Annotated in this window: 83 protein-coding genes and 1 tRNA gene (1 of these 84 running past the window's edge); 31 read left to right on the top strand and 53 right to left on the bottom strand. The window is 55.0% G+C overall.

Features of this window, described 5'->3' with window-relative positions; translation table 11 throughout:
* Positions 1–478, top strand: partial view of a DR2241 family protein gene (locus IE099_RS15720; RefSeq protein WP_189571867.1) — the 3' portion only. Its footprint begins 164 nt before the window's first position; 478 of the gene's 642 nt are visible here — the last part of the coding sequence; its start codon lies off the left edge, out of view; it ends in the stop codon at positions 476–478.
* A gap of 9 nt (positions 479–487) precedes the next feature.
* Here IE099_RS15720 and IE099_RS15715 read toward each other — a convergent pair whose 3' ends face one another.
* The 6 genes from IE099_RS15715 to IE099_RS15690 all read right to left on the bottom strand — a co-directional run bounded on the left by IE099_RS15715 (position 488) and on the right by IE099_RS15690 (position 5,725).
* Entirely contained in the window at positions 488–1,918 is a 1,431-nt protein-coding gene (locus tag IE099_RS15715; protein WP_189571865.1) for a VWA domain-containing protein, read from the bottom strand.
* 1 nt (position 1,919) lies between these two features.
* Positions 1,920–2,441, bottom strand: a complete 522-nt coding sequence (locus IE099_RS15710; RefSeq protein ID WP_189571863.1) for an RNA polymerase sigma factor — start codon at positions 2,439–2,441, stop codon at positions 1,920–1,922.
* Positions 2,442–2,885: 444 nt separating this feature from the next.
* The gene (locus IE099_RS15705) at positions 2,886–3,554 is read right to left on the bottom strand and encodes a purine nucleoside phosphorylase YfiH/LACC1 family protein (protein ID WP_229809544.1); all 669 of its coding nucleotides are present in this window, start codon (positions 3,552–3,554) and stop codon (positions 2,886–2,888) included.
* A gap of 163 nt (positions 3,555–3,717) precedes the next feature.
* Entirely contained in the window at positions 3,718–4,167 is a 450-nt protein-coding gene (locus IE099_RS15700; protein WP_189571859.1) for a MarR family transcriptional regulator, read from the bottom strand.
* A 153-nt stretch (positions 4,168–4,320) separates the two neighbouring features.
* Entirely contained in the window at positions 4,321–4,755 is a 435-nt protein-coding gene (locus tag IE099_RS15695) for a hypothetical protein (protein WP_189571857.1), read from the bottom strand.
* A 70-nt stretch (positions 4,756–4,825) separates the two neighbouring features.
* Positions 4,826–5,725, bottom strand: coding sequence for an archaemetzincin (locus IE099_RS15690; protein ID WP_189571854.1), 900 nt, complete (start codon positions 5,723–5,725; stop codon positions 4,826–4,828).
* Positions 5,726–5,864: 139 nt separating this feature from the next.
* Here IE099_RS15690 and IE099_RS15685 point away from each other — a divergent pair, with 139 nt between their 5' ends.
* Together IE099_RS15685 and IE099_RS15680 are read left to right on the top strand one after the other, a co-directional pair.
* Positions 5,865–6,611, top strand: coding sequence for a carboxylesterase family protein (locus tag IE099_RS15685; RefSeq protein ID WP_189571851.1), 747 nt, complete (start codon positions 5,865–5,867; stop codon positions 6,609–6,611).
* 67 nt (positions 6,612–6,678) lie between these two features.
* Entirely contained in the window at positions 6,679–7,806 is a 1,128-nt protein-coding gene (locus tag IE099_RS15680; protein ID WP_189571848.1) for a HupE/UreJ family protein, read from the top strand.
* Positions 7,807–7,813: 7 nt separating this feature from the next.
* On the opposite strand, the gene IE099_RS15675 is transcribed toward IE099_RS15680, so the two are convergent.
* The gene (locus tag IE099_RS15675) at positions 7,814–8,554 is read right to left on the bottom strand and encodes a hypothetical protein (RefSeq protein WP_189571845.1); all 741 of its coding nucleotides are present in this window, start codon (positions 8,552–8,554) and stop codon (positions 7,814–7,816) included.
* Positions 8,555–8,709: 155 nt separating this feature from the next.
* On the opposite strand from IE099_RS15675, the gene IE099_RS15670 reads away from it, so the two are divergent.
* The 3 genes from IE099_RS15670 to IE099_RS15660 all read left to right on the top strand — a co-directional run bounded on the left by IE099_RS15670 (position 8,710) and on the right by IE099_RS15660 (position 15,456).
* Positions 8,710–10,728: a LamG-like jellyroll fold domain-containing protein gene (locus IE099_RS15670; protein WP_189571842.1), complete on the top strand. Its 2,019-nt coding sequence runs from the start codon at positions 8,710–8,712 to the stop codon at positions 10,726–10,728.
* Between the two features lie 29 nt (positions 10,729–10,757).
* Positions 10,758–11,537: a glycerophosphodiester phosphodiesterase gene (locus tag IE099_RS15665; protein WP_189571839.1), complete on the top strand. Its 780-nt coding sequence runs from the start codon at positions 10,758–10,760 to the stop codon at positions 11,535–11,537.
* A 151-nt stretch (positions 11,538–11,688) separates the two neighbouring features.
* The gene (locus IE099_RS15660) at positions 11,689–15,456 is read left to right on the top strand and encodes a hypothetical protein (RefSeq protein WP_189571837.1); all 3,768 of its coding nucleotides are present in this window, start codon (positions 11,689–11,691) and stop codon (positions 15,454–15,456) included.
* 1,564 nt (positions 15,457–17,020) lie between these two features.
* Here the strand turns inward: IE099_RS15660 and IE099_RS15655 are convergent.
* A complete protein-coding gene (locus tag IE099_RS15655) occupies positions 17,021–22,903 on the bottom strand; it encodes a LamG-like jellyroll fold domain-containing protein (RefSeq protein WP_189571835.1) in 5,883 nt (1,960 codons plus the stop codon).
* Between the two features lie 392 nt (positions 22,904–23,295).
* Here IE099_RS15655 and IE099_RS15650 point away from each other — a divergent pair, with 392 nt between their 5' ends.
* Together IE099_RS15650 and IE099_RS15645 are read left to right on the top strand one after the other, a co-directional pair.
* Complete coding sequence (locus IE099_RS15650) at positions 23,296–24,348, top strand: NAD-dependent epimerase/dehydratase family protein (protein WP_189571833.1); 1,053 nt, start codon at positions 23,296–23,298, stop codon at positions 24,346–24,348.
* A 135-nt stretch (positions 24,349–24,483) separates the two neighbouring features.
* Positions 24,484–25,689 carry a glycosyltransferase family 4 protein gene (locus IE099_RS15645; RefSeq protein WP_189571831.1) on the top strand — a complete coding sequence of 402 codons (1,206 nt, stop codon included), beginning with the start codon at positions 24,484–24,486 and terminating at the stop codon, positions 25,687–25,689.
* 284 nt (positions 25,690–25,973) lie between these two features.
* Here the strand turns inward: IE099_RS15645 and IE099_RS15640 are convergent, their stop codons facing one another.
* The 24 genes from IE099_RS15640 to IE099_RS15525 all read right to left on the bottom strand — a co-directional run bounded on the left by IE099_RS15640 (position 25,974) and on the right by IE099_RS15525 (position 54,909).
* Entirely contained in the window at positions 25,974–27,242 is a 1,269-nt protein-coding gene (locus IE099_RS15640) for an O-antigen ligase family protein (protein WP_189571829.1), read from the bottom strand.
* Between the two features lie 526 nt (positions 27,243–27,768).
* On the bottom strand, positions 27,769–28,413 hold the full coding sequence (locus IE099_RS15635; protein WP_189571827.1) for a PEP-CTERM sorting domain-containing protein: 645 nt from the start codon (positions 28,411–28,413) through the stop codon (positions 27,769–27,771).
* A 201-nt stretch (positions 28,414–28,614) separates the two neighbouring features.
* Positions 28,615–29,991 (bottom strand): exopolysaccharide biosynthesis polyprenyl glycosylphosphotransferase, encoded by a 1,377-nt coding sequence (locus IE099_RS15630; protein ID WP_189571824.1) that lies wholly within the window; start codon positions 29,989–29,991, stop codon positions 28,615–28,617.
* Positions 29,992–30,170: 179 nt separating this feature from the next.
* Positions 30,171–30,539 (bottom strand): hypothetical protein, encoded by a 369-nt coding sequence (locus IE099_RS15625; RefSeq protein ID WP_189571821.1) that lies wholly within the window; start codon positions 30,537–30,539, stop codon positions 30,171–30,173.
* 297 nt (positions 30,540–30,836) lie between these two features.
* On the bottom strand, positions 30,837–32,375 hold the full coding sequence (locus IE099_RS15620; RefSeq protein ID WP_189571819.1) for a glycosyltransferase: 1,539 nt from the start codon (positions 32,373–32,375) through the stop codon (positions 30,837–30,839).
* 595 nt (positions 32,376–32,970) lie between these two features.
* Positions 32,971–33,804: a glycosyltransferase family 2 protein gene (locus tag IE099_RS15615; protein ID WP_189571816.1), complete on the bottom strand. Its 834-nt coding sequence runs from the start codon at positions 33,802–33,804 to the stop codon at positions 32,971–32,973.
* A complete protein-coding gene (locus IE099_RS15610; protein WP_189571813.1) occupies positions 33,801–34,364 on the bottom strand; it encodes a WcaF family extracellular polysaccharide biosynthesis acetyltransferase in 564 nt (187 codons plus the stop codon). Before IE099_RS15610 ends, IE099_RS15615 begins: the two co-directional genes overlap by 4 nt.
* Positions 34,354–35,550: a glycosyltransferase gene (locus IE099_RS15605; protein WP_189571810.1), complete on the bottom strand. Its 1,197-nt coding sequence runs from the start codon at positions 35,548–35,550 to the stop codon at positions 34,354–34,356. Before IE099_RS15605 ends, IE099_RS15610 begins: the two co-directional genes overlap by 11 nt.
* A gap of 19 nt (positions 35,551–35,569) precedes the next feature.
* Complete coding sequence (locus tag IE099_RS15600; protein WP_189571809.1) at positions 35,570–36,742, bottom strand: hypothetical protein; 1,173 nt, start codon at positions 36,740–36,742, stop codon at positions 35,570–35,572.
* 38 nt (positions 36,743–36,780) lie between these two features.
* Positions 36,781–38,010: a glycosyltransferase family 4 protein gene (locus IE099_RS15595; RefSeq protein ID WP_189571806.1), complete on the bottom strand. Its 1,230-nt coding sequence runs from the start codon at positions 38,008–38,010 to the stop codon at positions 36,781–36,783.
* 1 nt (position 38,011) lies between these two features.
* Positions 38,012–39,316 carry a lipopolysaccharide biosynthesis protein gene (locus IE099_RS15590; protein WP_189571803.1) on the bottom strand — a complete coding sequence of 435 codons (1,305 nt, stop codon included), beginning with the start codon at positions 39,314–39,316 and terminating at the stop codon, positions 38,012–38,014.
* On the bottom strand, positions 39,300–39,812 hold the full coding sequence (locus tag IE099_RS15585) for a hypothetical protein (RefSeq protein WP_189571799.1): 513 nt from the start codon (positions 39,810–39,812) through the stop codon (positions 39,300–39,302). Before IE099_RS15585 ends, IE099_RS15590 begins: the two co-directional genes overlap by 17 nt.
* 1,000 nt (positions 39,813–40,812) lie before the next feature.
* Positions 40,813–42,201, bottom strand: coding sequence for a UDP-glucose 6-dehydrogenase (locus IE099_RS15580; RefSeq protein ID WP_189571796.1), 1,389 nt, complete (start codon positions 42,199–42,201; stop codon positions 40,813–40,815).
* Positions 42,202–42,274: 73 nt separating this feature from the next.
* Positions 42,275–43,237 carry a GDP-L-fucose synthase family protein gene (locus IE099_RS15575; protein WP_189571793.1) on the bottom strand — a complete coding sequence of 321 codons (963 nt, stop codon included), beginning with the start codon at positions 43,235–43,237 and terminating at the stop codon, positions 42,275–42,277.
* Between the two features lie 86 nt (positions 43,238–43,323).
* Entirely contained in the window at positions 43,324–43,671 is a 348-nt protein-coding gene (locus IE099_RS15570) for a four helix bundle protein (RefSeq protein WP_189571790.1), read from the bottom strand.
* Between the two features lie 77 nt (positions 43,672–43,748).
* Positions 43,749–44,804, bottom strand: a complete 1,056-nt coding sequence (gmd, locus tag IE099_RS15565) for a GDP-mannose 4,6-dehydratase (protein ID WP_189571787.1) — start codon at positions 44,802–44,804, stop codon at positions 43,749–43,751.
* 416 nt (positions 44,805–45,220) lie between these two features.
* On the bottom strand, positions 45,221–47,332 hold the full coding sequence (locus IE099_RS15560) for a polysaccharide biosynthesis tyrosine autokinase (protein ID WP_189571785.1): 2,112 nt from the start codon (positions 47,330–47,332) through the stop codon (positions 45,221–45,223).
* A 49-nt stretch (positions 47,333–47,381) separates the two neighbouring features.
* Positions 47,382–48,449, bottom strand: coding sequence for a polysaccharide biosynthesis/export family protein (locus tag IE099_RS15555; protein ID WP_189571783.1), 1,068 nt, complete (start codon positions 48,447–48,449; stop codon positions 47,382–47,384).
* Positions 48,450–48,475: 26 nt separating this feature from the next.
* A complete protein-coding gene (locus IE099_RS15550; RefSeq protein ID WP_189571780.1) occupies positions 48,476–49,981 on the bottom strand; it encodes a porin family protein in 1,506 nt (501 codons plus the stop codon).
* A gap of 684 nt (positions 49,982–50,665) precedes the next feature.
* Entirely contained in the window at positions 50,666–51,259 is a 594-nt protein-coding gene (locus IE099_RS15545; protein WP_189571777.1) for a hypothetical protein, read from the bottom strand.
* Positions 51,260–51,301: 42 nt separating this feature from the next.
* On the bottom strand, positions 51,302–52,237 hold the full coding sequence (locus IE099_RS15540) for a hypothetical protein (protein ID WP_189571774.1): 936 nt from the start codon (positions 52,235–52,237) through the stop codon (positions 51,302–51,304).
* Between the two features lie 256 nt (positions 52,238–52,493).
* Positions 52,494–54,212 carry a 30S ribosomal protein S1 gene (locus tag IE099_RS15535; RefSeq protein WP_189571771.1) on the bottom strand — a complete coding sequence of 573 codons (1,719 nt, stop codon included), beginning with the start codon at positions 54,210–54,212 and terminating at the stop codon, positions 52,494–52,496.
* A 132-nt stretch (positions 54,213–54,344) separates the two neighbouring features.
* Positions 54,345–54,418: transfer RNA gene (locus IE099_RS15530), tRNA-Arg, on the bottom strand.
* 284 nt (positions 54,419–54,702) lie between these two features.
* Positions 54,703–54,909 carry an RNA-binding protein gene (locus IE099_RS15525; protein ID WP_189571768.1) on the bottom strand — a complete coding sequence of 69 codons (207 nt, stop codon included), beginning with the start codon at positions 54,907–54,909 and terminating at the stop codon, positions 54,703–54,705.
* Positions 54,910–55,090: 181 nt separating this feature from the next.
* On the opposite strand from IE099_RS15525, the gene IE099_RS15520 reads away from it, so the two are divergent.
* From IE099_RS15520 to IE099_RS15510, 3 genes are all read left to right on the top strand, one after another.
* Positions 55,091–56,005 carry a uracil-DNA glycosylase gene (locus IE099_RS15520; protein ID WP_189571764.1) on the top strand — a complete coding sequence of 305 codons (915 nt, stop codon included), beginning with the start codon at positions 55,091–55,093 and terminating at the stop codon, positions 56,003–56,005.
* Positions 56,002–56,739: a 3-keto-disaccharide hydrolase gene (locus IE099_RS15515; RefSeq protein WP_189571761.1), complete on the top strand. Its 738-nt coding sequence runs from the start codon at positions 56,002–56,004 to the stop codon at positions 56,737–56,739. The genes IE099_RS15520 and IE099_RS15515 overlap by 4 nt, the downstream gene beginning before the upstream one ends.
* A gap of 104 nt (positions 56,740–56,843) precedes the next feature.
* The gene (locus IE099_RS15510) at positions 56,844–57,605 is read left to right on the top strand and encodes a glycerophosphodiester phosphodiesterase (protein WP_189571759.1); all 762 of its coding nucleotides are present in this window, start codon (positions 56,844–56,846) and stop codon (positions 57,603–57,605) included.
* 86 nt (positions 57,606–57,691) lie between these two features.
* Here IE099_RS15510 and IE099_RS15505 read toward each other — a convergent pair whose 3' ends face one another.
* The 8 genes from IE099_RS15505 to ptsP form a co-directional block, all read right to left on the bottom strand.
* The gene (locus IE099_RS15505; protein WP_189571756.1) at positions 57,692–58,402 is read right to left on the bottom strand and encodes a hypothetical protein; all 711 of its coding nucleotides are present in this window, start codon (positions 58,400–58,402) and stop codon (positions 57,692–57,694) included.
* A 163-nt stretch (positions 58,403–58,565) separates the two neighbouring features.
* Positions 58,566–59,330, bottom strand: a complete 765-nt coding sequence (hisF, locus tag IE099_RS15500; RefSeq protein WP_189571753.1) for an imidazole glycerol phosphate synthase subunit HisF — start codon at positions 59,328–59,330, stop codon at positions 58,566–58,568.
* Positions 59,331–59,345: 15 nt separating this feature from the next.
* A complete protein-coding gene (locus IE099_RS15495; RefSeq protein ID WP_189571750.1) occupies positions 59,346–60,038 on the bottom strand; it encodes a thermonuclease family protein in 693 nt (230 codons plus the stop codon).
* A 2-nt stretch (positions 60,039–60,040) separates the two neighbouring features.
* Positions 60,041–60,862: an undecaprenyl-diphosphate phosphatase gene (locus IE099_RS15490; protein ID WP_189571747.1), complete on the bottom strand. Its 822-nt coding sequence runs from the start codon at positions 60,860–60,862 to the stop codon at positions 60,041–60,043.
* Positions 60,863–61,292: 430 nt separating this feature from the next.
* The gene (locus IE099_RS15485) at positions 61,293–62,558 is read right to left on the bottom strand and encodes a carbohydrate porin (RefSeq protein WP_189571744.1); all 1,266 of its coding nucleotides are present in this window, start codon (positions 62,556–62,558) and stop codon (positions 61,293–61,295) included.
* 23 nt (positions 62,559–62,581) lie between these two features.
* Positions 62,582–64,258 carry a PTS fructose transporter subunit IIC gene (locus IE099_RS15480; RefSeq protein WP_229809543.1) on the bottom strand — a complete coding sequence of 559 codons (1,677 nt, stop codon included), beginning with the start codon at positions 64,256–64,258 and terminating at the stop codon, positions 62,582–62,584.
* Between the two features lie 57 nt (positions 64,259–64,315).
* Positions 64,316–65,293 (bottom strand): 1-phosphofructokinase, encoded by a 978-nt coding sequence (pfkB, locus tag IE099_RS15475; protein ID WP_189571741.1) that lies wholly within the window; start codon positions 65,291–65,293, stop codon positions 64,316–64,318.
* 12 nt (positions 65,294–65,305) lie between these two features.
* Positions 65,306–67,783, bottom strand: a complete 2,478-nt coding sequence (gene ptsP / locus IE099_RS15470) for a phosphoenolpyruvate--protein phosphotransferase (RefSeq protein ID WP_189571738.1) — start codon at positions 67,781–67,783, stop codon at positions 65,306–65,308.
* Positions 67,784–68,008: 225 nt separating this feature from the next.
* Here ptsP and IE099_RS15465 point away from each other — a divergent pair, with 225 nt between their 5' ends.
* Both IE099_RS15465 and IE099_RS15460 read left to right on the top strand, forming a co-directional pair.
* Positions 68,009–68,995, top strand: coding sequence for a LacI family DNA-binding transcriptional regulator (locus tag IE099_RS15465; RefSeq protein ID WP_189571734.1), 987 nt, complete (start codon positions 68,009–68,011; stop codon positions 68,993–68,995).
* A gap of 89 nt (positions 68,996–69,084) precedes the next feature.
* Positions 69,085–69,732: an HAD family acid phosphatase gene (locus IE099_RS15460; protein WP_189571731.1), complete on the top strand. Its 648-nt coding sequence runs from the start codon at positions 69,085–69,087 to the stop codon at positions 69,730–69,732.
* Between the two features lie 15 nt (positions 69,733–69,747).
* Here the strand turns inward: IE099_RS15460 and IE099_RS15455 are convergent, their stop codons facing one another.
* The 5 genes from IE099_RS15455 to rpe all read right to left on the bottom strand — a co-directional run bounded on the left by IE099_RS15455 (position 69,748) and on the right by rpe (position 73,873).
* On the bottom strand, positions 69,748–70,218 hold the full coding sequence (locus IE099_RS15455; protein WP_189571728.1) for a CYTH domain-containing protein: 471 nt from the start codon (positions 70,216–70,218) through the stop codon (positions 69,748–69,750).
* 39 nt (positions 70,219–70,257) lie between these two features.
* Entirely contained in the window at positions 70,258–71,148 is an 891-nt protein-coding gene (gene lipA / locus IE099_RS15450; RefSeq protein WP_189572007.1) for a lipoyl synthase, read from the bottom strand.
* Between the two features lie 139 nt (positions 71,149–71,287).
* Positions 71,288–72,160 (bottom strand): peptidylprolyl isomerase, encoded by an 873-nt coding sequence (locus IE099_RS15445; RefSeq protein ID WP_189571725.1) that lies wholly within the window; start codon positions 72,158–72,160, stop codon positions 71,288–71,290.
* Complete coding sequence (locus IE099_RS15440) at positions 72,157–73,143, bottom strand: hypothetical protein (protein WP_189571722.1); 987 nt, start codon at positions 73,141–73,143, stop codon at positions 72,157–72,159. Before IE099_RS15440 ends, IE099_RS15445 begins: the two co-directional genes overlap by 4 nt.
* Positions 73,144–73,198: 55 nt before the next feature.
* Complete coding sequence (rpe, locus tag IE099_RS15435) at positions 73,199–73,873, bottom strand: ribulose-phosphate 3-epimerase (RefSeq protein ID WP_189571719.1); 675 nt, start codon at positions 73,871–73,873, stop codon at positions 73,199–73,201.
* A gap of 297 nt (positions 73,874–74,170) precedes the next feature.
* Between rpe and ispE the strand changes: the two genes are divergently transcribed.
* Positions 74,171–74,998: a 4-(cytidine 5'-diphospho)-2-C-methyl-D-erythritol kinase gene (gene ispE / locus IE099_RS15430; RefSeq protein ID WP_189571717.1), complete on the top strand. Its 828-nt coding sequence runs from the start codon at positions 74,171–74,173 to the stop codon at positions 74,996–74,998.
* Here ispE and IE099_RS15425 read toward each other — a convergent pair.
* On the bottom strand, positions 74,995–75,654 hold the full coding sequence (locus tag IE099_RS15425; protein ID WP_189571714.1) for a hypothetical protein: 660 nt from the start codon (positions 75,652–75,654) through the stop codon (positions 74,995–74,997). The two genes, ispE and IE099_RS15425, sit on opposite strands and share 4 nt — an antisense overlap.
* 335 nt (positions 75,655–75,989) lie before the next feature.
* Here IE099_RS15425 and IE099_RS15420 point away from each other — a divergent pair, with 335 nt between their 5' ends.
* From IE099_RS15420 to IE099_RS15375, 10 genes are all read left to right on the top strand, one after another.
* Entirely contained in the window at positions 75,990–79,625 is a 3,636-nt protein-coding gene (locus tag IE099_RS15420; RefSeq protein WP_189571711.1) for a hypothetical protein, read from the top strand.
* A 48-nt stretch (positions 79,626–79,673) separates the two neighbouring features.
* Entirely contained in the window at positions 79,674–80,378 is a 705-nt protein-coding gene (locus IE099_RS15415) for a hypothetical protein (RefSeq protein ID WP_189571708.1), read from the top strand.
* Between the two features lie 179 nt (positions 80,379–80,557).
* The gene (locus IE099_RS15410) at positions 80,558–81,409 is read left to right on the top strand and encodes a CvfB family protein (protein WP_229809542.1); all 852 of its coding nucleotides are present in this window, start codon (positions 80,558–80,560) and stop codon (positions 81,407–81,409) included.
* Positions 81,410–81,661: 252 nt separating this feature from the next.
* Positions 81,662–82,384 carry a helix-turn-helix domain-containing protein gene (locus IE099_RS15405; protein WP_189571705.1) on the top strand — a complete coding sequence of 241 codons (723 nt, stop codon included), beginning with the start codon at positions 81,662–81,664 and terminating at the stop codon, positions 82,382–82,384.
* 266 nt (positions 82,385–82,650) lie between these two features.
* Positions 82,651–83,490, top strand: coding sequence for a hypothetical protein (locus IE099_RS15400; protein WP_189571702.1), 840 nt, complete (start codon positions 82,651–82,653; stop codon positions 83,488–83,490).
* Positions 83,491–83,577: 87 nt separating this feature from the next.
* The gene (locus IE099_RS15395; protein WP_189571700.1) at positions 83,578–84,534 is read left to right on the top strand and encodes a DUF6607 family protein; all 957 of its coding nucleotides are present in this window, start codon (positions 83,578–83,580) and stop codon (positions 84,532–84,534) included.
* A 34-nt stretch (positions 84,535–84,568) separates the two neighbouring features.
* Positions 84,569–86,797 carry a TonB-dependent hemoglobin/transferrin/lactoferrin family receptor gene (locus IE099_RS15390; protein ID WP_189571697.1) on the top strand — a complete coding sequence of 743 codons (2,229 nt, stop codon included), beginning with the start codon at positions 84,569–84,571 and terminating at the stop codon, positions 86,795–86,797.
* An 85-nt stretch (positions 86,798–86,882) separates the two neighbouring features.
* A complete protein-coding gene (locus tag IE099_RS15385) occupies positions 86,883–87,725 on the top strand; it encodes a hypothetical protein (RefSeq protein WP_189571694.1) in 843 nt (280 codons plus the stop codon).
* A gap of 101 nt (positions 87,726–87,826) precedes the next feature.
* Positions 87,827–88,513, top strand: a complete 687-nt coding sequence (locus IE099_RS15380; protein WP_189571692.1) for a PEP-CTERM sorting domain-containing protein — start codon at positions 87,827–87,829, stop codon at positions 88,511–88,513.
* A gap of 180 nt (positions 88,514–88,693) precedes the next feature.
* Positions 88,694–89,701 (top strand): energy transducer TonB, encoded by a 1,008-nt coding sequence (locus IE099_RS15375; protein WP_189571689.1) that lies wholly within the window; start codon positions 88,694–88,696, stop codon positions 89,699–89,701.
* On the opposite strand, the gene IE099_RS15370 is transcribed toward IE099_RS15375, so the two are convergent.
* On the bottom strand, positions 89,698–90,765 hold the full coding sequence (locus IE099_RS15370; RefSeq protein WP_189571686.1) for a HupE/UreJ family protein: 1,068 nt from the start codon (positions 90,763–90,765) through the stop codon (positions 89,698–89,700). The two genes, IE099_RS15375 and IE099_RS15370, sit on opposite strands and share 4 nt — an antisense overlap.
* 197 nt (positions 90,766–90,962) lie before the next feature.
* On the opposite strand from IE099_RS15370, the gene IE099_RS15365 reads away from it, so the two are divergent.
* The 3 genes from IE099_RS15365 (at position 90,963) to IE099_RS15355 (ending at position 97,789) form a co-directional block, all read left to right on the top strand.
* Positions 90,963–94,418, top strand: a complete 3,456-nt coding sequence (locus IE099_RS15365; RefSeq protein WP_189571684.1) for a hypothetical protein — start codon at positions 90,963–90,965, stop codon at positions 94,416–94,418.
* Between the two features lie 33 nt (positions 94,419–94,451).
* The gene (locus IE099_RS15360; RefSeq protein ID WP_189571681.1) at positions 94,452–95,159 is read left to right on the top strand and encodes a hypothetical protein; all 708 of its coding nucleotides are present in this window, start codon (positions 94,452–94,454) and stop codon (positions 95,157–95,159) included.
* A 176-nt stretch (positions 95,160–95,335) separates the two neighbouring features.
* Positions 95,336–97,789, top strand: a complete 2,454-nt coding sequence (locus tag IE099_RS15355) for a glycoside hydrolase family 97 N-terminal domain-containing protein (RefSeq protein WP_189571679.1) — start codon at positions 95,336–95,338, stop codon at positions 97,787–97,789.
* A 19-nt stretch (positions 97,790–97,808) separates the two neighbouring features.
* Here the strand turns inward: IE099_RS15355 and IE099_RS15350 are convergent, their stop codons facing one another.
* The 3 genes from IE099_RS15350 to IE099_RS15340 are packed head-to-tail and all read right to left on the bottom strand — an operon-like array spanning position 97,809 to position 100,779.
* Positions 97,809–99,062, bottom strand: coding sequence for a DUF445 domain-containing protein (locus IE099_RS15350; protein WP_189571676.1), 1,254 nt, complete (start codon positions 99,060–99,062; stop codon positions 97,809–97,811).
* Positions 99,059–99,976 carry a thiamine-phosphate kinase gene (locus IE099_RS15345; RefSeq protein WP_189571673.1) on the bottom strand — a complete coding sequence of 306 codons (918 nt, stop codon included), beginning with the start codon at positions 99,974–99,976 and terminating at the stop codon, positions 99,059–99,061. The genes IE099_RS15350 and IE099_RS15345 overlap by 4 nt, the downstream gene beginning before the upstream one ends.
* A complete protein-coding gene (locus IE099_RS15340) occupies positions 99,976–100,779 on the bottom strand; it encodes a CPBP family intramembrane glutamic endopeptidase (protein WP_189571671.1) in 804 nt (267 codons plus the stop codon). The genes IE099_RS15345 and IE099_RS15340 overlap by 1 nt, the downstream gene beginning before the upstream one ends.
* A 336-nt stretch (positions 100,780–101,115) precedes the next feature.
* On the opposite strand from IE099_RS15340, the gene tkt reads away from it, so the two are divergent.
* On the top strand, positions 101,116–103,086 hold the full coding sequence (tkt, locus tag IE099_RS15335) for a transketolase (protein ID WP_189571669.1): 1,971 nt from the start codon (positions 101,116–101,118) through the stop codon (positions 103,084–103,086).
* Between the two features lie 89 nt (positions 103,087–103,175).
* Here tkt and IE099_RS15330 read toward each other — a convergent pair whose 3' ends face one another.
* Positions 103,176–105,398 carry a DUF6250 domain-containing protein gene (locus IE099_RS15330; RefSeq protein WP_189571666.1) on the bottom strand — a complete coding sequence of 741 codons (2,223 nt, stop codon included), beginning with the start codon at positions 105,396–105,398 and terminating at the stop codon, positions 103,176–103,178.
* Positions 105,399–105,665: 267 nt separating this feature from the next.
* Here IE099_RS15330 and IE099_RS15325 point away from each other — a divergent pair, with 267 nt between their 5' ends.
* The 3 genes from IE099_RS15325 (at position 105,666) to IE099_RS15315 (ending at position 109,034) form a co-directional block, all read left to right on the top strand.
* On the top strand, positions 105,666–106,187 hold the full coding sequence (locus tag IE099_RS15325) for a hypothetical protein (RefSeq protein ID WP_189571664.1): 522 nt from the start codon (positions 105,666–105,668) through the stop codon (positions 106,185–106,187).
* A gap of 81 nt (positions 106,188–106,268) precedes the next feature.
* On the top strand, positions 106,269–107,387 hold the full coding sequence (gene ychF, locus IE099_RS15320) for a redox-regulated ATPase YchF (RefSeq protein WP_189571661.1): 1,119 nt from the start codon (positions 106,269–106,271) through the stop codon (positions 107,385–107,387).
* A 75-nt stretch (positions 107,388–107,462) separates the two neighbouring features.
* Positions 107,463–109,034 carry an arylsulfatase gene (locus tag IE099_RS15315; RefSeq protein ID WP_189571659.1) on the top strand — a complete coding sequence of 524 codons (1,572 nt, stop codon included), beginning with the start codon at positions 107,463–107,465 and terminating at the stop codon, positions 109,032–109,034.
* 718 nt (positions 109,035–109,752) lie between these two features.
* On the opposite strand, the gene recQ is transcribed toward IE099_RS15315, so the two are convergent.
* Together recQ and IE099_RS15305 are read right to left on the bottom strand one after the other, a co-directional pair.
* Positions 109,753–111,942: a DNA helicase RecQ gene (recQ, locus tag IE099_RS15310; protein ID WP_189571656.1), complete on the bottom strand. Its 2,190-nt coding sequence runs from the start codon at positions 111,940–111,942 to the stop codon at positions 109,753–109,755.
* An 89-nt stretch (positions 111,943–112,031) separates the two neighbouring features.
* Positions 112,032–115,217 carry a carbohydrate-binding protein gene (locus IE099_RS15305; RefSeq protein WP_194598398.1) on the bottom strand — a complete coding sequence of 1,062 codons (3,186 nt, stop codon included), beginning with the start codon at positions 115,215–115,217 and terminating at the stop codon, positions 112,032–112,034.
* Positions 115,218–115,343: the final 126 nt, after the last annotated feature.

Below are 115,343 nucleotides of genomic sequence, written 5' to 3'. Positions count from 1 at the left end.
GCGCGAGATCGCCAAGCTGGATGATGAAGGGGAATTTCGCTTTCTCAAGGCAGCCTTGAATCTGAAGCGGGGCTGGCTTCTTCTCCTTGCTGATGAAGAGGAATTGCGGCAGGCCCTCGACCTCTTTTACCCAGCTGCGGTGGGCCTCTGGTTGGCGCGAGAGGACGGCAGGCTCCACGTGCAGAACCTGCGCCCCAAGCTCAAGCGTCAGACCGGCATGTATCGCTTCGCGCACACTATCTCTGACGAGGGGGCTCAAGCCCTCGTTGCCAAAGAGTGCCATCCCGAAAACTGTTCGAAGATGATTCTCTGGCACCTCGACGAAGAGGTCCCCCTCAAAGAATCACCCGCCCTTTGCAAAGAGGAAAATCAGTCCGCCCGCCAAATCCCCCTTCTTTGCGAAGAAGCCTGCAACCATCTGGTTTCCCAGTGCCGCAAGGTTGCCAAAGCCGAGGCCGACCAAGCGAAAGCTCTCTAGCTCAAACGTCTATGCGGTGGGTTCCAGGCCCGCCAAGGAGCGCGTCTGAATGATCAGTTCCAACACCTCGCGAGTCGCGGAATTAGCCTTGGGATGCTCCAGCAAAGTCTGACGCGCCAAAGACTCCACCCACGCCAAACTCAAGTTCCCCTTGAAAGGCGAATCCCGCAGCACGAGCGCATAGGCCGCGACGGTCGCCGCGGTGCGGAAAGAGTTGGAGCTATCGAGCCAACGATTGGGAATGGAAGGCACCTCAAGGCTGCGGTAGACGGGCGACCCCACTCCATCAGTGACTTTCAAAGCGATTTTTCCCAGAGGCACATCGTCGAAGGGCACATCGCCAGGGCGAATCTCATAAAAAACGTAGGTCGAGTTCCCTGCCGCCAGCGGATGGGAGGCATCGGCTCCTGCGACGACTTCTCCATCGGGTTGGGCAAAACCCAAGAGACGGTATTCGGCCACTCTCTCCTCATCGATCTCCAGTTTGACGGAAACCTTCTCGCGCTCGGCGGACCCCGGCTGTCGCTGCAAAAGCAAGCCCAGGAGAAGTGAGTCGCTATTCCAAGGACAAGGCACCAGCTCACTGGTCAGTGCCACACCACCAACCTCGGCTCCGGCGCTTTCCTGATAGTCGGGGTAGTTGACCAGTTCTTCCAAACGGACCGCGTCCTTTGGGGGCAGTTGGCCCCGCTCACGCAGGAAGCGCTCAACCCAAGCGAAGCTGGTTCGACCGGCCATCACGGGAACGGTCGTGCTGGGACTATCGCTGGTAGAAAGATACTCATTTTCCTGCAGCGGGATAAAGGAGTCCGGAGTCGGAAGAATCTGGCTGCGGGCAGTCCGCTCGGCCGAGACAAAGAACCGCTCTGGATCGCTGAGAATCCGTTCGGCGAATTCCCGGCGGGATTCGTCGGCTTTCTCGGAGGATGCTTCCTTCGGTTCTTCGTTCTCCCGCGCAACCTTCGCAACGGAGGCCATGCTTCCGGAGGCCGCGTCCTCTTCCCCTCCCCAGTTTGCCAAAGCAGCGGGGCTCAACACCACGTCCATGCGTAGCTCTTCAGGTTCGGCTGCCGCCTGCTGGGGTGAATCAACGGGGGTCTTGGCCAACAGGAACAGCACGATGGTGATGCTGGCCGCAGCTGCGAGAGAAATTCCCGCGCCCCGATACCAATCGACCCGGCGCCGGGCCGACCGCATCGCCATAGCCTCCTGACTCTGACCCACTCGCCGGATGACGGCTCGCTGAACCGGATGAAGGGAAAGCCCTTCCCGCTCGTAGGCTTCGCACAGGAGCTTTCCAAGCGCTTGAGTCTTTGCCATTTCAGAAGCGATTGCAGGATCTGACTCCGCACGTTCGGCTATGATCTTGGCCTCCTTGGGCGGGAGTTCGCCCAGAATGTATGCCGTGTATCGAGGATCGTCTGGTTGCAGTTCTTTCATACTAAATGTCTTCTAGTAAATCGTCAGGGAGAAGGGAGCGCATGCGCTTGAGTCCGGTATGGATGAGAAATCCCACGTTCCCCGAGGTGAGCCCGGTGATTGCGCTGATTTCCTTGTAGCTCATGCCTTGTTGAAACTTGAGTCGGACCACCTCCCGCTGGTTGTCTGACAACTTGTCCAGACACTCGGTGACCTGTTGGAGCCGCTCATCCAAATCCGTCATCGCCCGCGGGGAGGGCCCATCGGCCTCCCACTTGGCAAAGCCCGCTTCTTCAGTAACGACCGCCCGGCTCTCCTTGCGAAGCACGTCCAGTGCCCGATTGCGACAAACCGTGTAGAGCCAGGTCTTCAGCCCCTTGCGGACCTTTTCAATATCCTGTTGGTAAAGTCGAATGAAGGTGTCCTGGACCACGTCCCGGGCGCGCTCGTGATCGCGGACAATACCAGTCGCATAGCCAATGAGGGGGGCCTCATATTTGGCTAAAGCATCGGCTACGAATTCATCTCGTGCGAGCGCGGTCATCTCCTGTTTCGACTGGCCCATTCAGGTCAAGTTAGCAGAGAAACGTTTCTCGCGATAGCTTTCTTGGAAAAAGTGGAAAAAAGTCGAGGGCGGACCACCAGGCCCGCCCTCTGTTCTCTTTCGATGCCTCCCCGTCAGGGGAAAACGTTGTCGAGGCTTCGACTGACGTGCTCACACACAAAAAGCGCGCTTCGCCGAAACCTCCTCAATTGAAACAACCGAAATCAGTTCTTTCATTTTCCAATCTCATGTAGAAATTCCAAAAATCAAATGAAGAGCTGATTCAACAGTCACTCAATAGACACCTCCAAAGCGAGAAGAGTCACTTCCGGCCGATGGAAATTGCGTAAGCATTCCCCACCCCATCCGCGTCGTCCACGGACACCTTTCACCAAGACCTCAAAGCCCACCCAACAGATTGATAACCAATAGGAATCAACCACCTCATTCACCTCTCGGGGCGGGAATCCCCTGCCCCAGCAACCCCAGCATCCGGCCGGTGCATCCTTTCTCGAGGCGATAACTATAATAATCGGCGACATTGGCACCAGTGCAGATCCCACAGTCATGGAAGTTCTTGATGCCCGCCGCTCTCGCTTGCCGGGCAATCTGGGTCGCGATATCGACCTCGTAGTGCGGCGGACGAATGCAAGGGCCCAGAACCACGATCAGATCCTCCGGTCGACTTCCATACTCCCGTTTCAGCGACTCGACCGCATGGGTCAGAATCTCTCCTTCCGTGCCTTTCCTACCGGAGTGCAGCAAGGCCATCGCCCGGGTCACCGGATCAGCGATCCAGATGAGACCACAATCGGCAACATAGATTCCCAATAGAACGTCGTCCCGCTTGGTCAACAAACCATCGACTGCTGGCACCACTCGCCCGGGCCCGTCCGTTGCGATTGAGAATACCTCCGCCCCATGAACCTGCTCCGCGCGCCAGAGTTGGGACCATTGAAAGCCCAGGCCCTCCACCGCCTGCCTGTGAACCGGCTCCAGCTCGCGGAGAGTCTCCTCCTTGTCGTAACTTCCCACGATTCCCTCGACCCGTGGTACGAAGTCCACCGCGAATCCTGCCTCCCGAAGCGGGTCCAAGTACGTAAAAAGTTCCACTACGCAGAGCATAGTGGAACTTTGGTGAACTTGCTAGGACTAGGGTTTGATCAAACAACGTTTTCCCTAGACCACCATATTGTCTCCAAAACTGAGTGGGGAATAGGAAGCAAAGGGCCAAGAGGTCCAAATGGGCCAAGCCTTTTGCTGGATGGACAGGCCATTAAGACTTGTTCATCGCACGACGTGCGTAATCAATGGTCTCCGCTTCGTCCTCATCGGCTTCATCCATGATGGAAGCGAGGTCGTTTGCGATTTCCTTACGCATGTGAGCCACGAGTTCGATTCCCTTTTGGGTGATTCGAACCATGATCTTGCGACGGTCCTCTGCGGCATGCACACGCTCGACGTAGCCAATTTTCTCCAGACGATCGACGAGGCCGGTCGCTGCAGCTGTCGAGTGGCCCATCTTCTTGGCGATATCGGACATCGTGAGGAATTCCTCACTGGACAGATACGTCAGAAGAAAGAACTGAGGGAACGAAATGTGCCCGCGGTTAAGCTCGTTTGACAGGTTGAGGATACATGAACGTTGCGTGAACAACACGAAATCGGCCAAGCGGTCTGCTTCCGCCTGCACCGCGCCTTTGCGGCTGGTAGTACTGGTTTTCATTACTGGACTGGTTATGTTTTTGGAACAACATGGTTACTCAGCAGCTGAGTAGGAGGAACTTGGCCGAAAAATCAAAAGAAGTGAAGTAAATTCTTAAATTTTTATAAAAATTAATACGAACCGCTATTATCGACACCTCCAAGATGCCCTACTTTAAAGGTTTTCCGGCTCTGAATAGGATGTGACTTTTTCAAAAGTTGAAGCATCCGAATCCGAACTTTTTTCCAAAATCGGGCTGTTTTTTGTGTCATCGGGCAGTTTGGTAAGGACCACGAGGTCCCCCACCCGCGGTGGAGCCGCCTCTTTATCGAAATCCACGGTGTAGAATCGGCCTAACTTTTCCGGACTTAAAGTCAGGTTCACACCACGCTTTCCATCGAGACTGCGCGCACTGAGCAAGCCCCCTTCCACCAGATCTCCCGGTCCATAGCGCCGGAACAAGGCAAAGCCTTGCTCGGAATGAACGCTGGTGATCTCGCCGATGACCACCGTTTGCGATGGCTTGGCTTTTTCCTCCTCGTCCTTTTTGGAAAGTCCGCAGCTTGTTAGAAGAACGAGACCAGTAACCAGAAGAAGAATGATTCTCATGGTGAAAGGCTAACTGAGATTCAGGCAACCCGCAACCGGTCGCTTCCCCGACGAAGGGTCTCTAACAGCCCTATTGCGCAATCCAGTCCACACGACCCTTCACCCAGTCAGCCTCGGGGAGCAACTGATGCTGGCGGTAGAACTTTTCCAACTCCTGATAGCGCGAGAGCGGATCGAATCCCACCGCACGCTGGAGCTTGCGCAGGCATACCGGGCAAAGGTGCATAGGCGTTGCATCGCACTCGGGCAAGGAGTTCACCCCGTTCATGTTGCACTGGTAATAGATGCAATGCTTGATGCCGAACATGTGGCCCATCTCGTGGGTGAGCACCTTGCTCGCCCTTTGCTGAACCAGCCGCGCCGCATCGCCCTCCCCCTCCTCGCCCGTGAACGCAGGATGATATCGGGCGAAGCTGAAGATCCCGACCCGGTTTTTGTAAGAGGCTTGTCCGAAAACAAAGTTCCATCCCTCCTCCGGGTAGAGATCCGTCATCGTCACCGCGATCAACCCATAAGAGTCCCGCGGCACCTGTCCCCGCAAGGCCCCGAGCAGATGAGAGGAGTTCCACTGCAATTTTCCAGAGGAAAGGTTCTCCCTCGTCACCGCTGGAACTTCCTCGGCCGGAATAATCGGGAGGATCTCAACCACCATCGGGGCGTAGTAGAGTTCCATATACTTTTTCAACTCCTGTAGATCTGGCGAAGTCTCTTTGGGAAATTCCCCCAAGGGAAGGATGTGCAACTTGCTCCGACCATTCGCCCCCACTTTATTGGGCTGGGAATCGAGATACTCACGCACGGTCTGACCGGGCTCTTCGTGATGGAAGAGCCAGTCGCCAAGATCCGGTTCCCTTTTGAGCTCAAAGTCTTCTCCTGCTTGAAAGCAGCGCCGGAAGGATGGCTCCATCCCAGCCAAGGACCCCACGGCAGCTTCGCGCGCGCCTTTGTCCGGCAGAACAAAATCGCCCACTACCCACCCTGCGGCTAAAAAAAGAAGCCCGACCGGAAGGAGAAAACGACTTTGCGCCAAAGAGATCATTCCCAACACCAACGGCTCACAAAGATTCTTTCTTGGAATTTCTTAAGGAAAATCGTCTTCTCTCAAGTGAATGAAATTTTTCCTAGTCCTTCTTCTGACGTTCACGCCTCTGCTCGCTGAAAGCCCCGAGTGGAAGCATCAGACTTTTCAGCATGAGGAAACCACCTTGCCCTATGCCTCCCTTCGCCAAGGTCCCGCCGATCAGAAGCTTCCCCTGGTTCTCTTTCTGCATGGCGCGGGCGAACGAGGCACCGATAACCAGGCTCAACTGAAGCACGGCATGCAAGAGCTCCTCGCATGGAGTCAGAAAGCCGACCAGCCCTGCCACATCCTCGCTCCTCAATGTCCCAGTGGGATCTGGTGGGCGCAGGTCGAGAACTACCGCTCCCCGGAAGAACTGAATTTCAACGAGAGCCAGCCCATGCTCGACGCCCTCCTTGCCCTCATCGAAGCCTCCGCCAAGGAGCACCAGATCGATACCAAGCGCATCTACTTAACCGGTCTTTCCATGGGAGGATACGGCACCTTCGCTCTCCTCGCCAAGTCGCCCGACACCTGGGCTGCCGCGCTTCCGATTTGCGGTGGAGGCGAAGCCGCTACCGTGGAACGCTTTCAAGATGTCCCCATCCACATTGTCCATGGCGAGGATGACAGCGTGGTGCCTGTCGCTCTCTCGCGCCATCTCTATCAAGCCTTGCAAAAGGTGAAGGCCCCTGAGGCGCACTATACCGAACACCTCCTCACCGACCACGATTCCTGGACTATGACCTATCGCAATCCACAGTTCTGGGAATGGATGTTCGCGCAGAAGAAGTAGCAAACCCGCCGAATTGGGGCACCGTATTCCCTTGGCAGAAGTTCTGCCAAATCTCAAATTCCCCCCGATGCGTCGCTGGCTCCTTCTCACCCTTTCCCTCCTCGCTACCTCTTCTTTCTCTTTTGCCCATGAAGTCGAACAGCACTTCATGAGGTTGCTGTTAGAGAACGATCACTTCGCCGCCCGGCTCGAAATGGACGCCGGCTACGCCCTGCCCGAACTCCGCTCCACCGAAGACGAGACCCGGCCTACTGGCGAATGGTTTGCCAACCTCCCCGACAGCGAAAAGGAACGCATCAAGATCGAGGGCCAACTTTACCTCAGCGAAATTCTAAAGTTCCACCTCGATGGCGAGCCCCTCGAACACACCATCAGCTTCGCAAAATGGGGAACCGACTGGGGGCAATACTTCGAGCAACGCCCCGACACCTTTCAGCGCATGGTCTGGGATGTGCGCTGGGATTATGAAGACCGCAACGGCCACTTGGAACTTTTTTGGAACGAGAGAGAAGAAGGCCCCTCGCTCGCCCTCCAAACCGTTTCCAATGGGCGCGCCCTCGACCTCGTGACGGTTTCCCAACACGAGACCTATTCGCTAGCCGCCATTGATGGCGCCAGCCAAGCCGCGCCAGTATCAGCCACCCATCAACCGTCGTTCTTTGCTTGGCTCAAGCTCGGTATCGAGCACGTGGTGCCCATGGGCTTGGACCACATTCTCTTCATCCTCGGCATCTTCCTCCTCACTCCCAAGCTCAAGCCCCTCCTGACCCAAAGCCTCGTTTTCACCCTCGCCCACACCATCACGCTGGGTCTCACCGTCGCCCAGATCATACCGGTCAATCCGCGTATCATCGAGCCCCTCATCGCTCTCAGCATCGCCTACGTGGCCATCGAAAACCTTTTTATCAAAGAGCTGAAACCCTGGCGGCTCGGTCTCATCTTCGCACTGGGTCTCCTTCACGGAATGGGCTTCGGCTCGGTGATGAGCGAGCTCCCTGTTGACCGCTCGGCGCTCATTGTTCCCATCCTCGGCTTCAATCTCGGAGTCGAGGTCGCTCAAGTCGCGATACTTCTAACAGCGCTGGGACTGACTTACTGGTGGCAAGACCGCAAGCCCTATCAATGGCTCAGAATCAGTGCCTCAATCGCCATCGCTCTGACCGGTCTAATCTGGACCATCCAGCGGGTTATGTAAGGAGCCACTAGCTCTCGCTACGCACGACCTTGGGCTCTGTCAGAGTCACTACCTTGAAGGGCATTCGACTGTCTTTCACATCTGCAGCGTAGATAAAGAACTGCTGTTCGAGGCTGTCGTCGGCCATCAAGGAAGTGGTGTGAAAGGGGCGCAAGCTCTGATCGGCCTGCTGATAGAGAAGAGCAAAGTCCGCCCGGGAGGCTCCATCTGGAAACTGCAACTTGGTCGCCTTCCCCGGAGCGACTTTCAGTTTCTGTGCACCAAATACGATGCCCTTCATGCTACCTGAGAAGTTGTGCACCCGAACCGAACCGGAAGGAACTTCGTCGGAGACAAAGAGATGCCGGGGCTCTTCCCATGTCCCGGACTTATCCCTCCAGAGCACAAGCATGCTCTTTTGAAACTGCGGCAGTGGTGCGCGCAGCCACTCCGAACCATCAGGATTTTCAAGAATCAAAACCGCCTCTTCCCCCGCCACATAGGTGTGACGCTTGCTTGCGAGGCGCAACCGCAGTGAGAGACTGGGCTGACCGCTCTCCACCTGAATGCCGCGAATGTTCACTCGCGGCGGCGGGACCGAGCCCTTGGGTGGGTCGACTTCGTAGCGGATTCCGTTTCTCACTTCTTGTACAAAGGGCGGCGGATCTCCGAGACACAAGACGCGAATGCTACGGACAGGTTGTGATTCCTGAGCAGCAAGCGGCAATACTGTTAGAAAAAGGGAGGCGAGGGCGAGAAGAGCTTTCACGGACGTTCCCATGAGCACTCGCCAAACAATAAAACAGAACTCTGAGGTGTCATTTTCGAAACATTTGGAAGGGGCAATTCTTTCGGCGCAATTGCTTCAAAGTTGTCACTTTCCAACACTGGTGCGAAACCTGTCGGCCTGCCCATTTAATCGAGATGAAACGAATCAAAGCTATCCGGCTGGGATATCTGCTACTACCAGTCCTCGCCCCTCTCTCCCTTTTTTCCCAAGAGAAGGAACTGGAGAACCTCACTCACGACCGCCACACCCACACTCACAATTCCCGGCACGAACGCGTCCCCGCCATGGAGGACCGCTTCTTTACCAATCGGGAGGGAGCACCATTGGAGCTCACCAATGAAGAGCCAATGTTTACCTTCGCCGTCTTTGGCGACCGCACCGGGGGACCGGACTCCGGCGTCAACATCCTGGCCGACGCCGTGCGCGACGTGAACCTCTTGGAGCCAGACCTCGTGATGACCGTCGGTGATCTGATTCAGGGCTACAATACGAGTGAAAAGTGGATGCCCCAGATGAAGGAATACAAAGGCATCATGAACAATCTGCTCTGCCCTTGGTTCCCTGTTGCCGGCAACCACGACATCTACTGGCGTGGCGACAACCGTCCCACCGGGGAGCATGAGCCCGCCTACGAAACTCACTTCGGACCTCTCTGGTATGCCTTCGAACACAAGGACTGCTTCTTCATCGTCCTTTATTCCGACGAAGCGAATCCCGAAAACGACGAACGCAACTTCCACAAGCCGAAGTCCCAAAAGATGTCTCCCGAACAATTCGAATGGCTTAAAGATGTTCTCGGTAAAGCCAAGGACTCCGAGCACGTGTTCCTCTTCCTCCACCACCCCCGCTGGATCGGCAACAATTATGGCGATGACTGGAAAAAGGTTCATGATGAACTGGTTAAGGCCGGAAATGTTTCGGCAGTCTTTGCTGGTCACGTGCACTACATGCGCTCGGATCCCAAGGACGGCATCGACTACATCACCTTGGCCACCACAGGTGGTCACCAGCCGGGAGCCTTCCCGAGTGCCGGATATCTCCACCACTACCACGTGGTCACAGTTCGGGAAAACCAGGTTGCCATCACGGCCTATCCCGTTGGGGAGGCGCTTGATGTCCGTGACATCACCCCCGAGCTCTTGGAGAAATTGCAAGCTGTCTCCGGCGCTTCGGTCGCCATCGAGCCCGCTCTGACCCTGAAGGAGAACAACTCTCTCGACCAAAAAATCACGGTTTCCATGACCAACCCGGTGGACCGCGACCTCGAGCTCACCCTACTACCCAGCTGCCGTGACAGTCGCTGGAGCTTCACCCCCGACCACCTCCATATCACGGCGAGAGCGGGAGAAAAAGTCAGCGCCGACTTTCAGGTCACCCGTTTGGAAGGAGCCCTCGATGAAGCCTTTGCCTCTCCCATCCTGACTCTCCAAACCGAGTATCTCACCGAGTCTTCGCGCTATCCCCTCCCTGTTCGCGAAATCCCCCTCCCTTACACCTTCGCGACTCCTCCTCCGAGCAAAGGGAGCTTCGCTCTCGATTTCAATGGCTCGGATCAATACATCGAAGTGCCTTCCGCCAAGATTCCGTTGGACGAAGCCTTCACTCTGGAAGCTTGGTTCAAGGCCCGCTCATTCGGTTCCCGCGTCGGCCTCGCCACCAAAACTCAAGGCTCGGAGTATGGCCTTTTCGTCAACGACGGACGGCCACATTTCTCAGTCCACTTGGGCGGAAGCTATGCCTCCGTCAGCTCACCTCAACCCATGCTGAAAACCAACCAATGGCATCACATGGCCGGGGTCTATGATGGCAAAGAACTTCGGCTCTATGTCGACGGAGTGCTGGTGGATACCAACAAGCGGTCCGGTAAGAGAAAAACCAACGACCTCCCCCTCCTCATCGGGGCGGACGTCACTGGCAATGGTGGAGCGAGTTCACACTTCAATGGTCTCATCGACACCGTGCGCCTGTCCAAAGTCGCTCGCTATCAGAGCGAACAAGTGGAAGTTGAATCAACGCTCACGAGCGATGACGAAACCTCACTCCTCCTCAACATGGACGTTCTCTTTGGCTCGCAAACTTACGACCAGTCCCACAACGGAGTTCACGCCATCCTCCACGGAAGCCCTCGCCAGCAAGCACGCGAGCAACAATAGAAAACAACCTTTCACTTCAATTCGAGAATATGAATACCGCCATCGAACTCGCCATCAGTCTCTTCATCGTCGCCCATCGCGGGGCTTCCGGTGATGCCCCCGAAAACACCCTTCCGGCCTTTGAACAAGCCTGGGAACAGGGTGCGGACGCGATTGAAGGAGACTTTCACCTCACGAAAGACAATCGCATCGCCTGCATCCATGACTACGACACCACCAAGGTCGCCGGAACCAAGCTGATGGTCGCCGACTCTACTTTTGAAGAGCTTCGCAAGCTGGATGTTGGCTCGTGGAAATCGCCAAAGTTTGCGGGAACACGCATCCCCAGCCTGGAAGAAGTAATCGCCACCATTCCCGAGGGCAAGAAGCTCTATTTGGAAGTCAAGTGCGGGCCCGAAATCGTCCCGACCTTGGCCAAGACTCTGGCAGCCTCCGAGCTCTCCCCCGAACAACTCGTCGTCATTTCCTTCAACGAAGACTTCGTGAGACAATGGAAGACTGCCGAACCAGAGTCCCGCACCATGCTCTTGATCTCTTTCAACCGTCGTGTGCCACGCCTTTCCCCTTCCTTGCAAGAAGTGATCGAGAAGCTGAAAGATACCGGGGCCGACGGAGTCTCGACGAACACCCATCCCGCTCTGGATGCAAACTTCGTTGAGGGAGTGAAAGCTGCTGACTTTGAATACCACAGCTGGACCATCAACGAGGCAGACAAGGCCCGCGAGCTGATGGATATGGGCTCTCAATCAATCACCACGGACTTTCCCGGCCAGCTCCGCAGTAGCCTGGAGAGCAAAGTCGCCAAGTAGGCCCCTCCTCATCCCACCGCCCCAGTCAACGGGCGGACAACTCAGTCCGGTAGCCTGCGGCTCCCGGACTTTTTATTGCCTTCTTTCCTGACATTTCCGTCACCAGCGAAAGCTGGTTTATAACACCAACTGACCGGACGTTCCGCCCGAAATGAAACTGCCTGTCAAGATACACAATCCCCTCCGGAAAGAGCCAAAAGAGCGCGGCTTTGCCATGGTTGTCACCGTGACAATGCTCGTTCTTCTCAGCCTTTTGTCCCTTGGCGTTTTGAGCCTCAGCCTTACCGAAGTCCGAAGCACCGCTCAATCAAACGCGCAGTTCGAAGCCCGGGCCAATGCTCGCCTGGCGCTGATGATGGCTCTAGGGCAGCTTCAAAAAACTCTCGGCCCTGACCAAAGGGTGTCCGCCCCTTCCAGCCTTCTGGATAACAATCCCGAGACCGTTAAAATTGATGGCGTTCGCAATCCCCAGTGGGTGCGTGTTTGGAAGACTCAACAAGACGACGGAACTCCCTTCATTCAAAGAGCGCAAGAAGACGGGGGGCTCCGCGACCTCCGGGTGTCCAACCAATGGGACGCCGAAGATGATACCTACGCCATTCTGGTCAGTGGGCAGGAAATCCTCACAGGCAACAAGACGGAAGAGGACGACTTGGCCGATATGGAGATGACCACGCTGGTGGGCGCGGGCACTCTGGGAGAAGACGCTCCGGAGGAACTTCTGGTTCATGCCCCCCTCATCGAAATCACCGATCCCATTCTCGACCAATCCCCTAACGACACTTCTGGCGACGAAGCCTCGTCAACCAAACCCTCTGGCGCTTACGCCTGGTGGGTGGGAGACCTCAATACGAAGGCGAACATCGCCACACCCGACTCATTCGAAGGACTTGCAGGAAGCGTTCAACAATTGCGTCGGGTGCAGCTCGCGCAAGACGCCTCTTTGGCAGCCATGAAAGATGCCGAAGACATCGGTAACCAAACCCGCTCCCGCCTGCTCTCGAACAAGCAACTGGAGATCTCCCAGAATAAAGACACGGAAGATATCGGGCACTACTTCCATGACTTCACCACAAGATCTCAATCCGTCTTTGCGAATGCACGCGAGGGAGGTCTGATGAAGGACCTCACCGCCTATTTACTCGGCAGCGGCGTGATTTCCGGCGATGACGAAAGCGAGGGCCTGGCCCAGTTGGGCGTCAGCGATAGCGATAATTTGATTGGCCCACGCAATGGTGAAGAAGCCCGACTCTTGCCCGATGGAGAGGAAGCCGATCGACTCGAACAGGTGTCCCCCACCTTTGCCCTGCTGAGAAACTGGGCCAACCGCTCCAGCGACCACCGCTTGGGGAACATCAGCGTAGCGGCCCAAGGCCCCGAAACCCGTCCGGCCGAACCTGACATCCGCACCTATGGCGGACAGAACAGACTACCAGCCAAGTACTTTCAAAAGAGCCGGAGCGACTTCTCTCCAGTCCTGGTGGAAGGCTCGACCTACTACAACATCAGCTCCTACGAAACCGGACTCCCCAGCCCCCGGGAATGGGGGCTGCGACTGCACCTCTATCCCCGCGTCGCCCTCTGGAACCCCTACAACTTCGATCTCGAGGTCCCGCCCTCCATGATCGCCCTGCAAGTCAATGGAGGTAAAAAAGTGGAAGTCTCTTTCACCCCTGCCGCTACTATTCTGATCCCCCAACGCTTCGGCCCCCCCAAACAGATTGAAATCTCCCACACCCGCTACACCATGAGCTGGGGCAACTTGAAGAACCAGAACGGCAGCATGCAGCGCTATCGCCGAGGCAGCCTCTATTTCCGCTTGGAAGGAGTAACCATTGAGCCCGGCGAGACCGTCGTCTTTGCCCCCCGGGGAAACACGCAATACAGCGAGACCTTCTTTGACCGCAATCTCCTCTCCCCCAACCTGCCCCCCAGTCCCACCCGCTCCTTTTTCCTGGATGAACGCAGCGATGGCGACCCTCTCTTCGAGGTAGAATCTCCGGTCTTCCCCGAGCCTCAAGGCGTCTTCTATGACAACCATGTTGTCGCGGAACCAAGCGAGTGGCGTGAGTATTTCGAACCCCAGCCCCTGGGCGATGTGCAGGCCGCAGGATACACCCAGGCCGATGACTACTATATGTATTGGAAGCCCCTCAACGGCAGCTCCGGCAGCAACATCACCTTGGACAGCTTCTCCTCCCTTCCTCACGGTCAGTTTGTCTCCTGCGCCTACCAGTACGGCGATGAGGACGAGCTCCCCGTTGTCTGGAGCGAAAGCTTCCCCGTCCCCGTCCCCAACTCCTCTGGAACAGGCGCGATTGGCGAGGTCCCCGACCGGCGGACACGCGATGGCTTCCGGCTCCGTTGGTTCAACGAGCACCCTTCCAATCGCAATGGCGGAGGCAGCCTCGCAGGCACCCCACATTTGGAATCCTCCTTAATCGGCAACTGGAATGTTCGCTCGTCCTACTCCTTCCGCTCACCATTCGAGAACGTGAGCGACGTGGCTCCCCATTACTTCAGCGGCTACACGCGCGACCTCTTCGACGGAGACGTCAGTTGGGAGGGAATGAGCCCGAGCCAACGCAGCGGCAAGAACGTGGGCGACCCCTTTAACCCCCCGGTAGTCTCCACTCCCCGCCGGGTTCTCTTCGATGTTCCGCGCAGCGAGACCGGCATCCAGTCCTTGGGAGCCTTCCAGCATGTGAAGTTCTCAGAGTTCACCTGGCATCCCACTTTTGCCTTCGGAAATTCTCTGGCCGATCCGAGAATGCCCCTGGACCGCACCGAGCCCCGCCGTGACAGCTCACTGAATTCACGGCAGGGCGGATGGAACAAGGATTCCATCGGATGGTCCAACGATGGCCGCTCGAACAGCAACGGGGGAGGAGTCTCCAATCAAGAGAACTGGGCTCACCACGCCCGCGGATTGCTTGAGGAAAATGTGGAAGACAATACCGTCCAGTTCGATCTTAGCTTCGAGCTGAATCACAGCCTCTGGGACCGGTACTTCCTCTCGACCGGCAGCCGGAGAGAAAAGAACGCCTTCATGAGCGACAGCGTCGCCAACCCTCTTCCCAACGGTCGCCTGCGAGTATTCGACCAACAAGCCGCCCGCCCCGAGCGCGACATCCTCGACTTCCACCGCGCCGCCTCGGTCTTGACCAGCGACGGAGGATTCAATGTCAACTCCACCAGCGAAACCGCGTGGGAAGCGGTCTTGCTTTCCACTATTAATACTCAATACGGAGGACAGAAAGTCGCGTTCCCACGTATCCTCGATGCGCCTCTCGGCGAATACGATGGTCGTTCCGCTGAAGCGAGCGAAGCCTGGGCCGGAACCCGCGTTCTAGACCGCGATGAAGTCAAGCGCCTCGCGACTGAGATTGTCCGCGAGGTGAAAACCCGGGGACCGTTTCTCTCCATGTCCGACTTTGTGAACCGAAAGCTCACCATCGGCGAGGAAGGTCTCAAGGGTTGCCTGCAAGCCGCCATCGACCGCGCGGGGATCAACGAGGAATTCGAACTTTCGTTCCCACTCGACAATGGTCGTTCCCTCCCTTCCTTCAATCACAGCGACAACATTGAGGAGCCCACCCGAATCGAACAAACCTACAAGCCCGCCACCACCGCTTGGGGCGCTTTGGGATTCCTCACTCAAGCCGATCTTCTCCAGTCCCTCGGTCACAACTTCTTCGTCCGCTCGGACAGTTTTATCATCCGAGGCTACGGCGAATCGCGGGGTAAAGATGGCAAAGTTGCCTCCACCGCATGGTGCGAAGCAGTGGTGGCCCGAACTCCTGCCCCAGTGAACCCCGATGACTCTGGCTTGAATCCTCAAGTCATCAAAGGCGCCCCGGACTTCGGCCGCCGCTTCGAAATCCAAAGCTTCCGCTGGCTCTCAAAAGAAGAAGTCTAGAACGACAGACTAACGAAGCGACATTGCTCCCAGAACACTCGCGGCTGTTTCGGCGAAACCGCCCTACCGGTGGACGTCACCCGATTTGCTCAACGACATCTCAACGCTTGGACGGTACGATTCGGTGGGGCGAGTGAGGGCACTCGCGGTCCAACGGAAGGCCTTCTGGAGTGCGTGCCGCTTGCTGCCGCTCTGAGGTGGATGTCTTCGTTCTTTATCCCCCACGGGAAGAGCAAAGCTTGCTTGCTCAACCTCCCAGCCACCCCGAATCAAAGAATGCCCCCCACCAAACAACCCAAACTCCCACCCCGCACTCTCGACCCACCCCGGTAGGTTCCTTTTGATAAAAGGACCGCGAGAGTTCTAGCTTATTCGAACGGCTCTCTCGCGGACGAAGGGCGAGAGCCCGACGACCCTCCCATAACATTCGCGGCTGTTTCGGCGAAACAGCCCTACCGGCGGACGTCGCCCGATTTGCTCAACGACATCTCAACGCCTGGGCGGGACGATTCGGTGGGGCGAGTGAGGGCACTCGCGGTCCAACGGAAGACCTTCTGGAGTGCGTGCCGCTTGCTGCCGCTCTGAGGTGAATGTCTTCGTTCTTTATCCCCCACGGGAAGAGCAAAGCTTGCTTGCTCAACCTCCCAGCCACCCCGAATCAAAGAGTGCACCTCAACAAACAACCCAAACTCCCACCCCGCACTCTCGACCCACCCTGGTAGGGTCCTTTTGATAAAAGGACCGCGAGAGCTCTGGCTTGTTCGAAAGGTTCCCTCGCGGACGAGGGGCGAGAGCTTGGGGACCTTCCCCGAACATTCGCGGCTGTTTCGCCGAAACCGCCCTACCGGTGAACGTCGCCCGACTTGTTCAACGACATCTCAACGCCTGGGCGGGACGATTCGGTGGGGCGAGTGAGGGCACTCGCGGTCCAACGGAAGGCCTTCTGGAGTGCGTGCCGCTTGCTGCCGCTCTAGGGTGGATGTCTTCGTTCTCGGAACTCCCCGGGAAGAGCAAAGCTTGCTTGCTCAACCTCCCAGCCACCCCGAATCAAAGAGTGCCCCCCACCAAATAACCCAAACCCCCACACCGCACTCTCGACTCCCCCCGGTAGGGTCCTTTTGATAAAAGGACCGCGAGAGTTCTGGCTTGTTCGAGAGGTTCCCTCGCGGACGAAGGGCGAGAGCCTGGGGACCTTCCCCGAACATTCGCGGCTGTTTCGCCGAAACCGCCCTACCGGTGAACGTCGCCCGACTTGTTCAACGACATCTCAACGCCTGGGCGGGACGATTCGGTGGGGCGAGTGAGGGCACTCGCGGTCCAACGGAAGGCCTTCTCGTCCACCCATTCAACCGAACAACAAGTGAACGAGACGTCCACTCCACCAGCACTTCAGCGAGCTGATATCAAGAACGCTCGCTTGGCACTTTCCAGACGCCCTCTCAGGATTCCCCCAAATCCGCGGCTGTTTGATCAAAACCGCCCTACCGTCAGAGCAACAACGAAAAAGCGGCGCACCCCGAAGGACACGCCGCTTTGTTGGATTGCCTGGAAAGTTTATTCCGGTCTAGTTGTAATCAACTTGAATCCGAGCGAAGAGAAAACCCTGTGAGGGAAGATTCGGTCCAGGGATCATCGCCATGATCTCGGTTGAACTATCCACCTCAGCAACAACTGGCGTCCAGTTCTCAAGGTCCGGACTGGTCTCAATCACGTAGCTCAATCGGGAGTCAGCCGCCGCTGCCGCTCCTTTGGCGAAGCTCAGCTTGAAGTCACTTCCATCGGCCACCAGGCCGGGAAGGACATCAAAGGCAGTCGGGTCCAAGCCCAATGCATACTCCAGCAGACCAACGATTCCGTCTTTATCGCGATCATCCAGGAAGTTCGCTCCTGCGGCTCCATTGGCTGCCATGTAGTCATCGAAAGGCGTGGCCTCCAGAATCGCAGTCGTCACCCGAAGAATCGGAGCGGCGTCCTGATAGCCGGGTTCATTAATCGCTCCCATCCAGAAAGGCTGCCATCCGTCATCGTCCTCGGGTTTTAGGTTCACTCCGTAGTTCGGAGCTCCTGCCCGCCAATTCTGAACAACCGGAGTAATATCCCCATAGGTGGTGGAGAGTTGCCCCATTCCCCTGAGCCGGGTCACCGCCTCACCAATTTCCGAATTCACCACGGGACCAGTGAGACCGAAGGTCGTGGTCACATCCCAGTCCACCAGCATCTGGTGAATCGCGTAGGGACCGCGGCCTTGTGAATGGGATGTTCCGGTCAAGGTGGGACCGTTCGTGGTCATCAGAAGCTCGGCTTTGATCACCGTTTCTCCATCTGGAATACTATTCAAGTCGGAGGGGTCACCGAAGCTCACCGGGAACCGGAGGAGGGCCTCGGTCGTGCCTGAGTTCGCATTATTGAGATCCATATACTGGCTCAAGATGGTCGAACCATCCAACGCCGCCGAACTCGTGTTATTATTGCCTTGCGAATTGTTGATGATGGAATTCTGATCCGCGAAGAAGAAGTAGTCCTTCAAGGTTGTATCCGTCGTATACGTCACTTGGAGCTTGGGACGCAGCAGAGGATTATCATTCCCCACCGTGTTGTAGGACCAGCCATTTGCCGTTCCTCCGGTATAGATGGAAAAGCCTTCATTCGCATATCCGCGACTGAGGTCCACTGCTCCGTTCGACCAGTTCTGCACCAGCTGGGTCACGTTGGCCTGAACGACCTCCCCATTGGCAATGGAACCAAATCCTGCCACGGGGAATCCGGTTCCGGATCCACGCACCCCTTCGAATCCATCGCCAACTTCTCCAAACTGCAGGTCGGCATAAGTGGTCTCCTCGGTGACCGGCTTCACGAGCTGGTCAACGATATACGGTCCGGGTGATTGAGCATCGCCAGCGGTAGAAGTCGTGATGATCAATTGGGCATCTTGAATCCCGGCCCCTGGCGGAATCTGCCCGGGCCCGGTTCCAAAAATGTTGTCGAAACGAACAATGCCATTGATGTCAAAGCTGTCATCTCCAGACAGACCGTCCAAATAGTATGCCTGTACGCTTGACCCCAGTTCATTGATTCCATTCCCGCCGACTCGCTTGCCAAACTGGCCAGTGTAACCGTCAACTCCCTCTTGGAAGCTCACCGTAGTTGTTGCCACGGTGGGATTCACATTCACCAGCGTCACCGTCGCGGAGACATAGGCGCCCAAGTCGTATCCTGCTCCTCCTTGCAGAGTGACCGTCACCGTTTCCGGTAGCTCCAAACGACCGTCTTCCAGCGCAGACACCTCCAGGAGAGCTGTCGAGCTCCCAGCTTCGAAGGTCACTGTGCCCGGCAAGGCCGCGTAGTCGGAACCAGCTGTTGCACTTCCGGAAACGCCAATCGGAATCGTAAGCGACTGACTGGCATCACCGAACCGAGTGAAGGTGAGGGTCGCACTGTCACCACCCTCGGTGCTGGTCGGATCAGTCGCTACCACCACAACCTCATCTCCAGTCAACTCAACTGGGTCAAGGGGCATCACAAGGAAGCGGAAACCGCCTTTTTGAAACTGGCTCGTGAAGAAGGGAGCATCGTGCGAGAACACCACGAAGGCATTTCCATTGGAGAAGTAACTATAGACATTGTCTCCTCCAGCACCATTCTCATAGTCAGCGGTTACAAACAGAACGGAGTTGGATGGGTTGATCACACTACCATCTCCGATTGTGATTTCGTAACCTTGTGCCCCGAGGTTCACGCTCGCGCCAAGAAGCTCAAGCTCCCGGTTGAGCGGCTCCAGATTGCCGTCGTTGTCAACCAAACCACTCATCACCTGACGGGTGTTGTAAGGGACATAGAGAAAGGCGAACTCTTCGTCCTCCCGGTCACTATTGTTGTCCCGTGAGTTTACGACCCACTTTTCCCCCACTTTCGCAACGCTGGTGATATTGTCACTTCCGTTGCTGCCAGTGATGGCGATCATGTTCCCCGCGGTGGGCAACCCAGTGATCTCATAGATTCCATCGGTTTCTTCCGGCTTGGTGATCGCCACCGCCGTTCCCTCAGGAAAATTGAAGCTACTGTGACGAATAGATCCATCCGCATTCACATTCGCACCAACCCAGCCATCGGCCCAGGGAAAGTATCCCACCGAGAGTCGTCCGGACTCCTCTGCGGTCGTTGGCTCATCGGCGCCCGGTCCTTCGCTATCGACGACACTGACGTAGTAGTTGCCGCTGCCATTGCGCTCTGGCGCGATGGTGTTGTCGAGCGAGGCCAGGTTGTCCAGCGTCGGGTGATTCGTGCCGAGAATCAGTCCCGAAGTGTAGGCAATGGAAGCGCCCTCAATGTTGGGACTCAAGTCTCCCCGATTTCCCCCTCCGTTTCCAAAGGCCGGAGAACTGGTGCTGCTCTCGGCGACCCACGTGAAGGAATCATTGCCGGCCGGAGTGTAGTCCGGTGTATCGAGGTCCTTACTCCCCCCATCGTAAATTCCCACCGTGTATCCCGAGAGATTGGGCGCGGGGAGAATCACCTGCACCCCCACATTATAGTAGGAAGACTGTCCCCCGTTGTCAGTGGCCACTACCTTGATCAAGTGGGAACCCGACTCGGTTCCGACATAGCTCAATTCATACGGAGCAACCGCATCCACCGCGAGAGAGACTCCGTTATCAAAGAACTCCACTTGAGTAATGCTGCCATCGGGGTCATCTGCGACCGCCACGATTTCGACCGTCTCACCAAGGTTAACAAGATCGCCTTGTCCCGGCTGGGTGATGATGACATTTGGTTTCACGTTGTTGCTGAAAAGAGCACCGTCGACCCAGCTGGGTGAACCTACTAGACTTCCAGTAACAACACCCGAGGCAGTGGAGCTGAGAGAAACTCCCGAGCCCTCCGTCATCGCGAAGCGTCCAACCAAACCGGCTTCCATCGGAACCTCGAAGTTGCACTTCTCGCGGATTTCGGACTGGCTCAAGGCCCGGTCCCAAATACGAGACTCGTCCATGTATCCTTGGAAGAACCCGGCAGGTTCTCCTTCTGAATTCATCGCGGTGGCAAGCGCAGCATGCTGAATGCTGTCCGCTCGCGGAGTCAATCCTTCCGCGTCTTTGGTTGCCTCCAGATTGCCATTCAAATAGAGGTTCCAAGTGGTTCCATCAAAGGTCACTGCGGCATGCTGCCAAACCCCGGCTTCCACAGGAGTCTGTCCCACAACAGGAGAGTTGGTGCCCAAGATCAGGTCTTCAAAGTCGGCTACCAAAACTCCGTCGCTCGCTTGAATTCCGAGGAAGTAGTTCGCATCGACATTCGACTGGTCATCTTCGCCACGCCCTTTGGTGACCAAAGGAAAGCCGCTTACGCCACCGCTTCCTGTGCTGGTTGCGATACCGAAATCACCCTCAGGCTTGAACCAAGTCTCCAGGGTGAAGGTCGACAGCTTGAAGGAGGGCTCATCTCCAAAAGTCACATACTGGTCGACTCCGTTGAAGTAGAGACCTCCGCTTCCGGTAGGAGGAACCACCGAGAAGGTGACCGACTCGGCGGCCGTGCGGGCTCCTTCATTATCCGTCGCGACCGCTTCGACCAAGACGCTTTCAAGAGAGTTGAAAGGTCCAGCGTTGGTCACTTCATAGGGAGCGGTTGTATCAACCCCTTGAGAAACCCCATTGATGAAGAACTCTACTCCCGCAATCGAACCGGGTGCTTCATCGACGGCAGTCGCGGAAATGGTCTGGGTCGAACCCACCACAATCTGCGCTCCATCGAGAGCACTGTCCAAGGTGATGCTAGGCTGCCCGTTGTCGGGCTCCGAAGTCAGGAAGACGAAGCTGAAAAGATCCTCATCCGCAGTCGCTCCCTTCTCGGTAATGAAACCCCGGGGAACGTCGCGGCTTTGGATCACCCAACCACCCTCTGCTCCCGCAGTGGCATCCCACTCGTAGGAGACAAAGTTGTCGGTATTGTCCGGCTTGACTTTGCTGAAGATTCGATAGGAAAGCGGATAGTCGCCCTCGATGGCTTGCAAAGTCCCGGAAATTTCGATTTCGGTATCGGAGATCAAGTCGGTGACCTCAAAAACTCCATTGGCGTCAGGGCCATTGGTGATCTCCAAGAAGAACTCCCCATCGGCAATTCCCTGGAGTCCCAGAGAGGTCTGGAAAGTGGCCTCGTCATCAACCAATCCGGCCTCCAGAGTGCCCGTCGTGATTTCTGTTTCGGTAACTTCCGCGACACCTCCCTCTGGGGTGACCAAGAGTGTTCCGTTGGCCGGACTCTTTCCAGGAATTTCCAGCAGATACTCATGCCCTGCCACTCCCAGACGATAATCAACCGGGTAGTCGGCTTCCGCCGCGGTGAGGGTCCCATTAACCGTAAGGGTGGTGCCGGTTGGCGATGCTGTCACCTCCAGATAGGATCCCGCGTCAGGACCGGAGAGAATTTCCAAAAGGTAGGTATCTGCGGAGAAATCACTAATCAGCCCCGCAAAGTTGGCTTCCACGTCGGTCAACTCGGCTTCGAATGACCCACTGGCCAACACACTGCCCAAGCTGGAAATGCTCCGTCGTGGGGTGACAGTGAAGTTTCCCCCCGAGACCTCGGCCGTGCCATCGCCTTGAACCCGGCCAACCGCAGTAATGAGGTCACGACCTGCAGCATTAGTGGGAATGTAGACAAAGCCAAGCGTGTCTTGCTCATAGCGGACATCTCCCCCGTAAGTTCCGTTGTCCATAATCGAGACGGTGAACGTTCCGTCCTCGTTGTCCTGCCCCATGGTGAAGTTCCCTTCATTCTTTCCATGGACAGTCAGCAAGACCCCATTGTCGGGAGTGGCCGCTACTCCGTTGAGACCGAAAGTTGTCAGTCCCGACAAATCAACGCCGAAGACTCCGTTGCCATTGTCGATCAGCTGGTTTCCCAAAGTGATTCCGGCCGAACCGCGAACCTCCGAAAGAGCCCCTCCATTGGAGGTCTGGTTTCCATGTGCACCCAGGAAATCCACGTAAGGAAAGTATCCAAACCCGTAGTTGATGTTGTACTCGCTGCGCCCCCCGGAACTCTGGGCGCTCCCACCCATGTTGTGGGTCGGCACGAAGTAGCCACTCCCACCCAAGGCCACGCTGGTATTGGCATAGTTCCATCCGTTGACCGAATCGCCCCCTGCAAAGTTGTTACGGGCATTCTCGCTCACAGTTGGAAGAAGAAGACCGCGCTCGATGTCGTTCGCTCCCTCTCCAAATCCCATATCGGTGTCCCCCCGATTCGCTCCCCGAATGGTGAAACCCGTTGTGGACCCCGGCAGGATCTGAACCGAAACCGCAGGCTCCGCAGCGTCCAAACCACTATTGCTACTATTAAGTTGTGTGATCTCGATGTTCCCGAACTCAATCGCACAAAGCGAAGTCGAGCCGAGAAGAAGGGAAAGAGTAGCGCTCTCCCACGAAGATCGATGTGTGTTGTGCATCGCCGCGACTCATAGAGCGGCAAAATCGTCAAACGAACCGGTTTCTCGTGACGAAAAATTCAGTGTCGTTCTAGTCACAAAACAATTGCTTACGAATTCTTTCGCGGTCTCTACCTTGCGCGATTTTTTCCCACCCCCGAGAGCCCCTGAAGCAGTGTCTGGTCGCTCCGCAACAAAGATTCGATATCTTTCAGGCGGCCACCCGACACTTCCCCACCGTTCTTCCTCGCAAAGTCTGCTTTCATTCTTCTTGCGAAGCCGAACTCGAATTTTTTGCGAAATGAGCCTCGCCATTACATGACAGAAGTATTATAAAAATCCGTGCATTCAACCGGAGTTCACTTTCAAGAAAACTTGAAGGCCGGGAAAATGTCCCCCCGTTCACCCCTTATATGAAAACTGCGATTGTAACCGGCTCCAGTGGCCTGATTGGCTCCGAGACCGTGAAAACTCTTCTCCAAAACGGTCACCGCGTGGTCGGCATCGACAACAACATGCGAGCCTACTTCTTCGGAGATGAGGCCTCGACCGCGGGCACCACTTCCGAGCTACAGGACCTCTCGCAGAACTTTGTTCACGAGGCCGTCGACATCCGCAACTTCGACGACGTGGCCGCTATTTTTGAGAAATACGGCAGCGACATCGACCTCATCGTTCACACCGCCGCGCAACCTTCCCACGACTGGGCGGCCAAGGAGCCTCTCACCGATTTCGGGGTCAATGCCACCGGAACGCTGCACATGTTAGAGGCCACCCGCCTGCATGCTCCCGAGGCGGTCTTCATTTTCACTTCCACCAACAAGGTCTACGGCGACCGCCCCAACGAGCTCCCCCTCATCGAGCAGGAACTCCGTTGGGAAATCGATCCCTCCCACGCTTACAACATCGGAATCGACGAAAACATGTCCATCGACATGTGCAAGCACTCCGTCTTCGGCGCCAGCAAGGTGGCTGCGGACGTCATGGTGCAGGAGTATGGCAAATACTTCGGCATGAAGACCGCTGTCTTCCGCGGTGGCTGCCTAACGGGTCCCGCCCATGCCGGCGCCGAACTCCACGGCTTCCTCGCCTACCTCATGAAGTGCATCGTCACCAAGCGCCCCTACCGCATCTTTGGCTACAAGGGGAAGCAAGTGCGCGACAACATTCACTCCCACGATCTCGTCAACGCCTTCATGCACTTCTACCGCGCACCCCGCAGCGGTGAGGTCTACAACATTGGCGGCTCGCGTCACTCCAACTGCTCTATGATGGAAGCCATCCGCAAGGGCGAGGAACTCTCCGGCAACAAGCTGGAATTCAGCTATCTGGAAGACAACCGCATCGGCGACCACATTTGGTATATCTCCGACGTCCGCAAATTCCAAAACCACTACCCCGACTGGCAATACGAATACGACATCGACGGCATTCTCGGCGAAATCTACCAAGCCTGCATCGGTTAAGCGCTCGCCCCCATTTTTTGACGCAGAGACACAGAGTCGCGGGGGAAAGAAAGGGATTCCAATTCAATCTTTCCAACAGGATTTCTCTGTGACCCTTTGCGTCTCCGAGACTCTGCGACCAAGAAAACCACCCCCATGAAACCCAACGTCCTCATCAGCTTCGACGGGCACACCCCCTATCTCGCTTTCCGCGTGAAGTCCCTGCAGGAGGAGATCGAGAAGCGTGGCCTGAGCGATCGGATCCGCATGCGGGTCCTGCTCTCCGCAAACACAGACTCGAACTACAATTGGGAAGCCGGTGACCTGAACGCGGAATACGGGGGCGTCCCGGTGACCATCCTCATGGACAGGTTTCACGGACTCGGGTTCCGTCCATACTTCACCGCTTTGGGCTTCAAGACCGCGTGGAAAACCTTCTGCAACGTCCTTTCCAATCGACCACGAATCGCCTTCGTCGGAGGATACGATCGCCCCTCTTGCCTCGTCATCGGCCTGTTGGGCAGGCTGCTTTTTTTCAAGACCGGGGTCATGCACGACTCGCGCTTCAACGACGCCGAGTCTTACTCCAAGACCTTTTCCATGGAGACCCTGAAGGCCATTACGGTGCGGATCTATCACTTCTTCATGTGTTCTGGCCAGGAGTGCGTCGACTACACCCGCTTCCTCGCGGGCAAAAAAAAACCAGCCCTCATCAAGGGCTGGAATGTGTTGGACAATGAAGCACTCGCCAAGTCTGGCGACGATTCGTCATTCGATGCAGAAATCCGAGAGACTTTTCAGCTGCAGGAGGGCGAACGCTACTTCTTTCTCCCCTCCCGCTTCATCGCCAAAAAGAACATTCCCCGCGTCATCGAAGCCTATCAGATGGCCCAATCCCGGAGCGAAAATTTTCCCAAGCTCATCATCGCCGGGAGAGGTCCTCTCCGCGAACAGGTGGAAGCTCGCATCGCGGAACTCAACTTGGGGTCCCGCATCACCCTCATCGACTGGCTGCCCTATCAGCAAATTCCCCGCGCCGCCCGCCTCTCGGAATCCCTCATCCTGGCCAGCACTGATGACCAATGGGGGCTCATCATCAACGAGGCCCTTGCCGGAGGCTCAGCCGTCCTCGTCTCGAACCGCGCCGGCGCCCATGAGCTGGTCGAGAATTACGTCAACGGGTTCACCTTCGACCCGCTCAATACCGAACACCTCTCCAAACTCCTCTACGAGATCGGCAACAACCCCGGCCTCGTGGAGCGACTCCGCTCCGAAGCCCGCGGCAGCATGGAATCCTTTTCGAAAGAACAGTTCATCGAAGCCTGGTTCGAGATCTTCGACCGCTACCATCTCACCAAATAAAAAAGGCCCCCGTCAGGGAGCCCCGGTCTCTGAAGAGAGGACCAAGATGGATAGGATAAATAGGATTCAGTTGCCTGAACTGCCTACTCTCTCAACTGAAGCAATAACAATCCCTTCAGTCTCAAAAGAAATCCCATCCATCCCATCCATCCCATCCATCCTGGTCCAAAAAAGGCTCCGCGCTCCTTCCGCGTCTCCGAGCCTCTGCGTCAAAAAGCCCAATCACCCTTCCCAAAAAGCCTCCCCTAAAAACGTTCCGCTCACCACCCAAACAACCCCGGCCCTCACTCACCCGCAAGAGCCTTCTCCTTCTTCCTCTCCCGACGGTAAACCCCAAACAAACCCCAGCAGATTCCGCACATCAGCAAGGCAACCAGCTGGATGGAAAGCAGCGAGAGCGGGAAGTCCACGCAGGAATGCAAGCCGACCATCACGAGAGCCACAATCATCCCGCGCACGAGAGGCAGGTCTTGCCGACTCACCTTTGACCCCTTGAGCAGATAGATCGCACAGAAGACTGCTCCCACTCCAATCAGAAACCAAGCTGCTGCTCCGAGGTAGCCCCACTCCACAATGGTCTGCAAAGGATCGCTGTGTCCGTGCAACCAGCGTCCGGACAAAACTGCTTTCTCGCCAGTTTCCTGAGTCGCCGTGAAATAAGGAACCAAATGAGGAAAAGAGCCCGGCCCAAATCCATGCCAGCTCCCCTCGTCCGGCCGAATCATCCGCAACATCAATTGCATCATCGGGACTCGGCCGTTGAGAGATTCCCGTTGGTCGTCATCAAAGCGACTCATGAACTCATCCAGGCGGTCAAGTGATGATTCGATCCCAAGCGCAACGAAGACGATCCCCGTCATCCAGAGGATCACCACGAATGCCATTCTCTCGACCCTGCGGCGCCGATCCAAGAAGAAGCCTCCCACCACCACCGCCATGCGTTTGAAGTTCAATACGAAGATAAAGGGAAGCAGCACCACGAGAATCGCCATCGCCCCTTTCGAGGCAGTAGCAAAGACTGCCGCGATCAGCAGAACAGAAATCAGCATCCAAACCATCGCCCAGGAACGCCCCTTCTTGGAATCCCCTTCCGAAAGACTCAACGCGATTGCAATCGGCAGACAAAGATTGAGGAAAGCACCCGCATTGGCGTGATAGACAAAGGGAGCGAAAAAGAATCCCGCTCGCGAAAGTTCATCATCGATCCACCAAACCGTACGGGCACCCAGAGCCTTGTGAAGAAAACCGGTAAGCGCAACCAGAGCCCCAAGGATTGCGATCGTTTTCAATACCGCCCGCCAGGCACCGGACTCGGCCGTTCTCACCGCCGCCACCAACGCTATCATGATCAGTGTGACTTCAACTACGACCCGAAGACTACTCGAAAGAGCCACACTTCCCGGGGCCCAATCGAAATTCAAAGGCCGTCCTTCCACCGGAACAAAAATCCAAAGGGCCATCGAGTGATCCGCCCGTGCGTTGATGGTCATATACCACCCGAAAACCACGAGAACGAAGATGCAGACCCACAAAATGATCGGAACTGGAGGCATCTTCCGCTCTTTCTCGAGAAGACAGAGTGTAACCAAACCGGTCATACCCGCCAAGATGCCGGCAATAACACGAGGCCCTCCCGTTACCGAGCCAAACATGAACACCGCCCAAGCAAGGGCGAACGCAAACAACCCCAAACAAACCTGATTTCTTTTCCTATACATCTATTAAAATCAATAAAGCAACTGACACGAACCCACTGAAAAACACGCCTTCGGGCGACAAGACAATCTGCCTCTCCGAGCAGTTTCCTCCACAAACAGAGCGGGCGCCTTTGAAACCCGAAACGACCTCTCCCTCCCCTCTTTCTCCTCACCCCTTTGAGTGACTTCATTCGTCACTCCAAGCCACACATCTCCCTTAACTTCCCCAACGCCTAGAAAAAATCCGTGAATGAAAAGCTTTGCCTCAGGCAAAACTTTGTCATTCACGGACTGAACAATTTGAACTCGGCAAAAAAGAGTCCTGATGAGTGATCAAAGGAGAAAGAACCCTCTTCCCCTACTGATAACTATCTCGTGAAACTTAGCGCTTGCGACGCAAAAGCATCCCAAAAAAACCAAGCCCACCCAAGAGCACCGCGGACGGTTCGGGGACAACGGTCACAGCAGTCCCGGGAGTGCTTTCATAAACCAATTCACTGACGTTTAACGAGCTGGTGTCGGGCGTTTCAGTCGGGTTGTAGGCCAAACGTCCGTAGCCGTAGTGATCCTCACCGGCAATCTGGAAAACGAATCCAAAGTAGGCATCTTCACCACCTGCCCATTCTCCAAGCGGAGACGACTCCGTTGCAAAATCACCAAAAGACGGAGTCCCGGAGTCATTGCCACCAAAGGTCGTAGCTGGTCCAATGGTAAATCCAGAGGAAGCATCATAGGCGGTCACAATGAAGTTCCCCGCGTCAAGGGCTCCCGCAAAGGATGCCGTTCCCAACCCTCGACCAATCAAATTACCTTGACCGAAAAATGCGAGAAGTAGGTCGTTATTGGTATCACCATCGAGGTCGAAGGTGACACTATTCGCAACCGTTGTCGAACTGGTGAGCGAATCCCCTCCCACTGATACAAGGGCTCCTTCACCCATGTTGGTTCCTGCCACCGAACAGACGGCCAGGAACAGAGAAGTGCGCATACTGAGAGAACGCACTTTATGTATATTATTGAATTTCATCGGATTGTTGTTGTTAGATTATTTTAAGCGCAGAAATTTTCACCACTATTAAACCGCAAGCAGGTTTCATCCCAAAACAGAATCTCTCTGGCGCGGTCATCCTAAGTTAGAGAATGTTCATAATGAAAGTGAAAACTCGGTTAACCTTTTCCACTTGAATCAATTGTTTCACAAGTCATTCAAACTCAGCCTGGACATCTTCTAATAAGCTGTTGAGTGAGGCTTCACCACTGAAAGCAGAGTGCCCAAAATAATTCGAATATCTAAAAAGAAACTCCAACTCTGGATGTACAGAATATCATGCCGAGCCCGGTTGCGAATATCCTTGGAATCGTTGATTTCCCCCCGAAATCCCTTCACCTGGGCCAGCCCCGTCACCCCGGGCTTCACACTGCGGCGAACACCATATCGCTCGAAATGCTCCTGAAAGTCGTCTTCATGTTTCAGCATGTGGGGACGTGGTCCCACCACACTCATCTGCCCCATCAAAACATTTAGAAACTGGGGGAACTCATCAATACTCGTCTTACGGAGTAGACTGGCTCCGGGATAGAAACGGTCATCATCAGAGGTCGCTTGACGGGCCTCGTCATCATTCAAGACCTTCATGGACCTAAACTTGAAAATCTTAAATGTTTGGTTATAGGCGCCCACTCTCTCCTGCACAAAGAAAAGAGGTCCAGGCGAATAGATTCTTTGCAAGACCCAAACGAACACAATCATGGGAGGCAAAACAAAGAGCACCACGAAGAGAGCAACGGTCTTATCGAAAATCGACTTCGCAAAGACATTGAAAGTGTTCTCCAACGGAGTCGGTGGAGGAGTCAGCATCTGAATGTCTCCCACCCTCTCCACCACAAATTTTCGATCTTTGCAGCGGGACAATTCAAGCGGTAACCAAGTGCGATAGCCGCGACGCTCTCCTCGCGAAATAAGATAGGCACTCACTTCCGGACGGAGATGGTAGGCCGAAGCCACCAGGAGATCGATGGGAAGCCCATCCAATTTTTCCCGAATCTCTTCTACCGTGGCGTAACGACCAATATGAATCACATTATCGACCGAGAAGGCACAATTGGAACGGGTCATCTTGGCGATAACGGACTCGCTCCATTCTTCAGGCCCCAGGACAACCGTTCGCAATGACCAGGAAGCCGACCGCTTGGTCAGGTAGTCGATCATCTTTCGGAAGACGAAACGATTGGTGAGAAACACCGCCACCAATGCGGTGATGGTATAGATTGCGAGAAAACCTCTCGAAATCCTGACATCCCGGGAAAAGACCAGAAAGACAAGGAGCGCGATCGACATCACCGAAGCCTGTCGAACGGTGACCCGCCAAGCCACTCGGCGCGATTGACTCATCGCAAAGCGGAGATGCCCCGGCCGCCCAACCGCTTCAAAAAGGAATGCTCCAAAGATGACCCCCAGATACTTCAGATAGGAGGAAGTCGGAATGTTCTGCTCATAGGCCACGCCCAGAACCAGAGCCAAGACTAGAAGATACAGCGCAACAATGATGATTGCCTGCCCGATGATGTGCGCTTGATAGAGATTGGATTCGCGATTGGAAACCATAACGTTGATTCTATGTTGAACTGCGACTACCTGGGGGCAGAACGATAGCCGCAAGATTGGACAAGCTCCCAGCAAAGGGCCACAACGACCCTTTGCTGGAAACTGTAAGAATTGAGATTGGATAGACTACCAATCCAAGAAGCCTGTCGTAGACAGACTATTGAAAGTGGAATGGCAAATTAGAGACCGAAGAAGGCATTGAGCGCATCCCGGAAGTTGGTGCGGAATGCATCCAAGCTCACGGTGCCACCTGACGCCAAGGTATCCAGAGCATTGCTCACTTGCTGCACGTAGACCGTTGTGGCCTGCTCAGATTCCATAGCCTTTTGAATCAACTCTTCGGTGGTTGCAGTCTCGCCAAAGGGTTCCGCTGGAGTAACCAGAGGTCCCTTGGTATTACCGGCCTTGGCTTCGGGTTGCTTCCCAGCCTGACTGGCAACCCGCAAGGTTTTACCCACCAGAAGGGATGATGATTTGGACTCAGCGTGAAGCGGCTGTGCGATAGCCGCGGCGATGAGAGTCAGTTGAATAAGTGTTGTTGTTTTCATAATGCGATGCGAGCGCGCAGGTTCTTTAAGCAAGTGGTGAGCCAAGTCAAGACCTCCCTTGTAGTTTTTTTGATAGATTATTCCCACGATTCAAAACCAACCCATAAACTATTGAAACAGAGCAGAATACAAATCTTACAGAAAGATTCAAAAATCGACTTTGAGTAGTTTCAGTGGGGGAAACCCATAGAAAACGAGAAATAGAATTCATGCGAAAACCTAAATGAAAAATTTTCTTCGCGAGTTGCCGAAAAGTTTTAAATCGCCCTCCGAGAAAGTTGCATGAAGTTGCGCTTACTATGAGGCAGGAACCAGCGATTCGCTCTTCCCCAATCCCTCCAACATTTCGAGTCGAACCTGGCCCAGGACCGCATCCCGCTCCAGGAATCGCTCCGCATAATCCCGGGCTTGCTCGTTCAGGACCGTTTCCCGATAGTAGGCTCCCTTCTTTTTGAGACAGTCCGTCAGGATTCCGGCATCTTCGGGCTCAATCAGAGTAACCATCCCGGGAAACTTCTCATCCAGTCGCCCCAACTCAGTGTCCTTCTCCGCGGTTATGATGGCATTGCCTCCCACCGACAGGATGGAAGTCAATTTCGAGGGCAAGACCGCATCAGCCGCCCCCTTCTTCTGAACCACCAGGTGCGCATCAGCAGAACGTAGCAAATCAGGAAGATCCTCGTAGGGCTGCAAAGGATGGAACTGAATATTCTTCAGCCCCCGCTTTTCCGCCTCCGCCATCAACTCCTCCTTGGCCGCTCCCTCCCCTACAATCACGAACCGAAAGAGCGGACCATGAGCCCCCCCGTGTTTCGAAGCTTCAGCAGAGGAGGCAACTCGCTCTTCTTTCTCAAGCCTCTCTGCCACCTCGAGCACCATTTCCAAGCCCTGCTTGCGGCCCATGTTACCAGAATAGAGCACGAAACACTCACCCTTCCCGATGCCCCACTCTTCCCGGAAGTTTCGCTTGGGCTCCCCCGGAGACATGAAATCGATATCAACCCAATTCGGGAAAAAAGAAATCTTCTCCTCAGGAATCCCTCGCTCCGCCAGCTTCCCCATCATCACCCGCGAAATGGACGAAGTCCGGTCAAAGCGCCGCTTCAACCAAGCCTCCAATCCCGCCGCCAATTGCAACCCCAACGGTCTGCGAGCTCTTGCGGGCTTCGAGGCTTCAGCGGAGGAGGCAGCTCGCTCCACAGCCCCTTCCCCTGAAGCGCGGACTTCAGTCCGCCCCACCGAATCGACTAACTCCCCTTTGCTCTGGGGCGGACTCAAGTCCGCGCTCCTTGAATCCAGCGAACCACCGCCAGCAACAACTTCCTTCTCAGCTACCCCTCTTGTGTCTTGGGTCTTGTTGTCTTGTGTCTTGCTGTCCAACTCCTTGGATAAGCCCAACATCGCCTCCATCTCAAAGTCCTGGACATGCAACCATGACTTCGCACCTGCCACTTTGGCAAAAATCAACCCACCCGGAACGGTCATACTCGCCGGCTCCACCATGAAGACCCAATCCGGTCGCCAGAGCAAATGCCGCCAGAGGCCTAGGAACCCGGTTACAGCAAAACTTCCCAAGTGAACCAACCGCTTCATGGTCGTAGGCTTCGCGGGAACGTAAAAAGGGCAACGCCAGACCGGAACCCCCTCAACAACTTCTTTCTGAAACCAAAACTTGCGATAACCATCCGCTATCTTCCAATGAGGGTAATAAGGAGGCGTCGTTACCACCCTTACGTCGACCCCACTCTTCTGGAGCCAAGGCCCCATCTCGCCCGTGTAGCGCCCAATCCCTGTCAACTCCGGAGCATAGTTCAATCCATAGATTAAGACTTTCATGTGTGTAGAATGTGATTGTGAGGAAGGAGTCAGCGGACAGGCGTCGGGAGTCAATTTTTCTTCGGTCTGCGCTAACTGCTGAGGAGAAAAGCCCGCACTCGGATTTCCTGATTCCTGATTCCTGCCGCCCGACTCCTGCAACCTAAATCCTTCTCCCTGCCACGCTCTTCCTGCCCCCTTCATTAAAACCGCCAGTAACTCCGCAACCGCCACCCCTAAAACTGAAAACCCGATATCTATCCAAGAGAAGGTTCGAAGAGGGAGCCAGATCTGCACCAACTCCCCCAGCAACAAGCAAAGCAAAAGCGCAGCGAGAATCAATCGGCGTAGGAGAGAGTCTCGTACGAAGAGAAAAGCCGGAACCAGAGAGACCCCCAACGCCATGACACACGTTCGTAGATCCCAATGACTATCGAGCCAAGCGGCTATTTCAGAAGGAAAAATTACGATGCCTTGCGCCCGAGGACTCGATCGCAAAAGCAAAAACCCAATCAGAGGAACACAAAGCCCCACCCATAGAGAGACTATGATGAACCGCAATTTCATTGCTTTGAGGCAAAGCGAAACTCTCATCCATTAAATCGAACAAAGTGTCTCACTTTGAATCCGTTTCGGCAGCCCGCGTCAACTCTCGCTCTCGCAGGACTATGAAGTATTCATAGATTGACTGCAGAACGGAATAAGTCACTCCTGCTCGCCCATCTAGAAATGCTCTACGTAAGGCGAACATGTAGAAAAATTTTATAAAAGGCCGCCCAGGCAACCGGTAAAAGAACTCCTTCTGGTGAAACCGCTTTTCAGTAAAATCCGAAGCCGTAAAAGCCTTTGCCAGTGAAAACTTTCCACCCTTTTTACGATTCTCCAGAATCGTCTTTGCCTCGAGATCGGAATATTTGATATGCCGCTGTAACCAAAAAGAAATCCCCTTACTGAAGGGATAATGGTCCAGAAATCCCTCCACCTCGCCAATGGGACCGTCGACGATTGAGACTGGATTCACAAGGCGCTCATACTTCATCTTTTCGGGCCGAAAGAGTCGCAGGAAATATGGCGAAATTTGCGCATGCTTGAGCCATGTTCCATCTCCAAAGAAGTCCCGACGACGAAGCCGAAAGGCACTTTCAGGCGCATCAACCTGCGCCACTTTCAAAGCAGCCTCTCGTAGTTTATCCGAGACCCGTTCGTCCGCGTCAATATAAAGAACCCAAGAATGCTTAAAAGAAATATGCGCCAGGCCCCAATTTTGATGCGCCGACCAGTTAGTAAATTTTCGCCTAGTCACCTTCGCTCCGAACTTTTCAGCGATATTCACAGTCTCATCATCGCTGAGCGAGTCGAAAACGTGAACATCATCACACCAGGCAACAGATTCTAAACATCCTGGTAGATCTCGCTCTTCGTTTTTTGTAAGAACTAAAACCGATATCATATATTGTTGTTATTTTTTCGCATTTTAAGCGGTTTCGCTGGAAATCCACTACAAACCATCCAAGCGGGTAGATCTTTTGTCACAACTGAACGGGCACCGACTACAGAACCATCCCCAATCTTAACTCCAGGGTGGACGAAAGCTTCAGCTGCCACCCATACATTGGAACCAATCACAATAGGCTTAGTAACGAGCGGAAATCCTTGCTTATCATAGTCATGGGTTCCTGTACAGAGATGAGCGCCTTGAGAAATTACAGCCCTATTTCCAATCTCGATCCTGTCTTGAGAATACAAGATTGCTCCATTCCCCACTCCGACCTCATCTCCGAGTGCAATATTCCATGGGGCCCAGACCTTAACCTTTGGGTATACATGGACGCCCTTGCCAATCTGCGCCCCAAACCTTTTCAGTAAAAATGATCGCCAAGCAAAAAACGGAATCGGCGTCCATCCACCAAGAGAATTCCAAGTTAAAATCCAAAGAAATCTCAACAAACGGTTTTCAAACGAAAAAGAAGGCCCCGTGAATGTATCTTTATTTACCGTATCATTTTTCATATTCCCGAATCAAATTCTCAAGATTCTTTGCTGCTCCATCTACTGAAAAGTTTAGACAGTAACAGTCTATTGATTTTTTCTCAGAAAAAGAATCCCATTTGAGTATCTCACGCAAACCTTCCACAACACCCTCCTCTGTATCAGAGACTACAACCCCAGCCTCACTTTCTTTAATTTCTCTCCAAATATTGACCTTGTCTGTAATTAAAACACTTTTACCGCAGGCTAGAGCTTCAACAACCGCAATTCCGAAATTCTCCTGGTGACTAGGTAATACAAACGCACGAGCACAATAGAATGCGCCCCATTTGGAATCCCCTTGCAACATCCCGCAGAAGTGAACCTTCGAGTCAAGCAAACTTACACCACTAGAGTCAGTACATTCACCAGCCAAAATTTTCATTTCAGATGAATAACGGCACCCTAAAGGCCCTGCGACAACCAAATCTGGCACGTCAAAATTTTCTAATACCATCTTATGATATGATCTCAATAATACATCAACGCCTTTCTTGGGATGGATTCTACTTAGAAAAAGTAGAAATGGCTTGTCTGGATCGAGGGTCTTGCAACTAGCTCCAAATGCCTGCTTCATTTTTGAAGTTCGAACAGGTGGCTTCGGAATTCCATAGCCAATATTATACTCCCCAATGGGGTCATAATCCGGAAAAGTTTGCCGAGCTAAAACCATCTCTTCCTGACAAGTATAGAGAATGCCAGAAGATTCATTAACTACACTCCTATCAAAAAACTTCCAAAAAAATACATTTCGTAAAGCCTTCAGCTTACGCGAAGAATCTTCTTGAAACCATGGGTCCAGCATTCCGTGTGGATAAACAAAATATGGGGGCACACGCTCGCCTTTTTTTTTCAATTGGTTAATAGCTTTTCGAAGAGCAAAACCTGGAAATTGCCAGAGTCCGTGAAGAATAACACAATCAAATCTAGAGAGGTTCTTAAGAAGCCAAGGCACCAAATGGCTAGAAAAAGCCCATTTTGATCGAGCAGGGCCAAGCGCTGTAACGTCGAAACATCGCGTCTGCAAGAAATCTGCGCTTGGGAGGTCTAAACAAACAACCTCATTTTGTATATCCATAGAGTCCAATGCTGGCAATAATCCTTGCAGGCCTTGTGCAGGCCCCCCGGCTCCGGGGTCGACCGTAGTAATTAATCTTAAAACCCTCATATATTTTCAAATAAATATTTCACCATTTCTCCTCCTCCTTAAATAAGAAATATAGAAACGGCCACGAAACTGCACTGAGATAAAGACTACCCATAAAAAACGACGACATCCAGAACCCAAATACAACCGACCTCTTATAAGTTGAACCTTTGACGAAAACAACTACAAGCACCAACCAAAACAACAGCACTGACAACATGCCGAAACAGAAGGCCCACCGCAACCAAAATCCATGAAACATAAAAGCAGAAACACCGTCTACAGACATCTCTACCATCTGCTTTTCCCACAAATACTCAAGTTTAGGCACAAGACTAGCGTCTACTGATGATGACACTCCGAAACCAAACAATCCTTCTACAGGATAATCTTTAACTATCTCACCATACATAATGAACATTTGGGCCCGATCAAGTGAATTTAGATCGAATGCCAACCCCCGCCCAACAAAGGAAAAGTAAATACCGCCTGCCACAACGACGGCCAAAACAAGAATCGTAATCATACTGACTACCCTTATTTTTTGTGAAAAGATTTTTAGACCCAAACCAAAAGAAATTAACAGCAGAGATGTTCTTGAAAATGTTAGCACAATTGCAACCAAAAGAACAATCTTGACGATCTGATGAGAATTTTTACAATTACGACCTTGAGTTGAAGCATCAAACAAAAAAAGACAAAGGGTCAACAGTATTGCATCATAATTCGGTTCACCACTTACGAATGGTTTCCCTTCCCCACTAACTACCACATCGTATCCAAATGAAACATACACAAGAAGAGCGAGGAGCAACGAAGAGACTATTAAGACATTTTTTCGGATATGCGCACCGCTTAGCACGACAATAAAGAATGAAATAGCCAACGCAAAAATTTTTATATCTGTAAAAAAAGCACTAGGATCGTAAAAACGTAACCCTCGGATTAGAGAAAGAACGACAGAGACTACGACAGGAACAATAATACATGATATAGCTATTATTTTCCGCTTGGAGAGAAATACATTTTTTCTTTGCACGAGAACACCGATAAAGCCTAAAAATGACAGAAACAATAAACCTACATCAAGCCACTTTCTACCTATATCGATAAGCCCTAGATGCGCAAAAAATCCGCCATATGGATAGACAACCAAAGCCAGTAAGAATGACACCTCGAGTAAGCTTATTGCTCTATTTTGACCATTTGCCATAAAATATCAAATCGCGCTTAGTTCCAAGAGACCTTTAATTACTCAAGTAAGTATTTTGCGATTTCAGAGCCATACTGACTCCACGGCCTTCCCTCGGCAGCTAATAGAGCCGCCGAGCTCACCCTCGCAAGTTTCTTTGGATTTCCGAGTAAATCCTCTAGTATGTCCACCATATGGCCAACGTCACCCGGTTCGGTTATCCAACCATCAATTCCATCCCGAATTATTGACGCGCCAGCGGTTCTTTTCGTCGTAATAACGGGTGTTCCTGTTGACATTGCTTCGGTTATAACTAATCCGAAGCCCTCAAAGTGGGAAGGAAACAAAAGAATGTCAGCCTTTCTCATTTCTTCTAGCACTTCGGAATGGGGTAAAGACGGGTGCCAATGCACATTCTTTAGGTGTTGGTCAAGTACTCTACTATTATTACCAATCTTTGCACCAATCACAGTCAAGTTAATTTTGTCACTTAGTCGAGTCGCGCATTCAAAAACCTCTTTAATTCCTTTCCTTTGCGAAAGAGCCCCAGTATAAAGTACGTTTAACTGCTTTGCATTGCCGGTTGAAATCTTGACATTGTCTTTTCTTACTTCAGGATATCCATAAGGAATCATCTTTAATTCTTTTATAGAACCCGGGAAACTATTCAACGTTTTTAAAGTATATTCACTTGCCACGATCACTCTATCCGCAAGAGATAGTTCTTCATCTAGCCTTCTTTTACCAGATTCACTAGTTGACACCATTGGGATAGTAGGAGCCCATTCGGGATATTCAAGAGCAAGGTTACCAAGCACTTGCTCAGCTTCTCTCCAGTATCCTAACACTAACTCATACGTTACTCTCTTACCTCTTTTCTTAGCTGCTTTCATCGTCTCTAAGACACTACCTCCGTTTGGAGACAAAAACACGTCCGTGATTTCGGGACCACATTTCAACAATCTTTTGGCGACTTTCTTGTCGATATAATCATACGAATCCTCAACAGAACCATACTGAATGCTGCCAATATAGCCCCCAATTTTTTGCTTGAGAACCCGTATTGCCTCTACTTTGGGATATATCTTCGTTAGCTCCTTATACGAATTCTCGTAAGTTCGAGGAGCTAGTACCGAGAGCAATCTTCGGCTTAGATTCGTACTATTCCTATCATTGAACCAGGCAAAACCTGTGTGGAACTCTAACAACGCCTCACTGTCGTGCAAACCAGCTAAGACTCCCCTTACATTTTGATTACCAGTTGGGTGAGATACTAAATACTTTCTCATTTTATTTTCCTGCACACATTTTTTCACTCGCTAATTTGGGGACTAACATTGACATACTAACATCGAAGAACAAAAAAGAGTATGCAAGAGAGTAAATCCCCAGATTAAGATGATTGCAAAAGTAAGCAACGAGAATAGCCAATACAGATACAAGAATAGCAATTAGATTCAACCCCCAAGGTCTATTCAAGGAACGTAGATATTCCGCAGCAATCCACCAGCGAGCATAAAATAAAAGCGACGACGCTAGAAGAATCCACATTGTTATGGACACATCAAATTTACCCATCGTCCAAACATTAAAAATCCTTGGTCCAAAAGTTATAAGGAAGACACCAAATACCATTGAAACAGCCAAAGATGCCCATGTTCCTCTTATATAAAGAGCCTTATTTTTATACAAGGAACCTTTGGAATAATTTCGCTGAAATTCAGGCCGAATGGTTTGAGATATCACTTCTACCAACTGATTTCCGAATCTCGCTAAAACTCTAACCGAGCCCCAGATTGCGGCACCGGTTGCTCCAAACAACGATCCAGCTACTATAATTGTTCCCTGAAAATATATTGCTTGCCACAATGGTCCCAATTGATGGCCAGCTCCAATCACGCCTAGTGATTTGATAGTTCGCGACCGTGGGCGGGACGTAAGAATAATTTTACACCCTTTCATCTTGGTAGCCACGATGACCCAGACAAACCAAATGAGCGTCCATAGTAACAAAAATAGTGCTAGATCAAACCCGTGTCCTCCAACCAAGGGAATACAGCAGCTAAGCAATAACTCCCCGAATATAAGAGTGTTTATCAGATTAATTGATTTAGATGGGCGCCCTTGTGCAACCCACCAACCTTGTAGCGGCTGGACAAGCATCTTGATAAACTGGGCAGTTATTAGTAGTGAAAGCAAGTATTCTGGGTGCTCAATCTGCCCCTTCGAATTAAATTGATCCCCAATTAATATAATTGCGGTTACTACTAGCGTAGCAACTATTGATGTGTAAATCCAACAAGAAGATAGGAGTCTACCATTGTCATTAGAGTTTGCATTTACACTCCCACTCAATGCAATCGCGTTAGACGCCGAAGTCCCTAACCCCAAATTGGAAATCGAGAGAAAAGACGGTATCGCCGTAAGTATGAGCCAATGCCCATAATAATCGACACCCCATGCACTGAGAAAAATCGGAACAACTGCAATTTGTCGAACCGCTATTAGCGCTCTACCAGTTAAAACGGCCAGGAAAGTCTTACCTACTCGCTGAAGAGTAGTAGAGCGAATCTTCCCTCTAATTTCCTTCAGCATTTATTTCTTCAATCATTTTAAAATCCTGAGAATAATACTTTTTTATTAGGCTCTCAGATCGTTTAGTGAGCAGAGCACGATCCCATCTCTCATCGCCATTCAATGTAACATTCGTTTTCTTAATCCTTCGATCTTGAATTCCTGAATCTGACTCAAGATTCAGGATTTGTTCAAGCTTGTCTAGCTCATCGATTGAAAATAGTGCTACGTCTATTTTCGTTCCACCTAGTGAACTTACCCAGATTTTTTGAGGTAGGAATAAGGGGTGCGCGACGAATTGGTTTCTCGTGTCTTTACTGTTGACAAATGACTCTACAAAACAATTTATATCTATAAATTGTTCTTCAATTATCTTACCCATTTCGAGGTCTGTAACACTTGCTCTCTCAGAGTAGATGAAATGTCGAACTGTCGAACAGAATCTTTCGTAAGGATCACGGTAGATTGCGATAACTTTTGTATTTTGTAATTTCTTCTTATCCCATGCTTCAAACATGAATAGAGGTCTATGGTTTTGATGTTTTCCATAAATTGATTTTGTGACGGAACTTCCAGCATTTTTAGGTATGTGTATAAATAGAATCTTATCCGCTATTGGCGGATACTCACTCCACGGATTACCATATGAAATCCGAACAATAAAAGACATTATCGGACCCGGAACACGATTCACCACCGAATAAATGTGTCGTTTACATATTAAAATAAATATTTTTTTTAGTTTTTCCCGCATTTTTCCGTTAGTCTTATTTTCTTGTTTGGCTTTCTAGAGACATGACGAGGTTAGAACATCTTTATCCAGTTGGCGAATTCAACGTGGAAAGTTAACGTTGGCTTGCTTGAAGAAGATATCGTCTGGGGTGGCGTAATAGAGCGTTTTTCATCTTGATTGGAAGATGCTTTAGACCACGGAAGTTTTCGAATTGTGAACTTAGACAAGTTTCGTTGATTTGGAAGATATTGAAGTGTATAGTTAAAGCTCGTGGGTTTTAGCTAGAAACCGTCGAATTCTCCAGGACTCCAATGCTTGTTGAGATTCTTTACATCAAGCTTACAGAGAGTTGGAGATTTGTATTTTGGCGAGGGTTGACGAACGGAGCAGGTGTTGCGCTGAGGGCGCCTGTTGCAAAATGAAGAGTGCGACATGCCATCATAATGCATTCCATGAATGGTCGCAGAATTACTAAACCCTAGAGTGCAAGCGACTTCAGCTTGAGCAGCATGACTTCAATCGTGTATCGGTCTTGACGGGTTAAGTGCTTGAATTGAAACATTGCTGGTCGGGTTTGGCGATTTAACCAGAGTTTTTATCAAGGCCTACAGTTGCGTTTCCCACTTGGAGCCAAGCCACGAAAGCCATCAAGCCCTAAGATTGTTGATTGGGGAATACTTTCTAGGGTTTTCTTGAGGCTCTCTTGTAGAGACTAAGCTCTAGGCACATTTATTAATGGAACATTGCCTTTGAAGAATTAATAAACATACTGATTTCCCCCCTCTTACCGTCCTTTTCCAATGGCGAAGGCTTCGAACCCTTGTTTCTTGAGGGCTTCGAGGGGAAGGATCGCTCGACCATCGAAAAAAAAGGCCGGTTTCAACATTAGATCATATACGCGAGGGAGGTCGAGTTCGCGAAATTCATCCCACTCCGTGAGAGTCGCAAGCGCATGCGCGCCCGCCGCCGCTTGATAAGGGTCAGCCACCACTTTCACGTTCTGGTTGATGGCGTTTTGGGAAACACCGACCTCAAGGAGGTCGCGATGGATGGTTTCAAGCGGCACCCGCGGATCATAGATGATTACCTGCGCGTTCTCGGCGATGAGGTCGCGGCAGACATTAATGGCAGCTGATTCGCGGGTGTCGTTGGTGTCCTTCTTGAAGGCAAAGCCCAAGATGGCAATGCGCTTGCCAGAGACGGTATTGAAGAGGGTACGTACGATTTTCTCGACGAACCGAGACTTCTGCCAGTCGTTCATGGTGACCACTGAACGCCAATAGTCAGCCGCTTCAGGTAGGCCAAAGGATTCGCAGAGATAGACGAGGTTCAGGATATCTTTCTGAAAGCAAGAGCCGCCGAAGCCCACCGAGGCTTTGAGAAACTTCGGTCCAATGCGGGAATCATATCCAATGGCGCGTGAGACCTCATCGACATCGGCTCCAGTGGCCTCGCAAAGGGCTGAAATGGAATTGATGGAAGAGATTCGCTGCGCCAAGAAGGCGTTAGCCACGAGCTTGGAGAGCTCCGAGGACCAAAGGTTGGTAGTGATGATGCGATCGCGCGGGACCCAATTGGCGTAGACCTCGACCAAGGATTCCAGTGCGGCCTGCCCCTCCGGAGTTTGTTCGCCCCCGATGAGAATCCGGTCCGGATTTTCCATATCGGAGACAGCGGTGCCTTCGGCAAGGAATTCGGGGTTGGAGAGAACTTGGAAGGTGGCTTCAGAAGTATTGTTCGCGCTCAGAATAGTCTGAATGGCCGAAGCGGTCTTTACCGGGATGGTGGACTTTTCGACAATGATTTTGTCCGAGTCCGAGACCTCCGCAATGAGACGGGCTGCGGATTCGATGTAGCGCAAATCAGCCGCCCGGCCGGCCCCAATCCCGTAAGATTTGGTCGGGGTCCCGACACAAACGAAGATGAGGTCCGCGGCTGCGATGGCCGGTTTGATTTTGGTGGTGAAATGAAGGTTTTCTCCACGCGCAGATTCGACGACTTCCTTCAAGCCAGGTTCGTAGACCGGAAGAGTGTCTGAATTCCAAGCGTCAATGCGCGCTTGAATGAAGTCACAGACGGTCACTTGGATTTTCGGACATTTGGCGGCAATCATGGCCATGGTGGGACCGCCGACATAGCCGGCGCCGAGACAGCAGATAGTTTTAATTTTCATCGCGAAGAAGGTGTGGTTTTAGGCCTAGGGAGTGAGACGAGTTTGGTGGGGCGGGTTAAAACTCGCGCTCCCTTTAGCGTTCGACGAGGCCATCGCGAAGAAAGCAGTCATAGGCATGCTGTATTCCGGACTCGAGGCTATGAATTTCGCTCCAGCCGAGAGAACGAATAAGGCTGGAATCCATCAGTTTGCGTGGAGTTCCATCCGGCTTTCTGAGGTCATGGGTGATTTCGCCTTCAAAGCCCACGATTTTGGCAATGAGATGAGCGAGGTCTTTGATGGTGATTTCGACTCCGCTCCCCAAGTTGACGAGGTCAGGCGGCTCTTCGAGTTCGAGGAGATGGAGAATCCCGGCCGCGCAGTCATCGGCATGAAGAAACTCACGGAGCGGAGAACCGGTCCCCCACATCACGACCTCGGTGAGGTTTTGTTCCTTGGCCTCGTGAAAGCGTCGAATGAGAGCGGGAAGAACGTGAGAATTCTCGGGATGATAGTTATCGCCCGGTCCGTAAAGGTTGGTGGGCATCACCGAGTGATAGGTGACGCCGTATTGTTTGCGGTAATATTCACAGGTCTTGAGGCCCGCAATCTTAGCGATGGCGTAGGCCTCGTTGGTGGGCTCAAGCGGGCCAGTGAGGAGAGCATCCTCTCGCATAGGCTGTTCGGCGAGCTTGGGATAGATGCAGGAGGAACCGAGAAAGACCAGGCGCTCCACCCCAGCCTGGTAGCTGCCGTGAATGAGATTATCCTGAATCAGGAGGTTTTCGTGAATGAACTCGGCCGGATAGGTGTTGTTGGCATGAATCCCGCCTACTTTAGCGGCTGCGATGATGACCACGTCCGGCTTTTCCTCCGCGAGGAAAGCATGGGTCGCGGCCTGGTCTCGCAGGTCGAGCTCGGCAGAAGTGCGTTTCACGATGTTCGTGCAGCCTTTCGCTTCGAGGGCACGGACGAGAGCGGAACCGATCATGCCGCGATGGCCGGCGACGTAGTATTTTTGGGAGGTTGCTGGAGTGAGGTTGCTGGAGTCAGACATTGGGTGGAGGTGGGAAGGGTTTTAGGTGGGAAGGATTTTAGGTGGCAGGTGGCAGGTGGCAGGTGGCAGGTGGCAGGTGGCAGTTCTTAGCGGCTTCTGAGTGAACGGATGAGGCCTTGGATCATGGCGGAGAGTTGTTTGCTTTCGTTTATCCAGGAGTCGGCAAGTTCCGCAGGCAAGAGTCCGGCTTTGACGCCGACTAACGCTTGGGTGCGGAATTCGCCGGAGGAGCCTCGGGCGTAGTCGAGGAATTTGATTCGGTCGGGAATCGTTTGTCGTTCATACCCCTCAGCGATATTGGAAGGAATGGAGAGACCCGAGCGAGTGATTTGGTCCTTAAAACCAAAGTCCCGACAATTTGCGAGACTCCGGTAGACCTCAGCACTCAATTCAACCGACCTCTTCCAAACATCCAACTCTTCAAATCCAGCCATTCCCAACTGAATCCACTCCCCCAAACCCTGCCAACTCCAAAACGAGTCGACCTGAAACCTGTCCCCTGTCCCCTGTCTCAAGCACTTCCAACGATTCCTTTGCTAATTTCGGCGAGGTCGGCTTCGACCATGATGCGGCAGAGTTCCTCGACGTGGGTGGTGGGTTCCCAACCGAGCTTCTCCTTGGCCTTGGCCGGGTCGCCAATAAGGAGTTCCACCTCAGCAGGACGGAAGTAGCGAGGGTTGATTTCCATGACTACTTTGCCAGTAGCGGTGTCGATGGCTGTCTCGTTGACCCCTTCCCCCTGATAGGCAATCTCCACTCCGATGTTTTTGAAGGACATGGTGATGAAGTCACGCACGGTGGTGGTCCGGTTGGTGGCAAGGACATAATCGTCGGGCTCATCCTGCTGGAGGATGCGCCACATGCCTTCGGTGTATTCCGGTGCATAGCCCCAATCCCGCTTGGCATCGATGTTGCCCATGGTGAGTTTCTCCTGCAGGCCCAACTTGATGCGGGCGACCGCCTGGGTGATCTTGCGGGTCACGAAGGTGCCGCCGCGACGGGGAGACTCGTGATTGAAGAGGATTCCATTGGAAGCGTGCAGGTCATAGGACTCGCGGTAGTTCACCACCATCCAGTAAGCATATTGCTTGGCGACGGCGTAGGGAGAGCGAGGATAAAAGGGAGTCGTTTCCGTTTGAGGGATTTCCTGCACCTTACCGTAGAGCTCTGAGGTGGAGGCCTGGTAGAAGCGGGTCTTGTCTTTCAAACCGGCTTCCTTGATGGCATCCAAGAAACGAAGAGTCCCCACCCCATCGACATCGACAGTGTATTCGGGCACTTCAAAAGAAACCTGCACGTGGCTCTGGGCACCCAAGTTGTAGATCTCGTCAGGCTCAATCTTTTCCAAGAGACGATTCAAATTCGATGAATCGGTCAGGTCGCTGTAGTGAAGAAAGAGGGACTGCCCGCCTACATTGGGATCGTCATGAAGGTGATCGATACGAGAAGTATTGAAGGAAGAGGCCCGGCGAATCATGCCGTGCACCTCATAACCTTTTTCCAGAAGTTGCTCCGCGAGATAAGACCCGTCTTGTCCGGTAATTCCACTGATAAGTGCTTTTTTCATTTTTAAGAATTTTTGATTAAGTATTTCTTCCTCGAAGGTTTGCGAACCCCGAAACATCTTATCGTTTTGACTGAGTCGGATTCACAAGAATTACAGATAGTAACTTCGAAGCAAACATCTAGTTAAGCGTCCGCCATTGGTCACTCGCTAGACGCAAGAACCCCATTCAGAAAAAGAAGATGTTAACTGCGTTCTCATGCGAGAAAGCTGAGGACAGACGCCAAGCGCTGCCACAAGGTTAACGACCCGAGGACAATCAATTCGGGGGTGACGGGGAAAGCCGTTAAGATAGATTTCAAGAATATCTAATCGCGCAAGCAACTGATATCTCGTTGGGCGGGAAGTAAGCTGATAGAACCGATAGGAGCGAGAACAAAATGAAAGTTTTTCGGAGCAGACAGTGACATCACTGTCACCTACTTGGGAGTCTTGGAGGATGAGCCATCCCCGTAGACGTCGCCGTAGCTAGATCCGTACCCATATTGGTCATAACCGTAAGAATATTTCCCTCCGAAAGCTTTGCGCTCGTTGTAGCCATTAAGCACAATTCCCTCCGGTCCTGCGTCTGCATTTTCGAGAACAGAGAGCACACTACTCACCATCCCCCGAGTGGTCTGCTCGGCCCGCACGACGAGGAGCAAATTGTCAACGAGAGGAGCAATCAAGCGCGAATCGGGAACAGGGAGAATCGGAGCGGTATCCACCACAATCTGTTCGAAGTGTTTCCGCAACTCATCAAAGAGCGCCTTGATGCGAGTGGATTCTAGAAGCTCCCCGGGATTGGGTGCAGGACTTCCCGAAAGGGCCAGAGTGAGGTTCTGAACCGACCCACAACTTTGAAAAATGTCGCCCAGCTGAGCCTTGGCCACCAGGAGCTCTACCAATCCAGCCTGCTGATCCCGTGTATGCCCGAAGAGCTTGTGCACCGAGGGCTTACGCAAATCGAAGTCGATGAGGAGAGTCTTCTGTCCTTGCTGCGCGAATGCAGAGGCCAAATTCGAAGCCACAAAGGTTTTCCCTTCCCCGGGAGTAGCGGAAGTTACCATCGTCACCTTGCGTTCATGCGCTGGTCCCAAGAGAGCAACGGAAGTGCGCAAAACCCGAAACATTTCGAGATAGTTGGACTTGATGGCGTCGTTGGCGAAGAGCAAGCCAGCCGACGGCTGCCCACTGGCTCCCTCCTTGCTGCGCCGCTTGCTCTTCTCAGTTGAAACCGATTGAGTTGCTTTCGACAGCTCAGGGATATCGGTAATGGCAGCGAGCACCGGGTAGTCAAATTGGGATTCCAGATCGCCCGGGCTATGATACTTGCTATCGACGAGCTGAAGCAAGAAGGCGAGACCGAGGCCGATGGCGAAACCACCCATGACCCCACCGGCAAGAATGAGGGATTTGCGAGGAGCGATTTGTTCGCCCTCGCGAGCGGCAGACTGACGGGACACCTCGGACGAACTGCCATCAGGGCCGAGTTCGAGCGTTTCCATCTGCGCGAGAATGGTCGAGTAGAGAAGGTTTTGACTTTCGATTTCGCTCTCTAGCACGGTGTGGCGCGCGATGAAGAGATCCCGAATTCGGTTGAGGGACTCCACCGTCTCCAAGTCTCCTTCTTCTTTCCGATAGGAAGCCCAGTATTCGGCATCGACAGGATTATCCATCGCCCGCAGCAGGCTCATCCGAAGTTGTTCGCGGGCACTCTCCAACTGATCATTGGCTTCCCGCATCGTGGGATGCAGGGGACCATAGCGGAGAGAAAGTGACTTGGCGTTGGCTTCCGATACCGTGAGCGCCTTTTCAAGTTCAAGGGGCGAGGAATAACTGGCGGAAACATTTTGAGCCTCCTGAAGGTCGGTCTTCACCCGCTTGGTTTCGCCGATGAGATACTGAAGATTCTCCTGGCTCACACTGGCCTTCTTCTCAATTCGCTGTTTGTCGTACTGCGCGACGAACTCGTTGGCCAGTTCACGGGCAACGAGCGGGTCCTCGTGAACAACCGAAATATCGATCAAGCGCGTATTGCGCCGCACCTCAACAGAGACCCAATCCTGAATCATCTGGGCCAACTCGGCTGCAGGAGGGACCTTGGACTTAATCTTGCCACGGTCCGGATCACCCATAAAAGGAAGCGGCTTGGGTCCGAGAGGAATGAGGTGGGAAAGCTTGCGGATGTGGGGCTCATTCGCGATCGCCTCGCACATTTCCAAGGTGGTGAGGCCTGAACGAATGGTTTCGAGGGCCTCTTCATTTTTAACATCAAAATCCCCAGCATCATTTTTCCCAAAAGCATCCACGCTGCTGTCGCGAACCAAAATGGTGGTCGTAGACTTAAACTCGGGAGCGGAACGCCAGATGATAAAAAAGGCAGTGGAAACACCTAAAAGTAGGCAGAGGATAATCCAAGGCCAACGAGCGAGAATGCGGGTGACGAGGTCCTTGAGATTGAGAATCCCCTCACCAGACTCCATCATTTCTTGCGAAAAGTCATCGGAACGCGGAGGAGTCGGAGCCTTTTTGGCTTTAGCTACTGGCATAATCTAAAAATTGAAGTGAGAAAAGAGGGCGGAAGCGGTCCCATCGAGATTAGAAACGACGAACCGGCACATTCACTGAGTCTCCCGGCATGAGGTAGTGCAGTTTAATCTTACCCTCTTCCATATCCGTAACATCGAATTCGACGACCTGGGTCCCTCCAGCAGTCTGCCGCGATACGGTGACTTTCTTCTTGTTGGCAAGACGGTCGAAGCCACCCGCAAGAGAAACCGCGGTCAACAAATCAAGCCTTCCATCAATCGGGAATTCCACTTGCCCGGGCTTTGCCACTTCGCCCAACATCGTGATGTATTTGTCGACGAAGCGACTCTTGGGGACGGTGATGATATCTCCAGGCATGACCTTGGCCCGTGCCTGGGTACTCAGAGCGCCCGAATAGATCTTCCCAGCTCGCTTAAGGGTGATTCGTTCAGGATCGGCCTCCTCGGTCAAACCCTTGGCCATTCCAATAGCTGTTTCAATATCGAGTTCTCCAGTGCGCGGAAAGATCAGCTGACCTGCCATTTCTACCTCGCCGAGGATAGTGACATGCTTATTCACATAAGGATTGGTAGCAACGTTCACAATATCACCGTGCTTAAGAACGACCGGATTTGTGCCAGCAAGAGTGACTTTCTCAAAATCATAGAACTGCGATTTGTCACCGCTCACCACCTCGATACGCTCGGGATACGCGTGGGGAGCCAATCCTCCCACCGTATTAATAGCGCTCACCAAATCAAGAGAAGTGTTGGCCGGAATTGTGACCGGTCCAGGCTTAAGAACCGCGCCCATGACCATTACCTGTTCATCAGCAGCATTCATCAAATTAACACTAACCTGAGGGGAAATGAGATAATCGCCTTTGTAGAGTTCAGTAATCTTCGCCTCTGCATCCAAAAGGCTCAACCCACCCAACTTGACTGAACCGATCAGAGGTAAAGAAGCCTCTCCGGTCACAGTAAGCTGAACCTCACGACTCATATCCGGCTCGCCGAACACATTCAGCCGAATCTTATCATTTCCCTTTAGAAGATAGACATCAGCTGCCTGCCCCCACTGAATCAAAGACAGCAGGAGACAGAGGGTCGCCAGGACCCGCAAGGTGAGATTGTGCATGTTGTTGTTGTTGTTGTTGAATCTGACTAAAAATCGATACTTAGACCGGAAGTTAGCTGAACACGGTTCCAATCCCGATCTCCCGCAGAAGTCGAAAGTCGAACCGAATTGTCCCAGATGAGTTGGTCACTAATGGCGGTCGTTCTATGCTTCAAGAATAAACTGCCGGTCGTTAAGTCTTCCCGAGTGGTCGAGGTGGGACCCACGGACTCGTAGGAGGCCAAACCATAGGAAACGCCCCCACTGAGAATCCAAGAGCCAAAGTTATGGCTCAACCCCAAAGTGACATCGAAGTCATTGATAAGAAGACCCACCGAGTCAGGCGAAGGAAAGGTCCCGTAACGCGCCAAGAGCTTAAGCTTGGTGTATTCGGAGAGATCGTAGTTCGCAGAAACACTCGCGCCGACGCGCGCCTCTCCGTTCCCACCCCCACGGTCAGTGGGACTGTTGATTTGCTGAACGGATTGATAGGTCAGTTCAGCCTGCAACGACCAAGGCCGGTTTGGAGCCTGGTAATCAGCGGCAATCCCAAATGCCGGACCCGACTCCCCTCCTCCAATGCCTGAGAAGTCTACTGATTCGAATCCAGCAAATGCCGACAAGTCTAAAAGACCGGTGGCATCATAGCTCATATCCAAAACAAATGAGGTCGACTCTGTGACTCCAAGGTTGGTTGAATCGGTCTTGGCGTATCGGACCGAAGGTCCGACCCTCAACAATGGAGTGAAGGCCCAATAGGCGGTCAAGGATGCGAACGTGGTGTCAACGTCGGAAAGAGAGAAAGAGTCGCTTTCGAACGAACCCCACCCCAAACCGATCGCCAAGGAGGTCTTTTCCGAAAACTGGTATTCTCCTTTCCCCACATAGGAAATTTGACGATTCTGCGTACGACCGTCGGCGAAGCGATCGGCCTGAGTAATCTGGCTCAAGAACAAGATATTAGAAAACTGCGCGATTGGTCCCCGATAGTTCAAAGACGCTCCCCCAAGCTGATCGAAGGCATTCTGGGACTCATTCTCAAGGTAGGCCCTAACAATGGGAGAGTAGCTAAACTCGAAAATCGTTTCCGCTCCTCCCGGAGGGGCTGAGCTGAAGTTGATGGTGGGAGCAAAGTTCAGCAGAAAATCGGACTGCTCGTCATCTTCATCCTGCAGGATATTGCTATCATAGCCCACATTGGCGGCTATTCCGAAGATCCAGCCTTCGCGGCTGAAGTCGCCGTTGGAGCCACCGGGGAGAAGTTCTCCGCTTTGCGCAACAGAGGCAGACGAGTTTTCTTGTGAAGTCGCTTGCTGCACCACTGGGACAGGGTCGACGGGAGTGACTACTGGCTCCTCCAAGGGAACTTCCTCCAGAGGCTCTTCAGTAAGGTTCTCCGCCTCGATGGATTCTGCGCTGTCAGTTTCCGGAACTGGGATTTCGGAACTAGCCTCGGATGCTTCCGCTGGAACTCCTTCTCCTGGCGCAGGGAGAAAATTTTGCGCATGAGCCGGAAAACCAAGACCTACTCCTGCCGCTAAAACTGGAAACATCTTCTGGAGCATTGGATGCGTGAACCTCATGGATGGGAAGACAGATCAGAAATTGAATTTATACAAGTGAGATTACAGGGAAGATATCTGCGGAAAGCACGTTCCGGGCCAGCACTCGATTTGTAACAATATTGAAATCATTTGTGATTGGGCAAAATAGATTGATGCTAAGCGAAGTAGCCTCAAACGAATCAACATTGGATTCCCAAGCAGCGAATTACTGGATTCCTTTGAAACTACAGGGACTGAGACACGCCACGAAAAATTAAGTTCACTTGTTTTGAATTTTTTTCCCGCTCTTTTCGCAAATTTAGGTGAAAGAAATCATCATTTCGGGAGGAAGAGCATTTTACATAAAATTACAAATCCACCACTCAACCTGTCTATTGATTCAGTGAACTTTCTTACGGTAAACCGCATCTCCTCAAGGAAATCGATATCTTATGAAAATGAATTCATGTATTTGGTGACTACTTAGAAATCACCGCTTCTTTAGAGTTGAAAGAGCGCGAAGATATTACGGCAAGCAAGGCCTCCGTTTATCGACAAGGCTCGCTGCTCGACGAAAAGAACTTTTCCCAAAACCGACGAGGGAAGGAATCCCCCCAAAGGGGTTGACCTCTTTTTTTAGCTGGCCGATTTGGGATGACCGGAAGGCGGCCGGACAGGATCGCCGCCGCTCGGTTATTTTGCCAAAAGCTCGGCGACAAGATCGGCGATGTCGGACTCTTTGGCTGGCATGGGGACTTGGCGTCCATCTTCGTGACGGATTTCACCCGTTGCTCCGTTCACCACGATGCTTTGTCCTTCGCGAGAGATCCAATCCATGAGCTCTGCCTCGGTGGTGACGGGGTGAAGATGGGCGGAGTCGAAATAGCCACTCTCCATTACGGCCTTCGTTTGGCTTTCGTCCAAATCAAAGAGGATGATAGCAGTGAAAGAAGAAGGCCCGGTCGTTTTGCCTCTCATCTGCTCGGCTTCGCCCGCAGGGTCGGGCTTGAGGAGGAGGGACATGAGAACTCCCACCAGCACGAGGGCAGCAAGAGCTCCGGAAAAAGCAGGCTGCGCAAAGAGGCTTTTCAACTGTGCCCAGAGCCCGGGTGCTTTCACCTCGCTGGCCGCCTGCTGGTCACCATACTGGCCCCGCAGGCGCTCCCGCAGATCGTCGGGCATGGGAGGAACCTCCTCCTGCGGATGAGGCTGCAGACTTTTTTCGAGAATCTCGGTAATACCGCGAAGCTCTTCGGGAGTCTCGTCTTGGGGGGAAATCATCTTCATTTGTGGGGTTAATTATTAAACCGGATGCAATGTGCCTGATTTTCAATTTTGCAGCACTTTGGCCAACTTGTGGAGGGCTCCATGAAGATGCTCGTTGAGGACCCGACGCTTTTTGGAGGTTGAATCCGTGGGCTTAAGCGCCAGTTTGCCCAAAATCTCTTTCTCGTCCAAAAGCTCGCCCATAGTGTGGGTCTGTCCGACGTGAATGGCGAAGACCAGCTCCCACTCCAAGGCCGTGAGCTCTTCCTCACACAGCTCATAAATACGGTCGAAGGTCAGGTCGGCAGGATCTCCGAAGACCCGGGCGGACTTGTCCTCGAATTGACGCCGATTCTCCTGCTCCTCGGTCAGATCTTCATAGGAATGCTGGGTATTGGGCTGGTTCTTGAGCGCGGACTGCCTGCGACGCCAATCAATGGATCGGAACTGCAGCATCTTGGTAAAGAGCGGAATAATCTCCTCGAAAAGACTGATCGTTTCAATCGGAGCCCGTTGGTCGGAGCCTTTGAGACGGGGCAACTCGGCAAAGGTCTCGATGAAGACATCCTCGGCATCGTGGTCTCGAATCCCTTTGCGACCAAGGGTTGCGAAACCAAAGGGACGGAGCAGGGGCGCCAAGAGATTCCACTCACGATCCACGAAGGAGTCGTCCGCGCTGCGCTGCTGCAGCTTGTCCAAATCCAGATTCGCCTCGTAGCGCTGGTCGTCGGGGTCGTGATGCCGCTGGGGGTCCGCGTTTTCCGTGCGCTCACCCCGGACCTGGTGTCGGGAGCCCTCATAAGCTTCATCGAGCAAAGCGGCGGAGAACGCGGGCTTGCCCGGCAATTGGGGATAACGGCTCATCAGGCGATCCCAAAGTTCCACGACCCTTTCCTTGGTCACATCCTCTGGAAGGAGCACCCCCTCAACCGGTCGGCGATAGCGCGAGTAGCACGCCGCCCAGAGCTTTTCAAAAAAAGGAGCATCGAAGCCAGCCATCGGCGGCAGTGTAACGATCAGGGGCGGGATCGGAAGGCGGAAGTTGCACTAGCCAGTAGCCGCGACAGCTTGCCCACCAGCAAGATTCGTCCCGTGCCCGTCCTTTAGGGAAACAGCCCCCAAAAAGGACTCGGCGGGCTGGCTGGGATTTCTCCCTCGAAAATGAATCCCTCCCGTCCGAGGCACAGTCGCCAACAAAAAAACGCCCCGGTTTCCCGAGGCGTTTTTGAAGAATCGTTTGTTAGAAGAGCCAGTCTTACTTGTCGTCGCTTGGGCTCCACTCTTCCGTTTCCGGAGTCGAGGAGGAGGCGAGGTTGAAGGCTTGCTCGAGTCCCACAAGGTCGCCGGCTGGGCGAAGGGTCTCGAAGCTGGCGCTTTCTTTCTCCAACTGGTCGTCGGTGTAGGCAACAGCCTTGATGGAAAGTCCGACGCGGCGCTCGATCTTGTCGACCTTGATAACGCGGGCTTCCACTTCGTCGCCGACCTTGATGACGTCTTTGACGCGCTCCACGTGCTCTTCGCTAAGCTGCGAGATGTGGATGAGTCCGTCGATATCGCCGTCGAGGCTGACGAAGGCACCAAAGCTGGCGATCTTCGCGACAGTTCCTTTGACTATGTCGCCGACCTTGAACTTGCTGTCGATGTCGGACCATGGGTCGTTGTCGAGCTGCTTCATGCCCATGGACACGCGCTGGTTCTCTTTGTCGATGCTGAGAACAACCGCTTCCACTTCGTCGCCCTTCTTGAGGATTTCGGAGGGGTGGTTGATCTTGCGAGTCCAAGAGAGGTCGGAGACGTGAATCATGCCATCGATACCTTCCTCGAGGCCCATGAAGGCGCCGTAGGCAGTGAGGTTGCGGATTTCTCCTTTGACCTGCTTGCCGATTGGGTAGCGAGACTCGATTTCGTCCCATGGGTTCTCTTCGAGCTGGCGGACACCGAGGGAAATCTTCTGCTCGTCTTCGCTGATGCCAAGGACAACTGCCTTGAGCTCCTGGTCGAGTTCGAGGACATCGCTCGGGCGAGTGATGCGCTTGACCCAAGAGAGTTCGGAGACGTGAACGAGACCTTCCACTCCTTTTTCGATTTCGACGAAGGCTCCGTATGGAAGAAGCTTGGTAACTTTTCCGGAAACCTCGGCTCCGATAGGGAACTTGGCCTGGATGTCGGCCCAGGGGTTGTCGGTCATCTGCTTGAGACCGAGGGAAACACGCTCTTTCTCGCGGTCCACTTCGAGAATCTGGACATCGACCTCCTGGCCAATGCGGAGAAGCTCGGAGGGGTGCGCGATGCGGCCCCAGCTCATGTCGGTGATGTGAAGCAACCCGTCCATACCCTCGAGGTCGACGAACGCACCGAAGTCGGTGAGGTTCTTGACCTGTCCGGTGACCTTGTCGCCAACAGCGACGGTCTGGAGGAACTTCTGGCGGCGCTCGGAGCGCTCGGCCTCGATAACTTCACGACGGGAAAGAACGATGTTCTTGCGGTCGTCGTTGACCTTGACGATCTTGAATTCGTAGATGTTGCCCACGTATTCGGAAAGGTCCTTGGGAGGAATGATGTCGACCTGGGAACCGGGAAGGAAGGCTTCCACCCCCACGTTGACCATGAGGCCGCCTTTGACGGCTGCCTTGACTTTGCCTCGGACGAGACCGCCTTCTTCGAACACGGCGACAATCTTGTCCCAGTTCTGCTTGTGAGCTGCTTTTTCCTTGGAAAGGACGATCATTCCGTCGTCGTCCTCAAGCTTCTCGAGTAAAATTTCTACTTCGTCGCCAACTTCGATTTCTTCATCTTCGAATTCTTGGATGGGGACAACGCCCTCCGACTTGTAACCGATGTCGACGATGACGACCTGAGGTCGGATGTCGAGGATGGTTCCGTTTACGATTGAGCCTTCGCGAAATTCGCGAAACTCCTGATCAATAAGAGCCGCCAACTCTTCGTTGGCGACAGGTGCGAGTTCTGCACTCATTTTTGGTTTATGTAGGTTAAGGTTAGGTTCCTTGGTTTAGCTTCTATCCGGCAATTGCCCCAGAAAAACGTCGACCTACCGGGGCTCCAACCGGCCGACACTCCGAATAAAAAAAATCCGCCACGCTGAGAGCACGCTCGAAGGGAGTCGAACCCCTAACCTCCTGATCCGTAGTCAGGCGCTCTATCCAATTGAGCTACGAGCGCATTCTCAGCGCGGCGGGAGGCGGAAAATAGAGAAAAGCCCTGCCATGTCAAGCATGCGGGGATTTTTTTTCACTTTTTTAAGAGAACCCCATGGACTGCGACCGCAGGCATCCCCTTCTCGCTTAGAGACTCCTCCGCCTGCAAAGCAATCGCCCCATCTGCCAGTTTTGTTGAAAGGGCTTTTCAGCGAAATGAGGGAACTCCAATCAATTCCGCCGCCTCCTGCACCAGGAAGACGCTTGGAATAAGGCCGAACAACACCCCAGGCCGAATTGAAGGCCCGCCTACTGGCTATCGTTGGTCGCCTTGATGTCGCTCAAAGCAGCGATGAAGTCGCCGAGGATTTCGCTGGGAACCATGATGGTGTCCCGGTTGCCTCCCACGTCTTCAGTAATCTTGACCACGCGCCCGCGGGCGTTCTCCTTCAGGTCCAAAAAGAAAGTTTTCCGGTCCGCTAAAATTTTTTCAGTATGCAGTAAATCGCTCTCCACAACTCAATCCCTAGGTTAGATCACGGAGAATGAAGCACTCAGATAGAAGGTCAAGGTTCGAGTTTTTAAGCCCTCAGCCGTCGGCTTTTCATGTTCTCTATAGTCCCACAGATAATGGAGATTCCTTTCGATAGAAAATAGGCTGGTCTCACCCCGCGCGATCCCTGATTCTCACTGCCAGATGCTTCTGCCCTATCTCCGCCAACTTCTTGCCAAAGGCGAAACCCATCTCTCGGTCACGACCGAAGCGCGGGAGGTCTTGCGCAAGATGTATAAGGGGGAAATCAATCTTAGCGGGGAAGCTCGGGCCAAAGAGCCTGCGGCCGCCCAAGCGAAAACAGATTCCGGTGGCGGTGCCGAACCCAAGCAAGCGACCCAGGCCGAGCCCATGATCGCCCGCCCTACCTTCGGAGGGGCAGCCAAACCGAAGATCGAGCACGTGGCCAAGCCCGTGCCCCAAGGCCAGACCCCGGAGGAAAAATTGGCCTCCTTGCGAGACCTTGCCGAGCACTGGCCCGCGTTTCGGGATTTGGGCTCGTTTCGTAAGACTTTGGTTTTCTCCGGAGGCCCCGTCACAGCCGACCTGATGTTGATCGGTGAAGTTCCCGGGCAGCATGATGAGCAGAAACGCGAGCCGTTTGCAGGTCCCGCAGGGGAAAAGCTGGAGCAGATCCTGAAAGCGATGGGACTTTCCCGCGACCGGGTCTACCTCACCAATATCTGCAAATTCCGGCCCGCCCTTCCGGGTCAGACCTCTAACAATCGTCCTCCCCGGCCAGAGGAAATCGCCCACTCTCTGCCCTTCGTCCTGTCCGAGATCGAGATCGTTCAGCCCAAGGTCATCATTGCTCTCGGGGCGGCTGCTTCTCACGCTCTTTTGCAGAATAGTGACAGCTTCGACGACCTGCGCTCCAAGTGGCATCAGGTCAACGGGGTCGCCACGCGCGTGAGCCACCACCCCTCCTTCCTCCTTCTCGCTGATAAAGATGCATTGGCAGAGAAGCGAAAAATCTGGGAAGACATGCTCGTAGTGATGGAAAAGCTCGGCCTGCCTATCTCGGATAAACAGAAAGGCTTTTTCTTACCAAAAAAATGAAAACACTCGTCCTCTCGCTGCTTTTGGCAGCCCCAGTCCTCGCCGATCACCATCAAGAAGCTCCAGCACTGCCCGCAGGTCTCCCGGCGGAAGTTGATAGCGGCGCCCTAACCCAGGCCGGATTCACTTCTCTCTTCAATGGAAAAGATCTCACCGGTTGGCGCAAAACCGGCGGCACTGCGGAATATGAAGTTGTGAAAGACTGCATCCGTGGGTTCGGAAAGAACGTGAAGGGGAATACGTTCCTGCGAACTGACGAGGAGTTCGGCGACTTCATCTTCACCTTTCAGTTCAAGTTCAACGACAAGAACGGCAATTCCGGCTGCATGTTCCGAGGTCTCCACAAGGAACCAAACGAGCAAAACCCCGACGGTCGGGTAACCGGTTACCAGTGCGAACACGACAACGATAAGAAGGTGCAGCGCTCTTGGACCGCAGGAATTTTTGACGAAGCCCGCCGTGGTTGGCTGGATCCCGCCAAAGATGCTTCTGCGGAGGTAAAGGCAGCGTTCACAAAACAGGGGGAAAAGCTCTTCGACTGGGATGGCTGGAATACCATCGTCATCAAATGCGAAGGCAATCACCTCCAGACTTGGCTCAATGGAGAACAGCGCGCGAACTTTGTAGACAACGACGAGGCCCACGCCACAGCCAAGGGTTTCATTGCCCTGCAGGTTCACAGCGGTCCTTCCGGAGATATCCTCTGGAAAAATCTTTACCTCAAGAAGCTTTAACCAGCCGCTGGAGGAAATCCTTCCCGATAATCTTTTTCAAAAAGAGCGACTCCGGTCGCTCTTTTTTTATACCCAGAGAGTCCCTTCCGCTTCGCTAAAGAAGCATGGTCGAGCTCATTTTCGCCTTTTTTCTCGTCGCTCACCGGGGAGCTTCAGCTGATGCGCCGGAGAACACCCTGCCAGCCTTTGAACTCGCGTGGAAGCAGGGAGCGGACGCGATCGAAGGAGACTTTCAGCTCACCAAAGATGGCCACATTGTTTGCATCCATGATTCCGACACCAAGAAGGTAGCAGGAAAGACTCTGCAGATCGCCCAGTCGACCCTCGCCGAGCTCAAGACGCTGGATGTCGGGAGTTGGAAGCATCGCAAGTTCGAGAACACCCGCATCCCTACCCTCGCAGAGGTTCTCGCGACAGTACCGGTCGGTAAGAAGATCTTCATCGAGGTCAAAAACGGCCCGGAAATGGCAGCCCCATTACAGAAAGCACTCGCCCGATGCCAGCTGAAGCCCGAACAGATCGTGGTCATCTCCTTCGATGCCAGTTTTGTAACCGCTTGGAAAAAGAGGGAGCCCGATTGCCGAACGATGCTCATTATCTCCCACAATCGACGCCGTTGGGGCCTGTCGCCATCGGGAGACAGAACCCTTGCTCTCCTGAAAGAAACCGGAGCGGATGGTCTCTCGAGCAATACCCACCGTGCCGTGAACCGCAAGTTTGTGAAGCGACTACGGGAAGCAGGCTATGAACACCACGTCTGGACCGTCAACGATTCCAAGGCCGCAAGACGCTTTCTCGCCTACGGCACCCGGTCCATCACCACCGACCGACCCGGCGCCCTGCGGAAAGAACTGATGCAAAGGTGAATTCACCGCCCCTGATTCCGAGGGACAAAAAAACGCGGCTCCGGAATATCCAGAGCCGCGCTCGAAAGGTTAAACGTAACGATCGCTTAGAAAGCGAAGGAAACGGTCACACCACCGTAGATACCGTCGAAGTCGAGGGCGCTACCGAGGAAGCCGTCGTCGTCGTTGGTGTTGTAGGCGATGTAAGGAGAGACAGTGATGTCCTCAGAAGCAGCGATGTCGAGACCAGCCTTGATAGTGAACCAAGTGTAGTCAGGGTCACCAGCGGTGTCGGAGTCAAGAAGAGCACCAACAGTCAGGCCAAGAGAGCCAGAGATCATGTCGCTGAAGTCGTATCCGTATCCAGCAGTAAGCTCACCCCAAAGAGGGTTGGTGCCTGCAGAACCGTCAACTCCGTAGTAGAGAGTTGCACCAAGGTCGAATCCGGAAACAGAAGTGCCCAAACCGAGGAAGATCTCGGAGTTGTCGGCGTCAGTCTCGTCGAACTCATAGTGGATGAAACCGAGAGAGACTGTAGCTGCACCAAAGTCTTTGGAGATGCTACCGTAGATGTCCAACTCGTCGTTGAAATCACCGTCGGAAGGGTTGGCGTACCAGATACCGGCATTCCAGTCGAAACCGCAGTCGCAAGAGCCGCTCACGTCGAGACCATACTCATACATGCTGTCGCCGAGGTCTTGACCACGCCATACGTAAGTTGAGTTGTAACCAACGTGGAACGAAGTATCGATTTCCGAATAAGCAAGACCGGTGAAGGCCATTGCACTGATTGCGCCAAGCGCGATTGTTTTTTTCATAGTCTGTCTGGTTAGTTTGACTTTCCACTCCCCCCAGGGGTGGTCGACAGCAGCAGTGAAGCCACTCGTCATTCAAGTCGCAAGCATATGCTCTGCCAAATTTGTCACAATTACAATAACTTTTTAAGATTATCTTGCTTTCCTGAATATCAAGAGAGGCCAATCACTCGCCCCGCGCAGGGAGCCCAGCCTCTCTCAATCGCTGTTTGGCCTGTGCTACGGTGAACTCTCCGAAGTGAAAGATACTGGCCGCCAAGACAGCATCCGCACGCCCTTCATTCAGAACGTCTACCAGATGATCGAGGGTCCCCGCTCCCCCACTGGCGATGACGGGGATGCCAACCGCATCACTGACTGCGGCGGTCAACTCGATATCGTATCCGTTCTTGGTGCCATCCGCGTCCATGCTGGTGAGCAGAATCTCCCCCGCGCCCCGGTCGGCCACTTCCTTGGCCCACTCGATTGCGTCCAGGCCTTCCACCGGATTGCGGCCGCCGTGGGTATAGACCCCCCACTTGCCCGGCCCCTGACGCTTGGCATCAATGGCGACTACGATGGCTTGATTACCAAAAGTGCGGGCTCCTTCATCGATGACCTGCGGCCGATGAATCGCGGCGGTATTGACCCCCACTTTGTCCGCACCCGCGCCCAACATGATGCGCATGTCTTCGACCTCTCGAATTCCCCCACCCACCGTCAAGGGGACGAAGCAGCGCTCGGCGGTGCGCTCCACGACGTCGACCATCGTGGCCCGACCGTCGGAAGAGGCGGTGATATCGAGAAAGACAATCTCGTCGGCCTCCTGCTCGTTGTAGGCGACCGCGGATTCCACCGGATCTCCGGCATCAATGAGGTCGACGAAGTTGACGCCTTTGACCACCCGACCGTTGGTCACGTCGAGACAAGGTATGATTCGTTTTGCGAGCATGTCCGTGTCTAGCCACTAAAGACCCCATGCGCCCACTTTTTTCTCGCGGGCATCTTGCTCCAATCCCTTGAGAAAAGACTTTTGGTCTTGATAGCCACGCCCCTGAGGCAGGTTGGCACCTCGGGTATGTATCCGGGCCAAACCTTTGGCGACCAGGAGTTCGTGCAGGTAGATTTCCCGCCCTTCCCAAGGAATCACCACCAGACAATATTTCCTGTCAGGACCGTAGACATTCTCCCACTTGGTCAGGACCTGGAAGTCATTCTTGGATAAAATCTTCTTTACCAACTCCTTACTGGCTCGGCCTACCGTCGTGGTATCTCCCTGCCCCAGACCTCCGAAATACTCTCCTTGTTCGGCCAGCCGCTTCCCGTTGTTCTCCCCTCCCCCGTATTGCTTGAATTCGCTCTCGGGAGTGTCCACGAAGTAGAGCCGGAACTCGGTCTCTCCCTTCTCGTGCTTCACATGAAAGCTATCCCCATCCCCATTCCGCCCGGTGACAAGCCGGCAGTTCTGAAGCAAAGTCCACCCCTGCCCCTGCGTCTGAACACGGGTGAAATTTTCTGCGGAGACCGCGCCAGCCGGCACCTCGGCACCACTGCCAAGGCTCCCGTCTTTCTCAAGAAAACCTTTTTCTTGCAGAAACCAGACGACAGCAGCGGCCAGCAGACCGAGAATAATGGAACCGAGACTTTTCTTCTTTTTCATCACTAAACCTTCCAACCGGTATTCACAAAACCGAACCAAATCATCCCCAAGACCCCTGCCACGAAACAGTAATAGGCGAAGTACTGGAATTTACCGCGTTGAATCGCCTTCATCACAACATACACCGCAAAGAGCCCAACTAGGAACGCCGCCACCGCACCAGAGAAATAGGCAGGCATATCCTCACCACTGAACTTTTCCTTCACTTCATCCAACTTGAAGACGACAGCACCAGCAATAGCCGGAATCGACATCAGAAAAGCGAACTCAGCCGCCTTCTTCGGCTCCACACCGCCCAAAAGACCCGCAGTGATGGTCGAGCCGCTGCGGGAAATACCCGGCAAGATTGCAAAGGCTTGTCCCACACCCATTACGAGCGCGCTCTTCCAACTCAACTCCCGCTGCTTGGCTTTGATGACCTTCGGGGCCAAGAGCAAAGCACCGGTAATCAGTAGTAAGCCTGATACAAAAAACGGATTCTCGTAGGCGGATTCGAACACATCACCCAATGGGGTCAGAACCAGAACTACTGCAGGCAGAGTCGCCAAGGCTAAAAATCCAATCCACTTGCGCTCATCCACCATCGACTTGGTCCATAAGGACTGCGTCATCCTCCAGAGCTTCTTCCAAAAATACACCAACACACTCAACAACGTCCCTACATGAAGAATAACCTCAAAAACCACGTCTGCGTCCTGTCCCTCAGGAAACGGCCGCATTCCCAAGAGAAATTGGGTGAGCACGATATGACCCGATGATGAGATGGGCAAAAACTCAGCCAAGCCCTGCACCACCCCTACAACAATTGCTTCCCAAATTTCCATAGCACTACGGCATCAGCGACACCGAGGGGAAAATGCGTTCATCTCGCGCCCGCCAAAAGCTCCGCCACCGTCATTCCTTTCTAAAATCAAAATAAAATCAGGCTGCAGTGCTTTTTACCAAATGGAAATCAATTCCTTAAACCGGAATCAACGCCGCGAGAACGAACATGCTGATGACGATGAGTAGGATGACTAGAAACCGCAGGCTGGAGTTTTTTCCAAGGTTTTGCATGGGGGTTCGAGGGAAAGGAAATGGGGAATTCGAGAAGAAGTCACTCTCTCAGAGGAAAGGAAAGCAACGCCGGCCCGAGTCGAAGCGAGGGAGTAGATGAAGAGATGCTCACAGGAGCCATCCATCGTTTCACCCGGAAGCCGGCATTGCTGGGTATGAAGGAAGCGCTATTTCGAAAATCAGCCTCCCTGGGCACCCCTAGAAGGAGGCACCAAACTGGCAGCCAAGGACGAGGGCGTCTTCGATTTCTCCAGTGCCACCCGGATTGATGATATACTGAATATCCGGTTGAATGTAGGTGGAGGGGGTCAGCTGGAAACGATGCCCGAGTTCAAGCACGATCTCGGACTCCGGACGGCTCCGACCGGCGAGCGCTTCTTCTGCGGCATACTCATCGCTGAACTGACCGTAGGTCGCGAAGAACAGGGTGCGGTCTTCATCGCGCCCCTCGAAGAGCCCTTTATAGTGGGCCCCAAAGGTCGTCTGGATGGGGATGATCGCGACATCGTCGTAGGGGGTGTAGCCAAGGGTCGCGAAGAGCACGAGACCTTGGTCGCTTCCTGCGGTCTCGGCGAAAACCTGGTAGTCAGCGTGGGCATAGAAACGCGAAAACTCATCGCGAGTAGCGGTTGTATTGAAGCGCTCGATATCGAAGTTCACAACTTGGTTGACCCCCGCGAAGAAGTGGGCCGGACGGCCGGCAAAGGTGGGATTCCAGTTCACCTGCGTGAAGATGGAGAGCCCGTCTTCATCCTCGAGACCAAAGTCAATCCCTTGGTCCCCCCGATCAAAGATGTCGGGTGATTGATTGAAGACCCCAACCATTACAGAGAGTTCTTCGTTCACTTGCTGCTTCACCCGCCCGCCCCAGACCGCAAAAGGATAAGAGCTCATTACGCCATCGAACAAGGCCGCGCGAATCTGTCCGTTCACCGCGTTGTTGAGAGAATAACCGTAGTAGGGCGAGCCGACAAAGTCGTCGGTCGCCGACATACGACCCAGTTTGACGGAAAGACTTTCGTCAAAGAACAGCTTCTCCAAGGTGACGTTGTAGAGAAAAGCGGTCTGCCCTCCCACGTTTTGCATCACGCTATATTGTCCTCCGACACCCTTATCGATACTCTGGCCGTGACGGTCGATGCCGGAGAGAACAAACTTGGTATCGTCCCACCCGAACAATGTTTCGAGGTCGAACTCCACACCCACGAAGAGGTCTCCGGAAAAGTTTCCTTCGCTCTCGATTCCCCCCAAGACATTGGAAGCGAGAATTCCGCTGTAGTAGGCGAAGTAGGTCATGCCGGACTCCTCTTGGGAAGTGCGAACTCCCCCCCAGTCCCCGGTCAAGAGGTCGCTTTCCCGCCAGGAAGAACTGTCGGCAAGCAAAGAGGTATCGGTGATAGGCACATCCTCGGCAATCAGAGGAGAAACGGTCGCTAGAAGCGCTAATAAGTTTTTGGGTCTCATTGTGTTGTTTGATTTAGGTTTGATTAAAGAGCCTCCTGAGGCTTCTTGAGGAAAAAGAGGAGCGCGGTGGTGACAAGGGTTCCCGCGAGAATGGCGATGACGTAGGCCAGCATATGGTTGATGGCATTGGGGATGGCCAAGACGAAGATTCCGCCGTGCGGCACAACCAACTGGCATCCCGCGGTCAGTGAAATCGCACCCGCAACAGCGGCCCCCGCTACGATGGAGGGAATGACCCGGAAGGGATCAGCGGCGGCGAAGGGAATCGCTCCTTCGGTAATGAAGGAGATCCCCAGGAGCGCGGTAGCTTTGCTTGATTTCCGCTCATCAGAAGTGAAGCGGTTCTTAAAAAGAGTCGCAGCTAGACTGAGCCCCAAGGGCGGGACCATTCCCGCCGCCATCACCGCTGCCATTGGCCCGTAGATCTTGGTGGCAACCAAGCCGACCGCGAAGGTGTAGGCAGCCTTGTTGATGGGTCCACCCATATCGAAGGCCATCATGCCACCCAGGATTAAGCCCAAGAGAAGGGCGCTGGTGCCTTGCATGGTCATGAGCCACGACGAGACTCCCTCCATAATGCCCTTCACCGGTGGACCGACGACATAGATCATCGCGAGGCCAATCACGAGGGAGGAAATGAGGGGCAAAAGCAGAACCGGTTTCAAACCCGCAATGCTGTCGGGAAGCTTCAGCGCTTTGTTCAGCCACCGCGTGAAGTAACCAGCCATGAAGCCGGCGACGATTCCACCGAGGAAGCCCGCGCCCAAACTGGTCGCCAGCATTCCGCCAATCAATCCCGGGGTCAAACCCGGCCGGTCGGCGATGGAGAAAGCGATGAAACCGGCGAAGATGGGGATGAAAAGAGCAAAGGCCGAGGCACCACCAATTTGCATCAGAGCCCAGCCCAGACTTCCCTCCTTATCGCCGGCGTAGATACCACCAAAGGCAAAAGCGAGAGCAATGCAAAGTCCGCCCGCAGTTACCAGAGGAAGCATATGGGACACCCCGGTCATGAGGTGCTTATAGGGTCCACTGCATTGTTCTTTCCCTCCGTTTGCCTTCTCGCTCGACTTCCCTTCCGAAGACGAAGGCTCTTGCTTCAACGCCTCTTCGATGAGCTTTTTCGAGTCGTTGATAGCAGCCTTGGTTCCAGTCTCCAACAAGCGCTTGCCTGCAAAACGAGCGGTTTCAACATTGGCGTCAGCGGCCACGATGACGGCATCAGCACGAGCAATTTCTTCGTCGGTCAGTTCGTTTTTCGCCCCTACTGAGCCGCGGGTTTCCACCTTCATGGTATAGCCCATGGCGGCGGCCCCCTTGGCCAAGGCCTCAGCCGCCATGAAGGTGTGCGCGATTCCGGTGGGGCAAGAAGTCACTCCGACAAGGAACTTGCTCGCGGGAGAGGAACCTGCCCCCTCCGCCTCCACCCCACGGGGAACGGAGTCGAGAGTTGGAGGCGTTTTCTGACGTTGGTTGAAGAGCTCCAGAAACTTCCCCGGATCACCAATGAGGCGTGGACGATCCGATGCTACCGAATCTCCGCCTGAGCTGAGCTGAACCGAATTGCGAGGCAAGGAAGAGTCGGTGGAGACCTCGAGTGCAAGCTCCCGTAGCGAAGCTTCTGCCTCCAGCGCGGCTATGGCCATGCGGCTGAGTGGCTCGTCGGGAGGTGACGAGAGTACGACTGATACTGTTTTCATGATGGTGTTTTTTTGAGTTGTTTCCAGAGCCCCAGGAAGGACTCAGACTGAAGAGAGCTATCGCCCCGGCAGGGCGGCCGGCTTGCGGTCAGGAAGAGGCTGAATCTTGATTTGCGCCATCCGGGCCTCGATGACTTCGCGTGCCGGAAGTCGTCGCCGCACATCTTCCAATGCGCACCAGGCAAAAACCGAGGCGAGCTTCGCGCACTCCGCCGGTGCACGCCCTGTGGTGAGGCCTGCCAGATAGCCCGCAACCATACTGTCGCCCGCGCCCACAGTGCTCACCACCTTGACCGGCGGAGCGGATGCCATGAGGGCTTTTTCAGGGCTGATAAAGAGAGCGCCTTCACTGCCGAGGGAGAGAATGACGTGGCTGACCTGACTCTCTTGGAGCTCCCGTGCAGCGTGAACCCAACTGTTGAAATCCGGCAGGTCGTGCCCGAGATATTCCGCCAGTTCGTGCTGGTTGGGCTTCACCATATCAACCCCGCTATTGATGGCGACCTTCAAGGCTTCCCCACTGGTATCAGCGGCCACCAAGCCTCCACCCTGTTTGATCAGGGCGATGATTTCGCTGAAAAAGTCCAAGCTGATTCCCACCGGCAAGCTGCCGGCCAAGACAAACCAACGCCCGGGTTGGATGAGTTTACGTAAGCGTTTCTCGAACAACTGCACGTCCGCAAAACTCGGTTCAAGACCAGGAAAATTGATGTCGGTGGTCTCCTTGCTTCCCTCGTCGACAATCTTGATTCCGGTCCGGGTCTCCCCCGCTATCCAGATGAACTCGTCACGAATTTGATTGGCTTTAAAGAGGTCGGTGAAGAGGCGGGGATTCTCTTTCCCCAGAAAACCAGTTGCGGTAGTCGCGATCCCGAAGCCGCCTAACATGGCGGAGACATTGACGCCTTTCCCGCCGGTCTGGCGGTAATACTCCAGGGTTCGGTTGACGCTCCCGATCGCCAATTGATCGAGGATGACCGTGTGGTCAATCGCGGGATTGAGGGTGATGGTAACGAGGTCTGTTGATGAATTCATGAAGTCGAAAATTTAGTGTGAAGGGCGAAGAGCACGGACGGCACGAGGGTCGCGTTGGCTCAGTGCCTTTTGGGCAAGTTTATGGAGACCCAAGAGCTCTTCCCGCCGGAGGAGAGCCTTGATTTGTGGAACGAGTGAGGGAGGAACACTCAGCTCATCGACCCCGAGCCCAGTTAAAATGAGAGCCCCAAGCGGATCAGCGGCAAGTCCTCCACAAACACCGACCCACTTGCCCTTCGCATGGGCCGCTTGCACCGTTTGCTCGATGAGACGGAGCACAGCGGGATGCAGACTGTCCGCCCGGCCCGCGAGAAGAGGGTGGGTCCGATCCGCCGCCAGCGCATATTGGGTTAAGTCATTTGTTCCGATTGAAAAGAAGTCTGCCAACTCGGCCAACTCGGAAGCCATCGCCACAGCAGAAGGCACCTCGATCATCACGCCGAGCTCCACCTCCCGGCCGCCCATTTCGCGCCGAACCTTATCCGTCATTTCCCTTGCCCGCAGGAAGTCGTTGGGGGACGCAATCATGGGAAACATGAGCCGAATCGGCCCGTGCTCCGCGGCTCGAAAAATGGCCCGCAACTGTGCCGTGGCGAGGTCGGGCCTGGCCATGCTGAGGCGAAAACCACGGAGACCGAGAAACGACAGATCGAGCTCGCTCAGGCCCAGATAGGACACTGGCTTGTCGCCGCCAATATCCATAGTGCGCACGATCATGGGCAAGCCCTCCAAGGCCTCGATCATCTCTTTGAGGGCGAGATACTGTTCCTCTTCCTCGGGAGCATGGTCGCGGTCCAGAAACAGAAATTCCGTTCGCACAAGACCGACCCCCTCTGCACCAGATTCGAGAACCGTGTGAGCCTCCGAGGTCTGGCCGATATTCGCCACCACTTCCACCCGATGCCCGTCGCGCAGAACCGCGGGCTCGAAGCGCTGGTCCCAATCGTTGTCCCGCTGGACACTCACTTCTTCAATAACCGCCAATGCGGATGCGCAATCAGCCTCGCTCGGGTTTTGAATCAGACGCCCTCCGGAAGCGTTGAGAATGAGCTTGTCCCCGGGAGCCACTGCGTCGAGCTCGTCTCCCATCGCAACTAACATGGGAATCCCAAGAGACCGGGAAACAATTGCCGCATGAGCATTCGGACTCCCTTTTTTGAGACAGATGCCCTTGATTTTATCAGCCTTGAGCTGCGCCGCTTCAGAGGGCTCCAAGTCATCACCAAGCAGGATGATGGGATCGACCACCGATTCGAACGGGTCGCTATCGACGCCCAAGAGAACCTTGCGAACCCGTTGTCCAATATCTCGAAAGTCTGCCGCGCGTTGAGCGAGATTCTTATCCTCCACACCCTCCATCGCCGTCGCGCGCTCCTCGATGATCTTCGACCAGGAGGAAAGGGCATCCTGACCCGTTCGGATCTCCTTCTCCACTTCCTCACGAAGATCCGCGTCCTCGATCAGGGAAACATGAGCCTCGAAAAGCCCACGCTGAACTTGGTTAAGCTTCCCTTCGGTAAGCGTGATGAGCTGGTTGCGAGCGGTTTCCAGAGCCGTCCGTAGCGCCGCCACTTCCGAGTCCGTATCGCCAGCCGTGCGCTTCCTCGTGCTCAGGTCGGCCTCAACCCATCGCCAAGCAGCGGCCAACGCGAGCCCGGGAGACGCCATCACTCCCCGAATCCCCTCCCCCTGTGCTTGCTCGGAATGCCATTCGGTCAAAAGCGCGGCCTCCGCATCGTCTTCCTCCAGAGGCTCGTTGTTAATCTCCTCCAACAAGGCGGCCAGAGTCGAAAGGGTATCAGTCTCGTTCTCGCCCTTCACCCGCAGACGAATCACGTCTCCCGCACTAATCCCCTGGCCAATGATACGAGAAGGGCTGTCGGGCGAGAACTCATGTCCATTCACCACGAAAGTCACCTCTCCATCATACCCCTGCACCGCGCGGGCAAACTTCCCAGCCGGCCGCAGGTGAAAGCCTCGTGAGTTCTGGAACTTCACCTCCAGCTCGCTCCCGATGAAGTCGTCATTCACGGCCCCACTCGCTGCATCGGCTTGCTTTTCACCCGACAGGGAAATCGCATTCAACACCTCGTCGGGATCCGTGGTATTCGCCAATCGCTTCGCCAACTCCGCATCTCCTACGATTCCGGTCAGCTGTCGAAGCAGCGCAATGTGCTCGTCAGACTTGGCCGCGATGCCAATGACGAGGTGAGCCACCTTTCCGTCTTGCCAAGAGACCCCCGCAGGCACCTGCAACACCGCCACCCGGGTCTCGTTGATCGCATCCGCGTCCTGCGGCCGACCATGGGGAATGGCCAACCCATTGCCGAGGTAGGTGGTCGCCACCTTTTCACGCTCCAACATACTTTGGACGTAGGACTCCTCGATCGCACCGCTTTGACGCAACAGGGCCGCCACCTCACGGATTGCATCTTCTTTATTCGAAACGACCGCACCCAGGCGGATATCTTTCTTGGTGAGAGTTAACATGGATTTGCTTCAGCTGGATTTGAAAAAGTGACCGACGACGAGCGGACACTTTTTATGTAAACGTTTACAGAAAAAGACGTCAACATAAAAATAGCCCCTTAAAATCGACCTCTCCTCAAACTGATTTTACCCTTTATTTAAAAAGGAAAACGTCCTAGAAGACCTCATCGCCCACAGCCGCCGACCGGAAATTACTGTGCAAATACACTGAAAACGATTCCACAAATGAACCCTTCAATCAAAGACGTTGCCAAATTAGCCGACTGCTCGACGGCTACCGTCTCCAGAGTTCTGGCTGGCAAAGGATACATCAGCGAAAGCGCGAGAAAGAAGGTGGAGGAGGCGGTGAAGGAACTCGGCTATCGCCCGAACCGGGTCGCCCGTTCACTTCGCGCACAGAAGTCCCGTGTCATAGGTTTGGTCCTCTCGGACATCCGCAACCCTTTCTTTAGCGAAATTAGCCGCGCGGTAGAACAGGTGGCCTTTCAGCATGGTTACAACGTTCTCATCTGCAATACGGACGAAGATTCTACCCGCGAAGAGCATTACCTCAAACTCTTGGAAGAGGAACAAGTCGCTGGAATTCTCCTCTCACCCACAAGAAACCGGGTCCAAAAACTCAACACGGTGAGCACCGTGCCCCTCGTTCTTTTCGACCGCAAATTCCCCAAAAGCACTTTGGATTCGGTCATCATCGACAACGAAGCCGCAGCTCATGCTCTCACTCGCACCCTCATCGCGGGCGGCTTCAAACGAATCGCGGGGATCTTCGGAGCTCGGAGCTACACGGCGAGCGCCCGGATCTCAGGATTCAAATCCGCCTTCGAGGGCCAAGAAAGCTTCATCGCAGGCACCCATCAAATCGACGCCTTTGAAGAGGAAGGAAACCGCCTCACGAAAAAGCTTTTGAACGATGACGTTCCCCCGGATGCCATTCTTTGCAGTAGCGCCCTTCTAGCTACCGGCGCCTTCCGCGCTATCAAGGAGATGAAACTAAGGGTGCCGGAAGACATCGGTTTCGCCTGCTTCGACGATCCTTCCTGGGCGACCTTTGTCGATCCTCCGGTAACCGTGATTCGGCAACCCGCCCAAGCGATCGGAGAATCAGCCGCCGAGCTTCTCATGAAGCGTATTGAAGCCCCCGATCGTCCAGTGAGCGAGATCACCCTCCAGGGAGAACTCATTCAGCGGGCATCCACGGGAGGGAATTGAAATCCGGGAAAACGAGGCTGCTCCCTGTCCTCTTCCCAGAACAAAGAGAATGTTCGTCCTTGGGTTGCTTTAAAGGGTATAGTCCCAGCATGAAGTATCTCAGCTTCCTAGTCCTCTGCCTTATTTCGTGCGCCTCGCCGTCACGTGAGCCCGCGAATTTGTCGGACTTAAAAAGGGAAGTCACCACCTACGCCGAGTCCGGTGATTATCAAGGGGACGTGGCAGCCTCCGTCGCCAGCGCCGAGGCCTTCCTCACGAGGCGAGCGGCTTCCGGGCAAGCGAAACTGGCAGTGATTTTTGATATCGATGAGACCGTTCTCTCGAACCTTCCTCACATGAAAGAGACCGACTGGGGCTACCAACCACCGGTCTGGAGCAAGTGGGTTGCGCGCGCCGAAGCTCCCGCAATCGAACCAGTCAAGAAGGTCTACCAAACCGCAGTTGACCTTGATCTCGCGGTCATCTTTCTGACCGGACGCACCGAAGACGAGCGCGCGGCCACTGCGAAGAATCTGACAAGCCAGGGCATGGGAAAATACGAGAAGCTCGTTTTGCGACCGAACAAGTCCGATGCCCCCTATGAGAAAGCGGTCGCCTTCAAGTCCCGCGTCCGGAAAAATCTCACCTCCGAAGGCTACACCATCATTGCCAGCTTCGGGGACCAAACGAGTGATTTGGAAGGCGGCTACAGCGAACGGAACTTCAAGATTCCCAACCCCTTCTACAAGATCCCCTAAGATCGAAGCAAAACTTCACACGGGCTCATCGGACCATTCACGAAAGGGCTTTCGCGAGAGGCAGGCATTCAGATAGCGGACGTCAGCCGTCACCTCTTCACCCACCCAAGTTGGGAGAACGAGCTCTTCGTCCTCCGATTCCAGCTCCACTTCCGCAATAACCAAGCCCTCATTGAGGTCATGAAAAACGTCGACCTCCCAAAGGTGATCGCCCTCCTGAACGCGGGTGCGGGTTTTGCGAATCGGAAACCCCGTAGCCAGTGCGAGCATCTCCCGCGCATCCGCGACGGGCACTTCGTATTCGAATTCAACCCGCGTAATTCCCACCGCCTTGCCTTTGATGGTGAGAAAGGCCCTTTCGTCATCAATGCGCACCCGAATCGTCCGCTCGGGGTCCTGGCTCAGATAGCCTTGCACCATTTCGGAACTTCGGCCCCCGGGCACCTCGCCGATCACGAGAAACTTGCGTTCGATCTCGGTAGCCATTTCTAGAAAGTTCGCGGACGGATTTGGCAGAAAGAAAAATCAATCCTCAAGGTCCAGCTCCGGCTTGAAGTCGGCCGCATGGTAGGAGCTGCGCACCAGTGGACCGCTGGCCACGTGGCGGAAGCCCTTGGCCTCCGCGACCGCCTTCCACTCCGCGAACTTCTCGGGGGTCACATACTCGACAACCGGAAGGTGCATGGGAGTGGGACGCAGATATTGTCCCAGCGTCAAAACAGTGACGTCGGCCGCGCGGAGGTCATCCATGGCCTGCTCGATCTCCTCGTCGCGCTCGCCTAGACCAAGCATGATTCCACTCTTGGTCGCCACCTTACCGGGGGCCATGGCCTTCGCCTTTTTCAAGACAGCCAACGAGCGGTCATACTGGGCGCGGCTACGCACCAGCGGAGTGAGACGGCGCACGGTCTCGAGATTGTGGTTAAAGATTTGCGGCTTTGCGCGCATCACCATTTCGAGCGCCCAATCTTTATCGTTAAAATCCGGAACCAGCACCTCAATGGTGATGCCTGGATTCACTTCGCGGACCGCCTCGATGGTTTTTTCAAAATGCTCGGCTCCCCCGTCAGCGAGGTCGTCGCGGGCGACGGCGGTGATCACCACGTGATTGAGTTTCATCCGGCGAGTCGCTTCCGCAACGCGCTGGGGCTCATCTTCTTCGAGGGCGTCGGGCTTGGCTGTTTTGACCGCGCAGAATCCGCAGGCCCGGGTGCACTTTTCGCCCGCAATCATGAAGGTCGCCGTTCCCTGTCCCCAGCATTCCCAACGGTTGGGGCACTGGGCCTCTTCGCAGACTGTCACCAACTTCAGGTCCTTGACCATGGACTTGGTGTCCCAAAAGACGGGATTATTCGGCAGCTTGACCCGAATCCAGTCCGGCTTTTTATCAAGGTGCAAACTCGCATCCATCCGCATCCGGGGACCAAAATCTCCCGGGCGCAATCCTTTTTTCCCGCTGGCTCCAGCGCATCCGCTCATGAGCGGACTTTACTGCCACTTGCGACGCTGGCAAACCTGAATCACAGGTTTCGCATCACTGGTCAGAATTCGACCACTAGGACTCGTCGGGATTCTCGAAATCAACATGCTCAATCACCGCCTCCGACCGAAGCTTCGAGGCCAGAGCCCGCAGGGCCGCCTGCCGTTTTTCGACCACATAGCGATTGCGAAGCTCGTCGGCAATCTCTTCCAGAGCAGGGGTCATGCCCCCCTTGCGCTCAGTCACTTTCACCAAATGCAAGGCGTGCTCGTAACTGAGAACCGGAGAAATCTCCCCCTCTTGTAGTGAAAACAAGATGGTCTCGAACGGATTGGTCGGACGGTCGAGTGGGATCCAGCCAAGGTCGACTTCCTTGCTCGACTTTTCAGTCTCGGCTTTGGCCAAAGTCGAGAAATCCTCGCCCTCGAGCAGCCTCTTCCGCAGAGCCACCATCTCTTCCAGAAGCTCCTTCTGGTCCTCATGACCATCGATCATTTTAATGAGATGCAGGCAGCGGGCTTCGGGAAGGTCGCGATATTGCTTCTTCACCGACTCGAAATAGTCCGCCAGCTCTTCCTCAGTGGGAGGCGCAACTTCGGGGATGTGTTCGCCCATGAAGCGTTCCATCCTGAGATTGGCCATGACCTCGTCGCGCAAATTGTCGCGCTCCGCCTCCAGCATTTCCCAAGAGGCTCCATGTTCACGATAGAGCTTAATCAGTTCCTCCAAACGCCGCGCAATCTCCTGCTCGTCCAGGTCCCGGTGATTCTTCTCCGCTTCCTGCGCAATCAGGATGGAGTCGATCACCTCTTCTTCTGCGGCCTTGCTAAACTCCTCGTCCCGCTCGCAGCAGGAAACCTGGGTCCGCAGCTCGGCCTCCGATTTGATTCGGGTGAAAGCCTCTTCCAATAGATTCGGGTTAATGAGCTCGCCGTTGACACGTATCATTGGGCTCCTCCTTGGTTGGCAGAAAAGGCATTCAAGCTGTTCTGGAAGCGGGATAAATCCGCATCGCGAACCTCGAGGGACTGACGGTAAAGGTCCAATTGCTCCGCGGACAAAACCCCTTCGAAGGGCTTCAGTTGCTGCTCTCTAGCTGCGGCGAGCCGCTGTTGCATCATGATGGCGAGCGGATTGGCATTCGGTCCGGCAGACTGAATTTCATTCAAAAGGTTTTCTCCGAGGGCCGCTTGGGAAGCGACGTCCGGCATTCCTGCCCCTTCCCCCGTTCCTCCCTGCTGCAGAGCATTCTCACGCAAAATATCCTTCACCGCAGTTTTCTGGGATTCGGTGAGCGAAAGCAGAGAGGTGACTTGTTCGAACTCGACCGCGGCGGTCTGTTCCGCTCGCTGCTCACGCAGGCGATCCGCAGTCGCCTGATGAACCTCAAGTTGCTCAGAAGTGAGCACGCCTCGCAAGATTTCCTCCAGCCCATCGCTATTCAAGACCTTCTCGAGGTCGCCATAGGCCTGCAAATCACCCCCGGCAATGCGAGCCTGGATTCCTTCGAAATAAGAGCGCAACTCATTCTCCTGAGCCGCATCAAGCTCGAGGCCTTTGACCAAATCAGCCACCTGAACCTCAAACTTCTCCTGGTTGTTGCGAGCAATCAAAGTCGCAATCTCCCGCTGCTGCTCCTCGATTTTCGCGCGCTCTTCATCGCTCAAGTCCTCGAACCGCTGACCTTCTTCCAAAACCACCGTCTCCTTGATGATGGGAGGATGGAGGGGTTCCAGCTCAGCCGGATCGATCACGCGCTCCGATTTGTCACGTCGAGACTTGAATCCCGGCAGCGAGTCGCTGGTTGAAAAGTCACTTTTGGTTGCGAGTTCCTCGTTCGAAGCCTCGGCCGGGCGCCGGGACTGCAGAACGAATAGACCGACAACGATGGCCAATGCCGCCACGATGATTGCGATGAGTTTGCGATTCATTTGTCTCTCCCTAACGTCGCTCGAGCCATGATTTTTGCCAGTAGAAAGCAAAAGGCTATTCCCCGCGGATGGCGGAGACGGCAGCCTTCATATCGGCGGCCTTGAAGGTGGAGGAACCCGCCACCAGAACATTGGCCCCCGCAGCCCGGCAAATCGGTGCGGTGTCCGGATCGACTCCGCCATCGACCTCAATGTGATAGGAAAGCCCTTTTTCCGCACGAATGGCAGCAGCGCGTTCCACCTTGGCCATCATGTCACCCATAAAGGATTGCCCTCCAAATCCGGGCACCACGGTCATGCAGAGCAACATATCGATCTGATCCAAAAAGGGCACCACTGATTCGAATTCGGTAGCCGGATTGAGCGCCAGACCCGCCTTCACCCCGGCCGCCCGGATAGCGGCGAGGGTCGCCCCCACGTCATGGGTGGCCTCCGGCTCCACATGCACCGTAATCATATCGGCACCCGCAGCCACGAAACGCGGCAAGTAGTGGTCGGGGCGCTGAATCATGAGATGGACGTCCAAGAACACATCGTTGGTTGCGTGGACGGTCTCAACCATGGCAGGGCCGAAAGAGATATTGTCCACGAAATTCCCGTCCATGATATCGAGGTGCATCCAATCACCGCCCGAATTGATGGCGCGACTCGTTTCCTCCGCTACGCGGCCAAAGTCTGCGGCCAGCAGGGATGGCGCAACGATGAGGTCTTGATAAGTCCAGTTCTTCATGCCGGAAGGCATAGCGCAGAATCCAAAAACTAAGCACTAAAAACCTAAAAACTAAAGTCAGAGAACACGTCAAATCCCAAAGCAGCGGCAAAATCCTGTCCATCCTGTAAATCCTGTCAAAAAGACCAAAGCCCCGTCAAAAGTCTCTTAATTCCGTAAATTCTGTCCAAAAAACGCCTCCAACCCTCTTCAATCCGCGTCCATCTGCAGTTCCCCAAAAGCCCCACCACCCCCTCGAACGCACGATTTTGAAAATGAAAATTGGATTTCGCGTCCACTTCTGGCACTTCCTTGGGCGTGCTCGTAGATGCCCCGGCTAAATTGAACCTCTCCCTTCGTGTTTTAGGGAGACGACGTGATGGATTTCATAAGGTGGAAACCCTCATGACCCCGCTGCGGGGCTTGAGCGACCAGCTTCATTTCGAATCCGCGGATTCCTATTCCCTGGAGTGCGATGCACCGGGAGTGCCCACCGACGGAACCAATCTGGTGACCCGCGCGGTGAGGGCCTTTGAGCAACAAGCCGACGTCAAGGTCAGCTACAAGATCCGTCTCGAAAAGGCCATTCCCCACGGAGCCGGATTGGGTGGTGGCTCCAGCGATGCCGCCGCGACTCTTCTGGGCCTCAACGCCCTCTATGACGAGCCGATCGAGTTCGACAAGCTATCCAAGATCGGAGCCAGCCTCGGCTCAGACGTGCCCTTTTTCTTTTTCGACGAAGCCTGCTGGTGTCGTGGACGCGGCACGGACGTGGAGGCCGCCGGGATCGAATGGAACGAGCAAGTGGTCCTCTTCAAGCCCGGCTTCCCCGTTTCCACCGAGCAAGCCTACAAGCGCTGGAAGTATTCCCGCGAACACGCAGACATCCCCTACGGCCCCCAAGAGATTGCGGGGGTCCGAATGGTGAACGATCTGGAGAAGCCCGTTTTCGAGAAACACCTCTTCCTAGCCATCCTCAAGCGCAAACTCCTCGCCACCGAGGGAGTAGCCGCCGCCATGATGAGCGGGTCCGGCTCAACTATCTTTGCCGTCTTGGAGGAAGGCGTCGATGGCGAGAAACTCGCTGCCGAGGTCAAGGACGCAACTGATCCCGGCCTCTGGACCTGGTGTGGCGAAGCCGGTTAGACTGCCCTCGACCGACGCAAAAAACAGCCTGGCAATAAAGCTAGCAAAAGCCCGATCCCCGGCTCCGGGATCGCGAGGAAACTGACATTGTCGATTCCTATCGAACCCGCAATCGTATCCGGCTCCTTCCCATCCGCCACCGCATCAGCGCGGATCTGGAAGGTCTCCGCATTCTCCAACGCCAGCTCAAAGTCCGTCGCCCCGCCCGCTCCAATCACCTGGGTCCAGCCGCTTGCATCGTCGAAAGACACCGTCACCTCTTGCCACGGGGCACCAAAGACGGGGTCAAAACTCAGATTGGAGACCCAAAAGTTCACATTTCGAATCCCAAATCCCACCCGAACGACCACCGAATCTTCGGAATCCAGGTCGAGGAGAGAAAATTGAACCGCATTGGCCCCGATCGCCCGATAATTTCCGGTAAAAGGACCCGGCTGAATCACACGGGTCGCGAAGATGTTGGGTGAGGCCGAGGTGATCGCGAGAAAGCCATCCGAAGGGCCATCCACCCCTCCCGTCAGGATGGAATAATTCACGGGCCCGCCGAATCCCACAAGGCCCCCATTGAAGTTTTCAACGGTATTTAACACCACCGCCGACGCCGCCGCCGGGAGCAGAATGCTCGCACCGGACAAAATTCCATATCTCCTTCTCATTAAATCAAGTAAAGGTTCCGGATAGTATCCAGTCAAGACACCTCCCCGACCCGTCAGAAAGCTCAATTGGCGTCAATCATGCAGGTGTTACGAAAAAAACAGAAAAGGTTGTGGTTCGTGTAACGAATATCGATTTTGCGGTATTTAAGGAGACTGGCGCGGTAAATGCTCACCCGCTTTCAGCCTTTCAAAAAAATTGAGAAAATAGCCGTATTTCCCTAAAATAAGGCGAAAAACTAATCCCCAAAAGGGTTCAGTCAGCTCTCAAAAATCGAAAGACCACTCCGCTTTAGTCAACTAAAGTAGACCTAGATACCAATATCTTAAAAAACCACATGAGAATTCAATCATACCCTAGAAAAGAGCCAGACGATGGGTTCACCATGGTCGTCACCATAACAATGATGGTGCTACTGTCGCTAATTGCGGTTGGCATTCTCTCACTTTCCGCAGTCACCCTACGCAGCTCGAGTAGCGAGTCGTATGGCAATGAAGCCCGAGCCAATGCCCGTTTGGCCCTTCAGATTGCCTTGGGTGAACTCCAGGCCCAGATGGGTAGCGACCGCGCGGTTGCTGCTCCTGCCGCCAGTGTTCACGCCGATCCCCAACAGCCGCATCTCCTGGGCGCGTGGGAATCCTGGTCTTGGGACCCTACCGAAGAGTCCGGTACCCCCGACTACAAATCCGAGAAGAGCGACCGATTCCGTGGCTGGCTGACTAGCCACACCTCCCCCTCCGGCATGGCCACCGACTTTGCCTACGCCAACCAGTCGACCAGTTCTTCATCCGTCAAGCTTCTTGGAGAGGGAACCTTTGGGACGGGAACCGGCGAAGCCCCCATCCGCAGCGAACTCATTCCAATCAAGAGCACAAGTGGTGATGCGGAATCCGGCAATCTCGCTTGGACCGTCCTTTCCGAAGACACCAAGGTGCGCCTTGACCTCTATCGCGACGACACCCGCCCAACCGACAATCATCATCTCGCCTCCAACCTCACTTTTCCCGAGACCTACTATCGCGATGCGCTGGATATCAGCAGCTATAGCCCCACGGATGAATCCGATTGGGGAAGCCTGATTTCCTCCCGCACTCTCGATGCCGCCTCTGGGAGTGGCAACGCCAACTCTGCGGCGAAAGAGCATTTCTTTGACTACACCACCTACTCTCGCGGAGTTCTCTCCGACGTTGCCAATGGTGGCCTCAAGCGCGACCTCACCACCATTTTGGAAAATGATTTGCTGGCCGGCCAACGCGTCTATTCCGGCACCACCAGCCCCTTTGGAGTAGCCGATCCCCATTGGTCCTACCTCTCTGATTACTACAACCAGTATCTCAATTTCCAAGACGGTGATGCGACCGAGCCGGTGAACGTCACAGCCAACCTCGCGCCCCCGTCACCCCGCACCTTCGACGTCAATGACTCCAGCCCGGAGGCAGTGGCGCTCAAGCCGGTGGTAGCCAAGCTCCAGATTCTCTTCTCGATGGTCACCCACACCCTTGCCTCCATCGATGGCAGCAATGCTGCGGCGACCTACGCGCGAGAAGATCCCCGATACACTCACTTGAAGCCCTGGTTGGTCTTCGAGCCCGTTATCACCCTTTGGAACCCCTACTCCGTACCCATCGAATTCGATGGCGTTTCGATTGGATTGGACAAAATTCCCGTTGCTTTCCGCTTCGCCAAGCAAGCTGGCCGAACTGGAGCAGCCGACCTGCGCATCGTCGATTCCGGTGACAGCCGGGTGACCCGAAACTATTGGCCGCTATCCAACTTTGTCTGGGGCTCGGTCTCCGGCGGAAGTGGGAAGAGCGATGCCATCACCAACTTCTCCTTCAATATTCGGGGTGGAGATATGGAAAATGGTCTCAGCCGCGAGCCCATTCGCTTGGAGCCGGGTGAAAACAAAATTTTCACCGCCCTCGTCAAGCAAGGCGACACTTGGGGTGAGGTCAAGCGCGACTTCGTCATCCAGAGCGGCAACTCCGTGGGAGCGGAGAAAGCGAGCTCCCTTGTCAAGAACGTGGACTTTGTCGAGGGATGGAATCCCACTGGCGGCTTTCGCTTCGACCACTTGGCCCGCTACCTTCAGTATCGCAACCCACAGAGTCTTTATAGCTTTGAGCAAAGAGCCTTTTCCTCTCCGAGTTCCACTGACATCAAGTCCTCCTGGTTCCACTGGTGCGCCCTTCGCCCTCAGGATTCCATCATCGTGAAGGCCAAGCTGTCCAACAACGACGCCAATTCCGATAGTGAAGACGATGCCATGAAAGACTTCACCATGCTGGTCGAAATGGACCGCCTGGGTGGCATCAGCGATACCGAAATCCTTGGTAGCTCTTTCCGTGTGACTGAAAAGGACCGCCTTTACGAAGAGGACACCGACCTCATCATCGAGCGTTCCTTCACGGCCGTTGAGTTGGAGCAAAGAGACTCCGATTCCAACCGGGGCGGCAAAACTCCGTTCGCAGTCTTCACCATGACGGCCAAGTCTTCCAACGACCTTCTGAGCCCAACCAAAGGCTGGCTCTACGGCAACCCTGCCCTGATCGCCTACGACCAGGACGAGGACGAAGCACCCCAGCCCGTGCAGAGTTACGAGTTCAGCTTCCGCAATGTCGATTCCTTGAACGGCTTCCCGATGGTTGAAATCGTTCCCGAAGGGGACTCCATCAACCGCGGCTACTTTGGCTCCGGACAAAGCGCCGAGACCGGTCTGACCGCATCGCCCATGTTCGTGCTGCCAACCACTCCAATGGTATCGCTGGGACAGTTTCAGGCTGCCAATTTGATTGCCGCCGTTCGTCCGCCATTCTTCAACTATCCCTTCGGCAACTCTCACGCCCACCCCCTCCTGGACTCCGACTCGGTAGTGGACGGGACCTTTGTCGACCACTCCTACCTTTTGAATCAAAAGCTGTGGGACAGCTACTACTTCTCTGGATTGAGCAAAGGAACCAGCCAGTCCAACGAGCCGTCCGTCCGCAATTTCATCGAGGGAGAAAGCACTCTGACCCCACGACTCCAGCCCTACATCAGCTCGGGCGAGTCCGACGATGAGGTGGTGGACAAGCTCTCGGGAGACCTCGAAACCTCTTCCCGCGAAATTGCCGCTTATCAAATGCTAGAAGGCCCCTTCAACGTGCACTCCACATCGGTTGCCGCTTGGAAATCTCTCATCATGAGCGCCTTCGAAATCGAAGTGCCAGCCCGCGACGGAGACCGCCACTCGGTCTCGGGTGCCAGCGCCTTTTCCCGCTTCTTGCCCAGCTACAGCGAAAGCAGCGGCGACCTCAGTCTCGCGGCTGGAAGCGGTGACGTCGGCGGAACCGCCCGCGACCGGGCTGAACGCTGGCTCGGCTTCCACCGTCTGACCGACGACCAGGCCGAACTCCTCGCCGAGGAGATTGTGGAGCAAATCAAGAATCGCTGCATCGATGACGAAGGCCCCTTCCTCTCTCTCTCGGAGTTCGTCAATCGCCGGGTGGGAGGACGGAATGAGAGCTTCAGCCAAAAAGGCGTTCTCCAAACCGCCATCGACCTCGCCAACGACCCCACCGGGGCAAGCAATCGTGCGGGCGAAGGCACCGAGGGTGAGCTTTTCTCGCTAGTTGATGGCGTTGGCATCCAGAATGTGGACGACCGCGTGAAGAACCCTGACGCGCTCATCGGAAACACCGCCGAGGGCTCCCCCGCCACTCTTTTGCAGGGAGACTTGCTGCAAAGCTTGGGAAGCCTCCTTACGGTTCGTTCCGACACCTTCCGCATTCGCGCTTACGGAAACTCAGTCGCCAAAAACGGCCAGATCCAAGCGCAAGCCTGGTGCGAAGCCATCGTGCAAAGGGTCCCCGAGTTTGTTGACTCGACCCAGACTCCCGGCACGCAATTCGACGACCTCAACCCTTCCAACGCCGCCTTCGGACGTCGCTTCAAGATCGTCTCCTTCGCCTGGCTTTCCCCGGAAGAAGTCTAGAGACGCTTTGGTCATTCGCTTTTATCATCTCCCGCATTAACCTCCCTTATGCTCTCTAAAATCACGCTCATCCTAAGCCTCCTCACGGCCTCGCTTCTGGCGCAGGAACCTCGTCAGATTGAAGTTCGCACGCTCTGCTTTGGCTATTCCAACTCAGTTCGCGAGGTCACTCTCACCGGAGATCCCGCTGGGGAAGACACCTTGGATACCAAGCTCGCCAAACACCTCGATAACCATCAGGACGTTCTTACCGTGGTGGGTGACGAGGTCCGGGTTGGACAGAAGGACGGCTCGGGGAGCTTTCAAAGCTGGAGCAAAACCGCGATCCCCAAGGGAGCATCCGAAGTTCTCTTCGTGCTTTTCCCCTCCGGAATCAAGGAGAAGCCTTACCTCATCAAGGCCTATAACGACGGAGCCCGAGGCTTCCCACTGGCTTCTTTCCAAATCTCCAACATGAGCGAAAGCACTCTGCGGCTGATCGTTGGTGATGAGCCCATTGAGCTCGCCCCCGGCCAGAGCAAAAACATCTCGAAGTTCAAGAAGGTGAAAAAGAACGGTCAGGTTCCCTACTACGTTTATAGTAAGGACGGTTCCGAGTGGAAACGCCTGAGCACCGGCCTTTGGGACATCCTCCCCCGCAAGCGAAACTTTCAGATTGCTTGGACCAACCCCGACTCCAAGAACGTGGAAATCCGCGGCTACGAGGACAGCCTGCCACTCGTGAAAGCTCTCCTGAAGCAACAGGCGGAGTAGCCCACTTGACTCCGGCGTTCACTATCAACTCTAACGACAAAAGGACCGTGCGAACACGGTCCTTTTTTGTTTCCCGATTTCGAAGCTTATTACCTCTCTCCCGATAGCGAACCCGACCCCGCGGCCTCCCGAACGAACCCGCTCTACTTTGCGGATTGCAAAAGACGACCGCTTGCCCGATGAATCCCAGCATGGCGGAGATCGGTGAACGGGCGGAGTTGGTAGTGATGCGGGAGGCCCCGATGGGAGTCTTTCTAGATGCGGGTCCGCATCTCGGCGATGTTCTCCTGCCCAATAGCGATGTGCCCAAGGGCACGCTTCTCGGCGGTAAGGTCGATGTCTTTCTTTATCGCGACTCCGAGGACCGCCCCATCGCCACCACCCGCATGCCCAAGGTCATGCCGGGCGAGTTCGGTTATCTGGAAGCCGTCCAGTCGACCGACGTCGGCGTCTTCCTCGACTGGGGCCTTCCCAAAGAGCTCCTCCTCCCCTTCCGCGAACAAAAGGAGCCTTGCGAGGTTGGCCGTTCCTACGTCGTCCATGTCTACGTGGATGAGGTCACCGAACGCATCGTGGCTAGCCGCCGCCTTTCCCGCTTTTTCAGCAAAGAAGAGCCTCCCTACATTGAGGGCGAGGCTGTGGAGCTCCTACTCTACGGGAAAAGCGACTTGGGTTACAAAGCCATCATCAACAATGAGATGTCGGGCGTGATCTATCACGACAGCGTCTTCCGCCGACTGCATGCCGGAGAAAAAACCGACGGCTACGTCCTCAAGGTGCGCGACGACGGGAAGATCGACCTCTCTCTCTACCCGCCCAAACAATATCTCGTGGAAGAACTCGAGGAAAAGCTGCTGCGCGAACTCGAGGCCCGTGGTGGCTTCTGGCACATCAGCGACAAGAGCCCTGCGGAAGAAATCTACAAAGCGGTGGGCGTCAGCAAGAAGGCCTTCAAACGCGCCACCGGAGCTCTCTACAAGCAGCGCAAAATCGTCATCGGGCCCGACGGCATTTCGCTGGCTCCCCGATAGCCCTCCCCCCCGAACAATCCATTCTCCCTAACCAGCAGAAGATAAAGCTACTGAGACTCAGTCTCAGTAAAGGCTCGACTTCTCATCCACAATCCGTAGACTCGGCGTCAGCCCTGCGACCCGTCTACTATCAAAGCTCGCCTTCTTCATGACGAAAAGAAGCCATTCGCAGCCTCGCTGCTGTGGTTTCAAGAACTCTCCAGCCAAAGCGCGACTTGGCAGGACGAGCTCCATGCGTCCTCCCTTCACTTTGTGCTCAATCTCAAGGGAGAGGGGCTGATCATAGCCCCTGGCACTCGCATCACCCTCCTGCCCCAGTCTCTTGCCATCTTCCAAATGGGACAGTCTCCCGGTCTTCGCACCGCTACCCGCTTCGAGTCCCAAGTCGGACACGACTTTCTTCTCCTTCGCCTCGAGTCCGAGCCTCTCGAACGCCTCTTCCGCAGCCCCATCCCCCTCTTGGAAAAAAATCTGGGAATTCTTCGCCGATGGAGCAGCCGGGAAGCTCAATTTTACGAAGACCTCGTCTCGCCTCCCGTGGCCGAGGCCGCAAGGCACGCTTGGTTCCAGGCCAAGATCCTCGAGATCCTCTCGCTTCACCTCTTCCACAAACCAGCCGGTGAGCCACTCTTCTGCACCCAATTGAAACAACGGGCGCATCGCTACACGAGACAGGCGCTGGAGCTTTTGCAAGCCCGCCTCCAGGAACCGCTCGACCTCAACGAACTCGCCCAGGATGTCGGATGCGCTCCACACTACCTCAGTCGTCTGGTGAAACAGGATACCGGCAAAACCCTCTCACTCCACCTCCGCGCCTTTCGCATTGAGCGAGCAGCAGAGCTCATGGCATCAGCCCACCACAACGTCACCGAAGCAGCCCTCGAGGTTGGCTACAATTCGCTCTCGCACTTCACCAAGGCCTTCTCAGAGGAACAAGGGATGACGCCCTCGGCCTTTCTGAAACGCCTGAGCTAAACCCGTCTCTTCGCGAGAAGCTGCGCCAACACTGAACCCTGCTCGCTGGCACTCCATCGCCAATTCCCGGTAAAGGACCACCAGCAGAGAGTGAAAAATGCCGCCATAGTGGACGCCATGACTTACTCGAATACCAGTAGCCGAATCAGCGGGAAACAAGCCTATATCTACCGCCCTGTTCGGAAGAAAAAGCAGACAGGCGCTCAACCGAAACCAGCCGCTCCCAAATCCCCCAACAACTCGAAAAACTCAAACAAGAAAACAAAATGAGGCCGAAAACCAAACCTCCCGTCTGTGACCAATGGCGCTGGCTCCACGAACTGGAAGCACCTCACCCCTCCTTCTGGGAGGTGATGAACTATCTGGGGCAGAGCGAATTCGAACTGCATAGTGCCGCCGTCAGCTACCGTGGCAACATCGACCTCGGAGCCAGCTACTTGGATGAAGGCGGCTATTTTCTCAGCACCCAACCCAGCCTGACATTCCAACAGGCACAGATTGACAAGGTCTACGTGGTGGAAACCGACGATAGTGGCTCAGGCGCCATCGAGTTCGATTTCAGTAACCGTGGAAGCCGCCTTTCTTTCGTGAATGTCGGGCCCGATTCCCTCGCCCTCCTCACCAACTTGTTTGGTTGGGAGATGAAGCCCGAGAATGAGTCCCTCCAAGCTCACCGGAAAGTCAAGCCCCTCACCCTCTGCCCCTGTTGCCAGGATGCGTCCGTGACTCGACGGAAACTCGCCGGACAAAACCCTTTCTTCAACATTCTAACAGCACTCTGCAAAACCGGAGAGCACACCACGCTCACCATCCCCGCAAGCGGCACCCAACTGGTAGCCTCCCATCACCCCCGCCGCGTCGAGACTCGCGAGGGAAGAATCATCTCTGAGGGAGAGAATGACGTCTTTCTCATCGATGCGGGAGCAATCCATGGAATCTTCATCAGCCGTGAAAACTTTGACGGTCAGGCGGTTCGCAAGGTTTCCTGCATCAACACCCATGGCGGGGTCATCGCCTCTCTCTCTGCTCCCGCCCACGCCTTTACCAACAGGTGGCAAACGCTGCTGGGAACACCCGACGGTCGCTATCAAGAACACACGCCCTAAAACCCGACTGGCAAAAGGCAATTCAACGCTAAGGCTCCACAATGAACCGCCAGACCCGAGCAGGATCCTCTGCCTAAGTTCCGCCTGATGAAACGCAATCAATTCACGAAATGGTCAACCCTCTTCGCGGTCGCCATGACCGCGGTCTGTTCAGCAGCCCCCCACGCGGATTTCGACCGCGACCGGGCCGCAATCCTCTCCATGGCTGGAACCTTCGAAGTCGAATTCAAGTTCGAAGAGACCGTCCCTCTGCAACCCGACTATGAGCTCAAGGATCCCTACAAGGCGAATGCCCTTGAGCTGGTGAAAGTTGCCGAGGATCTCGGCTCCAGCATCACCCTGCAGCATCTGCTCATTGTGGAAGACATGGACGGCCCCCGCATCATCAAGCACTGGGCGCAGATCTGGAACTATGAGGACACCGAGGTGCTCACCTACGAAGGCAAGCGCACTTGGTTACCGGTCGAGTTGAGCGAGGAAGAAGTCAAGGGAACCTGGACCCAACTGGTCACTCAGGTCGATGACAGTCCCCGCTACAAGGCAGCAGGAAAGTGGGAACACAGCGGCGACTTTTCCGAGTGGACCTCCGACCTCTCCACTCGTCCGCTTCCCCGTCGGGAATATACCAAGCGAAGCGACTACGATCGACTCCAGGTCATCAACCGCCACCTCATCACCCCGGAAGGCTGGGTCCATCTGCAGGACAATCGCAAGCAAGTGCGTAGCGAAGGACAGAACCACTTTCTCTGTCTGGAAAGCGGAGCCAATACCTACAAGCGCATCGTTCCGGAAGAAGGAAGTGACCAGGAACTCGGTGTCAAGAAGGCCAACGAATACTGGGCCGCCACCCACCCGTTCTGGAAAAATGTTCGTCACGCTTGGACTGAAGTCATCGCCAAATCCGAAGGCCCCGTCCACTACATCAGCAAGCTCGACAAAAAGCCTCTCATGGCCCGCATGAGCGAACTTGCGGAAAACTTCAAGAAGGACTCGTCCATCTCCCGCCCGGAAATCGACGCCATCCTGACCCAGCACTTGCGCTAAGCCTGGACTCTTCTACCCAGCCAAGTTTTTCAAAATGTTCTTTCGCCCCTCTGTCAGGCTGGTCGTTGCCACCACGGCCTCTCTCAGCCTCACTCCTTCGCTTTTCGCGCAGGAACTTGAGCTTGAGGAGACCGTGGTGGTCGCCTCCCGCCTGGAAGAGGAAGAAAGTATATCCCGCGCCAGTTCCTCCTCCACCATCTCGGCGGAGGACATCTTACAAACCGGTGCAACTAATTTAACTGATGCCTTCAAGTATGAACCAGGAGTCTCCATTCCCTTCGACTTTGCCGGCACCGACGGTTTGATTCCCTACCTGTCGGGTGGAGACTCCGGCATCAATATTCGCGGCCTGGAGGGCAACCGGATCTCCATCGACGTGGATGGCATCCGCCAGCCGGACGACTTCATCTCGAAGTCTTTTGAAGGCTCGGGAGGCCCCGGTCGAATCTACTTCGACCCCGCAACCTTCGCCGAAGTCGAACTTCACAAATCAGCAGCCAACTCGTCCACGAGCTCCGATGCTCTTGGTGGCGCTGTCTCAGGGCGAACCGAATCCGCCCTCACCCTTTTGGGTCCCGAGTTGGAAGGCTTCGCCCTCCGCGACTCGGTCACATTCTCTTCTGTCAACGAGTCCATCCACAATCGCCTGGCAACGGCACTGGGCAACGGAAGGGCCGCCGCGTCTGTTCTTTACTCCTACCGACAGGGTCAAGAGAGACGCAACAATTCCTTCTACCCGGCCAATCCCGCGGACTTCGAGTCCGACGCGGTGGTCGCAACCTTGAACTGGCGTCCCTCTGACGACGCACTACTCACCGCCACCGCCGACTTCTACCGCGCCCGTTCCTTTGTCGATGTCAACAGTGCGGAAGGCGACACGGGGCAAGGCATCTTCAACACCTTGTTGACCTCGGACGACCTCCGCGAACGCCTCCGCTTTTCACTTGATCTGGAGCTCACCGCGCCAACCCCTCTTTACGACAGCTTGAAGACTACCGCCTATTGGCAACGAGCTGAAGCGGCGACCGATAACGTGCAGCAAGGCGTGGCCTTTGGAGGGCTTCGCGACTACCTGAACGACATCGACTACCAAACCGAAATCTCCGGTTTGCAACTGCAGGCGACAAAGGAAATCTCGCGCCATCAACTGAGCTACGGGATCGAGGGTTCATACTCTCAGGTAGAGTCCAGCTTCTTTCGCACCCAGCGCTTTGCTAGCGGTGGTTCCATCGTCCAGGACCTGATTGGGATGGCACCCTCCGAGGTCATTCGCGGAGGACTCTTCGTGAAAGACAGAGTCCGCTTCGGAGCCAACGACGAGTTCGAAATCACGCCTGCGGTCCGCCTTGACCACTACTCGGTGGACCCCGAAAACACCGCCGCTTTCCTCTCGCAAAGCAATGGTCAGGAAGCGGCTGCCTTCGACAACTTCTCCATCTCCCCCAGCCTCTCTCTCGCCTATCACGTGACGGACCAAGTCAGTATCTTTGGCTCGTGGGCGCAAGGAACGCGCAATCCCTCGGCGGAGGAACTGAACGGAGTATTCTCCCACACCGACACCTTTATCACCGTCCCCAATCCCGACCTTTCGGAAGAACGTTCGAACTCCTTTGAGCTAGGCCTCGACTACTCTTCGGACCTCTTCACTTCGAAGCTGACCGGCTACTACAATCTCTACTCGGACTTTTTGGAAAATGGAGTTCTCCTCGTCGACAACCCTCCCGGGACACCGGACGAACTGACGACCGTCAATCGGGGCGAGGTGGAAATCTACGGGCTGGAATTTTCCGCTGACTGGAACCTTGGAGAACAGTTTTCCTTCCTGGAAGGGCTCACCTTGGGAGGCTCGCTCTCTTGGTCGGAAGGCCATGCGGACGATGGCGAAGGCTCGGGGGATGAACCGCTCAACTCCATCGAGCCATGGAAATCGGTCGCCTATCTGGCCTATCACTCGCCCAGCGAGAAGTGGGGCTCGACTCTCACCGCCACCTACGCCGCAGCCAAGGATCTCTCCGATATTGACGACAGCGATGGCACGGACTTCCTCCCCGCTGACTCTTGGCTCACCTTGGATCTCACAGCCTATTACCAGCTCTCCGAAAATGTCCGGCTGCGGGGCGGAATCAGCAATCTGCTCGACGAAGACTACATTCTCTGGGCCACCGCTCGAAGAGGAACCGGCCACGGCGGCAATGGACTGCCCAATTCCTTTTACACCCAGCCCGGTCGAGCCTTCTTCCTTTCCTGCGATCTGACCTTCTAGCTCAAGCTAGCCGGAGTCAACGGAGCATCACGGATTGACAAGTCAGCACCAGCGCCCGAGGCGCAAAATCGCAACCATCCCTCCCATGTCCCACTCCGCATTTCAAACCCTCCTCGCTCTCTCCCTTGTGCTGAAAGCTCAGGCCGACCTCTCACTCTTCACCATTCCCGACACGCGCAATGAAGAGAACTCCGCATTTGCCAGCTTCGATTCCTTGGCGGGCTTGAGCGATACCAATGCAACCGGGAGCAGCCCCGCCGACGCCTCCGCCAATCTGGTGCAGCCCATTCTCTCGCAGACCACCCCTCTCGCTTTTCCCGGAGGAATCAAATACACGGACGAAAACGATCGCCGACTCTACACCTTCTCTGCGGCTGCCAATATACAAATCACCGCTACCGCAAACGTCCCCTTCCAAACCGCCACCCTGCAAGTGAGCGAAGTTCTCAACTCTTCGTTTGAGGAAGGCGACGATGCTCCGCAAGGGTTGACCGGATATTCAGTGCTCTTGAACTCGAGCCAACCCACTGAGGCTCTGGTGAGCTTCGTCACTCTCGATGCAGGCACTCTTTTCGAGCGCACTCTGGCGATCACGTCATTCACTTGGACTCTGCCCGGTGCCGCGACAACGGTGGATCTTTCGCTGATTGGTTACGCCGATGCCCACGACTCCATCGATGCCTTCGTTCTCGATCTGGCGCCATCTCCCGCACCTGAAACCCTTCCCAGCCCGGAGCTTTCTCTCACGGAAAGTGAAATTCAGATTTCGTGGCCCAGCACTCTAACAGCTCAGTTGCAAGCGACGCAAAATCTCGCTGAGCCAGATTCCTGGACAGAGGTGAGTGCCACAGTTGAGGAGCAGGGAGACCATAAATTCGTCACCCTCCCTCGCACCACTTCGCCGACTTTTTTCCGTCTAGCCCACTGAACGCCTGGAAAGACAAATCGTCGCCACAAAGAAACAAACAAGCGACAGAACTTAAAACCGAATCCCTTCACTTTCAATCCATCTCAAACAGAGAACACGCTATGAAACACACATTCCTAACATCCACTTTTGTCCTGGTCACGAGCGCGCTCAGCTCTCACGCGGCCCTCACCATTTCTTTCCCTGGGAACACCAGCACTGATGGTTGGGACCAACTGGTAGGCAGCCGACTGACTGGCTACGGCAGCTATCCCGGAACTTCGCCTTGGCCCGCCCCAGTCAGCCCGAATGTCGCAGGGTCCACCGGCGACGCGACTTTCAACAAAACCTCAGGCGGAGGATACTTCGCCACCAATAGCTTCTATGATGGTGGCAACAGTGGTTCCCTCGTGGTGGAATCCAGCAACCCCGTCGCCAACCTCGCGACTATCGTTTTCCAAATCGATATGGGCGCCAGCTCCTTCGCCTCCACTCCCCAATTACTGGTGAATGGGACCGACCTCTACCCCGCGGATCTCTCCGCGACCTATGCGGGCGACTACACCTATAGCTTCGGCGGGCCTGCAACCGCGACCAACAACTTCGTCTTCCAGTGGGACTTGAGCGGAGTGACCGATCCGATCACCTCTTATCAGGTTCAATGGGAAACCGCCCCCCACAGCTTGATCTACGAACTGCAGGTCGACTCCTCGGACAACTTCGTGGCAGTCATCCCCGAGCCCTCGACAGCCTTGCTGACTCTTTTCGCTGGCTCAGCACTCCTGAGAAGGCGGCGCACTGCTCGCTAGTTCCTGAAATTTTTCAAGGGATGGTGAGAACCAGCTGCTGGTGAACGGCTTCCAGCAGCTGGTTAACCCCTCTTGAAAAAGAGGGGCCTCTCGGGATCGCAACTGACCGCTAGTCACCCGCAAAGCCGCGCTAGCTCGATTTCACGCAATTTCTATACTTCTCCCCGCTCCCGCCGAATTATGAACGCTTCTCCCTCGGATTCCAGCTCGTCCAAGAGTTCCCCTGTCCAGTTCGTGACTTCGACCAAGCCTCTCCCACCCAGGCCACAGCCGGGAGAACGGCGCACCGTGAAGGAAGTGATTCTATCGTTTGGAATCTCGGGTCTGGTTTGCGCGGGCGGGCTCGCAGCCTTTGGCTACGTCGCCTTGCCCAAGCTTCTCAAGATTGAGCTGGAACCGATTCGGGTGCAGTCCAGCGAGCTGGAATTTCGCCCGACTGAAGAACAGCCGGCTCCCGAGGCCACACCTCGCAAAGTCGTGCCCCACGCCCACGCCAGCCTCTCGGCACCCCAACCTCCCGCGCAATTCCGCCCGCCGGCTGCACCTCCGATACTGGCGTTATCGGATTCAACGGTGACCTTTCCTGCCCACGAACTCGTGCAAGATGCCAGCGAGGCAATCGAGACCTTTGAGCGCTTTGCGGAAGAAGAAGAGGTCCGCCTCGCAGAAATCGAAGCCCGCGAGCTCGCCGAAGCCAAAGCCCGTGAACTGGCAGAGCAAAAACGCAAGGAAGCCGAGCAAAAACGCAAGGAGCAAGAAGCTCTTCTCGCCAAAAAACGGGCCGCAGAAGAGGCTGTTAGAAACGAGCAACGCAAAGCCCTCGCCGCCCAGCGCGAAGCCGAGCGCCGCAAGAAGTCCGAGCTCGCCGCCATCCAAGCGGAAGAACGGCGAAAGGCCTCTCTAGCGAAGAAAGTCGCCGCCGCTCCCGTGGTATCGAAGCGCACTCCCCCGCGATACCCCAACTCCGCCCGCAAGGCTGGACTGGAAGGCACAACCCGCATCGCCGCCACCGTCACCTCCGACGGGAAAGTCTCTTCCCCTCGAGTGATCGCGAGTTCCGGTCACAGCGCCCTCGATTCATCCGCCTTGGCAGCCGTCAAAAAGTGGCGCTTCAATCCCGCCAAGAACGGCCTCGGTCAATCTGTCGCTTACCAGTTGACCATTCCAGTCACCTTTCGCTTGAACTAGGCAAAGAGCCCCATCAAGCGGGTCACGGCCCAATAAGCCCCCGCTGCCGCAACCAAGAGACTGCCCGATACGCGGACTTTTTCGTAGGCAGGCTTCTCGCTCCATTTGATGGTGAGCAACCATGCCAGCCCAAGCAGGGTGATTTGCGCGAGCTCAACCCCAATGTTGAGGGCCGCCACTGAAGGAACAAGCGCCTCGCGATCGACGTAGTTCGCCAACGCTCCCGCGAAGCCAAGCCCGTGCAAAAGCCCGAGTAGAAAAACGAGGAAGAGGCGCAGCTTCAGCCGACGCTCCTTGCGAAGATTTTCCAAGCCCACGAGAACGAGACTCAACGCGATGGCGACCTCCAGGGGACCACTCCAACTTTCCGGCAACATCACCAGACCCGCCGCCGCCAGCCCCAGAGTCACCGAATGAGCCACGGTGAAGGCTAGGGACTGATGGAAGAGCTCCAGCAATTTTCTCCGGTAAAAGAAGAGCCCGAAAACAAAGAGCACGTGATCCCAGCCAAGAGGGATGACATGCCGATATCCCTCCCGCAACCAAACCCACCAGCGTCCTCCTTCGCGCACCTCTTTCTGCTCTCCCTTGTCCACCACCAGGTAGGTTCCCTCGCGCTCCACGATGAGCTTGGGGTAATTCCCCTCCCTGACCCCAATGACCAAACGCCCCGGCTCTTCGCCCGCCACATTCACCCGAAAGTATCCGCCTCCGTTCAAGAGTTCGGGAAAGTCGGGAGGGCTAGCCTCCCAATCCGGAAAGCTGGCCTCCCAATCCAAGTCCCGCCCATTGGCGCGAATCGTCAGCAGCTCACGCAGATAGATCTCGGCCTCGCGCCGCATCTCCGCCCATGACTCTTCGGACTGGGCGAGCAGCCATTCGCGGGTGGGTTGTGGCACCAGAGGTGCGTCCCGGGTCACCGGATCCGCATAGCCGGCATCGAATTGGACCTCCAGCCGCCAGCCTTCTTCCGACTCCTTGAACTCGGAATAGAGCTGCTCCACAACATGCCCTGACAACGGAAGACAAGTGGCGGCAAACAAGAGAAGTAACAGTCGAGTCACCACAGAGTGATGGCCAAGATCTCCCTTTCCGACAAGCGGGATAGCGAACATCGCTTCAATTCACAGAGGAAAAAACCTTCGTCGTGCCCTCACCAGAAAAAGAACTTTTTCCGTAAACCAAAAGCCATGAAACGCCGTTTGCTTATTGGAAGATTTTTTTGACGGCATCTCAACACGGCTGTCCTTTCCCTCAACCCATGAAAACCAAATCCATCACCCGAGGACGCCTTGTCCTCTCCAGCACCATGGCGGCTACCTTCAGTAGCCTGTCATCCCTCTCCGCAGCCATCATTGCGGAAGATTCGTTCGAAGTCGGGGGCAGCCCCGATTATTCTGCAGGGTTTGAGAACCTGGTCGGGCAGGGTCCGGCGCGCACGGGCTTCACCGGCAATTGGTTGGAAGCCTACGGCGGAGCGCAATCTCCGGACGTAGCCGCGACGGGGCTCACCTACAGCGATGGCACCAACTCCATGGCAGTCACCGGAGGAGCGATCGAATACTTCGAAAAGGGATTTGGCCGCGCCGGTCGCGTTCTCGCCAATCCCTACACCGACGCCACCGATGGCACGGTCTACTTCGCGGTCCTCATTCAACTCGATTCCATTGATAGCCCGGAAAACTACCGGGGGCTGGAGATGCACAATGGCGGCTTCGACGATGCCGGCAACCGCAAGCTTCAGATTGTGACGGGCGAGCCTGGAGCAGCGGCCAACGATGCCAATTTCGCCCTTCGTCTTTTCGAAAATACCGCCGACTTTTCCGCCGACCTGGGCGCACCGGACACCAATGTGAACCTCTTTGTGGGAAAAATCACCTTCAGCGCGACAGGTGGAGGTGATTCGATCTCAATCTGGCGCAATCCCGGCAACCTGGGCAGTGAGTCCGCATCTGGTGCCCCGACTGCGACCTTCAGTGGCTTCGACCTGCAGCTCGACCGGGTTTCAGTGGCCCGCTTCAACAATGGCACCCCTGACGGAGAAGGAGGCACCACCGGCAACGGCTTCATTCTGGATGAGATTCGGTTTGGAACAACTTGGTCGGACGTCACCACTGTGAGCGACGGAACCGACACCGATGGCGATGGTCTTCCCGACGACTGGGAAATCGCCAATGGCCTCGATGAAAATGACGACGGCACCGTCGGTGAGAGTTCACCCGGTGCGAAAGATGGCATCAATGGAGCCCTCGGCGATCCGGATATCGACAGTTCCAACAACGCGCAAGAATATGCCCGGGGCACCAATCCCCAGGACGCAGATTCCGACGATGATCAGGTCTTCGATGGAAATGAGACCAACACCGGCATCTTCTCCTCCGCAACCAACACTGGCACGGACCCGCTCGATCCCGATAGCGATGGCGATGGGCTGAACGATGGAGTGGAAAGCGGCAGCGGCACCTTTGTCGACGCCAACGATACCGGCAGTGACCCCAACGAGTCTGACACCGACGGCGATGATGTGAACGACCTGTCCGAAGTCGCCGCTGGCACCGACCCCAATTCACCCGCCAGCAAACCTTCCACCGCCAATGCGGAAGTCGTCGGCTTGGACTACTTTGACTACGCCCCCGGCACGCTCGACAATGCCATCGGAGGAGAATTCTTTGACTACGACAACTCCACTGCCAACGACGCTTTCATCGGCCATCTGGGTGACCAGAGCGCTTGGTTTGGGAATTCGCGAATCGTCTGTGGAAAGTTGTTAACCGAGAACAATTCCACGGCCTACCGCGCTCTCGCCGGCCCCACTGCTGGCGGCGAGGCCATCAGCCAATTCGGAAACCTCCCCACTGCCTCCAATCAAAAAATCTACTTCCGCGTGGATATGACTTACCGGAGCGAAAGCACCTTTGCAGGCTTGAGCTTCTTCCGCAACGGAACGGAACAGATGTTCTTCGGTGTCTCGGGCGTCGACCAGCAGTTGGGAATCGAGGAGCCCAATGGAGCCTTTCAGAGCATCGAATCACCAGTCGATGGCCAAACCTATACCTTGGTGGGAGCTATCGGAGAAGATCTTGGCGATGCCACCGCCAAGCTCTTTCTAGATCCCGACCTCGGCCAGCCAGAGCCCGCTCTGGGCGATGCCGACATCATTCCCTCGGACCCTGCCAATCTCACTCCCTCCGCCATCCGCCTGGCATCGGGAGGAAATGTCACCACCGCTTGGGATAATCTGGTGATCACCACCAGCTGGGAAGCCCTTGGCACGACCCAACCGACTGACAGCGACGGGGACTCATTGCGCGACACCTTCGAACTCAACTTTGCAGGAGACCTCACTACTCTCACAGCAGCTACCGCCAACAACGACGGCGACACCTTGAACAACGGAACCGAACAAAGCAATGGAACCAATCCTTTATCGGCGGATTCCGACGGAGACACCTTGAACGATGATGTTGAGATCACAAACGGAACCAATCCTTGCCTCCTTGATACCGATGGCGACGGCCTGAACGATGACTGGGAAACCGGCACGGGAACTTTCGTCAATGGGACCGAGACCGGGACCGATCCTCTTGTGGTCGATACGGACTTGGATGGGCTGGATGACGGCTTTGAAGTCCTCTTGGGCAGCGATCCAACGGATATTGCGTCCACCCCTGCCAGTGCTCCAGCCCTACTTTGCAATGGCTATCGCGAAGATCTCTATGGAGCAGCGATCGCCGTGCAGGCGGTCCAAACGAACTTTGGCGACACCAATGCCCAGGACAGTCGCTCCGAGCTCAATGCCGCTTACGCCGGAATTCAGGACGGAAAGCTGTTCCTCATGCTAACCGGCAACATCGAAAACAACTTCAACAAGCTGCAGATCTTTATCGACTCCACTTCCGCCGTTGGCACCAACGTCCTGACTGCGGCTGGCAATGATGGTTCAGGCAACATGAACGGTCTCATCTTCGACACCGCTTTCCAACCAGATTATCACCTCATCGTTCGTCGTGGACTTGGCTCCACCAACCAACTGGACCTCGATATCTCAAACTTGGCAACGGGCCAATTCGCATCCTACTCCAACATCTTCGGAGGCAGTCAGGAAGGGTTTGGAGAAACGGGAACTCCCAACGCCGGTCTCTTGACACCCAATCCCATTGGTGTCGGTTACTTCAACTTGAACTTCGCAGGGGTTACCGGAGGCACTGGAGCGGCTGACCAAACGGCAGCGCAAGCTGTTCGGGCCGGCCTGGAAGTCTGCATCGACCTGGCGGACATCGGGTCTCCCACCGGAACTGATATCAAGGCCATGGCTTTCATCACGAGCGACAACCACGGCTTCACCTCCAATCAGTTCTTGGGCGCACTACCAATCGATCTGAATGGAGAAGGCGCGGGCACCGACAACCTGGGGACCACCAACCTAATCGACCTCTCCGCCATCGACGGCGACCAATGTTTCACCATCACCATCCCCACCCAGGGAGCAGGGATTTCGATTGTGGATTGCAATCTCATGGGAACTACCTTTAGCATTACTGCTGGTGGTCTCATTTCTGGAGAAGATTATCACCTCGAATATTCTCCCGATCTTTCCACCGCTTTCACCAATGTTGCAGGATCGACCTTTAATGCGGGAGGAGTCACTGACTCCACCTCTGTTGCAGTCTCAGGAGCAAAAGGCTTTTACCGTGTTGCAGCGGGAACCGCCGAGTAAAACCCAACCAGTATAAATTCAGAAAAAACACATATGAAATCAACATGCCATCCCGTATTGGGAGCGAGTATTGCCCTTGCCTTTACAAGCTTTGGCTTGTCGGCGGCGACGACCTACTCTTCCAATGGAAACGCCGGCTTCGGCGGAGTCCTGGACGAACTCTTGATCTCCGACGACGGGACGAACCTGACCTTCAGCCTCTCCACTGGAAACAGCTTGAATGATAAGTTCGTTCTCTACATCGACAGCGTAGCCGGCGGCGAAAACAATACCGGCGGCTACACCGACACCGGCGATCCACTTCGCAATGCGATTTCAGGCTTTGACGGCACCAACCGGTCTACGGTTACAGCCCCGGCTGGCTTTGGCATCGACTACGCGATTGCTCTCGACAGTGGATTTGCGGGTCTCTGGGAAACTGTCGATGCCGGCTCCCACACCTTCGTAAACACGGCCAACGGCTCCACGGGCGGCCCAACTGCCAGCCCCTATGTGATGACGGTCGCTCTTGCCGACCTCGGCTTGTCAGCCGGTGACACCTTCACCTTCGTCGGCACTTACACCTCGGACACGGCGTTCCGCTCCGACGAAGCCTTTGGCGACGGCCTGGCTATGGGCAATCCGGGTCAGTCTCCTGTCACCTTTACCAGTTCCCTGAGCTATACCACCATTCCCGAACCCTCCGCGGCCTTGCTCGGAGGTTTGGGCATGTTGAGCCTTCTCCGTCGTCGGCGCGCATAGCGGGTAACTAACCCCACACGGCCTCCCCCCTTTCCCAGGCGATCCAGGAGGCTGTTCTTCAAAAGAAAGCGGACCATTATCGGTCCGCTTTTTTCGTTTTCAAGTAAACCCCGCTCCCCGATTTCACCTTTGCAAATAGCCACCCAAGACTCAACAAACTCAGAATCGCCTATTCGATGAAACCCCTCATTTTCTTCCTTCTTCTCATCACCCCACTTCTCGCTCAAAAGGAAATGCTTCAATCTCCCGACGGTTCTCTCAAGGTCACGATCAATTCGAATTCGAAGGAATTGAAATACGAAGTCCGTAAAGGAAATGAAGTTCTCATCAGCCCTTCCCGCCTCGGTTTCATCCTGAAGGATCTGCCAGCCCTCGACGGGCCCTTTGAAATCCTCGAGGCCAAGCCCTCAACGATTGACGAGACTTGGCAGCCCGTCTGGGGGCAACACTCCTCGATACGAAATCATGCCAACGAACTCGCTCTCTTCCTCCGCGAGACCGAACACCCCTATCGCCGGCTCAATCTCACCTTCCGTGCCTACAACGATGGAGTCGCCTTTCGCTACGAGTTCCCCAAACAACCCGACCTCAATGAATTCGAAATCACCGATGAGCTCACCGCTTTCAACTTCACCGCCAATCATCAGACCTGGTGGGTCGAAGCGTTGCCCGACACCTACGAGCGCGACTACAACGAAACAAATCTAACAGACTGCGCCGAGCGGGGGGCCTCAACGCCAGTGACCATGCTCACCACGGCGGGCACCTACCTTTCTCTCCACGAAGCCAACCTCACCGACTGGGCAGGAATGAAACTCAAACAATCCGATGGAGGCAAAGAGTTTTCTTTAAAAGCCGACCTCGTCCCGTGGTTCGAATCCGACGTCAAAGTGAAAGCCAAAACCCCGCACTTTTCCCCTTGGCGCACCATCCAGATTGGGAATCGCCCCGGCGACCTCATCGAGTCCTCCCTCATCCTCAATCTCAATGAACCTTGCGCAATCGAAGACCCCAGTTGGATCGAGCCTGCCAAGTTCATGGGTATCTGGTGGGGCTGCATCACGGGCACTTGGAACTGGGAGCTCGCTGCCAATCCCGACAAACACGGAGCCACCACCGAGCGAGCTCTGCGCTACATTGACGCCTGTGTCCGCAACAACATTCCCTGCCTTCTCATCGAAGGCTGGAACGAAGGCTGGGAGGGTGACATCCCCGGCTGGGGCGACATGAACATGATGAAGTGCTACCCCGACTTCGACATCCAAAAGGTCACTGACTACGGTCGCGAAAAAGGGGTCACCCTCGTCGGCCACCACGAGACCGGAGGCAACCTCACCAACTACGAAAAACAACTTCCCGCCGCCTTTGAATACTACAACAAATACGGCATCAACCGTATCAAGACCGGCTACGTCAGCGGTGACATTCCTCTCTACACGCCAGGTCTAACAGATGCCGGCCGCGAACATCACCACGGGCAATTCTCGGTCCGGCATCACCAAAAAGTCATCGAGATGGCCGCCGAGCACAAGATAATGATCAGTGCCCACGAACCCATCAAAGCCACCGGAATCTCCCGCACTTGGCCCAACTTCGTCGCTCGCGAAGGAGCACGTGGAGGCGAGTTCAACCACTTCATCGGCAACCCTCCGAGCCAGACTTGCACCCTTCCCTTCACCCGCTTGTTAGGTGGCCCCATGGATTACACTCCCGCTCTCTTCGACGGAGCTTACCATCCCGAGCATCGCTTCGGCACGCGGGCCCAGCAACTCGGACTCATGGTCGTCATTTACAGCCCGCTCGTGATGGCTGCTGATTTCTACCAAGCCTACGACAACGAACCTGCCACCCAGTTCATCCGCAATATCCCGGTCGGAAAGTGGGATGAAACCCGGATCCTCGCTTCCGAAATTGGCGACTACGTCATCACCGCCCGCCGCAAGGACGAGAACTGGTTCCTCGGCGGCATCAACAACGAAGACGCTCGCCAATTGAAAGTGTCACTGGACTTTCTAACAGCAGGAAAGAACTACCATGCAATTATCTATCAGGACGCACCCGATTCCGACTATCGCGCCAATCCTTACTCCATCGCGATTTCCGAGGAGTTGGTCACGTCCGACGGAAACCTCGACCTCAATTTGGCAGCAGGCGGAGGAGTCGCGATCGAGTTCTATCCGGAGGGCACCGCCTTCACCCGCCCCTCGGGCGAGCCCGGCAAGATTACCGAAGGCCAGCCTTACAAGCTCCGCGCCAAACACTCCGGACGCCTCTTGACCACTCGCGGCACAGACGTGCAACAGTATGCCGACCTTTCCAATCGCGAGCAAAGCTGGACCTTCCACAAGCTGGAAAGTGGCCACTACCGCCTCACCAGCGGCACCCGGGCGCTCGCCATCATAAGCGATGACAACCCCGCTGTGAATATGCAGGAAATCGATGCCACCAACCTGCATCAACAATGGATCCCCAAGCACATCGTCGGAACTTGGTTCCACCTCGAAAACGCCGCCAACGGCAAACTCCTCGACGTCGCCGAAATCAATTACTCAGACGGAGCCGGCATCCACACTTGGGAACACGCCCACTCACCAAACCAAGTCTGGTCTTTGGAGTTTCTCAAAAAATAAATCCGCCACCAAGACTGGGCTAGCCCCAAATCAACACTCCCAAGCCGTGCAATAACAACCCGACGCACCCACCAATCAAAGTCCCGTTGATGCGGATGAATTGGAGGTCGGGGCCGACTTGGTTTTCGAGGCGCTCGATGAGGTCATCGGCTTCCCAACTGTCGACGGTGCGGCTGATGATTTTTTCAATCCCTTCACCATAGCGCTCGAAGAATCCGGCAACTGCTTTCTCAATCGTTGACTCCAGGTTGTCGAGCTTCTCGGGGTCATCCAAAAGTCGGTGCGACATTCCCGAAATCATCTCGCTCCACCGTCCCCCATCGCCACCTTCCTCCAGATTGCGGGCCTCCGCGAGAGTGTAACGTCCGACTCCGCGAATCACTTCTTCGAGGACTGCTTGGGTCTCGGGGTCTGCGAGGACGCGTTCTTTGAAAGCCTCCCACTCGCTCCCGCCACTGGACTCCAGTTCCTCCAAAGTCTGCCCCAGCGCTTCCTCTATCTTGTCGAAGAGCGGGTGGGCTTCGTCCTTGCTGGCAGATTCCAGCTCCGCTGAAAGCTTTTCGATGGCTTTACCGGACATCATCATGGCGGCCACTTCGGTAACAGCGCCGAGAATTTTTGCCCCTCGCATGGGAGCTCCTTTGCGGGCCTCGTCCATGACCCAATCGCGATTCTGCGCCACGGTTAGACTCAGGCGTCCCAGCACCGGCGCGAGAACCTGACGACGGGATGGACTGCGCAGAAAACCTTCCAAAAGAACCGAAACCAAACGCCCCACAGGCAGCCCTTGCAAGCCCTCCCGCAACTTCTCAGCTCCCATGCGGGAAAGCTCCATCCCGTCCGTCTTGGCCATGAGGGCGGGTAAGGTCCCTGCCACCCGCTGGACGGCCCGCTCGGCATTTTCCTGTGAAGAGAGCCAACCGGCCAAGCGTTCCACCGGACGCCAGTCCTTCCACTGACGGCTCACTTCTTCGCGGGTGAAAAAGCTCCCCCTAACAAACTGCCCCACCAAAGCCCCAATCCGCTCCTTCTCCTCGCGCACGATCGCGGTGTGCGGGATCGGCAGACCGAGCGGATGCCGGAACAAGGCGGTGACCGCAAACCAGTCTGCCAGAGCTCCCACCATCGCCGCTTCCGAAAACGCTCTCACCCAGGCCCAAGCCGTCATGGTTTCCTCCAGAGTGCGGGAAACTCCGTAAGTCACTGCCATGACCACGAGCAATCCCGTGGCGAGCATCCGCATCCGCTTTAATTTTTCACGACCATCGTTCATTTCGATTCCTTGCTTTTCCTGTTGAAATGTTGCCAACCTCCACTCCCGAGATCGCCCTCTCCTTCTGCAGTGAGCCGCCCAATGCGAGTCAATCCCACCGTTGGGAACACCCTCTGAAACTCCGCTACCCAATCCCCGGCCGGTGCCGCAAGGAGAAGCTCCATATCTTCGCCATCCCCCAGCGCCTGCTCCACCGTGCATCCGTCGTGGAGAGGCAAGCACTCCTCTTCCAAAACAAAGCCACAACCACTGGCCCGAGCCAAGCGAGGCAGGTCACGTCGCAACCCATCGGAGAGGTCCATCATGGCGTGGGCATACTTACCCAACCACTTGCCTTCCTCCGCCCGCGGCAGAAAGTCCAGATGGCGTTCGCTCTCGAAGCTGCCACCCAGCCGTCCGGTCACCCAGAGGTCATCATCCACGCGACCACTGCCGCGCGTGACCACTCCATTGCGCGGCACTCTGCCGGTTCCCGAAATACTAATTAGGGTCGCGCCACCGTCTGGCAAACTCACGGTCTCGCCACCAACAATGGACGCTCCATATCTCTCCGCGCACTTCACCAATCCACGGTAGAGCCCCTCGACCCAAGCCATCGATTCGTTGCCCGAGGCGGCCAAGGTCACCATCAACTCGTGAGAACTCCCCCCCATGGCGGCAAAGTCGCTCACCACGCGCGCGGCCGCCTTCCACCCGACGCGCTCGGGTTCCGTCTCAGGTAAAAAGTGCACCCCGGCCACGACTGCGTCGGTTTTTAACAGGAGCAAATCATCCCCGCCCACATCGACCACCGCGCAATCGTCACCCGCTCCGACCAGCACATTTTTCCCCATGGGTAATCCCGCCACCAATCGGCGCACCACTTCCTCCTCTCCGAGGCTTTCGAGTCGTTCCTGACTGGGGGCATCGCTCATCACTCCAGAAAACTACCCGAAAAAACAAAACCGTTGTTCAAAAAATGAATCCCAACCGGAGCCCAGATCGATCCGGTCAGTTCGTAGGCAGCAATTAGAATCAAACTCAGCAAGAAACGCCCGAGTAAATACGCTCCATCCAGATGAGCGGCGGCAAAGAACAGCGAGACCGTGAGAGCCGCCAGCCAAATCCCACCCATCCGCTTGAGGACGGGATAGAGGTAACCACGAAAGACGATCTCCTCGGTCATTGGAGCCGCGACAACCGTAACCAGGCCCCACAGGTAGATAGACACGGGTAGGACCTCGTTTTCAGCAGCCACCGGATCCGCCACCCGGCGAAAGACCCGGGCGGTCCAATCTTCGAAGCCCAGCGCCCACAACCCTTCCAAAATGAGGGAATAGACAATGAAGCCCGTAAACGTCACCCCGATCACCCACCAGTATCGCCCGGGACGCAAGCCCCAGAAGAGCGTCAAATCGACGCGATGATAGAGCACCCCCAAAACCACCCCAATAAAAGCCAACTGGAGAACCAGTTGGCTCACCAGCAACCCGGTGGTCGCGAATTCTGGACTTCGAATTTGACCCAAATCAATCCAGTTCCCCAAATAGATGGCGAAAATCAGACCTACTCCCGCCATATCAATCCAGCCGAGGTGACGGGTCTCCACCACTCCCACATGTCGCCCGGGACGAGAGGCCCAGCCCTTTCGGAAAGAAAAGAAAAGCAAACAAACGAGCAACAACGCGACCGAAAGCAAGAGGCTGCCTCCCAGAAACGCGTATTCAAAGCCCTGCATGAGCGCCAGCGTCTAACACCCTTTGAAAAGAGAAGCGAGTCCGGCAAGTGGAGTTTTCCTGCCAGAAACCCACCGTTCCGTCCTCCCACTCATTTGGTGTTTTTCGTCTGAATTGGAGAATTACTCCTCAAATTCGCGAAAGTGTCTGCAATCCAAACCACAGAATCTCATTTTCGCTCTTTCACCCCCCGTTTTCCATCTGCCTCGGGAGTCGCGACGCCTGAAAACACACGAAAAAGAGCGAGTATGAAGCCGTCTACTCTTTAACACTTTGCGTTTTCATAGCGGTTGCGGCTTGTCAATTCGCCTCATTTCCCCAAGGTTCCCGCCTTTCTCATGAACACAGATGTTTTGCAAAAAGCCGCCGCTGAGGCTCGCGGCCTCGCCATTGATGCCGTCCACGCTTGCTCCTCCGGTCACTTGGGGCTTCCCCTCGGTTGTGCGGAAATCGGTTCCGTTCTCTTTTCCGAGTCACTGAACTTCAACCCTGCTGCTCCCAAGTGGTTGAATCGTGACCGCTTCATCCTTTCCGCAGGTCACGGCTCGATGTTTATTTACAGCTGGTTGCACCTTGCTGGATACGACCTCTCTCTCGAGGAGTTGAAGAACTTCCGCAAGCTTCACAGCAAGACTCCTGGTCACCCTGAGAACTTCGAAACCGTCGGCGTCGAAGCCACCACCGGCCCCCTCGGTCAAGGAGTGGGCAATGCCGTTGGTTACGCCCTTTCCGCCAAGCGGGCCGCGGCCAAGTTCAACACTGCCGACCACACCATCTTCGACAACCACGTCGTCGCCCTCGCCGGTGACGGCTGCCTCCAGGAAGGGGTCGCCCAAGAGGCCATCGCCTTCGCTGGTCACAACGAGCTCGACAACCTGATCCTGATCTACGACTCCAACGACGTCACCCTCGACGCCATGGCCAAGGTCACCCAGGGCTGGGACACCGAAGCTTACTTCAAGTCTCTCAACTGGAATGCCTCCACCATCGACGGGCACGACCTCTCCGCGGTTGCAGCAGCCCTGGAGACCGCCAAGAACACCAAGAATGGCAAGCCCACCGTCATCATCGCCAAGACCGAGATCGGTCGCGGCATCCCCGAAGTCGCCGGCACCGCGAAGGGCCACGGCGAAGGCGGAGCGAACTTTGCGGAAAGCGCCCGCGCGGGACTCGGCCTTCCCGCCGAGACCTTCTACGTCTCCGATGAGGTGAAAGCTCACTTCGCAGCGAAGGCGGAGGAGAAGAAAGCGGCCTTCGATGCTTGGCAGGCCACCTACGACGCCTGGACTGCGGCGAACCCCGAGTTGGCGAAGGAGCTTCAGGACTGCGTCTCCGGCGCCATTCCCTCCGACCTGCGCGACACCATCCCTGCCTTTGGCGATGACTACGCCGACGCCACCCGTGGAGCAGGTGGGGTTGTCATCAACGAAGTTTCCAAGCTCGTCCCCAGCCTTTTGACTGGTTCCGCCGACCTTTACGGTTCGACCAAGAACTACATCAAGGATGCCGGCGACTACTCTGCCGAAACTCCCGAGGGGAAAAACATCTGGTTCGGTATCCGCGAGCACGCCATGGGCGCGATCTGCAACGGCATCGCCTATGACGGTCTCTTCCGTGCCAGCGGCGCGACCTTCCTTGTCTTTGCCGACTACCTGCGCCCCAGCATTCGTCTGGCAGGCTTGGCCAAGTTGCCCGTCATCTACATCTTCACCCACGACTCCGTGGGTGTGGGCGAAGACGGACCGACTCACCAGCCCGTCGAGACCGTGAGCGGCCTCCGCGTGATCCCCAACCTCGACGTTATCCGCCCCGGCGACCCCGAGGAAGTGGCCGGCGCCTGGGCCTCCGCGATGCTCCGCACCGACGGACCGACCGCGTTGATCCTTTCCCGCCAAAAGGTCGTCACCCAGAAGCAAATCGACGTGACTGCCCGCCGCGAAGGCACCAGCCGTGGAGCCTACATCGCCAAGAAGGAAGAAGGAGCCCTCGAAGCCATCGTCATCGCGACAGGTTCCGAGCTCCAGCACGCCATCAAGGCTGCTGACGGCAAGCCCGGGGTCCGCGTGGTCTCCATGCCCTGCATGGAGCGCTTCGACCGTCAGGGTTGCGACTACAAGGAAGAGATTTTGCCAAAAGCCTGCACCAAGCGCATCGCCATCGAGGCCGGCGTTTCGGGGCTCTGGCACAAGTATGTCGGCTGCGACGGCGAAATCATCGCCATCGACCGCTTCGGCATCTCCGCTCCCGGCGACACCGTCTTCTCCGAGCTCGGCATCACTGTCGAGGCCATCGAGAAGGCTCTTGCGTAGGGCTTGTCTATTCCCATTTTCAAAAAACTCAGGGTTCTCCGGGCCCTGAGTTTTTTTGTGCCTTCAGCTCATGCCAGGCAGCTGACTACTCAATGGCTGTTCCGCCCCAAGTCGGTCACTCTTCCTTTGCTCTCAATCGCATTATCACGGGACTGGTCGCCGAGAACGACAGGATGCCCAGTCTCATTGATGATAGTGTTCTCTTCAGCCCGATAGTGCTCATCTGCATGTTTGGCAAAGTGCTTTTCATAGCCAGGAGGAACCTTGGGAAAGTCGACACTGAGAAAGTCGAAGCGCATCTGATAGCCCACGATAATCGGACGCAGAACCACTGGTTCAGGACCCTCGCTGGCCTTGAAACGCACCCGATTACGAGTCCCCCGAATCGCGGCCAATGGATGATCCCCAAGTGTCTCCGTCGCCGGCAACACGGTCAGATCGATGTTCTGGCTATTGTTGGAGTTGGTATGGATATAGAGCAGCGGACCATAGGCGGCATTGCCGGAACAACGGACAATCTTCCCTTTGCTGGGTAGCGAATAGCCCTGCACGATGCAGTCGGTCACCACACAATCGTAGACCTCCGCACTCCGCGCGAGATAGAGCTTCACCCCCGCCCGCATTTTGCTGACCCGGCAATTCTCCACCTTCACATGGCGGGCACCGGGATAGGCGCGAATGCCATCCTCCGCGAGGTTGATCATATGGTCCCGCGGAATAGGAAGCCCTTTGACCGAGTCCGGCCACTGCAACTGGTAGTTAAACTTTCGAGCCAAATCGTCTTTGTCCTTCTCTTGATACAACTCATCGCTGCGACGGATCTCCCCTTCCACCGTGCAGTTGCGGACCAAGATATTGTCTCCGCCCTGGAAGAAAATGGCATGACCGAACGCCTCCATCTTAACGTAGCAATCCTCGATAATAGGCCGATTGCCTTTGGCCAAAATCCCACTGTGCTTTCGCAAGCTCATCGCAGCTCCTCCCCCAATGCCATACATATTACCGTAGCCGTAAGGTGAGGACCCTCGCACCGTCATGTGCAAGCCTCGCAAGATGATATCGTCCCCGTTTGCCCGTAGCTCGACAATGGCATGGGGTGGATGCAGCTCGGATTGTTGGTTATAGCTGCCGAAATCGGTGACCTTGGATTTGCCATTGGGATAGGTGTTCTCGGTCTTGAGGCCGATGAGCGTGATGCGGTCTCCCGAGAGCAGCAGCACCGCCTGCTCTCCCCCCCGACTCCGCCGCATCTTCCGGATGACCTCGAGCGGGATCTCGAATTTGACGTCAGTGAGGTTAATCTCGTTGTTGGAACCGGTGAAGTGAACGACGTTGGCGTCATTTTCCAAATCCTCAATCACATAGGTGCCGGGAGTCATGCGGATATGACGATTGCTCTCCTTCACCGCTTCACGAAGTTCCTCCACCGAAGACACGCTCACCTCAACAGGTGACGGCGGCTGCAGCTCATAGACGCGAAAGTTCCGGTATCGGTGATGGGTCCCGACCATGCGGAAACCGAAATATCCTTCCTGATAGAAGGGAAAATGCCTTTTCGTGTAGCGCGTGGGAAAGGTCGCCTTCTCGCCACCCGAGGAAAGACGCTCCATCTGGGCCAGATCCCCATACTCAGCTTCATAGACGACTTTCCCGTCCACGATGTATTGAATGAGATCGTCGTAGGCCACCAGCTGCACGGTCATCACCTCGTCCGGCCGGATGAGATAATCCTTTTGCTCGTCCTTGTCATTGAGGAACAGGTGCGCGGCATGCTCGCCATTCACTTCCCGAGGATAGCGACGCAGTCGAACCGTGCGATTGGCGCTCCCGGCCCCGCCCCCTCCCGTGCTGGCGTAGTAGCCATGAATCTTATCGTAGCTCGAAAATTTTCCCGTGTAGCGCTTTTCATCGAAAAGACTTCCTCCCCCGGGATCCGAGGCCAGCCAGAAGTTGTTGATATCCCGCGGGCTCATCCCCTTCACTCCGGGTGAGACCTGCGGACAGACCACCTCGTAGACGATGGAGACGCGCGTCTTCAGCTTTTCCTTGAACCAAATTGTCGCTCCTCGTCCGGGTAAGTAGCAATCGAGCCACCCGTCCCGGGACTCCACCCATGCCGCGTTCTCGTCTCCGCGCTTCTCAATCTGCACCTTCCAATTGCTGAGGTCGGTGAAGTCATCCTGCGCCAGGAGCTTCCCGACTTCGAAGCGGCCTTCCGCCTTGCCAAGGACCAGTGGGTCAGAGGCAGAGACCCTCGGAAGGAACACCACCGCAATCAATGCCAGAGCATTGCAAATCGAAGAGAATTTCATGGTGTGGCTCTACGCGAAAGGGCTCCCGCTTTTTCAATTCCCGCGACTCGCGCCGATAAAGGCTTAGAAGTTGACATGTTTGCGCAAAAACTTGGCCTCATTGGACAGACTCTCCGCCGAAAAGCGGAGCTGGCTTCTCGCAAATGAGTTGGTTTTCATGAAATCCAGCTGGGGTTTTTGAACGTAACAACAGCTATCCTGTCAAAACTGTCACTACGTTCGATGCTTGCCAGAGCGCCCAGTCAGATTAAACCTGCCCGTCCCCCAATGAAACTTGTCCTCTTCCCAATCCTGGCGATTTCCGCCCTGAGCTCTTGCAGTTCGGTCAAGAACACCGTGACCAAGGTGAAAGAAACCACCACGGACACCTTCCGCGCCGCGAAAGAAAAGACTCTCGGCCCCAGCGAACCCAAGCTCCGCCTCACCAAGGCCGATCCTTCGCGCTTCCTCCCCGAAGGCACCTCAGTGGCCAAAGTGAAAGCGAAGTCGACGACCCCGGAGCCCGAGAGAAAGGGCAAAATGCTGCTCGCCAAGAACACCCCGGCCAAGACCTCGGGACCCGCCGCTTCGACCGCTGCCGAGGCTGACCTGAGCGAGATTCCCCCGCTGGAACTTCCTCCTCTGCCCGCTCCGAGCGAAAACGATAGCGGAGAATTCATGGGAATCCTCCCCTCTCTCGACGGCAGCGAAGGCGCAACCTTCATTGAAGTAGAGGGCGAAACTCCCGAGCTTCCCCCGCTTGCAGCGCCAGAATTAACGGAAGAAGAATCCGCAGAGAAGAAGGCTTAAGCGCAACCAAACTGCTGGAAGCCCACCCTTCCTTGTCGTTTTTTCCTTTTTCTTTCCCCCGTTTTCGAGCAAAGCGGAGCCATGCTTCAAGCCGGAATCGTCGGAATGCCCAACGTGGGAAAGTCCACCCTCTTCAACGCCCTCACCCGCACCCGCAAAGCTGAGGCGGCCAACTATCCCTTCTGCACCATCGATCCCAACGTGGGCGTGGTGACCGTTCCCGACGAACGTCTGGCGGCACTTTCCAAGATCTCGGGCTCCAAGGAGCTGATCCCCACCGCCATCGAGTTCGTCGACATTGCCGGCCTCGTGGAAGGAGCCTCCAAGGGCGAAGGCCTCGGCAACAAGTTCCTCGCCAACATCCGCGAAGTCGACGCCATCGTACAGGTGGTGCGTTGCTTCGAGAACGACGACATCATTCACGAACTCGGCTCCGTCGACCCGACCCGCGATATCGAGATCATCAACTCCGAGCTCATCCTCGCCGACATCACTTCCTTGGAAAAACGCAAGGAATCCCGCGCGAAGAAAGCCCGCAGCAACGACAAGGAGGCCGCGGCCGAAGTTGCGCTCTGCGAAAAGCTCATTCCCCACCTCGACGAAGGTAAGCCCGCCATCACCGCCGACCTGACCGATGACGAGCGTGACCTGCTCCGTCGCGAATTCGCGCTTCTGTCCAACAAGCGCACCATCTTCGCCTGCAACGTCTCCGAGGACGAACTGGGAGCCGCCGTCGCCGACCCCCAGAGCAATGCTCTTGTCAAAAAGGTGCAGGACTACGCTGCCGAAGCGCACGGCGCCGAGGCCATCGTCATTTCCGCGCGAATTGAAGAAGAACTCATCGACCTCGACGCGGAGGAAGCCGCCGAGTTCCTCGCCGACATGGGCGTGAACGACTCCGGAGTCTCGACCTTGATCAAGGGTGTCTATCACCTCCTCGGTCTGCGCACCTACCTGACCACCGGCGAGAAAGAAACCCGCGCCTGGACCATCCGCGAGGGCGACAAGGCTCCCGCTGCCGCTGGCGTCATTCACACCGATTTCGAGCGCGGCTTCATCGCGGCGGAAGTCGTCCACTTCGACGACCTCACCAGCCTCGGCTCCAAGTCCGCCGCCCGCGATGCCGGCAAATACCGCATCGAAGGGAAAGAATACGTGGTCAAGGATGGCGACGTCATCGAGTTCCGCTTCAACGTCTGAAGCCTCCAGACACATAAAAAGGTCGATTGGCGAAAGCCGCTGAAAGCTGAACGGATAAATCCGAGTAACTTTCGTATGAATCGACTTTTTCAGACTCTTTGCGTCCTTTGCCTAGCCGTTGCGGGACTACAGGCCGAGCGCCCCAATATCCTGCTGGTGATGACCGATGATATGGGGTTTTCCGACCTCGGCTGCTATGGTGGCGAGATCGAAACCCCCACCTTGGACCAATTGGCTGCAGACGGGCTGCGCTTTTCCCAGTTTTACAACACCGCCAAGTGCCACTCCTCGCGAGTCAGCCTGCTCACCGGACTCTGGTGTCGTCAGGCTGGGGATGAGAAGCTGCAGCGAGCCGTCACCATCCCCGAGGTTCTGCAACCCGCCGGATATACGACCTTGATGAGCGGCAAATGGCACCTCGCCAAGGAGCCCACCGACTTCGGATTCGAGCGCTACTTTGGCCACCTCTCCGGCGCCACGAACTATTTTCGCGGCGACAATACTTTCCGGCTCGATGGAAAGCATTGGGAAGTCCCCGAGGAAGGGTTCTACACCACCACCGCCAAGGTCGACCATGCCTTGAGCTTTCTCGATGATGCCCGGGAGAAAGAAAAACCGTGGTTCCTTTATCTCGCCTTCAACGCCCCTCACGCCCCCTTGCAACCTCTGAAGGAAGATTACGAAAGATACCTGAAGAGATACCAGGTCGGTTGGGATGTGGTTCACACCGAACGCAGCGAAAAGATGAATCGAGGGAAGCTCTTTGGCAAAGAGATCAAAGTATCACCTCGACCCGGCCACGTTCCGGCCTGGGATAGCCTGACTCCCGAGATTCAGGATTGGGAATCCCGCCGCATGGCCGCCCTCGCCGCTTTGGTGCACCGCATTGATAGGGAAATGGCCCGTCTGGTTGCCTCTTTGAAAGAGAACGGAGAACTCGAGAACACCCTCATCCTTTTCGTCAACGACAACGGAGCCTGCCCCTACGACCGCATCAGTGTCGGGATGGACAAACAGCCTTATGAAAAGGGCAGCAACTGGTCCGACAGCACCGGTTGGGCTTGGGCGCGCAACACCCCTTTCCGCTACTACAAACAGAATCAGTTCGAAGGAGGCATCGCCTCCCCCGCCATCGTCCATTGGCCTGCAGGTCTCAAGACCGATGCCGGCTCGGTCTCTCACTCCCCCGCTCACTTGGTGGACGTCATGCCGACCTTCCTTGAAGTCGCGAAAACCGAAATGCCCGATGAGTTCCCGGACCGCGATTTGCAGCCGCTGGCAGGACAATCACTGACTCCAATTTTCGCTGGGGAATCTCCCGCCAGCCGCCCTCCGATCCACTTTCTCTTTTCCAAGGACCGCGCTCTCCGTGATGGAGACTGGAAGCTTGTTTCCTTTCGCCAAGGCCCTTGGCAGCTCTACAACATCAAGGAAGACCGCACCGAGCTTTTCAACGTGGCAGACCAGCATGCCGGGATTGTCGAAAGGCTTTCCAAGAAGTGGCACGAGATGGCAGAAGATGTGTTGCGAGCTCCAAAGAAAGAGCGGGCTCCCGTCCTCACCGAAAAGCAAACCGTTCATCCCGAATGGTCCAACTACTCTGGAAAGAATGGAGCCCAAACCAGCTCGCGGACGAGGAAGAAGTAATAAAGGGCCAGAAAGGGACCGCGAGTGCCCACACTCGCCCCACAGCCTCGTCATTCGAACAACCGTGGTTCAACGAACAACCCGAAGACGCTAAATTCTTCCGCTTGCGGTGTTACAGAACACCACCGCCTAAGGGGAATCGAGGCGCCTTTTCTTCGAAGGACTCGTCAAACTCGATTCTATTGAAAGGTGCAGGTCTGCTTTCCCTCCCTTTGCCGGTCTGCTCTCCATGCCTCCGCGTGACCCCGTGGTTGAGCAAGCAAGCTTTGCTCTTCCCGGGTAGGTGAGAGAACGAACCCATCCATCTCAAAGCGGCAGCAAGCGGCACGCACTCCAAAAAGTCTCCCGTCGGACCGCGAGTGCCCCCACTCGCCCCACAGCTCCGTCATTCTATGTCACGTGGTTCAGAGAACAACCCAAAGACGCTAAATTCTTCAGCTTGTGGTGTTACAGAATACCGTCGCCTGAGAGGAATCGAGGCGCCTTTTCTTCGTAGGACTCGTCAAACTCGCATCTACTGAAAGGTACAGGTTTGCCTATCCCTCCCTTTGCCGGTCTGCTCTCCATGCCTCCGCGTGCCCCCGTGGTTGAGCAAGCAAGCTTTGCTCTTCCCGGGTAGGTGGGAGAACGAACCCATCCACCTCAAAGCGGCAGCAAGCGGCACGCACTCCAAAAGGTCTCCCGACGGATTGGGGGTAACCCCAATCTTCGGAGTGCCTCACTCTCGTGCCATCACTGCGAGGAGAATGCGGACTTGTCCGTAGGTCAGTCGTCCTTCGGATTCCTCAACCACCGGTTTGAGAGACTCCGTGCCGTGTTTCATGAGCAATTCGCGAGCGAACTTCTCCTGCTCGGGATTCACCTGCGCACGCCAATCCAACTCTTCTCCTTCCTCGATAAAGCGGGCAAAGTGTCCTTCAATCGTGCTGAGACTCAACGAACGCTTCTCGGCGATTTCCGGCAAGGTCAGACCGGATCGAATCATCTCCAAGGTGGTCATGAAGGTGGCAGAAGGAGGGCGCTTGACCTTTTCTGCCGAAGCTTTTGGCTTCACTTCCGCAATCGACTTGCGCTTCCGTTCCACCTCCGGATGAAGACCAAGATACTCCCCGATTACGGCTAGAAAACGCGGCCCATAAACTTCACATTTGTGAGTTCCAATCCCGGGAATCTTCCGCAAGTCGCCATCATCCACAGGCATCGCCGCAGACAAAAAGCGCAAGGTGCGGTCTGCCAAAACGACATAAGGAGGAACTGAATCCTCATCGGCGATCGACTTTCGCAAAGCCTTGAGATGCTCGAAGAGACCTTCATCACAGGGAATATCCTCTCCCGCTTTCTTCGAGACCTTGGCCCGCTCTTTCCGCGGGTCCTGATAGAACGAGAACTCCCGCTCGCCCTTCATGATGCGCCACGATTCCGCAGTCAGCCTGGGGATGGAATAGCCATCGTCGGACAGCTCCACCACCTCGTGGGCAATGAGGTTATCGAGCACATTGCGCCAATGCTTCTTGTGCTTGCCACTGCCGAGACCGTAAGTCTTCAAGTTCTGATGACCATTCTCGCGAATCTTCTCAGTATTCGCACCCGCCACGACATCGCAAACATGTCGACTGCCAAAGCGCTCCCCCGTGCGAGCAATCGCCGAAAGAATATACTGCGCATCCCGCGTGGCATCGACCTTCTCATAGCCACCTGCACAGAAGTCACAATTGCCACAATTCTCCCCTTCTAAAGTTTCCCCAAAGTAACGAAGCAAAGCCTTGCGACGACAGGTCGGCACGGCGGCGAACTTCTCCATCTCACGCAACAGGTTCATGGTGCGGAGCCGTTCCTTTTCATCCGAAATCTCTGTTAGAAAATTCCGCAACTTGGCTCCATCCCGGGGAGAATACAGAAGCAAGCATTCGGAAGGCTCCCCATCGCGACCGGCGCGTCCGGTCTCCTGATAGTAGGACTCAATATTTTTAGGTAAATCGCCATGTAAGACGAAACGCACGTCCGGCTTATCGATCCCCATCCCGAATGCCACCGTCGCCACGATGATTCCCACATCATCCCGAATAAAGGCCTCCTGCACGCGGCTTCGCTCAGCGGATTCCATCCCCGCATGATAGGCCTGTGCGGCGATGCCATTGGCCTTCAGCAAATTCGCGGTGTCCTCCACACTCTTTCGTGAAGTGCGGTAGATCACTCCCGATTGCCCAGGCCGCGCTTTCACAAAATCGATCAGCTGACTTTCCCAATCCTGCTTCTGCCGAACATCGTAATAGAGATTGGAGCGGTCGAAGGAGGCTCGAATCTTGACTGGTTGATGAAGATTGAGCTTAGCCTCAATATCATCTGCCACCTTCGAAGTCGCAGTGGCGGTAAAAGCTCCAATGGGCGTCTCGGGAAAGGCTTTGCGAAGCTCGCCAAGGAACAGATAGTCCGGCCGAAAGTCGTGCCCCCACTCGGAAAGGCAGTGCGCCTCATCAATCGCAAAGAAGGCAGGCCCCCCGCTGGGGCAGTCGCGCAAACGATCCAGCATCCCGCTGGAAGAGAGGCGTTCGGGCGCAAGATAGAGCAAATCTAGTTCCCCCGTTCGGTAAGCCCGTGCCGCCTCTTTGCGGTCCTCCAGAGACATATTGCTATTCACACAGGCTGCCCGAATCCCATTCGCCAAAGCCGCGTCGACCTGGTCTTTCATGAGCGCAATCAAAGGACTCACCACCACCGCACAGCCTGGAGCCACCACCGCCGGGAGCTGATAACAGAGAGACTTTCCTCCCCCCGTCGGCATCACCCCGAAGACATCGCGCCCCGTTACCAAGCCTTCCACAAGCTCAGCTTGATGCGGCCGGAAATCGTCGAAACCAAAGGTCCGTTTGAGAACCTCCCTCACATCTGGACTCGCGGAAACACTCATTTCGCAAAGTGTTCAAAAAAACAGTTTGCAGTCAACGAAATTGCTTTTTGGAAAACTGAAAAGCTTCTGAAGCCTTCGTCCATCGAGAACTACTCCGTCCAAGCTTCCAGCCGGAAAAACATCTTGGAATTGGTCGAGTAATCAAAAGCGAAATCGATCTCAAGAAGACCTCCATTACCTTGATAGATCGAGCTTACAGGACTCCAGCTGTTGGCCGTCAAATCCTCACTTCCCATGACTTGGTAGAACTGTCCCAGACCTGATTTGGCAACTGCGGCCAAGACTTGCTCCTCACCGGCAAGGTTGGTCCCAAGCTCAAGACTCTCGATAACGACATCATCAGGAACGAGGGGATCCGATGGAACAGCCGAAGCTTCATTGGAAGCTGCGCTCTCGGCTCCACCCGAGGAAGCCGTCGCGACATAGTAATAGCGAATGCCGGGAGTCAACGAATCCGAGTCACTGTATGAAGTCGCGGTCACCCCACTGGCGATCGTAGCGTAGGGTCCGCCTTCCATCGTGGCTCGCTTCACCAAGTAGCTGGTCGCACCAGATACCGCCCCCCAACCGAGGTCAATGCGTGATGCATTGACCTTGTTCGCCGTGAAAGAGATGGGAGCCGCAAGAAGCAGAGAAGCACTCGCACCCGGCGAGTTAGCACTCTCTCCCCCTGCATTAACAGCCCGAACAACGTAAAAATACGACACTCCAGCCACCACGGAAGAATCACTGAAACTAGAAGTGGTCACACCATTCGCAATCTCATCATACGTGCCATCCAAACTAGTCGAACGAAGCACAGTGTAGCTATCCGCCTCGGAGACCAAATCCCAAGTTAAGTCGATCCGACTGTTTTCGACAGGGGTTGCAGTGAGCTGGACAGGAGCTTCTGGAACGGTCGGCTCATTGACCGTGAACCAGTTGAAATTCGCGAGAAAGTTTCCAGTTGAAGACGAAGCCTCCACAAAGTTGAGATAGAGATTATAAATTCCGGCATCGACATCGAGTTGAGTCGAGACCGTTTCATAGCTTTGCCAATTCCCGGTTACAGGAACTGCAACCGTTCCAAGCAGATTGCCCGTCGAACTTCCTTCTCGAATTTCGACAACTCCATCGGGACGACCAGCTGGGCGAGCCAGTCGAAACGTCATCACCGAATCGTCTTCCAGGGCAACCCCACCATATCGAGTGAAACTCCCACCGCGAATATGGCCCACATTCAATTCACCATCCGAATCACCAGTCGTCTCAGTTGCCACGTCCCAGGCATGAGAGTAATCTTCAGCCTCAATCCGATCGTTGGAAAAATCCTCGGTATCGAGGACGATCTCAAAGCAGCAAACGGATTCGGCTGGAATATTCGAGGCAAAGGAAGCTCCCTCAAAGACAGGTTCGAAAGTTTCAAAGCCCTCGACATCACTCGGGTCTGTCCAGCGGGTGCGTCTCACATTGGACTCAGCAATCGATCGGCCAGAAGGAGTAATCACCAAAGGGACCGTGCTCGAACTCTCGTTCACAACCCAGACCGTCATCAGGTTGCCCTTGATGAAGGCGGCAACCGTTCGGGGAATGTCATCGTCGTTGGAGCCCAAAGGAATCGTCAATGCTCCGGGTTCCTCAAGAATGTCGAGCGCGTGACCATAGTTCGAAGTGGAGCTCAACTTACGATAAATATAGTATTTAACATTGCGAGTTGGAGAGCCGCTCGGATTGAGGATGTAGGAATGCCCTTGATTAGCTGTTCCGATCGCCAACCAACCGTTGATACCGGAAAACCCGGCTCGAATCGCCTCAAGATAGTAGTAGAAAGAAGTCGTTTCGTTCTCACTGGATGTGCTTTTCCAACCATGAACCTCGGTATTCCAGATTTCTTTCTCCGGCCCTAGCACACTGCGAACTTTGTCCGCGAAAGTTTGAGCATCCCCCCCACGGTCAGTGTTGTGGCTGGCCGCTATATCAATGGAGTCCCTTCTGGCATTCGTAGTGTGAGCGTTGATCCAAGAGGTTCCTTGAGCATAGTTCCAAGCAGAGCTTGTCACAATTAGAGGCATGTCTTCGGGGTCCAGGTTTGCCTTGAGGTAGTTTGTAATATCTCGGGCATCGCCCGTATCAATTCGCGATCCTCCAAGAGGAGTTGCATCCTGCCATTCGTTGGTTAAATCGAGAAAGCTGATCTTGAATCCATAGGACTTCATCAACAAGATATAGCGCTCCAGATATTCGGCACACTTTTCCCACTTGAAATCAAAGTCACTCGTTACTGGGTCAGATGCTCCTGTGACCCAGATGGGATACGGCTGCCATTTGACATCCTGGTTCTCCCACTTCTTGTTTGGATAGGCCTCATTGAGTGGGCGCGGACTTGCGAAAAATTTGATATTGGGATTCGCCTGCTTCATCTCCTGCATCAGAGGGATAATCTTACTGGTGTAGGCCGAGAGGTCATAGCTCCCTTCAGTCAACTCATACTTGGAGTTGATCGCCACCCGAACGAAATCGATGTCAGCATCAACTGCAGACCAGCGAGCAACCTGATCGCGCTCGGAACCTGAGAGTCCTCCAGTCCAATACCACAAGCGCTCGTAATCCATCCCGTAGCGCATCTTCTGCTGAAGCGTGCTTCCTATAGTGAGAGCATAACCCAAAGGCTGGCCAGTAGCCGAAACTAGCAAGCGACCATTCGAACCGGAGTTGTCGATCGTAAACGACCAAACGCTGGTATCGACCCCGGGGGCAAAGGCCAGTCCGTTGTCGATGACCGGACCATTCTCAACTTCCATCACCACCCAGGTCCCCCCTCCGCTGGTTAGATTGTAGTAGTCTACATCCAGTAGGGCGCCATCTTCAAAGGTGGCAGAAGGGCCTGCAGTCGAGCTTCCATCCTTTAGAACGATCGGAGTGACCCCACCAAAGTCGATTCCAACCCGTAAAACGGATCCACTGTTCTGCTCCCAAAAGCCGTCGGAATCAGTATTCGCGCCCGCGATCCCAATCTCGCTCGAAGCCGAACCGAGAACCGAGAAAGTCCCGTCACCATCCTTCGAAAAATGACCTAATCGAACTCCTGTCCTCGTGAGAAACGAGCCCCCGGAAATGACGAAGGTTCCGCTCCCGGAATCACTCGAACTTGAATTGGCCCCCAGATAGAGAGAGACTCCATTTTTAGCCCGTCCTATTCTAAGTTCTCCACTTGAAAGTTCATAGTTAGCGGAACTCCCCAAAGCTCGCCCCAATTCCAAAGCATTTACATCGAAATCTCCTCCTGTGTGATTCACGGTCCCGTCCATCTGACTATAGACCGTTTTTCAAATGAACTTGCCGTTATTCGGAGTAAGGATTGCAGACTGATTTAAGAACATCAGGTTCCTTGAGGAGCGCTCGGATGGATTGAAAAACCTTCT

This window comes from Roseibacillus persicicus, from assembly GCF_014651675.1.
In the GTDB taxonomy this organism is placed as follows: domain Bacteria; phylum Verrucomicrobiota; class Verrucomicrobiia; order Verrucomicrobiales; family Akkermansiaceae; genus Roseibacillus; species Roseibacillus persicicus.
Note: the sequence above shows the minus strand (reverse complement) of the source record. Positions and strands in the feature narration are given on the sequence as shown.

Bases quoted from the DNA above. Each gene is read 5' to 3' on its own strand.
- IE099_RS15715 (WP_189571865.1), bottom strand. From the start codon at position 1,918: ATGAAAGAACTGCAACCAGACGATCCTCGATACACGGCATACATTCTG.
- IE099_RS15710 (WP_189571863.1), bottom strand. From the start codon at position 2,441: ATGACCGCGCTCGCACGAGATGAATTCGTAGCCGATGCTTTAGCCAAA.
- IE099_RS15700 (WP_189571859.1), bottom strand. From the start codon at position 4,167: ATGAAAACCAGTACTACCAGCCGCAAAGGCGCGGTGCAGGCGGAAGCA.
- IE099_RS15695 (WP_189571857.1), bottom strand. From the start codon at position 4,755: ATGAGAATCATTCTTCTTCTGGTTACTGGTCTCGTTCTTCTAACAAGC.
- IE099_RS15685 (WP_189571851.1), top strand. From the start codon at position 5,865: ATGAAATTTTTCCTAGTCCTTCTTCTGACGTTCACGCCTCTGCTCGCT.
- IE099_RS15680 (WP_189571848.1), top strand. From the start codon at position 6,679: ATGCGTCGCTGGCTCCTTCTCACCCTTTCCCTCCTCGCTACCTCTTCT.
- IE099_RS15670 (WP_189571842.1), top strand. From the start codon at position 8,710: ATGAAACGAATCAAAGCTATCCGGCTGGGATATCTGCTACTACCAGTC.
- IE099_RS15665 (WP_189571839.1), top strand. From the start codon at position 10,758: ATGAATACCGCCATCGAACTCGCCATCAGTCTCTTCATCGTCGCCCAT.
- IE099_RS15660 (WP_189571837.1), top strand. From the start codon at position 11,689: ATGAAACTGCCTGTCAAGATACACAATCCCCTCCGGAAAGAGCCAAAA.
- IE099_RS15655 (WP_189571835.1), bottom strand. From the start codon at position 22,903: ATGCACAACACACATCGATCTTCGTGGGAGAGCGCTACTCTTTCCCTT.
- IE099_RS15650 (WP_189571833.1), top strand. From the start codon at position 23,296: ATGAAAACTGCGATTGTAACCGGCTCCAGTGGCCTGATTGGCTCCGAG.
- IE099_RS15645 (WP_189571831.1), top strand. From the start codon at position 24,484: ATGAAACCCAACGTCCTCATCAGCTTCGACGGGCACACCCCCTATCTC.
- IE099_RS15640 (WP_189571829.1), bottom strand. From the start codon at position 27,242: ATGCCTCCAGTTCCGATCATTTTGTGGGTCTGCATCTTCGTTCTCGTG.
- IE099_RS15635 (WP_189571827.1), bottom strand. From the start codon at position 28,413: ATGAAATTCAATAATATACATAAAGTGCGTTCTCTCAGTATGCGCACT.
- IE099_RS15630 (WP_189571824.1), bottom strand. From the start codon at position 29,991: ATGGTTTCCAATCGCGAATCCAATCTCTATCAAGCGCACATCATCGGG.
- IE099_RS15625 (WP_189571821.1), bottom strand. From the start codon at position 30,539: ATGAAAACAACAACACTTATTCAACTGACTCTCATCGCCGCGGCTATC.
- IE099_RS15620 (WP_189571819.1), bottom strand. From the start codon at position 32,375: ATGAAAGTCTTAATCTATGGATTGAACTATGCTCCGGAGTTGACAGGG.
- IE099_RS15615 (WP_189571816.1), bottom strand. From the start codon at position 33,804: ATGATATCGGTTTTAGTTCTTACAAAAAACGAAGAGCGAGATCTACCA.
- IE099_RS15610 (WP_189571813.1), bottom strand. From the start codon at position 34,364: ATGAAAAATGATACGGTAAATAAAGATACATTCACGGGGCCTTCTTTT.
- IE099_RS15605 (WP_189571810.1), bottom strand. From the start codon at position 35,550: ATGAGGGTTTTAAGATTAATTACTACGGTCGACCCCGGAGCCGGGGGG.
- IE099_RS15600 (WP_189571809.1), bottom strand. From the start codon at position 36,742: ATGGCAAATGGTCAAAATAGAGCAATAAGCTTACTCGAGGTGTCATTC.
- IE099_RS15595 (WP_189571806.1), bottom strand. From the start codon at position 38,010: ATGAGAAAGTATTTAGTATCTCACCCAACTGGTAATCAAAATGTAAGG.
- IE099_RS15590 (WP_189571803.1), bottom strand. From the start codon at position 39,316: ATGCTGAAGGAAATTAGAGGGAAGATTCGCTCTACTACTCTTCAGCGA.
- IE099_RS15585 (WP_189571799.1), bottom strand. From the start codon at position 39,812: ATGTTTGAAGCATGGGATAAGAAGAAATTACAAAATACAAAAGTTATC.
- IE099_RS15580 (WP_189571796.1), bottom strand. From the start codon at position 42,201: ATGAAAATTAAAACTATCTGCTGTCTCGGCGCCGGCTATGTCGGCGGT.
- IE099_RS15575 (WP_189571793.1), bottom strand. From the start codon at position 43,237: ATGTCTGACTCCAGCAACCTCACTCCAGCAACCTCCCAAAAATACTAC.
- IE099_RS15570 (WP_189571790.1), bottom strand. From the start codon at position 43,671: ATGGCTGGATTTGAAGAGTTGGATGTTTGGAAGAGGTCGGTTGAATTG.
- gmd (WP_189571787.1), bottom strand. From the start codon at position 44,804: ATGAAAAAAGCACTTATCAGTGGAATTACCGGACAAGACGGGTCTTAT.
- IE099_RS15560 (WP_189571785.1), bottom strand. From the start codon at position 47,332: ATGCCAGTAGCTAAAGCCAAAAAGGCTCCGACTCCTCCGCGTTCCGAT.
- IE099_RS15555 (WP_189571783.1), bottom strand. From the start codon at position 48,449: ATGCACAATCTCACCTTGCGGGTCCTGGCGACCCTCTGTCTCCTGCTG.
- IE099_RS15550 (WP_189571780.1), bottom strand. From the start codon at position 49,981: ATGTTTCCAGTTTTAGCGGCAGGAGTAGGTCTTGGTTTTCCGGCTCAT.
- IE099_RS15545 (WP_189571777.1), bottom strand. From the start codon at position 51,259: ATGAAGATGATTTCCCCCCAAGACGAGACTCCCGAAGAGCTTCGCGGT.
- IE099_RS15540 (WP_189571774.1), bottom strand. From the start codon at position 52,237: ATGGCTGGCTTCGATGCTCCTTTTTTTGAAAAGCTCTGGGCGGCGTGC.
- IE099_RS15535 (WP_189571771.1), bottom strand. From the start codon at position 54,212: ATGAGTGCAGAACTCGCACCTGTCGCCAACGAAGAGTTGGCGGCTCTT.
- IE099_RS15520 (WP_189571764.1), top strand. From the start codon at position 55,091: ATGCTTCTGCCCTATCTCCGCCAACTTCTTGCCAAAGGCGAAACCCAT.
- IE099_RS15515 (WP_189571761.1), top strand. From the start codon at position 56,002: ATGAAAACACTCGTCCTCTCGCTGCTTTTGGCAGCCCCAGTCCTCGCC.
- IE099_RS15510 (WP_189571759.1), top strand. From the start codon at position 56,844: ATGGTCGAGCTCATTTTCGCCTTTTTTCTCGTCGCTCACCGGGGAGCT.
- IE099_RS15505 (WP_189571756.1), bottom strand. From the start codon at position 58,402: ATGAAAAAAACAATCGCGCTTGGCGCAATCAGTGCAATGGCCTTCACC.
- hisF (WP_189571753.1), bottom strand. From the start codon at position 59,330: ATGCTCGCAAAACGAATCATACCTTGTCTCGACGTGACCAACGGTCGG.
- IE099_RS15495 (WP_189571750.1), bottom strand. From the start codon at position 60,038: ATGAAAAAGAAGAAAAGTCTCGGTTCCATTATTCTCGGTCTGCTGGCC.
- IE099_RS15490 (WP_189571747.1), bottom strand. From the start codon at position 60,862: ATGGAAATTTGGGAAGCAATTGTTGTAGGGGTGGTGCAGGGCTTGGCT.
- IE099_RS15485 (WP_189571744.1), bottom strand. From the start codon at position 62,558: ATGAGACCCAAAAACTTATTAGCGCTTCTAGCGACCGTTTCTCCTCTG.
- IE099_RS15480 (WP_229809543.1), bottom strand. From the start codon at position 64,258: ATGAAAACAGTATCAGTCGTACTCTCGTCACCTCCCGACGAGCCACTC.
- pfkB (WP_189571741.1), bottom strand. From the start codon at position 65,293: ATGAATTCATCAACAGACCTCGTTACCATCACCCTCAATCCCGCGATT.
- ptsP (WP_189571738.1), bottom strand. From the start codon at position 67,783: ATGTTAACTCTCACCAAGAAAGATATCCGCCTGGGTGCGGTCGTTTCG.
- IE099_RS15465 (WP_189571734.1), top strand. From the start codon at position 68,009: ATGAACCCTTCAATCAAAGACGTTGCCAAATTAGCCGACTGCTCGACG.
- IE099_RS15460 (WP_189571731.1), top strand. From the start codon at position 69,085: ATGAAGTATCTCAGCTTCCTAGTCCTCTGCCTTATTTCGTGCGCCTCG.
- IE099_RS15455 (WP_189571728.1), bottom strand. From the start codon at position 70,218: ATGGCTACCGAGATCGAACGCAAGTTTCTCGTGATCGGCGAGGTGCCC.
- lipA (WP_189572007.1), bottom strand. From the start codon at position 71,148: ATGCGGATGGATGCGAGTTTGCACCTTGATAAAAAGCCGGACTGGATT.
- IE099_RS15445 (WP_189571725.1), bottom strand. From the start codon at position 72,160: ATGATACGTGTCAACGGCGAGCTCATTAACCCGAATCTATTGGAAGAG.
- IE099_RS15440 (WP_189571722.1), bottom strand. From the start codon at position 73,143: ATGAATCGCAAACTCATCGCAATCATCGTGGCGGCATTGGCCATCGTT.
- rpe (WP_189571719.1), bottom strand. From the start codon at position 73,873: ATGAAGAACTGGACTTATCAAGACCTCATCGTTGCGCCATCCCTGCTG.
- IE099_RS15425 (WP_189571714.1), bottom strand. From the start codon at position 75,654: ATGAGAAGGAGATATGGAATTTTGTCCGGTGCGAGCATTCTGCTCCCG.
- IE099_RS15420 (WP_189571711.1), top strand. From the start codon at position 75,990: ATGAGAATTCAATCATACCCTAGAAAAGAGCCAGACGATGGGTTCACC.
- IE099_RS15415 (WP_189571708.1), top strand. From the start codon at position 79,674: ATGCTCTCTAAAATCACGCTCATCCTAAGCCTCCTCACGGCCTCGCTT.
- IE099_RS15410 (WP_229809542.1), top strand. From the start codon at position 80,558: ATGAATCCCAGCATGGCGGAGATCGGTGAACGGGCGGAGTTGGTAGTG.
- IE099_RS15400 (WP_189571702.1), top strand. From the start codon at position 82,651: ATGAGGCCGAAAACCAAACCTCCCGTCTGTGACCAATGGCGCTGGCTC.
- IE099_RS15395 (WP_189571700.1), top strand. From the start codon at position 83,578: ATGAAACGCAATCAATTCACGAAATGGTCAACCCTCTTCGCGGTCGCC.
- IE099_RS15390 (WP_189571697.1), top strand. From the start codon at position 84,569: ATGTTCTTTCGCCCCTCTGTCAGGCTGGTCGTTGCCACCACGGCCTCT.
- IE099_RS15385 (WP_189571694.1), top strand. From the start codon at position 86,883: ATGTCCCACTCCGCATTTCAAACCCTCCTCGCTCTCTCCCTTGTGCTG.
- IE099_RS15380 (WP_189571692.1), top strand. From the start codon at position 87,827: ATGAAACACACATTCCTAACATCCACTTTTGTCCTGGTCACGAGCGCG.
- IE099_RS15375 (WP_189571689.1), top strand. From the start codon at position 88,694: ATGAACGCTTCTCCCTCGGATTCCAGCTCGTCCAAGAGTTCCCCTGTC.
- IE099_RS15365 (WP_189571684.1), top strand. From the start codon at position 90,963: ATGAAAACCAAATCCATCACCCGAGGACGCCTTGTCCTCTCCAGCACC.
- IE099_RS15360 (WP_189571681.1), top strand. From the start codon at position 94,452: ATGAAATCAACATGCCATCCCGTATTGGGAGCGAGTATTGCCCTTGCC.
- IE099_RS15355 (WP_189571679.1), top strand. From the start codon at position 95,336: ATGAAACCCCTCATTTTCTTCCTTCTTCTCATCACCCCACTTCTCGCT.
- IE099_RS15350 (WP_189571676.1), bottom strand. From the start codon at position 99,062: ATGAACGATGGTCGTGAAAAATTAAAGCGGATGCGGATGCTCGCCACG.
- IE099_RS15345 (WP_189571673.1), bottom strand. From the start codon at position 99,976: ATGAGCGATGCCCCCAGTCAGGAACGACTCGAAAGCCTCGGAGAGGAG.
- IE099_RS15340 (WP_189571671.1), bottom strand. From the start codon at position 100,779: ATGCAGGGCTTTGAATACGCGTTTCTGGGAGGCAGCCTCTTGCTTTCG.
- tkt (WP_189571669.1), top strand. From the start codon at position 101,116: ATGAACACAGATGTTTTGCAAAAAGCCGCCGCTGAGGCTCGCGGCCTC.
- IE099_RS15330 (WP_189571666.1), bottom strand. From the start codon at position 105,398: ATGAAATTCTCTTCGATTTGCAATGCTCTGGCATTGATTGCGGTGGTG.
- IE099_RS15325 (WP_189571664.1), top strand. From the start codon at position 105,666: ATGAAACTTGTCCTCTTCCCAATCCTGGCGATTTCCGCCCTGAGCTCT.
- ychF (WP_189571661.1), top strand. From the start codon at position 106,269: ATGCTTCAAGCCGGAATCGTCGGAATGCCCAACGTGGGAAAGTCCACC.
- IE099_RS15315 (WP_189571659.1), top strand. From the start codon at position 107,463: ATGAATCGACTTTTTCAGACTCTTTGCGTCCTTTGCCTAGCCGTTGCG.
- recQ (WP_189571656.1), bottom strand. From the start codon at position 111,942: ATGAGTGTTTCCGCGAGTCCAGATGTGAGGGAGGTTCTCAAACGGACC.